At 63.1% G+C, this 114,016-nt stretch carries 104 protein-coding genes, 1 tRNA gene and 3 pseudogenes (1 of these 108 cut by a window edge); 59 read left to right on the top strand and 49 right to left on the bottom strand.

The features are described 5' to 3' along the window. Nucleotides 1-746, bottom strand: the 5' portion of a protein-coding gene (locus BDK61_RS05770; RefSeq protein ID WP_121302578.1) for an alpha/beta fold hydrolase. The gene continues 223 nt to the left of window position 1, outside the view; only the first 746 of its 969 coding nucleotides appear in the window; it begins with the start codon at nt 744-746; the stop codon falls past the left edge of the window. Between the two features lie 105 nt (nt 747-851). Here BDK61_RS05770 and BDK61_RS05765 point away from each other — a divergent pair, with 105 nt between their 5' ends. Next, nucleotides 852-1,877, top strand: coding sequence for an amidohydrolase family protein (locus BDK61_RS05765; RefSeq protein WP_121302576.1), 1,026 nt, complete (start codon nt 852-854; stop codon nt 1,875-1,877). Between the two features lie 61 nt (nt 1,878-1,938). On the opposite strand, the gene speB is transcribed toward BDK61_RS05765, so the two are convergent. After that, a complete protein-coding gene (gene speB / locus BDK61_RS05760; protein ID WP_007188748.1) occupies nt 1,939-2,742 on the bottom strand; it encodes an agmatinase in 804 nt (267 codons plus the stop codon). Nucleotides 2,743-2,744: 2 nt separating this feature from the next. Then, on the bottom strand, nt 2,745-3,125 hold the full coding sequence (locus BDK61_RS05755) for a translation initiation factor IF-5A (RefSeq protein ID WP_004515075.1): 381 nt from the start codon (nt 3,123-3,125) through the stop codon (nt 2,745-2,747). A 197-nt stretch (nt 3,126-3,322) separates the two neighbouring features. Between BDK61_RS05755 and BDK61_RS05750 the strand changes: the two genes are divergently transcribed. The 7 genes from BDK61_RS05750 to BDK61_RS05720 all read left to right on the top strand — a co-directional run bounded on the left by BDK61_RS05750 (nt 3,323) and on the right by BDK61_RS05720 (nt 8,764). Then, nucleotides 3,323-3,961 (top strand): HAD family hydrolase, encoded by a 639-nt coding sequence (locus BDK61_RS05750; protein ID WP_121302574.1) that lies wholly within the window; start codon nt 3,323-3,325, stop codon nt 3,959-3,961. Further along, entirely contained in the window at nt 3,955-4,878 is a 924-nt protein-coding gene (locus tag BDK61_RS05745) for a CobD/CbiB family cobalamin biosynthesis protein (RefSeq protein ID WP_004958113.1), read from the top strand. Before BDK61_RS05750 ends, BDK61_RS05745 begins: the two co-directional genes overlap by 7 nt. Then, on the top strand, nt 4,869-5,669 hold the full coding sequence (gene cobS / locus BDK61_RS05740) for an adenosylcobinamide-GDP ribazoletransferase (protein WP_121302572.1): 801 nt from the start codon (nt 4,869-4,871) through the stop codon (nt 5,667-5,669). Before BDK61_RS05745 ends, cobS begins: the two co-directional genes overlap by 10 nt. Before the next feature lie 2 nt (nt 5,670-5,671). Next, nucleotides 5,672-6,211, top strand: a complete 540-nt coding sequence (locus BDK61_RS05735; RefSeq protein ID WP_004958117.1) for an NTP transferase domain-containing protein — start codon at nt 5,672-5,674, stop codon at nt 6,209-6,211. Between the two features lie 65 nt (nt 6,212-6,276). Beyond that, on the top strand, nt 6,277-7,335 hold the full coding sequence (locus BDK61_RS05730; RefSeq protein ID WP_121302570.1) for a threonine-phosphate decarboxylase: 1,059 nt from the start codon (nt 6,277-6,279) through the stop codon (nt 7,333-7,335). Then, entirely contained in the window at nt 7,328-8,044 is a 717-nt protein-coding gene (locus BDK61_RS05725) for an adenosylcobinamide amidohydrolase (RefSeq protein WP_121303902.1), read from the top strand. The genes BDK61_RS05730 and BDK61_RS05725 overlap by 8 nt, the downstream gene beginning before the upstream one ends. 69 nt (nt 8,045-8,113) lie before the next feature. After that, nucleotides 8,114-8,764, top strand: coding sequence for a cob(I)yrinic acid a,c-diamide adenosyltransferase (locus tag BDK61_RS05720; protein ID WP_005537653.1), 651 nt, complete (start codon nt 8,114-8,116; stop codon nt 8,762-8,764). A 25-nt stretch (nt 8,765-8,789) separates the two neighbouring features. On the opposite strand, the gene BDK61_RS05715 is transcribed toward BDK61_RS05720, so the two are convergent. Next, nucleotides 8,790-9,059, bottom strand: a complete 270-nt coding sequence (locus tag BDK61_RS05715) for a hypothetical protein (RefSeq protein WP_121302568.1) — start codon at nt 9,057-9,059, stop codon at nt 8,790-8,792. Nucleotides 9,060-9,134: 75 nt separating this feature from the next. On the opposite strand from BDK61_RS05715, the gene BDK61_RS05710 reads away from it, so the two are divergent. From BDK61_RS05710 to BDK61_RS05700, 3 genes are read left to right on the top strand one after another with little or no spacing between them, the layout of a single operon-like run. Beyond that, a complete protein-coding gene (locus tag BDK61_RS05710; protein WP_121302566.1) occupies nt 9,135-10,613 on the top strand; it encodes a cobyric acid synthase in 1,479 nt (492 codons plus the stop codon). A gap of 60 nt (nt 10,614-10,673) precedes the next feature. Beyond that, on the top strand, nt 10,674-11,441 hold the full coding sequence (locus tag BDK61_RS05705; RefSeq protein WP_121302564.1) for a nucleotide-binding protein: 768 nt from the start codon (nt 10,674-10,676) through the stop codon (nt 11,439-11,441). Continuing rightward, nucleotides 11,438-11,992, top strand: coding sequence for a hypothetical protein (locus BDK61_RS05700; protein WP_004958130.1), 555 nt, complete (start codon nt 11,438-11,440; stop codon nt 11,990-11,992). Before BDK61_RS05705 ends, BDK61_RS05700 begins: the two co-directional genes overlap by 4 nt. Nucleotides 11,993-12,066: 74 nt before the next feature. Here BDK61_RS05700 and BDK61_RS05695 read toward each other — a convergent pair whose 3' ends face one another. The 3 genes from BDK61_RS05695 to BDK61_RS05685 form a co-directional block, all read right to left on the bottom strand. Continuing rightward, entirely contained in the window at nt 12,067-12,300 is a 234-nt protein-coding gene (locus tag BDK61_RS05695; RefSeq protein WP_004515058.1) for an HTH domain-containing protein, read from the bottom strand. Nucleotides 12,301-12,595: 295 nt separating this feature from the next. Next, nucleotides 12,596-13,408 carry a helix-turn-helix transcriptional regulator gene (locus tag BDK61_RS05690; protein ID WP_121302562.1) on the bottom strand — a complete coding sequence of 271 codons (813 nt, stop codon included), beginning with the start codon at nt 13,406-13,408 and terminating at the stop codon, nt 12,596-12,598. Between the two features lie 68 nt (nt 13,409-13,476). Further along, the gene (locus tag BDK61_RS05685; RefSeq protein WP_121302560.1) at nt 13,477-15,081 is read right to left on the bottom strand and encodes a cryptochrome/deoxyribodipyrimidine photo-lyase family protein; all 1,605 of its coding nucleotides are present in this window, start codon (nt 15,079-15,081) and stop codon (nt 13,477-13,479) included. A 151-nt stretch (nt 15,082-15,232) separates the two neighbouring features. Here BDK61_RS05685 and BDK61_RS05680 point away from each other — a divergent pair, with 151 nt between their 5' ends. Then, nucleotides 15,233-15,745 (top strand): hypothetical protein, encoded by a 513-nt coding sequence (locus BDK61_RS05680; RefSeq protein ID WP_121302558.1) that lies wholly within the window; start codon nt 15,233-15,235, stop codon nt 15,743-15,745. Nucleotides 15,746-15,803: 58 nt separating this feature from the next. Here the strand turns inward: BDK61_RS05680 and BDK61_RS05675 are convergent, their stop codons facing one another. The 7 genes from BDK61_RS05675 to BDK61_RS05645 are packed head-to-tail and all read right to left on the bottom strand — an operon-like array spanning nt 15,804 to nt 22,712. After that, entirely contained in the window at nt 15,804-16,337 is a 534-nt protein-coding gene (locus BDK61_RS05675; RefSeq protein ID WP_121302556.1) for a DUF7261 family protein, read from the bottom strand. Further along, nucleotides 16,334-16,738 carry a DUF7262 family protein gene (locus BDK61_RS05670; protein ID WP_007188737.1) on the bottom strand — a complete coding sequence of 135 codons (405 nt, stop codon included), beginning with the start codon at nt 16,736-16,738 and terminating at the stop codon, nt 16,334-16,336. The genes BDK61_RS05675 and BDK61_RS05670 overlap by 4 nt, the downstream gene beginning before the upstream one ends. Beyond that, nucleotides 16,731-17,435 (bottom strand): DUF7263 family protein, encoded by a 705-nt coding sequence (locus tag BDK61_RS05665; protein WP_004958143.1) that lies wholly within the window; start codon nt 17,433-17,435, stop codon nt 16,731-16,733. The genes BDK61_RS05670 and BDK61_RS05665 overlap by 8 nt, the downstream gene beginning before the upstream one ends. After that, nucleotides 17,432-17,878: a DUF7266 family protein gene (locus BDK61_RS05660; protein WP_007188735.1), complete on the bottom strand. Its 447-nt coding sequence runs from the start codon at nt 17,876-17,878 to the stop codon at nt 17,432-17,434. The genes BDK61_RS05665 and BDK61_RS05660 overlap by 4 nt, the downstream gene beginning before the upstream one ends. Further along, nucleotides 17,871-18,596, bottom strand: a complete 726-nt coding sequence (locus BDK61_RS05655) for a DUF7289 family protein (protein WP_121302554.1) — start codon at nt 18,594-18,596, stop codon at nt 17,871-17,873. Before BDK61_RS05655 ends, BDK61_RS05660 begins: the two co-directional genes overlap by 8 nt. Continuing rightward, the gene (locus BDK61_RS05650) at nt 18,593-20,485 is read right to left on the bottom strand and encodes a type II secretion system F family protein (protein ID WP_121302552.1); all 1,893 of its coding nucleotides are present in this window, start codon (nt 20,483-20,485) and stop codon (nt 18,593-18,595) included. Before BDK61_RS05650 ends, BDK61_RS05655 begins: the two co-directional genes overlap by 4 nt. Beyond that, a complete protein-coding gene (locus BDK61_RS05645) occupies nt 20,475-22,712 on the bottom strand; it encodes a type II/IV secretion system ATPase subunit (protein ID WP_049938946.1) in 2,238 nt (745 codons plus the stop codon). Before BDK61_RS05645 ends, BDK61_RS05650 begins: the two co-directional genes overlap by 11 nt. A 379-nt stretch (nt 22,713-23,091) precedes the next feature. Between BDK61_RS05645 and BDK61_RS05640 the strand changes: the two genes are divergently transcribed. The 5 genes from BDK61_RS05640 (at nt 23,092) to BDK61_RS05620 (ending at nt 27,686) form a co-directional block, all read left to right on the top strand. After that, the gene (locus tag BDK61_RS05640; protein WP_121302550.1) at nt 23,092-23,613 is read left to right on the top strand and encodes a hypothetical protein; all 522 of its coding nucleotides are present in this window, start codon (nt 23,092-23,094) and stop codon (nt 23,611-23,613) included. A gap of 85 nt (nt 23,614-23,698) precedes the next feature. Continuing rightward, complete coding sequence (locus BDK61_RS05635; protein WP_121302548.1) at nt 23,699-24,376, top strand: helix-turn-helix domain-containing protein; 678 nt, start codon at nt 23,699-23,701, stop codon at nt 24,374-24,376. Nucleotides 24,377-24,500: 124 nt separating this feature from the next. Continuing rightward, nucleotides 24,501-25,277, top strand: a complete 777-nt coding sequence (locus BDK61_RS05630; RefSeq protein ID WP_004958183.1) for an SDR family oxidoreductase — start codon at nt 24,501-24,503, stop codon at nt 25,275-25,277. Nucleotides 25,278-25,525: 248 nt separating this feature from the next. After that, nucleotides 25,526-26,746 (top strand): FAD-dependent oxidoreductase, encoded by a 1,221-nt coding sequence (locus BDK61_RS05625; RefSeq protein ID WP_121302546.1) that lies wholly within the window; start codon nt 25,526-25,528, stop codon nt 26,744-26,746. Between the two features lie 88 nt (nt 26,747-26,834). Further along, the gene (locus BDK61_RS05620; protein ID WP_004958188.1) at nt 26,835-27,686 is read left to right on the top strand and encodes a translation initiation factor eIF-2B; all 852 of its coding nucleotides are present in this window, start codon (nt 26,835-26,837) and stop codon (nt 27,684-27,686) included. A 6-nt stretch (nt 27,687-27,692) separates the two neighbouring features. Here BDK61_RS05620 and malQ read toward each other — a convergent pair whose 3' ends face one another. Beyond that, nucleotides 27,693-29,183, bottom strand: coding sequence for a 4-alpha-glucanotransferase (gene malQ, locus BDK61_RS05615; RefSeq protein WP_121302544.1), 1,491 nt, complete (start codon nt 29,181-29,183; stop codon nt 27,693-27,695). A gap of 212 nt (nt 29,184-29,395) precedes the next feature. On the opposite strand from malQ, the gene BDK61_RS05610 reads away from it, so the two are divergent. Further along, complete coding sequence (locus BDK61_RS05610; RefSeq protein WP_121303901.1) at nt 29,396-30,451, top strand: glycosyltransferase family 4 protein; 1,056 nt, start codon at nt 29,396-29,398, stop codon at nt 30,449-30,451. A gap of 15 nt (nt 30,452-30,466) precedes the next feature. Here BDK61_RS05610 and BDK61_RS05605 read toward each other — a convergent pair whose 3' ends face one another. The 4 genes from BDK61_RS05605 to malA form a co-directional block, all read right to left on the bottom strand. Further along, nucleotides 30,467-30,796, bottom strand: a complete 330-nt coding sequence (locus tag BDK61_RS05605; RefSeq protein ID WP_004958193.1) for a DUF7510 family protein — start codon at nt 30,794-30,796, stop codon at nt 30,467-30,469. Nucleotides 30,797-30,925: 129 nt separating this feature from the next. Further along, nucleotides 30,926-31,870 carry a sugar phosphate nucleotidyltransferase gene (locus BDK61_RS05600; protein WP_121302542.1) on the bottom strand — a complete coding sequence of 315 codons (945 nt, stop codon included), beginning with the start codon at nt 31,868-31,870 and terminating at the stop codon, nt 30,926-30,928. A gap of 50 nt (nt 31,871-31,920) precedes the next feature. Further along, nucleotides 31,921-36,456 (bottom strand): glycoside hydrolase family 15 protein, encoded by a 4,536-nt coding sequence (locus BDK61_RS05595; RefSeq protein ID WP_121302540.1) that lies wholly within the window; start codon nt 36,454-36,456, stop codon nt 31,921-31,923. A 127-nt stretch (nt 36,457-36,583) separates the two neighbouring features. Beyond that, the gene (gene malA / locus BDK61_RS05590; RefSeq protein ID WP_121302538.1) at nt 36,584-38,575 is read right to left on the bottom strand and encodes an alpha-amylase MalA; all 1,992 of its coding nucleotides are present in this window, start codon (nt 38,573-38,575) and stop codon (nt 36,584-36,586) included. Between the two features lie 97 nt (nt 38,576-38,672). Here malA and BDK61_RS05585 point away from each other — a divergent pair, with 97 nt between their 5' ends. Further along, the gene (locus BDK61_RS05585; RefSeq protein WP_121302536.1) at nt 38,673-39,008 is read left to right on the top strand and encodes a hypothetical protein; all 336 of its coding nucleotides are present in this window, start codon (nt 38,673-38,675) and stop codon (nt 39,006-39,008) included. Between the two features lie 486 nt (nt 39,009-39,494). On the opposite strand, the gene BDK61_RS05580 is transcribed toward BDK61_RS05585, so the two are convergent. Then, nucleotides 39,495-40,259 carry an IclR family transcriptional regulator gene (locus BDK61_RS05580; RefSeq protein WP_004958206.1) on the bottom strand — a complete coding sequence of 255 codons (765 nt, stop codon included), beginning with the start codon at nt 40,257-40,259 and terminating at the stop codon, nt 39,495-39,497. A 413-nt stretch (nt 40,260-40,672) separates the two neighbouring features. Between BDK61_RS05580 and aceB the strand changes: the two genes are divergently transcribed. Further along, nucleotides 40,673-41,980 (top strand): malate synthase AceB, encoded by a 1,308-nt coding sequence (gene aceB / locus BDK61_RS05575; protein WP_004958208.1) that lies wholly within the window; start codon nt 40,673-40,675, stop codon nt 41,978-41,980. 43 nt (nt 41,981-42,023) lie between these two features. On the opposite strand, the gene BDK61_RS05570 is transcribed toward aceB, so the two are convergent. After that, nucleotides 42,024-42,404: a VOC family protein gene (locus BDK61_RS05570; RefSeq protein ID WP_049944606.1), complete on the bottom strand. Its 381-nt coding sequence runs from the start codon at nt 42,402-42,404 to the stop codon at nt 42,024-42,026. Between the two features lie 102 nt (nt 42,405-42,506). Between BDK61_RS05570 and BDK61_RS05565 the strand changes: the two genes are divergently transcribed. Beyond that, nucleotides 42,507-45,545 (top strand): FAD-binding and (Fe-S)-binding domain-containing protein, encoded by a 3,039-nt coding sequence (locus tag BDK61_RS05565; protein ID WP_121302534.1) that lies wholly within the window; start codon nt 42,507-42,509, stop codon nt 45,543-45,545. Nucleotides 45,546-46,104: 559 nt separating this feature from the next. Here the strand turns inward: BDK61_RS05565 and BDK61_RS05560 are convergent. Next, complete coding sequence (locus BDK61_RS05560; RefSeq protein ID WP_121302532.1) at nt 46,105-47,403, bottom strand: DUF362 domain-containing protein; 1,299 nt, start codon at nt 47,401-47,403, stop codon at nt 46,105-46,107. A gap of 123 nt (nt 47,404-47,526) precedes the next feature. Beyond that, complete coding sequence (locus BDK61_RS05555) at nt 47,527-48,657, bottom strand: serine hydrolase domain-containing protein (protein ID WP_121302530.1); 1,131 nt, start codon at nt 48,655-48,657, stop codon at nt 47,527-47,529. A gap of 150 nt (nt 48,658-48,807) precedes the next feature. On the opposite strand from BDK61_RS05555, the gene BDK61_RS05550 reads away from it, so the two are divergent. Continuing rightward, nucleotides 48,808-49,578: an IclR family transcriptional regulator gene (locus BDK61_RS05550; protein WP_121303900.1), complete on the top strand. Its 771-nt coding sequence runs from the start codon at nt 48,808-48,810 to the stop codon at nt 49,576-49,578. 58 nt (nt 49,579-49,636) lie between these two features. On the opposite strand, the gene BDK61_RS05545 is transcribed toward BDK61_RS05550, so the two are convergent. Beyond that, nucleotides 49,637-50,800 carry an acyl-CoA dehydrogenase family protein gene (locus BDK61_RS05545; protein ID WP_004958220.1) on the bottom strand — a complete coding sequence of 388 codons (1,164 nt, stop codon included), beginning with the start codon at nt 50,798-50,800 and terminating at the stop codon, nt 49,637-49,639. An 82-nt stretch (nt 50,801-50,882) separates the two neighbouring features. Between BDK61_RS05545 and BDK61_RS05540 the strand changes: the two genes are divergently transcribed. Next, nucleotides 50,883-52,352, top strand: a complete 1,470-nt coding sequence (locus BDK61_RS05540; RefSeq protein WP_121302528.1) for an aldehyde dehydrogenase family protein — start codon at nt 50,883-50,885, stop codon at nt 52,350-52,352. 94 nt (nt 52,353-52,446) lie between these two features. Then, entirely contained in the window at nt 52,447-53,262 is an 816-nt protein-coding gene (locus BDK61_RS05535) for an aminoglycoside N(3)-acetyltransferase (RefSeq protein ID WP_121302526.1), read from the top strand. A gap of 33 nt (nt 53,263-53,295) precedes the next feature. On the opposite strand, the gene BDK61_RS05530 is transcribed toward BDK61_RS05535, so the two are convergent. Both BDK61_RS05530 and BDK61_RS05525 read right to left on the bottom strand, forming a co-directional pair. Further along, nucleotides 53,296-54,357, bottom strand: a complete 1,062-nt coding sequence (locus BDK61_RS05530; RefSeq protein WP_121302524.1) for a zinc-dependent alcohol dehydrogenase family protein — start codon at nt 54,355-54,357, stop codon at nt 53,296-53,298. Nucleotides 54,358-54,504: 147 nt separating this feature from the next. Continuing rightward, on the bottom strand, nt 54,505-56,160 hold the full coding sequence (locus tag BDK61_RS05525) for a long-chain-fatty-acid--CoA ligase (RefSeq protein WP_004958228.1): 1,656 nt from the start codon (nt 56,158-56,160) through the stop codon (nt 54,505-54,507). A 171-nt stretch (nt 56,161-56,331) separates the two neighbouring features. Here BDK61_RS05525 and BDK61_RS05520 point away from each other — a divergent pair, with 171 nt between their 5' ends. The 5 genes and pseudogenes from BDK61_RS05520 to BDK61_RS05500 all read left to right on the top strand — a co-directional run. Beyond that, nucleotides 56,332-57,126, top strand: coding sequence for an enoyl-CoA hydratase/isomerase family protein (locus BDK61_RS05520; protein WP_121302522.1), 795 nt, complete (start codon nt 56,332-56,334; stop codon nt 57,124-57,126). A 43-nt stretch (nt 57,127-57,169) separates the two neighbouring features. Further along, entirely contained in the window at nt 57,170-58,240 is a 1,071-nt protein-coding gene (locus BDK61_RS05515; RefSeq protein WP_121302520.1) for a phosphotransferase family protein, read from the top strand. Between the two features lie 168 nt (nt 58,241-58,408). After that, nucleotides 58,409-59,464, top strand: a pseudogene (locus BDK61_RS05510) (3-hydroxyacyl-CoA dehydrogenase NAD-binding domain-containing protein); the annotation flags it as partial. A gap of 40 nt (nt 59,465-59,504) precedes the next feature. After that, a complete protein-coding gene (locus BDK61_RS05505; RefSeq protein ID WP_121301968.1) occupies nt 59,505-60,356 on the top strand; it encodes an IS5-like element ISHma10 family transposase in 852 nt (283 codons plus the stop codon). Nucleotides 60,357-60,389: 33 nt separating this feature from the next. Beyond that, nucleotides 60,390-61,316 (top strand): annotated as a pseudogene (locus BDK61_RS05500) (enoyl-CoA hydratase-related protein); the annotation flags it as partial. Between the two features lie 26 nt (nt 61,317-61,342). On the opposite strand, the gene BDK61_RS05495 reads toward BDK61_RS05500, so the two are convergent. Next, complete coding sequence (locus tag BDK61_RS05495; protein WP_121302518.1) at nt 61,343-62,560, bottom strand: acyl-CoA dehydrogenase family protein; 1,218 nt, start codon at nt 62,558-62,560, stop codon at nt 61,343-61,345. 168 nt (nt 62,561-62,728) lie between these two features. On the opposite strand from BDK61_RS05495, the gene BDK61_RS05490 reads away from it, so the two are divergent. Continuing rightward, nucleotides 62,729-63,424 (top strand): HAD family hydrolase, encoded by a 696-nt coding sequence (locus tag BDK61_RS05490; protein WP_121302516.1) that lies wholly within the window; start codon nt 62,729-62,731, stop codon nt 63,422-63,424. A 39-nt stretch (nt 63,425-63,463) separates the two neighbouring features. Here the strand turns inward: BDK61_RS05490 and BDK61_RS05485 are convergent, their stop codons facing one another. Then, nucleotides 63,464-64,273, bottom strand: a complete 810-nt coding sequence (locus BDK61_RS05485; RefSeq protein WP_121302514.1) for an SDR family NAD(P)-dependent oxidoreductase — start codon at nt 64,271-64,273, stop codon at nt 63,464-63,466. 277 nt (nt 64,274-64,550) lie between these two features. On the opposite strand from BDK61_RS05485, the gene BDK61_RS05480 reads away from it, so the two are divergent. Next, on the top strand, nt 64,551-64,994 hold the full coding sequence (locus BDK61_RS05480; RefSeq protein WP_011223968.1) for a MaoC family dehydratase: 444 nt from the start codon (nt 64,551-64,553) through the stop codon (nt 64,992-64,994). Between the two features lie 48 nt (nt 64,995-65,042). On the opposite strand, the gene BDK61_RS05475 is transcribed toward BDK61_RS05480, so the two are convergent. Further along, nucleotides 65,043-66,182, bottom strand: coding sequence for an acyl-CoA dehydrogenase family protein (locus BDK61_RS05475; protein WP_121302513.1), 1,140 nt, complete (start codon nt 66,180-66,182; stop codon nt 65,043-65,045). Between the two features lie 101 nt (nt 66,183-66,283). Between BDK61_RS05475 and BDK61_RS05470 the strand changes: the two genes are divergently transcribed. From BDK61_RS05470 to BDK61_RS05445, 6 genes are all read left to right on the top strand, one after another. Beyond that, nucleotides 66,284-67,654 carry an ABC transporter substrate-binding protein gene (locus BDK61_RS05470; protein ID WP_121302512.1) on the top strand — a complete coding sequence of 457 codons (1,371 nt, stop codon included), beginning with the start codon at nt 66,284-66,286 and terminating at the stop codon, nt 67,652-67,654. 3 nt (nt 67,655-67,657) lie between these two features. Beyond that, the gene (locus BDK61_RS05465) at nt 67,658-68,545 is read left to right on the top strand and encodes a branched-chain amino acid ABC transporter permease (RefSeq protein WP_121302511.1); all 888 of its coding nucleotides are present in this window, start codon (nt 67,658-67,660) and stop codon (nt 68,543-68,545) included. Continuing rightward, entirely contained in the window at nt 68,538-69,659 is a 1,122-nt protein-coding gene (locus BDK61_RS05460; RefSeq protein WP_121302510.1) for a branched-chain amino acid ABC transporter permease, read from the top strand. The genes BDK61_RS05465 and BDK61_RS05460 overlap by 8 nt, the downstream gene beginning before the upstream one ends. Further along, nucleotides 69,656-70,393, top strand: coding sequence for an ABC transporter ATP-binding protein (locus BDK61_RS05455; RefSeq protein ID WP_121302509.1), 738 nt, complete (start codon nt 69,656-69,658; stop codon nt 70,391-70,393). Before BDK61_RS05460 ends, BDK61_RS05455 begins: the two co-directional genes overlap by 4 nt. Beyond that, nucleotides 70,390-71,106, top strand: coding sequence for an ABC transporter ATP-binding protein (locus BDK61_RS05450; RefSeq protein ID WP_014041183.1), 717 nt, complete (start codon nt 70,390-70,392; stop codon nt 71,104-71,106). The genes BDK61_RS05455 and BDK61_RS05450 overlap by 4 nt, the downstream gene beginning before the upstream one ends. An 881-nt stretch (nt 71,107-71,987) precedes the next feature. After that, nucleotides 71,988-72,323 carry a hypothetical protein gene (locus BDK61_RS05445; RefSeq protein ID WP_007188706.1) on the top strand — a complete coding sequence of 112 codons (336 nt, stop codon included), beginning with the start codon at nt 71,988-71,990 and terminating at the stop codon, nt 72,321-72,323. Between the two features lie 415 nt (nt 72,324-72,738). Here BDK61_RS05445 and BDK61_RS05440 read toward each other — a convergent pair whose 3' ends face one another. Beyond that, nucleotides 72,739-72,987: a PRC-barrel domain containing protein gene (locus BDK61_RS05440; RefSeq protein WP_244209704.1), complete on the bottom strand. Its 249-nt coding sequence runs from the start codon at nt 72,985-72,987 to the stop codon at nt 72,739-72,741. A gap of 146 nt (nt 72,988-73,133) precedes the next feature. On the opposite strand from BDK61_RS05440, the gene BDK61_RS05435 reads away from it, so the two are divergent. Further along, nucleotides 73,134-73,784, top strand: coding sequence for a helix-turn-helix domain-containing protein (locus BDK61_RS05435; protein ID WP_011223977.1), 651 nt, complete (start codon nt 73,134-73,136; stop codon nt 73,782-73,784). 28 nt (nt 73,785-73,812) lie between these two features. Here the strand turns inward: BDK61_RS05435 and BDK61_RS05430 are convergent, their stop codons facing one another. Beyond that, a complete protein-coding gene (locus tag BDK61_RS05430; protein WP_007188704.1) occupies nt 73,813-74,175 on the bottom strand; it encodes a hypothetical protein in 363 nt (120 codons plus the stop codon). Between the two features lie 232 nt (nt 74,176-74,407). Here BDK61_RS05430 and BDK61_RS05425 point away from each other — a divergent pair, with 232 nt between their 5' ends. Then, a complete protein-coding gene (locus BDK61_RS05425) occupies nt 74,408-75,742 on the top strand; it encodes an IS4 family transposase (protein ID WP_244209691.1) in 1,335 nt (444 codons plus the stop codon). A gap of 186 nt (nt 75,743-75,928) precedes the next feature. Here BDK61_RS05425 and BDK61_RS05420 read toward each other — a convergent pair whose 3' ends face one another. Then, nucleotides 75,929-76,369 (bottom strand): YhjD/YihY/BrkB family envelope integrity protein, encoded by a 441-nt coding sequence (locus BDK61_RS05420; protein ID WP_244209702.1) that lies wholly within the window; start codon nt 76,367-76,369, stop codon nt 75,929-75,931. A 274-nt stretch (nt 76,370-76,643) separates the two neighbouring features. On the opposite strand from BDK61_RS05420, the gene BDK61_RS05415 reads away from it, so the two are divergent. Beyond that, nucleotides 76,644-77,324 (top strand): IS6-like element ISH17 family transposase, encoded by a 681-nt coding sequence (locus BDK61_RS05415; RefSeq protein WP_121302507.1) that lies wholly within the window; start codon nt 76,644-76,646, stop codon nt 77,322-77,324. A gap of 186 nt (nt 77,325-77,510) precedes the next feature. Here BDK61_RS05415 and BDK61_RS05410 read toward each other — a convergent pair whose 3' ends face one another. Beyond that, nucleotides 77,511-78,500: an aldo/keto reductase gene (locus tag BDK61_RS05410; protein WP_121302506.1), complete on the bottom strand. Its 990-nt coding sequence runs from the start codon at nt 78,498-78,500 to the stop codon at nt 77,511-77,513. A gap of 524 nt (nt 78,501-79,024) precedes the next feature. Between BDK61_RS05410 and BDK61_RS05405 the strand changes: the two are divergent. The 3 genes and pseudogenes from BDK61_RS05405 (at nt 79,025) to BDK61_RS05395 (ending at nt 82,199) form a co-directional block, all read left to right on the top strand. Beyond that, nucleotides 79,025-80,204, top strand: a pseudogene (locus BDK61_RS05405) (pyridoxal-phosphate-dependent aminotransferase family protein). Nucleotides 80,205-80,400: 196 nt separating this feature from the next. After that, nucleotides 80,401-81,252: an IS5-like element ISHma10 family transposase gene (locus BDK61_RS05400; RefSeq protein ID WP_121302209.1), complete on the top strand. Its 852-nt coding sequence runs from the start codon at nt 80,401-80,403 to the stop codon at nt 81,250-81,252. Nucleotides 81,253-81,380: 128 nt separating this feature from the next. Further along, nucleotides 81,381-82,199: a universal stress protein gene (locus BDK61_RS05395; RefSeq protein WP_121302505.1), complete on the top strand. Its 819-nt coding sequence runs from the start codon at nt 81,381-81,383 to the stop codon at nt 82,197-82,199. A gap of 137 nt (nt 82,200-82,336) precedes the next feature. Here the strand turns inward: BDK61_RS05395 and BDK61_RS05390 are convergent. Next, nucleotides 82,337-82,410, bottom strand: a tRNA-Tyr gene (locus BDK61_RS05390). 263 nt (nt 82,411-82,673) lie between these two features. On the opposite strand from BDK61_RS05390, the gene BDK61_RS05385 reads away from it, so the two are divergent. The 3 genes from BDK61_RS05385 to ftsZ all read left to right on the top strand — a co-directional run bounded on the left by BDK61_RS05385 (nt 82,674) and on the right by ftsZ (nt 84,956). Further along, on the top strand, nt 82,674-83,300 hold the full coding sequence (locus BDK61_RS05385; RefSeq protein ID WP_004958261.1) for a double zinc ribbon domain-containing protein: 627 nt from the start codon (nt 82,674-82,676) through the stop codon (nt 83,298-83,300). Nucleotides 83,301-83,538: 238 nt separating this feature from the next. Continuing rightward, complete coding sequence (locus BDK61_RS05380; protein ID WP_004958264.1) at nt 83,539-83,715, top strand: ribbon-helix-helix domain-containing protein; 177 nt, start codon at nt 83,539-83,541, stop codon at nt 83,713-83,715. 2 nt (nt 83,716-83,717) lie between these two features. Beyond that, the gene (ftsZ, locus tag BDK61_RS05375) at nt 83,718-84,956 is read left to right on the top strand and encodes a cell division protein FtsZ (RefSeq protein ID WP_007188698.1); all 1,239 of its coding nucleotides are present in this window, start codon (nt 83,718-83,720) and stop codon (nt 84,954-84,956) included. Between the two features lie 38 nt (nt 84,957-84,994). On the opposite strand, the gene BDK61_RS05370 is transcribed toward ftsZ, so the two are convergent. The 4 genes from BDK61_RS05370 to BDK61_RS05355 form a co-directional block, all read right to left on the bottom strand. After that, nucleotides 84,995-86,272, bottom strand: a complete 1,278-nt coding sequence (locus BDK61_RS05370; RefSeq protein ID WP_121302504.1) for a type IV pilin — start codon at nt 86,270-86,272, stop codon at nt 84,995-84,997. A gap of 61 nt (nt 86,273-86,333) precedes the next feature. Further along, nucleotides 86,334-87,329, bottom strand: a complete 996-nt coding sequence (ncsA, locus tag BDK61_RS05365) for a tRNA 2-thiolation protein NcsA (RefSeq protein ID WP_121302503.1) — start codon at nt 87,327-87,329, stop codon at nt 86,334-86,336. A gap of 88 nt (nt 87,330-87,417) precedes the next feature. Beyond that, nucleotides 87,418-88,116: an alpha/beta fold hydrolase gene (locus BDK61_RS05360; RefSeq protein WP_007188696.1), complete on the bottom strand. Its 699-nt coding sequence runs from the start codon at nt 88,114-88,116 to the stop codon at nt 87,418-87,420. Nucleotides 88,117-88,204: 88 nt separating this feature from the next. Continuing rightward, nucleotides 88,205-89,230, bottom strand: a complete 1,026-nt coding sequence (locus BDK61_RS05355; RefSeq protein ID WP_121302502.1) for a DUF2332 domain-containing protein — start codon at nt 89,228-89,230, stop codon at nt 88,205-88,207. 82 nt (nt 89,231-89,312) lie between these two features. Here BDK61_RS05355 and BDK61_RS05350 point away from each other — a divergent pair, with 82 nt between their 5' ends. The 4 genes from BDK61_RS05350 to BDK61_RS05335 all read left to right on the top strand — a co-directional run bounded on the left by BDK61_RS05350 (nt 89,313) and on the right by BDK61_RS05335 (nt 92,157). Beyond that, on the top strand, nt 89,313-89,963 hold the full coding sequence (locus BDK61_RS05350; RefSeq protein ID WP_121302501.1) for a DUF7095 family protein: 651 nt from the start codon (nt 89,313-89,315) through the stop codon (nt 89,961-89,963). Between the two features lie 364 nt (nt 89,964-90,327). After that, nucleotides 90,328-91,110 (top strand): hypothetical protein, encoded by a 783-nt coding sequence (locus tag BDK61_RS05345; RefSeq protein WP_121302500.1) that lies wholly within the window; start codon nt 90,328-90,330, stop codon nt 91,108-91,110. Nucleotides 91,111-91,148: 38 nt separating this feature from the next. Next, the gene (locus tag BDK61_RS05340; RefSeq protein WP_004958275.1) at nt 91,149-91,580 is read left to right on the top strand and encodes a CopD family protein; all 432 of its coding nucleotides are present in this window, start codon (nt 91,149-91,151) and stop codon (nt 91,578-91,580) included. After that, nucleotides 91,573-92,157, top strand: coding sequence for a hypothetical protein (locus tag BDK61_RS05335; RefSeq protein WP_121302499.1), 585 nt, complete (start codon nt 91,573-91,575; stop codon nt 92,155-92,157). The genes BDK61_RS05340 and BDK61_RS05335 overlap by 8 nt, the downstream gene beginning before the upstream one ends. On the opposite strand, the gene BDK61_RS05330 is transcribed toward BDK61_RS05335, so the two are convergent. The 3 genes from BDK61_RS05330 to BDK61_RS05320 form a co-directional block, all read right to left on the bottom strand. Next, nucleotides 92,135-92,881 carry a class I SAM-dependent methyltransferase gene (locus BDK61_RS05330; protein WP_004958278.1) on the bottom strand — a complete coding sequence of 249 codons (747 nt, stop codon included), beginning with the start codon at nt 92,879-92,881 and terminating at the stop codon, nt 92,135-92,137. The genes BDK61_RS05335 and BDK61_RS05330 overlap by 23 nt on opposite strands. A 93-nt stretch (nt 92,882-92,974) precedes the next feature. After that, nucleotides 92,975-93,808 carry a deoxyribonuclease IV gene (locus BDK61_RS05325; RefSeq protein ID WP_007188693.1) on the bottom strand — a complete coding sequence of 278 codons (834 nt, stop codon included), beginning with the start codon at nt 93,806-93,808 and terminating at the stop codon, nt 92,975-92,977. A 40-nt stretch (nt 93,809-93,848) separates the two neighbouring features. Next, nucleotides 93,849-94,166, bottom strand: a complete 318-nt coding sequence (locus BDK61_RS05320; protein ID WP_004958282.1) for a hypothetical protein — start codon at nt 94,164-94,166, stop codon at nt 93,849-93,851. Between the two features lie 211 nt (nt 94,167-94,377). Here BDK61_RS05320 and BDK61_RS05315 point away from each other — a divergent pair, with 211 nt between their 5' ends. Then, nucleotides 94,378-95,127, top strand: coding sequence for a helix-turn-helix domain-containing protein (locus BDK61_RS05315; RefSeq protein WP_011223985.1), 750 nt, complete (start codon nt 94,378-94,380; stop codon nt 95,125-95,127). Between the two features lie 39 nt (nt 95,128-95,166). Here the strand turns inward: BDK61_RS05315 and katG are convergent, their stop codons facing one another. The 4 genes from katG to BDK61_RS05295 all read right to left on the bottom strand — a co-directional run bounded on the left by katG (nt 95,167) and on the right by BDK61_RS05295 (nt 100,234). Beyond that, nucleotides 95,167-97,314, bottom strand: coding sequence for a catalase/peroxidase HPI (gene katG, locus BDK61_RS05310; RefSeq protein WP_121302498.1), 2,148 nt, complete (start codon nt 97,312-97,314; stop codon nt 95,167-95,169). 380 nt (nt 97,315-97,694) lie between these two features. After that, the gene (locus BDK61_RS05305) at nt 97,695-98,489 is read right to left on the bottom strand and encodes a lipoate--protein ligase family protein (RefSeq protein WP_121302497.1); all 795 of its coding nucleotides are present in this window, start codon (nt 98,487-98,489) and stop codon (nt 97,695-97,697) included. A gap of 446 nt (nt 98,490-98,935) precedes the next feature. Then, the gene (locus tag BDK61_RS05300) at nt 98,936-99,412 is read right to left on the bottom strand and encodes a cupin domain-containing protein (protein ID WP_004958289.1); all 477 of its coding nucleotides are present in this window, start codon (nt 99,410-99,412) and stop codon (nt 98,936-98,938) included. Between the two features lie 144 nt (nt 99,413-99,556). Continuing rightward, nucleotides 99,557-100,234, bottom strand: a complete 678-nt coding sequence (locus tag BDK61_RS05295; protein ID WP_121302496.1) for a helix-turn-helix domain-containing protein — start codon at nt 100,232-100,234, stop codon at nt 99,557-99,559. Between the two features lie 88 nt (nt 100,235-100,322). Between BDK61_RS05295 and BDK61_RS05290 the strand changes: the two genes are divergently transcribed. The 4 genes from BDK61_RS05290 to BDK61_RS05270 all read left to right on the top strand — a co-directional run bounded on the left by BDK61_RS05290 (nt 100,323) and on the right by BDK61_RS05270 (nt 105,311). Next, on the top strand, nt 100,323-101,960 hold the full coding sequence (locus BDK61_RS05290; RefSeq protein ID WP_121302495.1) for an NADH-quinone oxidoreductase subunit D: 1,638 nt from the start codon (nt 100,323-100,325) through the stop codon (nt 101,958-101,960). A 64-nt stretch (nt 101,961-102,024) separates the two neighbouring features. Next, nucleotides 102,025-102,555, top strand: a complete 531-nt coding sequence (msrA, locus tag BDK61_RS05285; protein WP_049939169.1) for a peptide-methionine (S)-S-oxide reductase MsrA — start codon at nt 102,025-102,027, stop codon at nt 102,553-102,555. 471 nt (nt 102,556-103,026) lie between these two features. Next, nucleotides 103,027-103,224 carry a hypothetical protein gene (locus BDK61_RS05275; protein ID WP_004958303.1) on the top strand — a complete coding sequence of 66 codons (198 nt, stop codon included), beginning with the start codon at nt 103,027-103,029 and terminating at the stop codon, nt 103,222-103,224. Next, nucleotides 103,224-105,311 carry an AAA family ATPase gene (locus tag BDK61_RS05270; protein ID WP_121302494.1) on the top strand — a complete coding sequence of 696 codons (2,088 nt, stop codon included), beginning with the start codon at nt 103,224-103,226 and terminating at the stop codon, nt 105,309-105,311. Before BDK61_RS05275 ends, BDK61_RS05270 begins: the two co-directional genes overlap by 1 nt. On the opposite strand, the gene BDK61_RS05265 is transcribed toward BDK61_RS05270, so the two are convergent. Together BDK61_RS05265 and BDK61_RS05260 are read right to left on the bottom strand one after the other, a co-directional pair. Beyond that, entirely contained in the window at nt 105,308-105,535 is a 228-nt protein-coding gene (locus tag BDK61_RS05265; RefSeq protein WP_011223993.1) for a hypothetical protein, read from the bottom strand. The two genes, BDK61_RS05270 and BDK61_RS05265, sit on opposite strands and share 4 nt — an antisense overlap. 65 nt (nt 105,536-105,600) lie before the next feature. Next, nucleotides 105,601-106,353, bottom strand: a complete 753-nt coding sequence (locus BDK61_RS05260; RefSeq protein WP_004514987.1) for a bacteriorhodopsin — start codon at nt 106,351-106,353, stop codon at nt 105,601-105,603. Nucleotides 106,354-106,714: 361 nt separating this feature from the next. On the opposite strand from BDK61_RS05260, the gene BDK61_RS05255 reads away from it, so the two are divergent. From BDK61_RS05255 to BDK61_RS05245, 3 genes are all read left to right on the top strand, one after another. Further along, complete coding sequence (locus BDK61_RS05255; RefSeq protein ID WP_004958307.1) at nt 106,715-107,044, top strand: hypothetical protein; 330 nt, start codon at nt 106,715-106,717, stop codon at nt 107,042-107,044. Nucleotides 107,045-107,133: 89 nt separating this feature from the next. Then, nucleotides 107,134-107,553, top strand: a complete 420-nt coding sequence (locus BDK61_RS05250; protein WP_049938959.1) for an acyl-CoA thioesterase — start codon at nt 107,134-107,136, stop codon at nt 107,551-107,553. A gap of 103 nt (nt 107,554-107,656) precedes the next feature. Next, a complete protein-coding gene (locus BDK61_RS05245) occupies nt 107,657-108,841 on the top strand; it encodes an AI-2E family transporter (RefSeq protein ID WP_121302493.1) in 1,185 nt (394 codons plus the stop codon). A 3-nt stretch (nt 108,842-108,844) separates the two neighbouring features. Here the strand turns inward: BDK61_RS05245 and BDK61_RS05240 are convergent, their stop codons facing one another. Further along, nucleotides 108,845-110,077, bottom strand: a complete 1,233-nt coding sequence (locus BDK61_RS05240; RefSeq protein WP_121303899.1) for a DolP-mannose mannosyltransferase — start codon at nt 110,075-110,077, stop codon at nt 108,845-108,847. Between the two features lie 853 nt (nt 110,078-110,930). On the opposite strand from BDK61_RS05240, the gene BDK61_RS05235 reads away from it, so the two are divergent. Further along, nucleotides 110,931-111,839, top strand: a complete 909-nt coding sequence (locus BDK61_RS05235) for a serine/threonine-protein kinase RIO2 (RefSeq protein ID WP_121302492.1) — start codon at nt 110,931-110,933, stop codon at nt 111,837-111,839. Nucleotides 111,840-112,139: 300 nt separating this feature from the next. Here BDK61_RS05235 and BDK61_RS05230 read toward each other — a convergent pair whose 3' ends face one another. Next, nucleotides 112,140-113,912 carry a transposase gene (locus BDK61_RS05230; protein ID WP_244209698.1) on the bottom strand — a complete coding sequence of 591 codons (1,773 nt, stop codon included), beginning with the start codon at nt 113,910-113,912 and terminating at the stop codon, nt 112,140-112,142. Between the last annotated feature and the right edge of the window lie 104 nt (nt 113,913-114,016).

Genomic DNA, 114,016 nt, shown 5'->3' with positions numbered 1-114,016 from the left:
CGGCCGTACGACCCCTGTGCCGTCGCCAGCGACCGCTGGCTCTCCGGCCGGCCGGGCAAGGCCTGCCCGGCTGCGAGCAGTTCATACAGCGCTTCAGGGATGGCCGAGGCGTCGACGACATTGACCCGCTGCATCGACTGCCTCGCGTTCTCAACCGGGTCGCCGCGGTTGAGCAACCACAGCAACACGCGGTTGAGACCGCGAACCGTCAGCAGACGAAACAGGAGCGGGAGGTCCCGCGAGACGCCGCCCGGCGCACCGACCAGTTGCAGTCGGTCCACGCGGTCGTGATCGATTGCGAGCAGGAACGACTGGAGGCCGCCGTGAGAGTTGCCGACCATGTGGGGCCGGTCAATCCCAAGGTCATCGAGCAGTTCCAGCAGGTACGTCACCAGAAACGACCGGAGGTCCCGGTCCCGGTAGCTCGGAGCGGCCGAAAGGCCGAGACCGGGTCGGTCGGGAGCGTACACGCGATACTCGTTGGTGAGCGCCGGGAACAGGGGGAGCCACGTCGCTGCTGGCGTTCCGACGCCGTGCAAGAGAAGGACTGGGTCGCCGTCCGGGTTCCCACCGGTGAGATAGTGAACGCGACCCGCGGCGTCTGTCTCGGTTACTCTGGACTCGACGGCGAGGTCGTAGTGGTCGGCGAGGCGGGCCTGGGCGTCCGCGTACCGTCGCTCGGCTGGATGGGGCCAGTCGTCTGACGACAGCGCGCGGTCCTCGGGAACTGTGGTACCGCCACTCATACGTAGACTGTCCAGCGCCGGGCGTATCAGTGTACCGTGGCTCACGATGCACAGAACAGATTGTGTCTCCATGAGACACATATAGCTCCGCTCCCTCGCTATCGCATGGAGCGAATCGAGGGCACCATCCTTGCCGGGCGGTCGTTCGAACCGGTCGACGGCAACGTTGTCGTCGAAGACGGGTACATAACGGCCATCGAGGAGACGCCGGCCCGTGAGAGCGACCACGACCGCATTGTCCTGCCGGCGTTCGTGAACGCACACACCCACATTGGCGACTCTGTTGCGAAGGAGGCAGCCGTCGGGCTTGGGTTGGAGGAAGCAGTGGTCCCGCCAGACAGCCTGAAACACCAGCAAATCGAAGCGGCCGACGACGAGACGCTGATTGCGGCGATGCACCGCACACTCCGGTTCATGCAGCGAACCGGTACCGCAGCGTTTCTCGACTTCCGGGAGTTCGGCGTCGACGGCGCAACCGCGCTCCGCGAGGCCGCTTCGGGACTCGATATTGAGGACTTCATCTTCGGGAGCGACGACTCTGCGGTGCTGGATGTGGCTGACGGGTTCGGTGCCAGTGGCGCGAACGACGACGATTTCACCACCGAGCGGGCCGCTGCCGAGGAGCGCGCGGTTCCGTTCGCTATCCACGCCGGCGAACCGGACGCCACCGATATCCACCCGGCGCTGGATCTGGACCCGGACCTGCTGGTCCACATGGTCCATGCCGAGGCGGAGCACCTCGAACGGGTCGCCGACCAGAACGTCCCCATCGCGGTCTGTCCCCGTGCAAACCGCGTCCTCGGGGTCGGCCGGCCACCGATTGAGACGCTGCTTGAGTACACAGACGTAGCGCTCGGGACGGACAACGTGATGCTGAATGCCCCGTCTATGTTCCGTGAGATGGAGTACACCGCGAAAACGTTTGACCTCTCTTCGCGGACGGTACTTCGAATGGCGACGACCGCTGGAGCTGAAGCAGTCGGTCTCGATTGCGGTGTCATCGAACCCGGTCGCCGGGCCGCGCTACTGGTCCTCGATGGCGACTCGGATAACCTCTCGGCGGTCGCTGACCCAGTTGACGCAGTTGTCCGGCGGGCATCTCCGCTAGATATCGACCGGGTCATCTGCTAACGCGACGGCTGGAAGAGACTCGGATATCTTTTCGATTAGCGAGACTCGGATATCTTTTCGATTAGCGCTGGTCCGCGTGGGCGAACACGAACGCCCGAAGGAGTTTCGCGGCCAGCGTCGCCGCCTGCCCGTCGTCGCGGTCGTTGACCTCGACGACGTCGAAACCGACGGCCTGGGGTGCGACGGCCCGGACCACGTCGTGCATCTCGCGTGGGTCGAGGCCGAACGGCTCCGGCGTCCCGGTGCCCGGCGCGAACCCGGGGTCGGCGGCGTCGATGTCCACAGAGAGGTACACCCGCTCGTCGTCGAACGCGGGCGACCAGTCGGCAACGTCTTCGGGCGGAACCACGGTCACGTCGGCTTCGCTCGCGCGGTCCCATTCGGCTTCCGAGCCAGTGCGTGCGCCCAGTACGACCGCTTCGTCGGCCACCGAGAGCGCGTGGTTGGTCACCGTCGCATGAGAGTACTCGTCGCCGGCGTAGGATTCCCGCAAGTCGAGGTGTGCGTCCAGACAGACAAACACGTCCGGAGCGAGCGCGCGCACGCCAGCGACCGAAACAGTGTGTTCGCCGCCGACGACGAGCGGGACAGCCCTGTCGCTGCTGAAATCCGAGAGGGTACCCTGAAGATACGTGAGGTACTCGGCAACGTCGGCCGTGGGACCGATGTCGCCGTGGTCGTAGACGGAACAATCAGTGAAGTGCTGGTCGGTGCGGTGGTCGTAGTCGTCGAACTGCTGGCCGAATTTGCGGATGCGGTCGGGGCCAAAGCGTGCGCCGGGGCGAAACGATGTCGATGCGTCAAGCGGCGCGCCCACGATCGCGTAGTCGGCCGCCCCGCGGTCGGCCCCCGCACCGGGCAGCATCGTTACGAGCGTGTGATCTTGCGCTGCTCTTCGTACTGGAGGTACTCGATCTCGTCGTCAGGCTGGAGGTCGATGTCCTCGGGGACGCGCATCGTGAACGTGTCATACGTGTCGAGGTCCATTACCTGGGCGTCGTTGCCGTCAGTCGAGACGACCTGCCCCTGCTTCCGGTTGACAATCGGGACCCAGACCTTCGCGTCGACGGGCTGTGACAGCGAGCGCTTCTTTCCGTCGAAGACGCCCTTGGCGTCGATTCGGGCCTTGGCGCTGCCGTGTTTGCCCGGCTTGGCCGTGCTGTAGGAGTTGATCTTACACGGTGTGTCTTCGATCATGACGTAGCTTCCTTCGTCGAGCTCTCGAACTTCGGTCTGCTCTCTTGCCATACCGCCGGATTACCCCTGTTTGGGTATAAACGGTTTGGAATGCCGCAAGCCAGACCCGTCGTGACTCCCGCTCTGTAGCCGAGTTCGCCTGAAATGTAGGTCACACACGTCCAGAACGCCCGACAGCAGCACCGCGTACCCCGACCGTTCCCGCAGCTACCCCACAGTTCAAGTGAGCTTGCACTAACCACACAGGTGTGGCACTCTCGTTCGACCTGTTCGGGACGCTCGTTACGGCAGACCGGCCGTCGGAGCCGTGGGACGCCGTCGCGGAGTCGCTTGCGGCCCGGTCGGTTCGGGTCCCGGACGACTGGGAGGACGCTTACCGTTCGGCCCATCGTGAGTACGACCGCGGTCGGGAAGCGCCGCTTGACGAGCACGTTCGACTAGCGCTTGCCAGCCGCGGAACCGAGGTCACCGAGGAAACAGCGACCGAAGCCGTCCTCGACGCGTTCGACAGCCCGGTCACGGTCCGTGAGGGGGCCATCGACGCGCTGGACGCCGCCGCACAGCGAGGCCCGGTCGCTGTCTGCTCGAACTGCAGCGTCCTAGGGCTGGTCGAGCGAACGCTGGAACGAGCAACCATCGAAGCCCGGAGCGACCACTCGTTCGACGCCGTCGTCACCAGCGTCGACTGCGGCTGGCGAAAACCCCATCCAAATATCTTCGAGTCGACCGCCGACGCACTCGACGTGGCGCTTGCCGACCTCGTCCACGTCGGTGACGACGCCCGGACGGACGGCGGCGCGGGTCGCGTGGGCGCACAATCGATACTGCTTGAGGACGACTCGCTCCCGGCGATAGCCGAACAACTCCGGGAGGACGAATTGTGTTGAGCGCGCTGGCGGTGGCCGTCGCCGGCGGGCTGGAACTCGCAATCGGTGAGCCGCCAACCCGCTTGCATCCGGTTGCGTGGTTCGGACGGCTCGTCGGAGCGGTCGACCGTGAGTGGGACCACCCGCTTGCGGTCGGGGGACTTGCCGCGGCGCTGTTGCCCGTTGGAGTTGCTGTCGTCGTCGGTGGCGGCGTCGCACTCGCCGCCAGTGTCGCGCCCCTCGCTGCCGTCACGCTCGCCGGTCTCACGCTATTCCTGACCACGAGTCTCCGCAGTCTCCTTTCGACCGCACGGGGCGTCATCGCTGACACCGACACCGACCTCCCGGCCGCTCGGGACGGGCTACTCGCACTCGCCGGTCGCGACGCCAGCGCTCTCTCTGCGGGCGAGGTCCGGAGCGCCGCCGTCGAGAGCGCGTCGGAGAACCTCGCCGACGGCCTCGTCGCGTCGCTGGCCGCCTTCGTTGGAGGGGGACTCGTCGCTACGGGCGTCGGCCTGCCAGCGCTTCCCGTCGCTGCCGGTGCAGCGGCGTGGGTCAAGGCCGTCAACACGATGGATTCGATGCTGGGCTACCGCTCGAAACGCGTCGGGACACCTGCGGCGCGGCTCGACGACGCCGTGATGTGGCTCCCGGCCCGGCTGAGCGCGCTCCTGCTTGCCCTCGCCTGTGGGTCGCCGCGGTCCGTAACCCGCGCCCGAGCTTGGCTGGACGGCGTCCCCTCGCCGAACTCCGGGTGGCCGATGGGGACGGCCGCCGCGGCGCTCGACGTTCGGCTGGAGAAGCCGGGCGTGTACGTCCTGAACCCTGCGAGAGGACTCCCCGACGTGGCGACGGCCCAACGCAGCGTGACGCGGGTCGGCGTCGCCGGGGTGCTGGCGTACGTGCTGGCCGCTCTGGGGGTGGTCGCGTGGTTCTGACTGCGGTCCGGGGGGCGCTCGGGTTCCTCTCACGGCTCCCGGTTGGCCACAGCCAACAGGCGTGGGACGCCTTCGTCGGGACGCCGGCAGCGTTCCCGCTTGCCGGCTACGTCGTCGGCGGCCTCGTCGCACTCCCGTTTCTCGCTGCCGGCCTGCTCCCAGCCCCGGTCGTCGCCGCGGCGTACCTCGGGAGCGTCGTCCTCGTCACCGGTGTCAACCACGCCGACGGCCTCGCTGACCTCGGGGACGCCGCTGTCGTCCACGGCGACCCCGAAAAGCGCCGCGACGTGATGCGGGACACGACCATCGGCGTCGGGGCCGTCCTCGCGCTGGGGACCGCCCTCCTCGCGCTCGCACTGGCCGCGCTGGCTGTTGCCCGGCTCCCGCCGCTGGTCGCCGTTTCGCTGGTCCTCGCCGCCGAGGTAGGGGCGAAGCTGGCGATGGCGACGCTGGCCTGCATCGGCCGCCCGAGCCACGAGGGGTTCGGCGCGACGGTCATCGACGGGAACGGCCCGCGCCACCTCGTCGGCGCACTCGCCGTCTCACTCCCGGCCGCCATTATCGCTGTTCCGGCAGCCACAGTCGCAGTTCTTACCGGCCCGCTGCTGGCGATAGGTCTCTCAAACTGGGCTGACCAGCGACTGGGCGGCGTCAGCGGCGACGCCTTCGGCGCGGCCAACGAACTCACGCGCGCCGTCGCGCTCCACGTCGGCGTCGCCGTGTGGTCGCTGTTCGGTGGCGTCTGGTCGATACCGCTCGTCGACTGGGGGGTGCTCGCGTGGACGCTCTGATGATGTGTGGCGGTCGCGGGACGCGGCTCGACACCAAGGTCGAGAAGCCGCTCTTTCGAATCGGCGGCGTCCCGATGGTCGGCCGTGTCGTCGGTGCACTCGAAGATAGTGCCGTCGAGAGAATTATCGCCGCAACGTCGCCAAACGCACCGGAAACGCAGTCCTGTCTGGACGTTCCCTGCATCGAGACGCCGGGTGAGGGGTACGTCGCGGACCTCGACGCGGCGCTGAATGACGACCAGCTCTCCCAGCCGGTGCTGACGGTCGCCATCGACCTTCCGCTGCTTGACGGCGAGATAGTTGACCGCGTGCTCGACAGGCATAGCGGGGGCTCGCTGTCAGTTCTGGTCCCGGCCTCGCTGAAGCGCGAGCTTGGCGTCAGCGACGACACGACGTTCGAAAGCGGCAACCGAGAAGTCGCGCCGACGGGCATCAACGTCGTCGGCGATGGCCCCGACGACGCCTGGCTCACATGGGACCGACGTGTCGCAGTCAATGTCAACACGCTCGCTGATGCGCGCGTAGCGGAACAGTGGCTGTAACCATATGCAGTGGACACCGAGCCGCCACGAAACTTTCTCCACATCGCCCACCGTAGCCACTGTCAATGGACCCTGATTCGGTCGAGGGCTTGCGGGCAAGTGGCGGCGAGGGACCCGGAGACGCCATCGGTCCGGACGGACGCGTGCCACACGGCAGTAGCGACGACCCGGACCTCCTGGATTTCAGCGCGAACACGAACCCCCGCGTTCCGACGGAGACCGCGGAAGCGTACCGGGAGGCGTTCGACACAGCCCGCTCGTATCCGGCGGATGACTACCCCGAGTTCCGCGAGGCCGCGGCGTCCTTTGTCGGCTGCGACCCGGCGCAGGTGATACCTACTGCCGGCGGCCTCGAAGCCATACGGCTGGCGATTCAGACGACGGTTCGAGCGGGTGACAGCATCCTCGTTCCGTACCCTAGCTTCGGCGAGTATGCCCGCGAAGTCCGGCTTCAGGGCGGGACGCCGGAGTTTGTTCCACACGACGAACTGCTGACCGCCGACCCGGACAGTCACGCGCTCGCCATCGTCTGCAACCCGAACAATCCGACCGGCGAGACAGCGGACCCGGCGGCGCTCCGGGCCTTCGCCGATGACTGTCTGGAAGCCGGGACGACGCTACTGGTCGACGAGGCCTTTCTCGGGTTCACCGACGAGCAGTCGCTGGCGGGCCGTGAGGGCGTCATCGTCGCACGCTCGCTGACGAAGCTATTCGGTCTCCCCGGCATCCGGATGGGCTATGCCGTCGGGACCGGCGACGCCGGGGACCGACTCGCCACCGCGCGACGTGCCTGGTCGATGAGCGCTGCCGCGGCCGCGGTGGGCGCACACTGCTACGGACAACACGAGTTCGTCGCGGAGACGAAAGCCCGTGTCGCCGACGAGCGGGCACGGATGCGCGAGCGTCTCGGCGACCGGTTCGACGTGTCCCCCTCCGATGCGCCGTTCCTGTTGCTGTCAGTCAGCGAGGCCGACGAGTCCGTCGACGATATCCTCGCCTCGGCCCGCGAGGCTGGTATCGCACTCCGGGATGCCCGCACCTTCCGGGGGCTGGACTCGCACATCCGCGTCGCTGTCAGAGCCCCCGAAGAAAACGACCGGCTGCTGGATGCGCTGGATGTTTGAAACGACTGTCCGGGACGGTGTCTGCCAGAGTCGCCGCGAGGGAGCACGCTGGCTCTCGACAGCGTGGGACGGCGGCTACCGGACCGCGGACGCCGTCTACAACGTCACCGTCCCCGAGGGGTTCGAGCGGACCGACCTCGACGCCTACCGCGCCGAGCGGCTGTCTGGTGCCGGCTTCGCCGTCGGCCCGACGTTGCTCACTGGTGTTCACATGGAACACGCCCGCTGTGCCCGGAGCGGGTCGGTGTCGGTGCTGGCAACAGCGGGTCTCTCGAACCCCGCCGCGTTGCCGATGTCGGCAGCGGAGACAGCCGACGGCTCCGACGGGACTGCGTCGAATCCGGCGGACAGCCCCGACTGGTGGCCCGGGACGGTCAATCTCATCGTCGGTGTCGACCGGGCGCTGGACGAGGGCGCGCTGGCGACGCTGCTCGCCACCGCCGTCGAGGCGAAGGCTGCGACGCTGCTAGACGCGGCAAGCGTCCCCGGAACCACATCGGACGCGGCCATCGTCGGCTGTGTCCCGAGCGCCGAGCGCGCCTCTTTCGCTGGGAGTGCGACCGAAATTGGGGCCGCTACCCGCGTCTGTGTCCGCGATGCTATCAGAGCGAGTCTGGCCGCCCGCTACGGGGGCGACGCCCTGCCGACCGTCGACGGCGCGGAGTACGGCGTCGTCACCGACCGGGATACCGAGATTTTCGAGCCGTGAGAGGACAGTGTATCCCACGACGGTCCCGGAGTCCAAACGGCTAAACAGAATCCAACCGAACAAACGGATATGAGCGACAACACGGCCGGACCGACCGCCGAGCCCATCAGTCCGAGTGTGCCCGAGGAGTTCGGGCTGGTGCAGGTCTGGTGGGGCGACGGCAAGGGCAAGACGACGGCGGCGCTGGGGATGGCGACCCGTGCCGTCGGTCACGGCTACCGCGTCCACCTCCTGCAGTTCATGAAAGGCGGGACCAGCACCGTCGAAGACGTGCGCGGCGAGTACAACGCCATCGCCGCGCTCCCAGGGTTTTCCTACGAGAACGCCGGCCACTACGGCTGGCACGGCTTCCTCGACGGGAGCGAGGACGACGAACACGAGGCCCGCGCGAAGGGGGCACTCGACCGCGCCCAAGAGATTGTGCAGGCCAGCGCCGACGCCGACCTTTTGACGCCACAGGACGCCGACGGTCCGCCAGAGGAGGGGGTCAATATGCTCGTCCTCGACGAAGTTCTCTACGCCGCGAACCGCGGCCTCGTCGACCCCGAGGACGTACTTGAGCTTATTGCGGCCAAGCCCGATGACCTCGAACTCGTCCTCACAGGCGGACACGAGCGGCCGGAGTTCCTGACCGACCATGCGGACCTTATCACGGAAGTCAGCAAGGAGAAACACCCAATCGACGCCGGTCAGGGCGCGCGGAAGGGCACGGAGTTCTGAGCTTCCCGGCGTCCAAGAGAGGTACTTACCGCTCGGCCAGCAGGGCATCAACAATCTCGCGAGCCGCTTCGACGTGGTCGTCGGCAACGGCATCGTCGGTGCTGTCGACGTGTGATAGAATGTGGTCGACCGTCGCCAGCCGCTCGGTTAGCGCGTCCTCAGAGGGGTCTCCCCCAGCAATGTCGGCGGCGACGGCCTCCGCCTCCCCGAGCCAGCGGCTGGCCGTGCGTTCGACCGGCCGCTCCCCGGTTTTCGTGAGGTGTTCGTGGAGGGCTTGGAGTCGTTCGTCGGTCACGGACAAACTTCGGCAGGCCGAGACAAAGAACTCTCGCCGAACCACTGATGTTCCAGGCGGCCCCAGACCGTCGTAATGGCCCACACGCTGCTGGTCGCCGGGACGGCCAGCCACGTCGGCAAGTCGACCGTCGCGGCCGGGCTCTGTCGCTATCTGGCCGACCGTGGTGTCTCGGTCGCGCCGTTCAAAGCCCAGAATATGAGCAACAACGCCCGGGCGACACCGGGCGGCGAAGTCGGTGTTTCGCAGTACGTTCAGGCCCGCGCAGCCGGCGTTGCGCCGTCGACCGACCACAATCCAGTGCTGCTGAAACCGCGGGGTGACGGCGAATCACAGCTCATTCTGGACGGCGATGCGGTCGGCCACTTCGAGGCGCGAGGCTACTACGACGAGCACTGGGAGGACGCGCTGGAGACCGCTCGTGCGGCCCACGACCGACTCGCGCAATCCCACGACGTGATTGTCGCCGAGGGCGCGGGTTCCATCGCCGAAATCAATCTCCACGACCGCGACCTAGCAAACATCGAGACGGCGCGCTTTGCCGATGCCGACATCCTGCTCGTCGCGGACATCGAGCGCGGCGGCGTGTTCGCGTCGCTCGTTGGGACGCTGGAACTGGTCCCCGACGACATCCGCAAGCAGGTGGCCGGCGCGGTCATCACGAAGTTCCGTGGCGACCAGTCGCTGCTTGACCCGGGCATCGATGCGTTCGAGGACCGAACCGGCGTTCCCGTCCTCGGCGTGCTTCCACACGACGACCCCGGGCTTCCCGAGGAAGACAGCGTCGCGCTGCCGCCAGTCGGCGAGCGGTCTGTCGTCGGCGACAATGACGCCGTTCCCGACGCTGAGAGCGTCACCGTCGCGGTCCCGCGGCTCCCGCGCATCTCGAACTTTACCGACCTCCAGCCGCTCGCCCACGAGCCTGGCGTCAGGGTCGCGTACATCCCGCCTGATGCCGCCCTCGACGACGCCGACGCAGTGGTCTTGCCAGGGAGTAAGAACACTGTCGACGACCTACGGGCGCTTACCGACGCTGGATTCGGCGACCGCCTCCGGGCGTTCGACGGCCCCGTCGTCGGCCTCTGTGGCGGCTACCAGATGCTCGGCGAAGCGATCACGAACGCCTCAATAGAGGGGACCGGCGATGCGGACCGTGTCGAGGGACTGGGCTTGCTCCCGGTGACGACGGAATTCAGTGAATCGAAGACCGTGGAACACGTCCAGCGAGATATCGATGGCGTCGGCCCACTCTCCGGGGCAAGCGGAACCGTCGAGGGCTACGAGATTCACATGGGCGACTCGAAGCTGACGGGTGCGGCGGCCCGTCCCTTCGACGGTGACGGCGCGGCCACCGATACCGTTCTTGGAACCTACCTCCATGACCTCTTCATCAATGACACTGCCAGAGATGCCTTCGTGAGAAATACATTCGAGAGTGCTGGTACTGTCCTCCCGGCGACAACCGGGCGAGCCGACGGCGACCCGTACGAACGAGCGGCCGGTCTCATCACCGACCACGTCGACCTCGGGCCGCTCGGACTGTCCGACCAGTGAGTGTTTGATACTTTTTTAGATACCGGAAATTTATATGCAGCTAGCTCGCAATATTCTCCAATGGTCGAAGTGTTCGCGGTCGCCAGTGGGAAGGGCGGAACTGGCAAGACGACGAGCACCGTCGCTCTCGGGATGGCGCTTGCCGACCGCTACGACGTGACAGTCGTCGACGCCGACACGGGCATGGCGAACCTCCTCTTTCACGCCGGCCTCTCAGATGCGGAGACGACGCTGCACGATGTGCTGGCTGCTGACGCGCCCGTCGAGGCAGCCACGTACGACCGGTTCGGGATGACTGTCGTCCCCTGCGGAACGAGTCTGGACGGCTTCAGGGACGCCGACCCGGGCCGGCTTCGAGACGTGGTTGCGGCGCTTGCAGAAGACACGGATATCATTCTGCTGGACTCGCCACCGGCGTTAGACAGCCGGACCGCAGTCCTGCCAATCGTGCTGGCCGACCGCATCGTCGTTGTCCTCCAGCCAACGATTCCAGCCATCTCGGACGGGCTGAAGGTTCAGGAGTACGCGACGACTTACGATACGGACGTTGCTGGCCTCCTGTTCAACAAGGTCCGCGAGTCCGAGTCTATCGAACAAGTCTCCGAGAAGACCGAGCGGTACTTCGACGGGCCGACGCTCGCGTCAGTTCCCGAGAGCGAGCGCGCCCGCGAAGCACGCCGTGCTGGCCGGCCACTCCTTGCTCACGCCCCCGAATGTGAGGCGGCAACAGCCTACCGAGCGGCCGCAGAGACGCTCACAGTCCAGAACGGGACGGCCGCCGACGCCGCCGACCGGTTCCAGAGCGCTGTCATCCCCGAGTCACTATGAAGTTACCCCGCGGCCGACTCGACAAGTCACGCGTCGTCACGGACCCGCGGGACACACTCGCGGACGTGCTCGACCGAGAGCTGACCGGCTACGCCGTCTTCGAGTCCCAGAAGACGCTCCTGCTCGACGGCGAGGGCCGGGGCGTCATCACGTTTACCGACGGCGTCCCGGCGCTAGCCTACCACACTGGGACGGACCGCGGTGGCCCGCCGGCGCTTGCAGACCTCGCCATTCCCGGCCCGTATCACGTCTCACTGTACGCACTCGACGCCGCCGACCTCGAATCGGCACACGAAGCAGCCGACCTGCGAGTCCCGCCCGGGATGCCCGCCGAACGGCTTGGTGGCGACCCGGCGCTGGCCGACAGCACGCGGCGGGCGGCCCCCGACGAGCGGCTGTCGACAACGGACGACGAGGCGACAGCAACTGAGTCCAGACCCGGAGAACAGAGCGCTGTCGAAGCGTTCCTTGACGATGCGGAGAAAATCGAGGCGATCAAACAACAGGCGCGCTCGGAGGCCCGCGAACGCGCTCAGGAGTGGGATTTCTGAGGGGCTCGCCTAGCTGGAGTTCGATACACCCGCCGAGGTCGGCACTGTCCGGCCGTACTCTACACCAGTCGAGATCAGTCTGCTCGGACCGGGATCCACCACACTCGCGACCGTCCGCCGACTTTCTTGCTCGTGATATCTGTCTCTGATTCGAGGTCGTGGAGTTTGTTCAGTGCGGTTCGGCGCGAGCAGCCGAGTCTGTCCGCCACCTCCGACGCCGTGAGTGGCTCCGCGTAATCGTTTCGGTGTTTGAACACCTCGATAACGTCCGATTCAGTGTACTGGATCTCTCGTCCAGGCGGAGACATACTTCTGTTAACGATTGCCACATACTTATACTGTCGGCTATTATTTCATTCTGGGTGAAAGTATAGAAACACAGCCTATTGTTGTCGAAAAAGGTTCAGGAACGTCAGAGCACAGAGGCATGAAAATCAGGGCTGTTACAGGCCCTGTAACATATGTTGGCTCCCGAAACAGTTACAGCGAATAAGTATAGACACCCCCCAGCTATATTCTATTCCGGGGATACGCCATCCCGCCCTCCAGTAAGTGCTGGAGCGCGACCAGTGCTCCCTTCGGCCCTTCCATACCAGCGCGTTATCAGTTCTTTTCCTGTACAGACAGAACTGCCGCGAGCGGTTGTGAACGCTCCCGGTATCGGTCGAACACTGTCTCAGCCCAGTGATACACTGCTGTAGCGTCAGATTCCGCTATCGCTCGGAGGTTGTTCCGGTCGTCGTAGGCCGCCAGACAGACCCGCGAGCGGTCCAGTGCGAGACCGATATCGAGCGTGGTGTCGTGGACGTACGTGTCGATGTTCTCGTGTTCGAGGCCTCGATCCAGTGCATCTGAGAAGTCGGACGCGGACCGTTCGAGGACACTGTGGTCAATAATGAACTCGATATGTGTCCCCGTTTCGAGCAGTTCCACCGCGGCATCGTTGAACACCGACGTTACGATAGGCGAGATGGCTCGAACGTCGCCATTGACCTCGTGCAGCCAGTCCGTGAACCGATCAATCGCGGCTAGGGGGTTCTGTTCGGAACTCGTCGTGAGACACTCAGGGTCTAGCAGCTCCGGCGGGAGGTCTACTGCGATAGCGCCGAGATGGGCAGCCAGCGGGCCGACTGTCCGTGCCTGGTCGATTTCGCTGAGAAGCGTGCTATACTGGTCGAACACTCGTTGCCCAGTCACCGTGAGTTGATACTCGCCGTCCCGCTTGACGACCCACTGCCGCTCGGTGCAGCCCGCGAGTATCCGCTGAATTGTGGTTCGCGTCGCATCCACTGTATCACACAGGTCGGTGGGCCGTGCCGGTCGCTCCCGGAGCTGGGCCAACACCGCGAACCGCTGTGGTGACCCAGTAAGGAACTGGCAGTCCTCGAAACCGGTGTCGTCTGGACCCTCCGCCATTGGATACGTCTGTGTGGGCAATCATCTTAGCCTCTTTGGCGTTTGGCAACACTGCCCGAACAGTAGGCCTACTCGTCGCCGAAGGAGTCGAGACTGGCCTGTGTCCCCCCGCTTTCCGGGGCGTTGGAGGCATCCGTCCCGTGTTCCGCGGCGATGCGTGCAGCGGCTTCGCGACCACCGGAAAACGAGGCGCGACGTGCAATCGTTGGGTCATCCAGGGCATCAGCCGCATCGGGACGTACTGCCTCGTACCGCCTGTGGAACGCCTGTCGGGCCGCGTCATAGTCGACGACTGGGTGCGGATAATCATCGCCAATATCGACGCCACAGGACGCCTGTACGTGGACTGGCGTCTGCTCGGGCCGGTCGAGGTACTCGTCAGGGAGCGACTCGAGTTCGGGCACCCACTGGCGAATGAACTCGCCGTCCGGATCCTGGTCGCGGACCTGCTTGCGGGGGTTGTACAGCCGAAGGGCCGGTTTGCCGACCAGCCCACACTGGGACTGCCACTGCGTGTAGTTGATCGCCGCCGAGGCGTCGATGAGATGGTGGTAAAACCAGTCCGCGCCGATCCGCCACGGCTGCTGGAGGAGGTGGTAGTAGACTGAGGCGCACATCGATCGCATCCGAAAGTTGAGCCAGCCCGTCTGTCTGAGACACCGCATCGAGGCGTCGACCATCGGAAACCCGGTCTGTCCGTGTTTCCAGGCAGCCACCAGATCGGGGTCGTACTGCTCCGCGTTGAACCCCTCGAGAACCGGGTTTACCGCCGTCTCAAGCCAGCCGGGCCAGTCTTCGAGCTTCTGCTCGTAGTGTTTGTTCCAGAACAACCGCGAGACGAACATCTCTTTCCCGCGGCCGTCGGGCGCGTGCTCGTCGATGTACTGGACGACCTGCCGCACAGAGAGACAGCCAAAGGCGAGATACGGCGAGAGCCCGCTGGTCCCGTCTCGTGCGTCCGTCGGCGCAGAGATGTTCCCCGGGTAGTCGTCGATCTGTTCGGCGAACGCCGACAGTCGCTCGCGGGCGGGGCCGGTCCCGCCGCGAGGAACGTCGGATTTCGACGGCCTGATGTCGTAGTACTCCTCGATCGCGTCGACGCCGAGACCGCTGTCGAAGCTTCGAGAAGTAACGGTCCCCGGGTCCCACTCGTACTGGTCGGCGGAGAACCACGCTGACACGTCGTCCTGCCACCCCTCTCGGGCCTCTGTTCGGTCGCGAACCAGCCCGTCGCCGTCGACGAAAGTAACATCGCACTGTTCTCGCACGCGGCGGTCCCGGTCACGGCCGTAGCGGCCTGTGGGAACGGCCATCGTCACGATATCCCAGCCGGCCTCGCGGAACCGCCCCAGTACATCTACTGGGTCCCCGTGGGCGTAGGTGAGTCCGCGACCAGTGGCGGTATGATACCGGTCTGAGAGGTCGGCCAGGCAGTCGTGCAGAAACCGGATACGGCTGTCACAGGCGAGGCCGTCTGCGCCGTAAAACGCCGGGTCGAACACGAACAGCGGGAGCACGTACTCGGATGTTGTAGCCCTCGCTACTGCAGCTTGGTCGCGGATTCGCAGGTGTTCGCGATGCCAGACGACCGTCCCAGCTTCGTCGTCGGCAAGCGTCGGAATCGCGTCTTGCCGTGGTGTCTCCAGCGTCTTTTCCGATTCCAGTCCCGCCATACGCGCTATTAGTTCAGTATTGGACCACAGACACCACTGTCTTTCGTCTTTCAGGGCCGCACCGCTCGGGACAGGAGTCGTGATTGCCAGAACCGAACAGCCGTATCTGGCTACCAGAAGGATTACACCGCGAGACCCGCGCTAGTCAATAATGGAATTCGAGTCCACACGCCGCCGATTCATGGAACTCGCCGGAGTAAGCGCGACAGTGTCGCTCGCTGGCTGTAACGCCCTTCAGGGAGGCGACAGCGACGGAGCGAACACGGGCACAGGGTCACAAAGCCAGAGTGCGGGCACGGAGCCTGCGACGGTGACGGTCGGGGTGGAACCAGACCAGACACAGTTGCGGGAACGACAGCAGGAGATCCAGTCCGAAATTCAGGCGGGGAATCTCACACAAAGCGAGGCACAGGCGGAATACCGCACCGCACAGGAGAACCTTGCCGAAGACGCAATCAACTCGTTCGAAGAGCGTGCGACATCTGACCTCGGCCTCACTATCGACGATTCCATTTCCCAGGCGGGTGCGCTGTTGGTTACTGGTCCGCCGGCTAGTCTCATCGACACCCTCTCAGTTGACAGTGTCACTGGGCTCTTCCCGCAAGCAACGTTCGAACAGATCCGGTCGCAGGTTCGAACTGAAACGCCGGGCGCGACGGAGTAACGCACACTCCGGACCGTCTCGTTGTTTGTGCCGAGAGGTGCAGTTTTGTTCCGGACTGTCACCGTGAGGACCGGCCGCTAGTTTCCAGAACTACGGTGACAGTTGTTTCGCCACGTTCGGTTGTTGTCGTCACATCGAAGCCAACTGCGAGAACGTGTGTACGGCCCACGCGGTCCTGTGCGACGACGCCGCGGTCGGCGGTGCAGTCCCCGAACTGGCGGTCCGGCCCCGACGGACAATTCGCGTCTTTCCACTGCTGTGTCGCAGTACCGTTGTAGGTTATGTTATAGTGGATGCCGTCCTCGATGCGGGACGTCTGGAGTCGGTCAAGCCGAGGTCCTAGTCCAGTGCGAAGGGCCGTCACTGCCGAATCGTTCACGGCCCAGGCGTACTGACTCGGGATAGATGCGCTCTCGGTTGCGACGGCTCGCTCAAGGACCCGAAGCGCGTCAACAGACGGGTCATCATCGTAGTCTGCTGTCGCGCGAACGTCGTCATGATACCCCAGTTGCAGGGACGCAAAGAGAATCGGGACAAGTGCGACAGCCACGACTGTGGCCGCAACGAGGACTAGCTGTCCGCGCCGGGTCATGCGTACCACACGATAATTTGGACACTCCCGTGGCCCGTCGGCACAGTTGCGGTCCCGGTGCTGACACCCTGTGGCGTCGGCGTACCGACCGCGCCGTGCGGTGTTTCGACCCGAAAGAGGACATTGTCAGGCAGGATGCGGGCGACCCGGTTCGAAAGCGCGTCCCGTTCGCGGTCGAACGCCGTCGGACTCGACACGATCTCCTGCAGCCGCGTCGCTCCGCTGTGTCGCGGCGGGTCGTTAGCGAGGAGTGCTGCCGTATCCGAGGCGTACGCATCAAGTTGCGGCCCCTGCCGGTCCGGCGCTGGTGTCCCCAACGCAAACCCGAGCGCGACGCCGAGAATCAGCACTGTCCCGAGGGCAACTTCCACGAGCGACAGCGGCAGTTGTGCCCTAGGCATCGACGGTCACCACAAGCGTTTCTTTCGTCGACCGCGGGGCATCGTAGCCGATGGTTACGTTCCCGGGTTCGAGTCGGCCGGCGCGCTGGAAGCGCAGTTCCGTCGTCTCGTAGGGCACCAGCGGGACCTCGTAGCTGCCATGCAGCCCGCTTCTGTTATGGAGGACGACCCGGTCATTAGCGCGGACCGTCCAGACTGTCGTGCCGGCCGGCGGGTCGATAGTTACGGTGGCCTGTGCGCTCCGGCGAGGGAGCGTTACCGCGTCGGTCGTCGTCAGGTCGGGGGTGAGTGTTCGTCGTTCCCGAGCCTCGACTACGACGAGACGGCTGATCCGCGTGCCGCCCTGCACTGTGCCGCTGCGTGCAATCTCCTCGTCAGCCAGTTCGACGCTGACCGCATACTCACTGGCTGGCGGTGCGCCCCGCTCCAGCGCCGCCCGGTCGAAGTTGTCCACCTGGGATTGATTGAGCACGTTGCTCCGGGCGGCTAGCGGTCCGTCCGCCGCAACGAGTTGGTCGGCAGTCGCGGCGGCGACCCGTCGTTCGTCAGGAGTTCTGTCCGCACCAGCAATCGCCGTGTCGGCAATCGCAATCCCCAGACTAGTGACAACGGTCAACAGCACGAGCGCGATGCCGAGCGCCGCGAGCGATGTCTGGGCACGCGGACTGTTGGCAGGGACGCAACACCGTTCGGTCATCGCTCTGCCTCCAGCGTCACTGTCACGCTCCCCCGTGTTCCAGAGACAGCGACCACGGTCGGACTACCGCTCTGCCATTCACCTTCGAGGGTATCGACTCTGTCGGGCAACAGCGGCTGTGTTCGGCCGCCGATTTCGGGGTCAGGATGGTCGAGGACGAGAGCATCTCCGTCAGTCCGGACGCTGTATCCTGCACCGTCAATGGTGGCCGGCAGCGACACCCGAACAGTTGTAGAGACGGCCCGAGCATCCGGCGGGACAGCCTGCTCGACGCGAGCCGTCGCTTCGGCAAGTGTTCGGTCGCCGAGTTCTGTCCCGACGGCGGATTGGTACGCCGGGACAGTGCCACCGTACAGCGTGGTCGTCACTAATCCGAGGTACAGCAGCACTATCCCCATGCTCAGCAGTTTCTCGACGACCGTGCTGAGCGCGCGGTTATCCATGTCCCACCTCTGTCCGCATATCGTGGCGGACCAGATACAGCGTCCGCCGGCCGGGGAAGGTCGCCACGACGCTCTGGACGCCGTCGCCGTCAATATCCCTGACTCGCGTGGTTGCACCGACACGCTGGAAGTACTCAGTGAACGGCCGGGGTGTCTCCGTCTCGATAGCCACGCTGTAGTTGTCGGTCGGGAGCCGTTCGCGCTCGTGGCTGACGTTCTGTCGGATGCCTGCAGACACACCGCCGGTTCCGGACACTGTGCCGCCGCTGGCGTTGACCAGCGGTGCGCCGACGATGACCGCTGTGTCGTCCCGCGTCGCCGTCACCGGCGGGTCAGTTTCGAGCCACGCGTTCCCCGCTGTCCCGCGCACAACGCTGCCAGCGAGAAACCGAACGGGGGTATCCCCGGACTCGTACACCATCGCATCGACAGGGACCGTTCGCCGGACCCCGGAGTCGTTGAGAACGCGCAGTTCCCGCTCCGCTGTGGTCAGCCGCCCTTCAGTAAACCGAACGCGGGCCGTCTGGTGGTCCGTCTGCTCTACTGGCCGGAACGCCGTCTCGAACGTGTCGGCAACGCGGGCCTCGTCGGCAGTCGTCGTGTGTCCGTCGACGACACTCCCGACGACAGCCGTTAGCCCACCGAGCGCGACGACGGTCAGCCCCAGCAACAGCACCACGCCGACGACGTGTGACTGGGCGCTGGTGTCGGGATTCAAATCAGACCAGCCCCCGCGAAGACGACGTAAGCGACGAGTACCAGCCCCGAGGAGTGCAACAGCGCTTCGTACACACCGCGACTCGCCGTGCCGGCGAACCAGCCACAGGCCAGCATCGTCGCCTGCGTGACGACGTAGAACCGGTGTTGCTCCCGGGCCGGCTTGATCGCAGTCGGGTCGAAGGCGATGTTCGCGCCGCCCGAGACGGCGGATAGTTGCGCGAAGCTATCAAGGACGTATATGTTGACAGCGACGGTGATGCCGATGACGAGCAGCGCCGTCGTCCAACCGACGGCAACGTAGACGAGCAGGGCTGAGCGGATTGATTTGCGCAGATGGTAGAGTTGTCCTATCTCTGTCTGGAGCGTTTCGAACACGTCCTCCGCATCACTCCCCGTATCCAGCGCACCGACGACCAGCCCGATGGTCTGTTCAGCCATCGGCGTGCCGACGCGGTCGACGAACTGGTCCAGTGCCGCGGCACGGCGGTCGGCCGCGGCGTCACCGGGGCTATCACCGAGCGAGAGCGTGAACGCGAGTGACTGAACATCGCTAGCGAGCGCACCGAGTTCCACATCGTCTGCGACACGTCGGACCGCTTCGGGAAACGGGCGGCCCAGCGCAACGTGGCCGGCCACCGCGTGAACGAAGTCCTGAATCTCCCGGTCCTTCGCGTCGTCTGCTCTGGCCCGGCGGACCGTTACCACACCGACGGGGACGCCGACGGTGGCATACGAGAGGAGCGCGACGTTGACCGGCCGGTAGCCCAGTGACCAGAGGCCTGCCGCGACGACCGCACCCAGCGGCGCGCAGGCGAGAAGCGCGCTCGCAGGGTTCGATGGAATCGTCGCGAGTATCGCGACGGGGCTGTCCGGCAGGCTGTAGCTCGGGGCGGCCGTGTTCCGCGGGCGGAGCGTAGCAACGACGAAGGCTGCCAGCAGGCCGGCAGCCATCACGAACGCCGCACTCCCGTAGACGACGATGGCACGGACGGTCGTCTCGCCCAGCGGCGTCGCGACCGGGTCGGAGAGGCCGGGCGCAAGAATGCCCATCACGGTGACGATGAGTACCACGAGCGCGGGCAACACCAGCAACACGACGAACAGTTCCGCGAGCAATTCGAGATAGCCGGTCGCCCGTTCGTGCTGTCGGCTCTGCTCGTGTGACAGCAAGCGCCCCTCCATCTCCAGATATCTTTCCAGGGCCTCGGCGCTCTGGTTCGCGTGTTCCCGGAACTTCAGCAGAAACGGCGCAAGCAGGTCCCGCGAAGGCGTCTCGCTGGCGACCCGCTCGATACCGGTGTCGAGACTGCCAGTAAGAATACCTTGATTGAGCGCGCGCCGGAAGGCGACTGCCGTCTCGCCGTAGGCGTCCTGTTCGGCAACGGCGCGTAGCATCTCACGCCGGTCGTGCGTTCCGGAGGCGAGGACTCTGAGGTATCTGACTGCGCCGGGAAGCGTGGCTGCGATGTCCGCGCGCCGCGCGCTGGCGACCCACGAGAGATACCGATTTCCGGCGACGAACACGCCCCGTTTGAGCGTGAGTCCAGCGCCGGTTCCAAGCACAGTGGCCACGAGAAGGCGAGGGACCGCTGGGAGCGCCAGCCGATTGATAACCGGGAGGCTCTGCTGGAGCACCGCGATGAACGAGTCGAACGTCTCCGGCGGCACGAGCATCGCTGCCGTGGCGGTTCCGACAACGCCCACAACGAGTGCCAGCCACGAGAGCCCGTACACCCTGGCAACGTAGACGCCGAAGCCGGCACTTGGATAGGCGGCCCGGTAGCGGTCACGCGTGCTTGCATGGCTGTCATCCTCGGCGTGGTGGGCGAACAGGGCGTACAGACCCCGGTCGAGCAAGCCGAGCGTCCCGCCGCCCTCAGTCGTCACCCGTACCGACCTCCAGTTGTGGACTGTCGGGGGTGCCGGCCTGTCGCCGCAGCCGCTCGACGGTCGCTGCCTCGTTGGTCTCCAGGTCGGCCAGAACGCCGAACAGGTCGTCGAAGTCGGTCAGTCCTTCCTGAACGAGGTACTGTACGTAGCGGTGGCGACGGTGGAACGCGTCCTCGACAGCCGACACCGGCTCGTCACGGAGATCCGAGAGTCGGTCGAAAATACCGGTGTCGACCTGCCGCCGGTCGTCGCCGAACTGCGGGTGGTCGTAGGCGAGTTCGAAGTTCCCGTCGGGCCGTCGCCAGCAGACGGAGTTCCAGTGGATAGTCGTCCCGTCTTTGTGTATCGTCCCGCTTCGGTCGTTGCCGCTCTCGACGACGGACGGGTCGTTGACGAACTCGACCACTTCGCCGACATAGCGCTCCCCATCAACGTGCCGGGGGAACACGACGAGGTCGATCTCTTCGAGTAGGTAGGTCGGCAGGCCCTTTTCGATAACGCGGTTGACCAGCGACTCAATGTCGCCGGCGTGGGTCGTCCCGATAACGCCGTGGCCGGTGTTGAGCGTTTCAGCGAAGGTTTCGAACGACGCGGCGGTGTTGATCTCTGCGATGACCTCGATATCTGGGTTCAGATAATTGCACTGTGTCATCAGATCGGCCATCGTCACGCGGCGGTGATCCCGCTCGTGGTCCCGAGTAGTGAGCGAGACACCTGTCTCGTGCGGGATTCGGACCTCACGCGACCCTTCGTCGATACTGATGGGACGGTCCCGATATGGGATAAAGGGCATATGCGCGTTCATCAGGGTCGTTTTGCCGGCTCCGGTGGGTCCCGAAAAGAGGACGACGCCGTGAGATTCATACAGGAGCCACAGCAGCGCGACGAGTTCCGTCGGCAGCGAATCACGCTGGACTAGGTCGACCGGTGTCATCGCATCACCCGACTGTTTCCGGATAGAGATGTGGGGACCGCCTTCGCTGATAGTCGGGAGGGCAACGGCACAGCGGATGGTGTCGTCGGCGTCGTGGAGGCCATCGCCGTCGGGGTCGATGTTGACCTTCGCGCTCGGGTTCGAGGCGTTGAGTTCAACGCCATCGTCGGCGGCCAACTGCGTGACGACGTTGACGAACGCGGCCTCCGAATCGAAGGCGAGGTTGGTTGGGACGCGGCCGTCGTGGCCGAGGTCAGCGCGCGGGAGAACCTTCACGCGTTCGTCGACCCGGTTCGCCTCGATGTCCTCTAGCGTGTGGTCCCGGATTGGGACAGTGAGCTTCCCGTAGCCGACCAGGTCCCGAAGTACGTAGTACAACAGGTCATCGAGGCGGTCGTCGGCGAACCGATGGTCGACCGGTGGCACAGCCAGATCGAGTTCGGCCAGCGCCGACCGTAGCCGGTAGCGGGCGGCGTCGACCCACTCGGTCGTGTTGCGGACAGTTAGCTGCCGAGCCAGTAGCGAGCGGGCGCGCTCCCGGACGAAATCGACGCGGTCCTGAACGACGCCGTCGACGCCGGTCTCCCAGACGCGCTCTTTGCACACTTCGATAAGTTGTTCGTCGCCGGGGAGCAGGTCAGGCTCTCGAACCGCGTACTTCGTCGTGAACGGGTCAGCACCAAGGAGATGCTCGCGGTAGACGACGACGGGAATCTCGAACCCCTGGAACCGGACGGTGTGGCGCTCGACACGCTCGCTCGCGAACCGGTTAAGATACGCCGGGTCCGGTCCGAGGTCAGTCTCCGCCGGAGCATAATCGTCAGTGTGGACGACGACGCCATCGTCAGTCACGTCGGCGACGTCGATGCGGGAATCCAGCGCGTATGGGGTCAGGTCGTCGAAACACGCCAGCGACGAGAGCGCATGGTACTCGACTCGACGACGGCTCGCTGGCGACGCATCGACCAACCGATCGATGACCCGGCGGTGTTTCGCGTCGAACCCCCCGTTCATTCGCTCTACGGCCCCCTCACGCGTCCGTGGCCGCTCGATGTTCGCGCCTGCGAAGTGTGACTCGACGGTCGACAGTGCGTCGGTTTCTGACGCTGAAAGCACCGGATCACGGACGTCGTACCGGAACCCGCTCCGTCCACGTCGAACAGTCACGACGACGCCCGGATACACCTCGTCTTGCTCGCGAACGTCCGGCGCGTACCAAGCGTCGGCGGCATCCGGTGGCGTCGGTGTGGGGACCACCGGTGCAGTCTCCGTGTCAGCCTGTGCGGTCATACGCGCTTTTAAACTACCCATTATACTTAAAGTTGTAGACTTGATTTTGCGTAATTTAGTCAAAATATAAGAGCCAGAGGAATAGGATATGGATTGTCGGTGTAGATCAAGGAGAGTTCTTTGCTAACATATTACAGTAGCAATATAGTCGACCGCCAAATAGTGTCGAAAAGTCACAAAGATAGAGTGGTAAACGCGGATGCGTCCGCTTGTCGTCTACCTAAATTTGGACTTTCGAGATATGCACCAGAATCATCATAATTGTGCCCGCAAATCAGTCATCTGGATGAAAGAAATGCAGCCAGCGACAAGCACTGCTAGTCCAGAATCGACACCCACCACGCGCCGACAGCTCCTCAAAGGAGCACTTGGTGCAGGGGTGACCGCGGCGGCGGTTCCGAGCCTGAGCGGCGTCGCAGCAGCCCATTTCCCGATTGAGATCGCGATCGACATCCAGCCCGAGAACGCGGAGAACTTCATCGACCTGTCGGAACACGAAACCGTCACCGTCGCAGTCAAGCAGTCGGAGTTCGTCACCAACGACGGAAACAGCGAGACGTTCGACCCCACTGAGCGGGCCGTTCGCTATCGGTTCGGCTCGCGTCTCGCACTGGAAGACGGCGAGGGCGCTCGACCCGTCGACGACGGTGAGATCAGGGAGCCGGACGACGATGCTGCGGACGGCCAGTCGTCACTCGTGCTCACGTTCCCAGTCGATGAGATGGGGTTCGACGGTGGCGAGGAGACAGCATGGCTGTACTGGGAGCGAGACGAATCCGGGGACCACGGCTATGCCGGCTTCGATTCCGTGCGGGTGTATCGTGGACATCCAAGGGGTAACGGCCTGATCGAACAGCTACAGCGATTGCTGGGAGGTGAGACAGCGTCCAGCGCTGACTGAGCGTCTTCGAACTCGGAGCGGTGCTATCAGCGCGTGTCGTAATCGCTATGCTGGCGACTTTATACGTCGAGTCCGATGGGACGCTATGGCCATCGTTGCTGAAATCCTCCTCGCGGACGAGACCCTTCCGCTGGTTGGCGTGGCGGATTCGATTCCGAGCGGTGAGCTTTCGATTTCGAACGCTGTCGGCCTCGAAGACGGAAAACTGCTGCTTACAGTTAGTGTCAACGCTGACTCCCGCGGCGCGTTCGAGCGCGAACTGGGCGCACAGCCACAGATCACTGATGCGGCGGAGATCGGGCAGACAGCCGATGGCTGGTTCCACAAGATTGTTGTCGACAACGCACCGGATCTCATCGCGTCACACGACCCGGAAGAGTTCGAGGGCGTTGCGATGGACGCGACGGTCACCAGCGACGGAATACGGGAGCAGAAGGTGTTCTCCGACTACGAGGCGTTCAGTGCGCTACGGGACCGGTGTGCGGTCAACGACATCCCGCTCGAACTGCTGAACATCGCTTCAGACCCCGAAAATCCTGGCGAGCGCGATCAGTTTGGACTCACGGACAGGCAGTATCGGGCGATGTCCGTCGCCCTCTCTGCGGGGTACTACGACTCCCCGCGTCGGTGTTCGACGGCGGAACTCGCCGACAAGCTCGATGTGTCGGCCGCCGCGGCGTCCGATCTCCTGCGCCGAGCTGAAAAACAGCTCATCAGTTCGACGGTCGGCCCCGACCAGTTCCGGAACGCACTCGCACAATGACGTCCTTCTCGGCGTGAACGCCGGGGTAGCCATTCTCCTGTTCGACTTTGGCTCCCCGTCGGTATATAAATGGGCTTATCAGTAAGCAAAGCACGCTCGTGGCTGTCGCAGCTACTGAACGACGATGGCAGATAAATCTGAGACAGACGACGACCAGAGCACACAGCGACTAGCAGGCGACGTTGCGATTGTCACCGGCGCGTCATCGGGAATCGGTGAGGCAACTGCCGAGGCGCTCGCTGACGCGGGCGCAAGTGTCGCGCTCGCGGCCCGGCGCGCTGACGAACTGGAGGCCCTTGCGGACCGAATCGAGTCGGCCGGCGGGGATGCACTGGTTGTACCGACCGACGTTACCGACGAGGACGACATCGACTCGCTGGTCGATGCAACGACCGACGAGTACGGTCGCATCGACATTCTTGTCAACAACGCCGGCGTGATGCTTCTCGAACCGCTGGAACGGGCAGACCGCTCGAACCTCCGCCAGATGGTCGAGGTGAACCTGCTCGGGCTGATGAACCTCACCCACGCGGTACTCCCGGTCATGCAAGAGCAGGAGAGCGGCCACGTCGTCAACGTCTCTTCTGTCGCGGGACGCCGCGCATCGGCCGATTCGAGCGGTTACAACGCGACGAAATTCGGGGTGAACGCGTTCACTGAGGCCGTTCGGCAGGAAGTAACGTCAGAGGGCATCCGGACGACAGTTATCGAACCGGGCGCTGTCGATACGGAACTCGCAACACACGTGCCGGACGAGCAGGTGCTGGAGCGGTTCGCGGAGATGGACCTCCCGATGCTCCACCCCGACGACATCGCTCGCGGCATCGTGTACGCAACGAGCCAGCCCGCCCGTGTGGACGTGAACGAACTCCTGATCAGACCGACCGGCCAGGATATCTGAAACGGGCGCTGTTCTTGTCGGCCACGACGTAGCGATTGTCGGGTCGAAACGCCGTCCCTGCTGTTTTTACTGGGCGCACGGCCGACGTACTGACCGCTGAGACCGGCTGTTAGTTGCTCGAAACAGTAGCACTGTTAGCCGTGTGCGTCGCCATCGCTTGAGAGGGGGACTGTCACTGAAACGGGTCGCACAGTTGCCGAAACCCCCGGTATCGGAGGACCCTTACGTCAGCTACCCTAACCGTACACATGGCAATTGAGACGGATGTCCTCGTCGTCGGTGGTGGCGCGACCGGCGCTGGCGTCGCTCGTGACCTGGCACTCCGTGGTATCGACGTGACACTCGTCGAGCGTGACGGCCTGACAAGTGGCACCTCCGGGCGCTCGCACGGGCTGTTGCACAGCGGTGCCCGCTACGCCGAGGCAGACCGGGTCGGTGCCGAGGAGTGTATCACCGAAAACCGGATACTCAAGGACATCGCCGGGGCCTGCATCCGCGACACCGGGGGGTTGTTCGTCCAGCTCGCCGAGGACGACCCCGATTATTTCGAGACCAAGCGGGCGGCCTGTGAGGAGATCGGCATCCCGGTAGAGACACTTGACGCCGACGCGGCCCGCGAGCGAGTCCCTGACCTCGCATCGGATGTCAAGCGCGCGTTCGAGGTTCCCGACGCCGTCATCTATCCGTCGCGGCTCGTCGCCGCGAACGCCGCAGACGCCCGCGACCACGGCGCAACGATACACCCACACGCGCCCGTCGAGGACGTACTCGTTGAGGACGGGCACGTGGCCGGCGTGCAGGTCGGCGGGACGGTCGAGGACACCATCGAAGCCGACTACGTCGTCAACGCGACCGGTGCCTGGGCGGGCGAGTTCGCCGCGATGGCCGACCTCGACGTCGAGATGCAACCCACGCGGGGTGTGATGGTCTCGGTCGAGTACGACGACCTCGGGCCGGTGCTCAACCGCTGTCGGGACCCCGACGACGGCGATATCGTCGTGCCACACGAAAGCGAGGCCGTCCTCGGAACGACAAGCGTGCCCGTCCGTGACCCGGACGAGTACGAGACCGAACAGTGGGAAGTCGAAGAGAGCATCGAAGAATGTGCGGCGATGCTACCCTCAGTCGTGGACGCCCCCGAGGTCCGGACCTGGTGGGGCGTCCGGCCGCTGTACGCGCCCGACGAGGCCGAGCGCGGCCGCGGCATCTCGCGGGGCTTCTTCTTGCTCGACCACGCCGATGACGGCGTCGACAACATGGCGAGCATCGTCGGCGGCAAACTGACCACTTACCGGCAGATGGCCGAGGCGACGGCGGACCTCGTCTGTGACGACCTCGGCGTCGACGCCGCTTGCCGGACTGCAGACCAGACGCTCCCGAGCGTCGACGACCCGGCGCAGTTGGACGCGCTCGTGGCCGAGTTCGACGGGCAGGGCCCGACTGACGAAGACGTGGTCGGGTCAGCGTAACCACGCCCATCGTTGCCCTGATTCAAACCGGGAGAGAGGACTATCGGCTGACTGTACCGTTATAAGGGTGGCAGCCGCACATGCTCTCATGATAAACGAGACCGTTCGGCAGATCGAGGAAATGGAGACACAGAGTTCCTCGATTGCCGCCGTGAAAGCCGCCAAAGCGCTCCGCGAACTGACAGACCGCGAGTGCCACACGGTCGAGGATTTCTGCCGCGTTGTCGAGCGCAACAGCAGCGCACTCCAGCGGGCGAACCGCTCGCACGCGCCGCTCTACACTACACAGCAACGTATCGTCACAGACCTGAAAGACGCTGACCTCGACTCTGTCTCGGCGGCCAAGGAGCGACTGCTTGAGACGATCGACGAGGTCGTTACGGAAATCGAGACCAGTAAGGACCGCGCAGCGGAGCGAGCAGCGACGCTCATCGACGACGGCGATGTGCTGGTAACACACGAGAACTCCTCGACAGTGATGGCGACGCTCATGGCGGCACTGGACGACGGCAAGGAGTTCCACCTGTACGCGAGCGAGTCCCGGCCGCATTTCCTTGGCCGTCGAACCGCCCGCCAGTTGGCCGACCGGGACGGGGCCGACGTGACGCTCATCGTCGACGGCGCAGTTGGCCACTATCTCTCGGAGGCCGACCGCGTCTTCGTCGGTATGAACTGCCTCATCGACGACGTGGTGTACAACCGTATCGGAACGCTCCCGCTGGCCGCGACGGCTAACGAGATGGATGTTCCCGTGACCGTCGTCGGAACCTCCTCAAAGTTCATCGGAAGCGGCTTCACCTTCAGGAACACGTTCCGGCAAGGTTCTGACGTGATGCTCGAACCGCCAGAGGGGTTCGATATCGGGAACCCGGGCTACGACGCGACGCCGACCCGCCTGCTCGATACGGTCGTCACGGAGGACGGTATCCTGCAGTTCTGAGGGTACTCAGCGGATTGTTCTGTCGGTGACGCGCCGAAGTCGCTCGGCAATATCGGCATCAAGCGCCGTATCAGTCACCCGCCACTGCCAGTTCCCGGTCGCCGTGCCGGGAACGTTGAACCGGGTGTCACTACCGAGGCCGAGCAGGTCCTGCATAGTGGTCATGGCAACGATTGCGTTCGAGTTCCACACCGCCTCGATGAGGTCCCAGTTGATTTCATCTCCGTCAGTGCCGAGATTGTAGTGGAGACAGTCCTGTTGCCGGTCCGCGAGGTCGCGGTAGTAGCCGACGATGGTGTCCGTGTCGTGGGTCGACGTGTAGCCGACGGCGGACTCCGGGTAGTGCATCGGTTGATACATGTGCCCCTCTTCGCACCAGTCGGCGTACTGCGGCACGCGCATCCCGGGGAAGCCGAACTCGTCTCGGAGCGCGACGATACTCTCGTCGAGAAAGCCCAGGTCCTCGACGAAAAACGGGAGTTCGCCGAGCCTGTCTCTGACCGTCTCGAAGAAATGCGCGCCGGGGCCGTCCCGCCACTGTCCGGCGGCCGGGTCGTCCGCTTCGGCCGGAATCGACCAGAACTCGTCGAAGCCTTTGAAGTGGTCGATGCGGGCGATGTCGACGAGGTCAAACAGCCGCTCGAATCGGTCGACCCACCAGCCGTAGTCGTTCGCACGGAGAGCGTCCCAGTCGTAGACGGGATTCCCCCACCGCTGGCCGTCGTCGCCGGGGTTGGGCGGCACGCCGGCCACCTCTGCAGGGTGGTGGTCGTCGTCGAGTCGGAACACCTCGGGATACGCCCAGACATCCGCCGAGTCGAGACCGACGTAGATGGGGAGGTCGCCCACGAGGCCGATGTCCCGCTCGGCCGCGTAGTCGGCCAGCGCCTGCCACTGGCTGTCGAAACACCACTGGACGAACTTGTGATAGCGAATGTCGTCGGCCAGGTCATCCTGATATCGCTCCATGGCCGCTGGCTCGCGCGTTCTGATATCGTCCGGCCAGTCCATCCAGCCGGCATCGTCGAACTCGGCTTTCAGTGCCGTGAACAGTGCGTAGTCGTCGAGCCAGCCGGCCTCGCGCTCACAGAACTCGGTAAACGACTGCTGGTCCGCGTCGCTTGCGCTCTCCTCGAAGGCGGCGTACGCGTCCCGGAGCCGAGCTTCCTTGAACTCGGTTACGCGGTCGTAGTTGACCTGCTGTCCTGAGAAGTCGTCGGGCGGTTCAGTGTCGGCCTCCGTGAGATAGCCGCGGTCGGTGAGGTCCCGCAGGTCGATGAGCAAGGAGTTCCCCGCGAAGGCGGACGAGGACTGATACGGGGAGTTCCCGTGGATGCTCGCCGTCGGACCGAGCGGGCAAAACTGCCATAGCGACTGGTCTGCCCGGTCAAGGAAATCGACGAACGCCCGCGCGCCAGCACCGAGGTCACCGATGCCGTGTGGCCCCGGAAGCGACGTCAGGTGGAGAAACACGCCACTCTGCCGTTCGAATTGCATACGCACCTGTTGCCCTGACAGGCATTTCAATGGGCGGGGTTTTTCTGGGCGAGGGGCGCGGACGAAGTGAGCGGCCCTCGGCAAAGCGAGCGGGGAGGAACGACCCGTGAGCAGTGAGCGCCGTCGTATCCGTGTCAGGACGCGGCGGCGGGGGTACGCAAACATATATATTGTATCCATTTGATGCTATGACGAGAGAGTCAGTTACAGAGATGCCACCGAACGTTCTGATGCTTGGCTGGGGGTTCCCACCCAACATCACCGGCGGGCTTGATACCGCTATCGGGGAGCTGTTCGAACAGCTCGAACCGAGAGACGACATCGAGTTCGAACTGGTGTTGCCCGCGGAGTACGCGCCGCCGGACCGCGACGGCATCCACGGCGTCTCGACGGGCAGCGGTGACATCATCACCCGCATTGGCCGGCTAGCTGGGGAGTTCGCCGACAAAGCGGCCGACGCCGACATCATCCACACGAACGACTGGTTCGGCTACAACCCCGGCTCGCGGGCCAAATCGTCCCACGATGTGGAGTGGATTTCGACCTTCCACTCGCTGTCGGCGGACCGCAACGTGACGCCACCACAGCGTGAGGTCGAAACAGAGCAGCGGGTCGCCAACCGCTCAGACCACGTCGTCGCGGTGAGCAAGTTCACACAGCGGCGGATTCGCGAGCAGTACGACGCCGACTCGACGGTCATCTACAACGGGTTCTCGTCGGTGGAGCCGACGGGTCGGGATATCAAAGCGGAGCTCGGTATCGACGGGAAAATGCTGTTTTTCGTCGGTCGACACACCGACCAGAAGGGGCTGTCGTACCTGCTGTACGCGCTCTCGAAGCTCGGTCAAGACGACGTGAGCCTTGTACTCGGCGGCTCAGGCCACCTCACCGAACAGCTCGAACGGTTCGCGGAGCTATTGGGCGTCGAGGACCGGGTCTACTTCCCGGGGTATCTCCCTCAGTCGGAACTTGGGGACTACTACAACAGCGCCGACCTGTTCGTCTCGCCGTCGCTTGCGGAACCGTTCGGCATCACCATCGTCGAAGCACTGTCGGTCGGGACGCGCGTCGTCGCCTGCGAGAGCGGGGCGGCGGAACTCCTCAACGAGGACTGTGTCATTGAGGTCGAGCCCGATTCGGACTCCATCGCCGAGGGAATCGAGCACGCGCTATCGCTGTCGACGCCGATCGAGTACGACGTTCGAACCTGGGGCGAAGTCGCTGACGAGCACGTCGCGTTCTACCACGAGGTTCTGGACGAAGCCTGACCTGCGGCCGTGCGTTCACCGGAGAAAGCGAACGTCCGTGACCGGCTCCGGGTGGACGATCAGATAGCCGTCAGCGGTCGGCTCCAGCCCCGTCACAGATGTTGTGTCCGTTTGTGTTCGGTACGGGCTGTCGGCGGTTCCGTCAGCCGACTGGTAGGGGCTGTCGTACGGCGTCTGTCTGTCTTCCGGCGGGCGGTCGAAATCCTCCGGTGGCAGGTATATTTTCTCGCCCGATTTCGAGCGGACCACGACGGCCGTGTCGCGGTCGCCCGAAACATCGATTCTGGTCCGGCCGTCGTCGATTGTCATCTCGAACGTGACTGGCTCCGTTTTTGATTGTGACATGTTGTCAGATAACTTTCGTACGGCGAGTAGACGGCGCTGTGTCACTTAGTCCTTCGCCAGCAGTGCGGTGGCTGGTGGCGAGCCGTGGTGAGCCCTGCATTCGAGCGGTGGGTCCACGGTCACGAACCATCAGCGGTTGATGATGAGCGACCCCGACATATTGTACCCCTCGACGTGGACGTCCTCGCCGAGAATCGTTTCGTCGAGATCGCAGTCGTGGACCTCGGCGTCCGGGAAGATGATGGCCCGGTCGAGGCTGCTGTCGGTCACTTCCGCCCCGGCCATCACGTGGACGGTGTCACCGATAGCAGAGTTCTCGACAGTCGCGTCGGGGTGGATGAGCGACCCGCCGTCGAGTTTCCACTCGACGGTCTCGAAATACGAATCGGGCGTCCCGATGTCGAACCAGACATCGTCGAAGGTGAATGCAGACACCGGTTCCTGCTGTTGTAGCCAGTCGATGTACCAGCCCGGTTCGTCGGGGTTGTTGTCGCCCGAGAGGTACTCCTCGAAGCGGAGCGAGTCGGCCGGGAAGGCGTAGCAGGCAATCGAGACGAGCGTGCTCTTGGGGTTATTGGGCTTCTCCTGAAAGTCAACGACGCGCTCGCCGTCGAGTTCGACCAGCCCGTAGGACTTGGCTTTCTCCCGCGAGCCCACGTCGTAGGCGGCGAGTGCCGGCCCGTCGTGTTCCTCGAAGAAATCCAGAAACTCCGATGGGTCGAAGCCGATGAGGTTGTCGCCGCCGATAATAAACAGGTCGTCGTCGATACCTTCGCGGTCGATCAGTTGCGCGAGCGCGCCGACGACGCCGAACTTCTCGTCTTCGTCAGCCGTACTCTCGACGGAGAGTTGGACTTTTTCATAGCCCATCTCGTCGATGTGGGCCTCAAACTCGTCGGCGAAGGCCTCGTTCGTGCTGAGGTACGTCGTCCCGATCCGGTCGTCGTCTTCCAGTGACTGGAGAACGCCGTCGATGACGGTCGTTTCGCCGACCGGGAGGAGCATCTTTGGCCGACGCCGAGTGATAGGCCACAGCCGTGTCGCGTAGCCGCCAGCCAGAACTATCGCGTCCATATCCCACAGTCAGACCCGAATTATAAAGTGGTAACTAATTGTCGGCGGCTCTAGAGGTTGAGCTGCCAGACAGTTGTCCCGGCAGTGACGAGATCTTCGTCGTCCGCGGCGGCAACGATTACCTGATTCTCACCGGGGTCGACGTCGACGGCGACTTCGAATTCACGGTCATCGACGGGGATGTACGTGATGTCGGCAGGCGTCTTGACAACGACACAGACACCGGTCGTCTCGCCGGAGACGACCAGTTCGTTCCCGCGGAACTGCGTGTCGACGCGGAGCGCGGGGCTGCGGTCGGGCGTGTGCGCACGCCGCTCCCGGTAGCGGTCGTCGACGAACGCGGGCGTTTCGACTGGCTCGCCGGCGCTGATTCCGTGAGCCAGCCGCACGTACTGGGCCATCGACCACGCCAGCGGCGTCGCCGAGCCGGTCCCTTCGGCGAACTCCCAGTCGTACTCGGTCGCGTGGCCCCGGTCCCAGATCTGTTCGGCGATCATCCGTCCCGAGTTCGCCACGTCCTGCATCATCTGGAGGGCGTTCTCCGGCGGGATGTCCGGGTCGTCACGGTGGAGTTCGTACTCGGCGCGCTCGCCGGTGAGCAGCGGCCAGAGGCGGCCCTTCCCTTTGTGTTCGACCGTCCACGGCGCGCCCTGGTCGTCCCGGCCGCGTTCGCCGTAGCCGTCGCCGTTGTACCGGTAGAACCCGGGTGCGTACTCCGTGTCGACGCTGATCGTGTCGTCGACTTCGACGAGCGAGTTCCGGATAGTTTCGTCGTCGTCGGGCTTGATGCCCAGCCGGACAAGTTCGAGGAAGCCGCCGTCGATGATGTTGCGTTCGTCCAGCGTCGGGCCGTCGTTGGCGAGTGTCCGGAGGTGCCCCATCTCGGGGTTCCCATCGAGCGTGACCCGCGTGTAGTAGGGCGTGTTGGTGTGGCGCTCGGTCCCGGTCTCGGTCGCGGTCCAGGCCTCGACGTTGTTCGCCCACTGGTCGGCCAGCGACAGCCAGACAAGCGCGTCGGCCTCGTGGCCGGTGTCGAGTGCGAGCTTCGCCGCACACGCGAGCCCCGCGATTTCGGCCGCAATCGAGGACGGCGAGAAGCCGGCCTCCTCTTCCCAGCGCTCCTGTGCGGTCTCGGGACCGTGGCGGACGACGTACTCGGCCGACCGCCGGACGTTCTCGTAGCTGTACTCGACGTCCTCGAAGTCGACGCCGCTCTCGGCGAGGCGATAGGCCATCACCTGCGGGAACGAGATGTTGTCCATCTGCTCGCCGCCCCAGCGGGTCGTCCCGTTGACGTAGGTGTTCTGCGGGATGAAGCCGGCGTCGTCCTGCTGGTACTCGTAGATGTACTCCAGTTGGTCCGTTGCGATGTCCAGCGACCCGATGGCGTCGAACACGCTAAACACCTGATACAGGTCACGCGACCAGACGAAGTTGTAGCCGTAGCCCTTTGGCTCCTCGGCGTGGACGGCTTCGCCCCACGGCACGGACGGCGAGGCAATAGACGCCCCGTGGTAGGTCTTGTCCTCCACAGCTAGAAGTGTCATCAGCGCTGTTCTGTACTGGTTCGCCAGCGCTTCGTCGTCAGCAACCGAGTCCGGGAGCTGCTTGTCCGAAAGGAAGTCGCCCCAGCTGTCAGCGTACTCGGCACTGACCGTCTCGTAGCCGCGGTCAAGCGCACCGTCGGCTTCGCCCAGCGCGGCGGCGGTGTCAGCCTGTCGCGCGAAGCCGAGCGCGACCGTGTCCCTGACTCTGGTTCCCGAATCCAGCCGACCGATGAGGACGAGGTTCGTCCCGTCGATGGATTCGACCGGGTCCGGGAGGTCGCCGTCGGAGTACAGCCCATCGAGGCGGTCGCTACCGGCCGCGCCAACGGTGGCCCAGTCGAAGCGCCCGGCCGCGGCCATCGCCACGGCGATAGAGTAGGCGTCGCCGTTCTCGTCGACGAGCAGGTCGTTGTCGGTCTGGTCGGTGTAGGCGCGGGGGTTCCGACCGACGAGGTGGTAGCTCCCGGGCTGGCCGTATCTGATAGCGCGGTCCTCGGTAATCGTGCTGGTGAGCGCGATGTCGGCGACGGAGAACACGTCGTAGGATTTGTCGTCCGCTGAGCTGAACGACACATCGGCGACGATGGCGTCGTGTTCGGGGTCAGTCGCGTAGTCGACGGTGAGCGTCCACTCGTGACCCTGGCCGTCGCCGGTCTCGGTGAAAACGTGGCGGTAGAGCAGCGCCTCGTCGTCGACCGGCTCGACACGTCGCCTGACACTGTCGTCGGTCCGTCGGTTCTCGCGGTGGGTCCGGACGGCATAATCCGTCTCGTCCGTACACCGGACCAGGAAATCCAGCGTCCGCAGATTCATCATGTCGACTTGCGGATAGCGGGCCTCCGTCAGCGCACCCTCGGTGAGCGTGAACCAGACGCGCGAGGGGTCCTGCTCGTCGTGGTCGGCGACGGTGCCGATGCCGTACTTCTCTCCGGTCGTCCACGTCGGACGCTCGCTCGGCCCCTCGGTTCCGGCAGACGTCGTCGGGAGCGCGTTTAGCTCACCCAGCCGGGCCGTCGCGTGGAGCCGCAGCGCGTGGGACCAGCCAAGCGGCGTCGCGCTGTCGAGAGCGCCGTCGTCGAAGGCCTGTTCGGCGAGGTAGCCGGCGTCGGTCGTGAGCGGTCCGTCCTCCTCGAGCAGCTCGTACAGGTCGCTCGCACGGTCGAGGTAGGCGTCGCCGCGCTCGTCGCGGTCGTTCAGCATATCGCCGACGCGAGCGGCGGCGAGTGCTCCCATCGCCGTCGTGACGGTCCAGACCTTCTCGCTGTCCTGATGGCCGGTCCGCCAGCGGTCACCCTCGTAGCGGGCCAGTCCCGCGACCCGGCTCTCGGTGGGGTTCCGGAAGAGCGTGTCGAGCGTCGTGCTCACATGGTCGGCCAGACGTGTGAGGTGCTGGTCAGAGAGCGCCGTCCGCTCGACGCTGTCGTACTCCTGGAGCGCGTCCGCGAGGTGGAGCCCTGCAGCGTCGATGCGGTGGTCCGGCGTTCCGTTTGTCAGCCCCATCACATACACGCCCAGATCACTGTCCCAGAGCGTATCCAGCCCGTCTAGCAACCGGTCGGCTGCCGCCAGACTCTGCTCACAGACCGATTCGGGCATCGGGGCACGGCCCACCGCAGCGAAGGCCTCGGTGAACGTCGCAGTAGTGTGCGTGAACTGTCCAATTGAGTCCTCCCAGACGTTCTGACACGGCTCGGGCAGGTCGTTGGCCGCGATGTCTTCGATGAGCGTATCGACGGCTGTCTGGATAGTTTCCCGAACCATCGCCGTCAGTTCGGCGTCCATCTTGCTGCGGTGTGTTCGCAACAGTGTCGCGAGGAAGGCGGTGACGGTCGCAGTCTGGTCGGCCTGATACTCCGGCGATTCGGCGTTGTGCTCGACTCTGGCGTTGGCCCAGCCCGGCGCGATAGCCCCGGTGTCGGCCCAGACGCGGTGGGGCCACCGCCCGTCGGAAAGCTGGCTGTCACAGAGGAACGCGGCGCTCTCGGTCAACATCTCTACGGTATCGATATCAAGTCGGTCGCCGGCTTCGAGCAGATGCCGGGAGACCGAGGCGTCATCGCGGAACCAGACGTACCCGTAGCCGCCGGAGTTCGAGTAGAACGGGTCGAACTCCGGGGCAGCGATGCGGCCGCCGGTCGGCGAGGACAGCAAGTCGAGCACCCGCAGGTCCATCCGTATCAAGTCCGAGCGTGGCATGGATTCGGCCACGTCGATGCGCGTTCGCTCCCGTCCAGCCTGCCGAAGGTCGTCAGACGTCGTATGCTCCGTCACGCAGTCAGCGAGATCGAGCAGTGCCGTCTCCCGGTCGACCTCGTCGTGGTTCGAGAGCTGACTGACGAGCGTCGTGTCCTTGCTGCGCCCGGACCGGTCAAGCGGCGCAGTCACGAGGAAGTCGCCGGTGAGTCGGGTCTGGTCGCGTCGCTCGACCGGCTCCGACCGCGGGAACTCGATCGGGCTGTCCTCGAGTATCTCGGCGAGGCGTTCCGGTCGCTGTCCGGCGACGGCGTCCAGCCCGGTCGACGAGGCGAGGTAATCGTGTTCTCGCCGGTGGTACACTTCAAGCACCCGCGAGTTGTCGGGTCCGGCGTCCTCGTGAATCAGCGAGCCGACGCCGCTGTCGCTACTGTCGGGGGCCAGTGTGACGAACGCTACGAGTTTGGCGTTCTGAGGCACAGCCCCGCGCATCGCGACGTGTGTGACGTGTGCCCGCCCCAGCGTCAGGTCGTACTGGTGGACCGTGAACGACCCTGCGTCGTATTCGGTCTCGACGAGCCGCGTCTCGCGGTAGTAGTGCTGTCTGATCGTCTCCAGGTCACTGAACCACCGTGTTTCGTCCCCAAGCATAACCCCGAGTCGGGAGCGGTCGATACCGGAAAGCCCGGAGAGCGAATCGGAGTAGTCCTTCAGCGTGCCGTCTTCGCCGACGTGTACGAGTCGGTCACCGTGCCCGGAGAAAGAGCCTGAAACAGTCCTGCGCTCCTCTGGAAAGCGCTCATGACGAGTCCGTTTGTATTCGTTGAGCGCTGTCGAAAGCCGCATACACATCAAAGCAGACCAATCTCTATAAACTCCTGTGGTTCGGACAAATTAGTGATACTTCGAAGGGCGTGGCTGCATATCGCCGAAGAGCGAAGCTGTTACTGCTGAACGGACCCACCAGCGCGGACTACTGGCTCAGGTCACTCTCGTCAGCCGGAAACACGCTCACACTATCGACGGTCACGGTCGCGCCTCCGTCACCAGCAGCCCCACGGTGCTCCCCGGAGACGAGGTCGGTATCGTCAGTCCCGGCCGGGAGCCTGACCGTCGTCGGCTCGCTGCCGAAGTTGAGCACTACGACGGCCGCGTCCTCGTCAGTCGCCCGTGCGTACGCGACGACACGGTCGGACGGGCCGTCCCGGACCTCGTACGGGATTCGGACGAGGTCCGCATCCGCCGACAACGCCGGCTGGTCGTGTCTGGTTGCCGAAAGGTCGCTGACGAACGACTGGAGCGCCTTGTCAGCGTGGTCCCACGCGAGGTCGTCGCGCCGGCCGCGCTGGCCGAACTCCTGCCCGGCGTACAGCAACGGCGCGCCCGGGAGCGTGAACAGCGCCCCCGCGGCGGCCTCGGCGGCGTCCCGCCCGTAGTCGACGATGTACCGCGTCTCGTCGTGGTTCTCCGCGTACAGCATGAACGACGCGTGCTCCGGGAAGCCGATCTCCGCCCGCCCCTCGATGGCACTGAGGACGGCTTCAGCATCGCCGCCGTCCCCGACCTGCCGGAGCGCGGCGTAGGTCGTCGAGTCGAAGTGCATGTCAAACAGCCCGGCCTGAAAGTCGGGGATGTACGGGATGGTCTCGTCCAGTAGCAAGAACTCGCTGTCGCGGTCCTTGCAGTAATCGTGGATCTCACGCCAGAAGCCGTTCGGGACGGCCCAGGCCATATCACAGCGGAACCCGTCGACCAGTTCGGCCCACTGGGCGACCGCATCGAGCAGGTGTCGGCGGACCGGCAGGTGGTCGAAATTGAAGTTCGCGATGTGTTCCCACTCGAAGTACGTCTCCGGTTCGGTGTCACTTCGCCACTCGTACCACTCCCGGTAGTCGGCGTCCGGTCCTTCCACGGCGGACTCGAAGTAGGGGTGGGTCCGCGCCGAGTGGTTACACACGAGGTCGAACAGGACCTTGAACCCGCGGTCGTGGGCCGCCTCAATGAACCGCTCGTAATCCGCGCGGGTGCCCAGATCCGACGCGATTTCGAAGAAGTCAGTGATGTTGTAACCGTGGGGCGCGTGATCGTTCTGTAACACCGGCGTGAGCCAGATGGCGTCGACGCCGAGCGAGTCGAGGTAGTCCAGTCGGTCGATGATCGCGTCGAAGGGCGAGGTGTCGCTCTCGCCGGCGAACGTGCGGACGTAGATCTCGTAGATGACAGCGTCCTCAGCCCAGGCCGGCGCGTCGTACGGTCGACTGGCAGCGACCCCGTCGCCGCTCGTCACTGTCTCGATGCCGCCCCCGTCGCGGCTAAACTCGACGGCGTCGGGCACGCTGTAGCCGTGGTCTCCGATGGCAACGGCGTGGATGCGAGCGCGGTCCGGGAGCGCGTCCAGCGGAATCCGGAGGGCCGTTCCATCGCGGGTCACCGCGTCGGCGTCGATGTCGTCACGGTCATCCAGCAGGAACTCGACGGTGAGGTCGCCGGCCGTCTCGGTCCCCTCCGGGTGGGGGCTGCAGTCCGCTCGAACGACGGCTTCGTCGCCCTCGATCTCCGGTCGCAACGTCAGGCGGGGCTGCCCGCCGCCACCGTCTTCGTCGCCGCTGTCCCTTTCCGAGGTGTACTCGCCGTTCCCGCTGTGACCTGAGCCACTTCGACCGCTGGAGACGCCGCTGTGACCGCCAGAGCGGCCGGACATGTGTGTGCCACTCGGCTGGAGTCTCCCCGGAAACGCGCGCACGGTGAGGTCGTGTTCGCCGTCGGGTGCAGTGAGTCGGATGACGTATCTGCCCGGCGCGTCGGGGACGAGGTGCTCGACCGGGTCGTCGCCGAGCGATACCGTTGATTCCTTCGGTGCCTGCGTCAGTCGCCACGTGTAGGTCGCCGACGGGTCCGGGTCGCGGGGCGCGAGTTCGACCTCGTCACCCGTCGCCACGAACCGCGGCGGTCCAGGATGGTGCATAGGTTCACTGCGATTGACAGTGTCTTTGTACTTGGGGTAGCCGCGAGCGTCCCGCCGCCGGCAGCACCGCTTTCTGACTACGGCGTGTACCACCTTTGTGCCCGACTACCGACGCGATGCCGGGTTTGCGCTGCTCTGTGGACTGGTGCTCGTCGCGTATCTGCGCCGGGCCGGCGCACTCGACACGCTCTGGGCCGAATCCGCCGTCGCTGTCGGGGTAATCGGCGCACTAGGTGTCGAAGCGCTGTTTGTGCTCGACACACCTGTGGCGTCGCTGTGGGAGCGCCGCGGCGTGCGGACGGCTTCGGCTGTCGCGCTTCTGGGTGTTGCTGGCGGGTTCGCAGTCCTTCTGGGACCAATCGTCGTCGCTGCGGCGTGCTGGGGGCTCACAACGTACTTCGGTATCCTCGCCGTGAGTCTGTGGTACCCATAATCGTTCGCTCCTCACAAGAACAGTCCAGTCACAACACCAGCCGGTGGTCTTCCAGCAACTCTGTTTAGGACTCTGGGTAGCGACAAATGACACCGATGCGTGTTGATAGATAGATATATCTGGCAGATATGCATCTCATTTCAGCGCTCAAAATCTTCACTCGAGTTTTATAGCCAATTTACAGTCTGACCCTATTTCTGTACCCATATTATACCTATAAAAGTCTATTTTTTAGCTATCTGGGCTCATCTAGTAAATTTCTCTCCACGAAATAGGCTGTAAGACACTATTCGGGGCTACAATAGTCAGAGTCTGAGGTTGTATGGATATATCTGGAGCGGAGTGTCCTTCTCTGATGCAGGCCGACCTGTCCACCACGGGACGGGGACTCGGCTGTCGAATAACAGCTGTACGAGTATTAGATTCGACCGGTATCGGTCAGGTGTCGGCAACGGAACTCGGTTGACCTGACGATAGACAGAGTGGTTACTCGTGGGCCAGATTGACCTCAATGACGTTAGCAGCCTGTTGTACCGTGTCGATGAGTTGTGCCTTGCGGCCCGGCGATTGCAACCGGTTGATGGGCGCGGTGATGCTGATGGCGGCCTCGCGGCGGTCGCCGGTATCGATAGGAACCCCGACACACCCGGTGCCGTCAACCCGCTCCTCGGTGTCGTCGGCGACGCCGCGTTCTCGGATCGTCTCCAGTTCCGCGAACAGCGTCTCGCGGTCTGTGATAGTGTTGTCCGTCTCGGCCGGCAGCCCGCGAGTTTCGATGATTTCTGCGACCCGCTCGTCATCGAAACTCGACAGGAGCGCTTTGCCGATGGCGGTCTTGTGGAGGTGGATGCGCTTCCCGAGGCGCGTATCGAGCGCGACTGCCTGGTCGCCGCTGGTCGTGTGGATGTAGATGCCGTAGCCCTGCTCTTCGATCATCAGGTTCGCCAGTTCGCCGGTCTCGACGGCCATCCGTCTGACCTCGGGCTTTGCGACTTCGTAGATACCGTCATAGCGCTGTGCCATGCCGCCGAACTCCAGCCACCGGAGCCCGATTCGGTACTCGCCGTCCCGTTCGACGACCAGTCCCTCGTCTTCCAGCGTCACCAGGTGTTTGTATATCGTGCTCTTGGCCGGCTCCAGCGAGTCAGCGAGTTCGACCAGCGTCGCACTCCCACCGAGGTCTTTGATACCCGAGAGTACCGCCAGCGAAGTCTGCGTCGCCCGGACCGAGTCCGTTTTTGCCCGTGTCATTAGTCATCAGTTCTGCCGCCGCTCGAATAAAATTGCCGTATCGACTGTGACAACCGCTCTGCGGTAGCTTCCGGGGCGACACATACGGCAAAGTGTGCGTCATCGAGCTTTTCGACCGGCACAGGTATTCGAAAAGACGAAACGGAAAATCGGGTCATTGGCGCGAAACCACCAGTTGAAGTCGCCGGGGGCTCCCTAATGTGGCGACCGAACGGCCACGAGATACCGACAGACCAGTGTACGCCGTTGACCGTTGTGTCGTCCGAGCGGAGAAGTAATGAAAGGTAACATAGCATAGGTATTTCGTATTTTCGAATCTACTGAGAGACGGTGGAGCGACCGCTCTCGTTGATGATTCGGTCGATGGTGGACGGTAGATTTAAGCGGCTCCGTTGGGTTTTTTGAGATGAGTTATGAGTGTGACGCGACACTACGACCGCGAGTTCGTCAGAACGTTCTTTACCTCGCCGACAGCGGTGGACGGTGAGGAGGATTCCGCGAAGATGCTGCGAAGCGCCGGCCAGCTCCGCGGCCTGCAGGCCCCGGATGTCTGGGTCCCGGATAACGAGGACGCGACGGCACCGAATATGCGCGCCGAGGGTGTCGAGAACATCATCGACGTCGTCGCCAACCAGGGCGCTGAGTTCCCCGGTGAGATCCACCCGCGCGTCGTCTGGCACCGCGAGTCCCCGGCGACCCGCTACCAAGGCTTCCAGCAGATGCTGGAGATCACGGACCCTGAGAACGGCGCAGTCGAACACATCGACGGCTTCGTCATCCCGGAAGTCGGCGACATCGACGACTGGAAGAAGGCCGACGAGTTCTTCACCATCATCGAGCACGAGCACGGGCTCGAAGAGGGTAGCCTCTCCATGTCGGTCATCGTCGAGAGCGGCGAGGCCGAACTGGCGATGGGCGACCTGCGCGAGGAGATGGGCAAGCCCTCGAACAACCTCGAACGCATGTTCCTGCTGGTCGACGGCGAGGTCGACTACACGAAGGATATGCGCGCGATGACGCCTACCGGCGAACTCCCGCCGTGGCCGGAACTGCGCCACAACACCTCCCGCGGTGCCAGCGCCGCCGGCCTCATCGCCGTCGACGGCCCCTACGACGATATCCGCGACGTCGAGGGGTACCGCGAGCGGATGAAGGACAACCGCGCGAAGGGGATGACTGGCATCTGGTCGCTGACGCCGGGGCAAGTCGTGGAGGCGAACACTGCTCCGCTCCCGCCGAAGACTGGGAGCTGGCTCCTCGAAGCCGGCGGTCAGGAGGTCGAACTCGAGGCACAGGACGGCAAGCAGGTGTACGACGGCGACGACCTCTCGCTTGAGGAGGTCAGCGACGGCGGCTATGTTCTGCAGGCGGGCGGTGACCGGCTGGAACTGGACGAGGACGAACTCACCGAGGAACTGCTCGACCGCACCGCGTACATCCCCAGCATGACCGACATCGTCGACTCGATGGAGGAGTTCGAGGCCGCGAAGGAGGCCGGCAAGGGAGCCATCGCGATGACTCAGGCCGCCACGCTGGTCATCAACGGCGTCGAAGTCGACATCAGCAAGGACCGGATGTGGGACGAAGCGACCTATCAGGCCGCCCAGACGCCAATTACGCTGTTCCAGGACGTGTACGAGCACCGGCCGGACCAGCACGAGGAACTGGCGGAGATGTACGGCGCTGACATCGTCGAACGCGCCACGGCCGTCGGGAACTGACGGATACGTACCGTTTCGTCACTCGAAACGCCGTGGGCGCGATTCAGTCTTCCAGCGGTTCGATGAGTTCGACGTGATGGCCGTCAGGGTCCGCGACGAAGGCCGTGTACGCGCCGGCCTCCGGCTGTGGGCCGGGCTCTTTGACGACGCCGTGGTGGTCGATGCGGTCGACCGTTGCGTCGACGTCGTCCACGCCGAGAGCGAGATGGTCCCAGCCGGACCCCATCTCGAAGCTCGTCTCCCCGTCCGTTTCTGACAGTTGCAGTTCGACGCCGCTGTCGTCGGCCACGTAGTAGTTCGTCGTCTCGCCGTCCGGCGTGGTGAACTGCCAGGACTCCTCGAAGCCGAACTGCTCGTAGAACGCGATCGATGCTGTGGCGTCGGCCACGTTCAGGCACATATGAAGGATGCTTGCATTGCCCATACATCGCTTCCAGTGCCCTGCGTCAAATAGCTGGCGGGCTACGTAAAGCGAATTGTGACCGCATGCCACAGACTTTAATGATTATTACTCCTGAATGCTCGTATGGCGATCGAAAATGTCGAGGACACCTGGTCAGCACAGGAACTGGACCTGAATCGACCGGATGTCGACGCGTATCGGGATCTAGCGGAAGCGCTCCGTGCACGCGTCACAGGTGGGGTTGAGTTCGACGAATACGCCCGGATTCTGTACGCAACGGACGGGAGCATCTACCGTGCCGAACCGACAGGGGTCGTGTATCCGACGGATATCGACGACGTGCGGGCGGCTGTCGAGGTTGCGACGAGCCACGGCGTTCCGATACTGCCCCGCGGGACCGGGTCGTCGCTCGCCGGGCAGACCGTCGGCCCGGGCTGTGTCGTTCTGGACATGTCCCGGCACATGGACGATATCCTCGATATTCGGCCGGACGAGCAGACGGCGCACATCCAGCCCGGTGTGGTGCAGGACGACTTAGACGACACGCTGGCCAACTACGGTCTCAAGTTCGCGCCGGACCCGGCGTCGTCGAACCGCGCCTCGGTGGGCGGCGGCATCGGAAACAACTCTACCGGCGCACACTCCGTCAGGTACGGCATCACCGATGCCTACACCGATGCAGTGAAAGCTGTCCTCTCTGACGGCTCGCTCATCCACGCCCGGGAGGTCGTTATCGACTCACCGGAGTGGGACGATATCGTGAGCAAGGACGACCGCGAGGCCGACATCTATCAGACGGTCCGCGAAGTCGTCGAGGAGAACGCCAACGAAATCGAGGACCGCTACCCTGACCTCAAGCGCCGGGTGTCTGGCTACAACCTCGACCGCGTTATCTACGAAAACGACGACGGCGAGCGCGTGCTGAACCTCGCGAAGCTGTTTGTCGGGAGCGAGGGGACCCTCGGGGTCATTGTCGAAGCCGAACTTTCGCTGGTGACCGTCCCCGAGGAGACCGCGCTGGCGCTGTACTGCTTTGACACGCTTCCCGATGCGATGCGGGCTGTCCCGGTCGCGCTTGACTACGATGTCAGCGCGGTCGAGTTGATGGACGACGAGATGTTCAGGCTCGCAGCCGGCTCCGACGGCTACGCCGAGTACGTCGACCCGATTCCGGACCGAGCGGCCGCGGCGTTGATGCTCGAATACGACTCGGAATTGCACGATGACTTCGAGGCGGCCATCGCGCGGACCAACGAACGGTTCCTCGATAACGGAGCGGCCTTTGACGTGGTGGAAGCCTACACCGACGCCGACCAGGCTGACCTCTGGAAGCTCCGCAAAGCCGCGATTCCGCTCCTGATGTCCATGGACGGCGACCCCAAACCGTACCCGTTCATCGAGGACGCGACGGTCCCGCCCGCCGAACTGGCCGAGTACGTCGAGAAGTTCGAGGAGGTGCTGGCCGACCACGACACCTCGGCCGCGTACTTCGCCCACGCCGGCTCCGGAACACTCCACATCCGCCCGATTCTCAACCTGAAGGAGGAATCCGGTATCGAAGACATGCACTCCATCACCGACGACGTGACCGACCTCGTGCTCGAACACAATGGGTCGTTCTCCGGTGAGCACGGCGACGGGATGGCCCGAACGGAGTTCACGCCCAAGATGTACGGCGAGACGCTCTGGGATGCGTTCAAACAGGTCAAGACGGCCTTCGATCCGCAGTGGTGGATGCACCCGGGCAACGTCGTCTACCGCGACGGGCCGGCGGATATCGGCCCTGATGCCGACCGAGGGGTCGGTGCGGACATGCGCGAGAACCTCCGGTACGGGCCCGACTACCAGTCTCTGGAGCCACAGACGACGCTGGACTTCGAGGACGAAGGCGGCTTCTCGGAGCTCGTCGAACTGTGTAACGGCTGTGGGACCTGCCGCCAGACCGACGGAGACGTGATGTGTCCGACATACCGCGCCTCGGAGGAGGAGGTCCAGACGACGCGGGGCCGCGCGAACCTCCTCCGGTCGGCTATTAGTGGCGACCTAGACGAAGACGAGATTCACTCCGACCGCTTCCAGGAGGAAGTGCTCGACCTCTGTGTCGGCTGCAAGGGCTGCAAGAGCGACTGCCCGACCGGCGTCGATATGGCGAAACTCAAGACCGAACTGAAACACCAGCACCACGAAGCGGAGGGGGCCAGCCTCCGGGAACGCCTGTTTGCTAACATCGACACTGCCTCGAAGATCGGGTCGGCGCTGGCACCGATTTCGAACTGGGCGACAGACATTCCGGGCGCGCGGGCCGTTATGCAGAAACTGTTCGGCATCGCGCCGGAGCGCGAACTCCCCAGCTTCAGCCGGGAGACACTCCAAGACTGGTTCGATGCACGCGGTGGCTCGACTGTCTCGCGGGCCGAAGCCGACCGCAAAGTCCTGCTGTTCCCCGATACGTACACGAACTACTCGTACCCGACGGCCGGCAAGGCCGCCGTCGAAACGCTGGAAGCCGCAGGCGTCCACGTCACCATTCCGGACAACACCGCGCCGTCCGGGCGAGCGGCGTACTCCACCGGAATGCTGGACGTGGCCCGCGACCGAGCCGAGACGAACACGGACCGGCTGGCGGACCGCGTCACAGAGGGGTGGGACATCGTCTTCGTCGAGCCCTCCGACGCCGTGATGTTCCAGGACGAATATCTGGACTTACTCGACGGGTCGGCAGTGTCGCAGGTGGCCGACAGCGCCTACGGCGTGCTGGAATACCTCGACACGTTCCGACTCGACGACGCGCTGCCGGTCGAGGACCGCTCACTGGGAGCTGCCGGCGCGGTCAGCTACCACGGCCACTGTAACCAGAAGGGGACCAACAAGGACCACCACGCCGTCGGCGTCATGCGCCGCGTCGGCTACGAGGTTGACCCGCTGGACTCGACGTGTTGTGGCATGGCCGGAAGCTTCGGCTACCACGACGAGCACTACGACCTCTCGAAAACGATCGGGCGGCTGCTGTTCGACAAGGTCGAAGAAAGCGATGGCGACCGTGTCGTTGCTCCGGGCGGCTCCTGCCGCTCGCAGCTGGGTGACCGCGACGGCGTCGACGAGATTCCGCCCCATCCTATCGAAGTCGTCGCCGAGCGCGTGCCGGAGACGACGACATCATAATCTCGCGGCAACGCGAGAACTCGCTGAGCGCTCTCGGCAACAGGGGTGGACATCGCGATGGCTGGACGCGGAATCTGGACGTTCGTTCCCTGCCGGAAGCCGCTGGAGCACAACGGCAGCGATAAGCTAAACACCGGATGCACTGCTTGCGCTGTCGCGGGCGGACTCCGATGATATCGCCGGCTGCCGGCCGGAGACGACCGTGTTTTCAGACTGGGTATCTACTGCCAGGCTTACACCAATAGGATATACATCTCTTTTCTCGGCATTTGAAATTTTATTTTGAGTTTTAGCACCTTAACGCTCGATAATGTATTCAGAAGACAGCTTTTACTGAGATATAGGTTCTATGTGCACACACATAGTATATACGAGTTTGTTATGACACAGTATCGGCGTGGAAATTCAGTATCCATCCCTGCTTTAGCTCTCACACTGGTACGGATTGCAGTCCGGTCTGAGCCACAGCGGAGCACAGCGACACAGCCGGTCAGAGAAACGGATGTACAGTTGTTAGAAATTGTTTCAGCGGCATGACGGGGCCGCCGATACCGATGGGTCACTCCCGGTTAAACGACGCTGTCCCGTCGCTAAACGCAAGCGACTCGAGATCGGTGACTTCGGCGGCGGCTGGCAACTCATCGACAAGCGGCTCGGAGACGTGGAGCATCGAGAGGTCCTGTGTGGTCTGTATCCAGACGATGCGGACAGTGTCAGGATCGTAGCCGCCGAGCGCGGACAGCGCCGTCCGGATAGCAAACTCGTCGTCCGGCGCAACGAGGGGGAGCTTCGCCTTCGCCGTCGACCCGCTGGTGAGTGCATTCGCGTACGTCTTCTGCAGGTCCAGCTGGTCGAGGGCAGCCTGTCGGGTGATGTCGGCCAGCCCGATGCCGTTGCCGTTGCCCTTCGTCGCCTCGGTGAGCCCGCGGGCGTACAGCAGCTTGATCGACGGCTCGTCGGGGTCCGGCGCGTTGAGGACGCGGTAGCGGCCGATGACGTTCGTGTCCATTCCCGCGCCGGAGACGTCCTTGCCGAGCTCGTCGACGACGAGCAGGTCGATGTCGTCGACCGGGAGCGTCGCCATCTCGTCGTAGGCCTGTTCCAGCAGCGCTGGCTCACGGTCGGTGAACGAGCCCGCTGGAATCGCCTCGACGTGGGCCGTCTCCTCGTGGAAGTTCTCGACCAGCGCCACGCCGCCGACCAGCGGCAGCGCCGACTCAACAACCGGGAGTGCAGCTTCCAGCGTCTCCACGTACCCCTCCTTGATGGCTGTCGAGTGGAACGCCTTCGCGCCGTGTTGCTTGCCCAGCCCGACGACGGTCATCTTCATCAGACCACTCTCGATGCGGCCGCTGTAGTTGGTATGGGGTTTCACCCGGTTCACGACGACCACGGCATCCGCTTCCTGTGCCGCCGTCGAGACGTGGACCGGAAACTCGGTGTCACCGACAGTAACGGTGTCGACCTGTGCAGTGTCCATCCGGGCGTCGATGGGGGCATCCAGGCGTGGTTCGGTGATACCCAGACTCTCCAGCACCTCGCACTGGCCCTCGGGCGTTGCCCCGCCGTGGCTCCCCATCGCCGGGACGACGACCGGCTCGAAGCCCCGATCACGGATATCCGCAACGACAGTCTCGACGATGTCGTCGATACGGTGGATGCCGCGGCTGCCGACGGCGACGGCGACAGTCGCACCGGGTTCCAGCCCGTCGAAGTCGAGCCGGTCGAGTTCGGTCCGCGCCGCGGCAGACGGGTCGTCAACGGCGGCTGTCTCTGGCTCGTACTGGACACGAGCGAAGTCCGGCAGCGGTTGTGGGTCAATGAGGGCGTCCACGTCGCCTCGGTCGGGGAAGTTCATATCGGAGGATCAGTGCCGAGCCATACAAAAACCGGGGTCGCCCAGCTCTATGGTGACCGGGGATACGGACATCGACCCGAACGATCAGGAATGCCTACGACGGCAACCCCCAGACCGGCGCAGTCAGTCCTGCAACAACAGCCGGACGGCGTCGGAAAGCTGGCCGACGCGAGCGGCGTGTTCGAAGGACTCGTCGCGGATACCGTTCGTGACGAGCGCGAACCCGACGTTCAGTTCAGGGTCGCCCCATCCGAAGGAACTCCCGAGGCCGGCGTGGCCGAACATCCGCTCTTTGCTGGCGGCCCCGAACATGTCGGCGGCGAGCCCGCCGGTCCAGACGCCAAGGCCGTAGCGGGCCGGGCGCGACAGCGTGCCGTCGGACTCGGTTTCGGCGTGAGTCGTGGTCGCTTCGTCGACGGTCGCTTCGGTCAGCAGTTGCGTCCCGTCCAGTGACCCGCCGTTGGCGAGACAGGCGTAGAACCGGGCCATGTCCCGTGCCGTACCGATGCCGTTAGCCGCGGGGATCACTGCCCGGCGCATCGCTTCCTGATTGAACGCTCCGGCGTATGCGGCAGGGTCCTCGAGCCCTTCTTCGACGTCGTGACACCGCTCGAACGCTTCGTAGCCGGCCAGAGTCGCCACGTCGTCGGACTCGTCATCCCGCAGACCGATACCGGTGTGGTCCATCCCCAGCGGCTCGAACACGTGCTCCGCGACGTACTCCTCGACCGGCTGGCCGCTACAGCGGCGGATGAGTTCGCCGACCAGCCAGCCGTAGTTGATGACGTGATACGCTGGCGTCGTTCCGGGCTCGAACACAGGTTCGATGTCCTCCATCGCCGCGACGACAGCGTCCCAGTCGCCCCAGCTTTCGTACTGTTCGTCGAACTCACCGAAGGGGAGGCCGGCGGTGTGGCTGAGTACCTGCCGGACTGTAATGGATGCTTTCTGCGTGCCGTCGTCGGCAAACTCCGGCCAGTGCTCGACGACCCGGTCGTCGTAGTCGAGTTCGCCCTGCTCGACGAGCTGGTGCAGGCCGACGCCGGCGAACGGCTTCGTACAGGAGAACAGTACGTGACGCGTCTCGGGCGTCGTTTCGTCGCCGTCGGGGCCCGTAGAACCGCCGGCGAAGTCGACGACGAGGTCGCCGTCGATGTACACCGCCAGCTGTGCGCCGTGGTGCAGTCCGACCTCGAGTTGTCGGTCGAACTGAGCCCGGAGCTGTTCGATGGCGTCTTCGCTGAGTTGTGGCATACCTTGTCTTGGCTCCGGCGAGATAATAGAAGTTAGGTTCTGTTCGGTCGCGGAATCGAGCAGCGGACGGCTACTGATTGCGTTCGAGCTGTCAGACCATCATGGTCGATTATGCGAAACGTTGATGTCACTAAGCGGTCACAACTCCGTATGCTCGAAAACAAGAACGGAACGTCCGAGGTATCGACGACCCGGACGTCGTTCGAGATTCTAGCGCTGATTCGGGACGCGGGAGGCGCGACAATCGCGGACATCCGGGCGGAGACGGGTCTAGCAAAGAGCACGGTGTATCGGCACCTCAAGACGCTGCACGACATGGACTATCTCGTCGAGGAGGACAGGGAGTACCGGCTCTCACTGCGGTTTCTGCAACTCAGCGAACCGCCGCGCATACGGCGGCCGGGCTATCTCGTCGCCAAACAGAAAGTCATCGAGTTGGCGATAGAGACCGACGAGCGAGCCCTGTTTCTGGTCGAGGAGGGGTTCGAGGGCGTGTACCTGCACCGGGCCGGCGGCCGGAATCCGCTCCAGAGCGACACGATGATCGGCAAACGCCGGCCACTGCACGCGCTCGCCGCAGGGAAAGCCATTCTCGCGGAGTGGGCTGACGAACGCATCGAGGAGTTCGTCGAAACCACGCCCCTTGACGGACTGACGGCGAACACGATCACCGACCGGGACGCGCTGTTCGAGGAACTCGAACAGGTCCGCGAGCGGGGTTATGCGACCAATATGTCCGAACACATGGATGGCCTGCGGGCGGCAGGTGTCCCGGTGTACAACCACGAGGACGACCTCATCGGCGCGTTGAGCGTCTTCGGGCCGAATGGCCGGGTGAGCCAGGACGACATCGAATCGACGTACCCCGATCTGCTGGAACGGAAAGCCAGCGAGCTGAAGATCGACCTCACGTACGATTGAGAAGTGCTGTTTCGCGTCGGCCCGGTCGTTCCACATACCGGAATATGTCGGACAGTCCCTACTCGAAGGCCGGGATGCCGGTCAGATCGTGCCCGATAATGAGCGAGTGAATGTCGTGCGTCCCCTCGTAGGTGTAGACTGTTTCGAGGTTCGTCAGGTGCCGCATCGGGGAGTAATCAGCCGTGATGCCGTTGCCGCCAAGCATCTCGCGGGCCACCCGTGACTGCTCGCGGGCCATCCGCGCGTTGTTGCGTTTTGCCATCGACACCTGTTCCGGGCGGAGGTCACCGCGTTCCTTCAGGTCAGCGAGCCGGTGGGCGAGCAACTGGCCCAGCGATATCTGGGTCGCCATCTCCGCGAGCTTCTCCTGCTGGAGCTGATAGCCGGCGATCGGTTTGCCGAACTGCTCGCGGTCGGTGGCGTACTCGTGGGCGGTCTCGAAACAGTCCATCGCGGCCCCCACCGTCCCCCAAGCGATGCCGTAGCGGGCCTGCGTGAGGCAGGACAGCGGCCCCTTCATTCCCTCGACGCCCGGCAGAACGTTCTCCTCGGGGACGCGGGCGTTCTGCAGACTGATCTCACCGGTAATCGATGCCCGCAACGAGAGCTTCTCGTCGATCTTGTTCGTCGTCACGCCGTCACGGTCCGTTTCGACGAGGAAACCCCGCACGGGGTTGCCGTCGGCGGACGTGACTTTTGCCCATACCACTGCGAGGTCGCTGATAGGCGCGTTCGTGATCCATGTCTTCGAGCCGTTCAGGACGTAGCCGTCAGCGTCGCGCTCGGCCGTCGTCTCCATCGCCGACGGGTTCGATCCGTGTTCGGGCTCGGTCAGACCGAAACAGCCCACCCGCTCGCCGCTGCCGAGCGCCGGCAGCCATTCCTCCTTCTGGGCGTCGCTACCGTAGGCGTGAATCGGGTACATGACGAGCGCACCCTGTACGCTGGCCATCGAGCGCAGGCCGCTGTCGCCAGCCTCCAGTTCCTGCAGCAGAAGGCCGTACGCCGTCTCACTGAGCCCCGGAAGGCCGTACCCATCGAGGTTCGGGGCGTAGAACCCGAGTTCGCCCATCTCGGTGATGAGGTCCGTCGGGAACGTGCCGTCGATCCAGTGCTGCCCGACATCCGGCTTGACTTCGTTCTCGACGAAGTCCCGGGCTGTGTCACGGACCATCCGCTCTTCCTCGCCGAGGTCGCCTTCGAGACCGAGGTAATCGATCATATAGGACCTGTGGCCGGGGTTCAATTAAGCGTTTGCCTGGTGCCAAAGTGCTAAAAGTCCGTGGCGCTGTCGATACTATGGAATGTCACAACCAGATAGCCAGACGGCGTGGGACCGACTGTACATCGACGGTGAATGGAGAGACGCTGGCACATCTGAGACGATTCCGGTGACTAACCCCGCGACAGGCGATGAAATCGCGGCGGTACCCGCCGGAACGGAAGGCGATGTCAACGATGCCTATCAGGCCGCCGAGGCGGCCCAGTCCGACTGGGCGGCGCTGTCGCGCGAGGAACGCAACGAGTACGTTCAGGCGATGATCGGGGTAATGCAGGAACGACTCGACGAGATCGTCGAACTGCTCGCGACGGAGTCGGGCAGTGTTCAGGCCAAAGCGACTGCCGAGGCCAACTTCGCCATGGCGGACTTCCAGAGCGCACTGGAAATGGTCCCGCCGGAGGAAGAGGTGCGCGATTCGATGTATCACGAAGACAAGGACCATCACATCGTCCGCGAGCCCGCTGGGGTCGTCGGGATTATTTCGCCGTGGAACTTCCCACTGCACCTCACGACGCGAGCGCTCGGTCCCGCGCTCGCACTGGGGAACACTGTCGTCATCAAGCCCGCAACGGACACGCCGATTACCGGCGGCCTCCTGCTGGCCGACATTGCCGAGGAAGCCGGTCTCCCGGACGGCGTCGTCAACGTCGTCACGGGCCACGGCTCCGACATCGGCGACCGGATGGCCGGCCATCCGACCGCCCGCGTGATGTCGTTCACCGGGTCGACGGCGGTCGGCAGGTCCGTGGCCAGTCAGGCCGGGGACGCGCTCGCGCTCCCGGCGCTTGAACTCGGTGGGAACGGACCGTTCGTCGTCACCGAGGACGCCGATATCGAGGCAGCCGCCAAGGCCGGCTCTGTCGGCGCGTTCGGCCATCAGGGACAGGTGTGTATCTCGATTAACCGCCACCTCGTCCACGAGGATGTCTACGATGAGTACGTCGAGAAGCTCGTCGAACACGCGGAGTCACTGACTATCGGGAACCCGCTGGACGAGGACGTGGAGTTCGGTCCGATCATCAACGAGAGTCAGGTCAAGCAGCTTACCTCGTTCATCGAACAGACTGTCGATGCCGGCGCGACGCTGGAAACAGGCGGCGAGGTCGAGGACCTGTTCCTCGAACCGACCGTCCTCTCGGGGTGTACCAACGATATGTCCGCGGCCTGTAACGAACACTTCGGCCCCGTCGCTCCAGTCATCCCCTTCGAGTCCGACGAGGAAGCCGTCGAACTCGCAAACGACACCGAGTACGGCCTCGCTGCAGGCGTGTACAGCGACGATATCGAACACGGGCGGTCCATCGCCGACCAGATCGACGCCGGGATGGTCCACGTCAACGACCATCCGATTCAGGACGAACCCAACGCCCCGTTCGGCGGGATGAAAAACTCCGGCCTCGGCCGGTACAACGGTGAGTGGATCATGGACGAACTGACCGAGACCAAGTGGATCTCCGTCCAGCACGAAGAGCGCGACTACCAGCTGCTCTAAGCCAGTCGATTCGGGGCCACGGCAGTAACCCACAACAGCGGCTCGGTGTCTCCGGGAACACGAAACTTATGCCCGCTTTCGGCTAGCATCGCCTATGGATACGCCGCGACCAAGCGACCGTTCAGCGGAACCGGTCACCGTGGATTCGATAGCACATGACCTCCGGACGCTGGGTCTCGAACGCGGGGAAACAGTACTGGTCCACGGGTCGCTGTCCGAGCTGGGATGGGTCTGTGGTGGCGCACCAGCGGTGGTAGACGCCCTGCAGCGTGTCGTCACCGAAAGCGGGACGGTAGTGATGCCAACGCACTCACCCGGCAACAGGGACCCCGATAATATGGGGAACCCACCAGTCCCAGACTCGTGGGCCGACACAATTCGCGAGCAGTTCCCACCGTACCGACCAGCAGTGACGCCAACGCAGGGAATGGGTGCAATCGCCGAGTGTTTTCGCACGTATCCAGCTGTCCACCGGAGCGACCACCCACAGCATTCATTCGCCGCATGGGGGACCGACGCCGAGGCCATCGCTGGCGGGCACGCCTACGACTACTCGCTCGGGGAAGCCTCACCGCTGTCAGCGGTCTACGACCGTGCCGGGGGAGTCCTGTTTCTTGGAACCTCACATGCGACAAACACCTCGCTGCACCTCGCTGAGTACCGCGCCGATATCGACGCCGACACGACAAAACACGCCAGTGCCGTACTTGCTGAGGGCGAGCGCGAATGGCGCCAGTGGACGGACATCGAACTCACCGATACGGATTTTCAGGCCTGCGGCGATGCATTCGAGCGTGCACACCCCAGCGCCGTCGAGACGGGGACTGTCGGCGTCGGCGAGTCGAAACTCCTCGCACAACAGCCGATGGTGGACTTCGCTGTCGAGTGGCTGACAGCAAATCGTTCGTAGGTATCAGCGACCACGGAGCAGTGCCGGCGTGTCTCAGAACTCGTCGATAACGGGGATGCCGACCGTCTCGTACTCACCCATCGACGAGAGAGTGGCCGGCACGTCTTCGAGTGCGAGCGTCTCCCCGACGATCTGAGAGGGGTCGAGCGTCCCGGCGTCGATGAGCCGGAACAGTTCGTCGTAGCGAACCGGCGGCATCCCGTAGGAGCCGTGGAAATCGATTTCTTGCAGGGTCATCGTATCCACCGGAAGCGAGATTTCCCCGGCCTCCTCGTCAGTCGTGAGCCCGACCTGCACGTGGGTGCCCTGCTTGCCCAGCGAGCCAACAGCGTTGCGACAAGTCTCCGGGATACCCAGCGCGTCGATTGCCACATCGGCCCCGCCGTCCGTGACTGCGTGAACCTCACCGGGGACGTTGTCCGCCTCGGCAGCGTTGATTGTCGCCGCCGCGCCGAGGTCCCGCGCCCGGTCGAGTTTGCGGTCCTGGACGTCGACCGCAATCGGTTCGGCCCCGAGCGCATCGGCGATATGGACTGCCGAGAGCCCAACGCCGCCACAGCCGTGGATCGCAACGGCGTCGCCCGGCCTGAGGTCCGCCCGGTCGGTCAGCGCGTGGTATGCCGTCATGAACCGACAGCCAAGCCCAGCCATCTCGGTGAAGTCGACTGCGTCCGGCAGCGTGACGCAGTTGAAGTCGGCTTCGCGGACAGGGAACGCCTCGGCGAACGCTCCCGGTGCGGCGTCGAGGAATCCGAGCGGCATCGATGTCTCGCAGATATTAACGTGCCCGCGCTGGCAGTACTGGCACGACCCGTCGCCGAGGTGGAACGGGGCCGTAACGCGGTCCCCCTCGGAGAACTGTTCGACGTCCGCGCCCACGTCGGCGACGATCCCGGCCGGCTCGTGGCCCAGAATCTGCCCGGGACCGGTCTGGATGCCGAACCACTCCCAGTCCCCCTGCCAAGCGTGCCAGTCGCTCCGGCAGACTCCACAGGCTTCTGTCTCGATGACGACCTGGTCCGGCTGGGGCTCCGGATAGGGCACATCCTGAATCGTGAGCGGTTCGCCGTGCTCCTCAATGACAGCTGCTCGCATACCACAAGAGTCACAGGACTATCATAAATACCTATTCACGGGCGGACCTGTTGTGGCTGGCTCAGTGGCGGTGGCTGCACGGTATCGAGAACGCCGCCGTCGAAACGATACCTGACAGCCAGAACGCTCTGCCACGGTATGGCCGAGTTACGTCGCCGGAGCGTTCTCGGCGACGGTTTCGATGACCGACTCGTCGACGTACTCGTCACGGAGCGTCTGCTTGGAGAACTTCCCGGTCGCACCCTTGGGGATCCCGTCGACCAGACGGATGGCGTCGGGGACCCACCACGACGGATACGACTCGGCGACGAGGTCTTTGATTTCCTGCCGGAGCGCGGCTTCGTCGGACACAGCATCGCGTGTAACGACGAACGCGGCGGGGCGTTCGTCCCACCGTTCGTGGGGGACAGGGACAACGGCGGCTTCGACGACCTCGTCGTGACCCATAACCGCGTTTTCGACCTCGACGCTGGCGATCCACTCGCCGCCGCTCTTGACGAGGTCGTCCATCCGGTCGACTACGTCGACGTACCCCTCCGGACTCACCCGGACAATGTCACCGGTCTTGAACCAGCCGTCGTCGGTGACGGCCTGTTCGGTCGCGTCGGGGGCGTTGTAGTACTCCTGTGTGACCCACGGGCCACGCATCCAGAGTTCGCCCAGCGACTCGCCGTCCCAGGGTACTTCCTCGCCGTCGGTGTTGACGACTTTGAACTCCAGTCCGGCAATCGGAAGCCCCGCGGAGTGGCTCCGCAGGTCGAACAGCTCCTCCTCCGGCAGATCGGTCATTCCGGGCTTGGGTTCGTAGGCGTGCGTGACCGGTGACGTTTCGGTCATGCCGTAGCCGGAGATGAGGTCTACATCGAACTCCTGCTTGTAGTCTTCCATCAGCGACCGCGGCGTCGCGGACCCGCCGCTGGTGAAGTACCGAACCGACGAGAAGTCCACGTCGCTCTCGCGGGCGTACTCGAGCAGGTCCATGAAGACGGTCGGGACCGCGGCGGAGACGGTCACGTCCTCTTCCTCGATGAGCTTCGCCAGGTCCTCGGCCGACGGGTTCGGCCCCGGGAGGACCGTCTTGGCTCCGGCAGCGATAGTCGTGAACGGGCGACACCAGCCGCTGACGTGGAACATTGGGACGTACGTCAGTTCCACGTCGTCGGTCTTGATACCGGCCTCGCTGGTCATCAGCGACATGACCTGCGTCCAGTACATCTTCTGGGTGTACTCGACGCCTTTGGGCTTGCCTGTTGTCCCGGACGTGTAGCACATCCCCGCCGGCTGGTCCTCGGGCAGTTGCGGGAAGGAGTAATCGGGGTCGCCGTCGGCGATGAACGATTCGTAGTCGACGACCGGCTCCAGCGACGTTTCGGGGACGGTGTCACCCATCACGATGTACTGCTCGACGGAATCAAAGGCCTCCTCGTCGTAGGCCCCTTCCAGCTTTTCCAGCATGACGGGGTCGACGATGAGGATTTCGTCCTCGGCGTCGGCTACAATGTGTTGAATATGCTCGTCGGGCAGGAGGAGGTTAATCATGTGGACCTGTGCGCCCATGCAGGCGACGCCGTAGTAGGCCTCCTGATGCCAGTGGTTGTTCCAGGCGAACGTCCCGACCCTGTCGCCACGTTCGATACCTGCCTGTTCGAGGGCCGAAGCCAGCTTCCGCACGCGCTCGGCGTACTCCGCTATTGTGTATCGGTGAATCCCCTGATGTGTCCGCGAGACGATCTCGCTGTCGGGGAACACGTTTTCGCCACGCCACAGGAATGACCGGAGGTTGAGTGGTGCACCACCTGGCATACTCCGTGTCAACACACACCGATATGTTAAAACTAGCCCTGCTCGCTGTGGTAACCCTCGGCGTGCCACCCACAGTTCGTGGCCAGCGCTGTCTGAAACTGTGAACCAGCGGTAAATTTATACCGGAACCATGTGAAGCGACCCCATGCAGCGACAACGGAGTGATATCCAGTGAGCGAGTCCGTACTGCTCTCCATCACCGACGGCATCGCCACGCTGACGCTGAACGAACCGGAAACGCGGAACGCACTCACACAGCCCGTATACGACGCCTTGGAGCGCCACCTCGATACCATCGAGACTGCGTCCGATGTTCGGTGTGTCGTCATCGAGGGCACCGGCGAGTCGTTCTCGGCCGGCGGCGACATCGAGGGAATGAGCGAGCGGCTCACGAACGACGACCCGACCGACGACGCCGTCAGCGAACTGGCTCGTCGGACCCGCGACACCATCGCCAGAGTCGTCGCACTGCCGGTCCCGACCGTCGCAAAGGTCGACGGGTCGGCCGTCGGGGCCGGCGCGAACCTCGCTATCGCCTGTGACATCCAGCTGGCGAGCGAGTCGGCCAGCATCGGTTTCGTGTTCCGGCAGGTCGGCCTCAGCGTCGATGCCGGCACATCGTATCTGCTTCCCCGCATTGTCGGGACGAACGTCGCAAAGGAACTCGTATTCACTGGCGAGATACTGGATGCCGAGCGAGCCGCAGAACTGGGCCTGTTCAACCACGTCTACGACTCCGAGTCGTTCGAGTCCGAAGTCGCGGCGACCGTCAGCCGTATCGCCAATGGGCCGACCGTTGCCCTCCGACACTCGAAGCGACTGATTCAGGACGGGCTGGAGAAGTCCTTCGACCGCGCCCAGCGCGACGAGGCGACGGCACAGGGCATCGTCTTCGAGACGGCCGACCACGAGGAGGGTGTCGAGGCGTTCCTGACCGACCGCCGACCGGAGTTCGTCGGACGGTGACACGACCCGCAGTTTTTCATAACAGGGCGGTGAAGCAGGTGCCATGACGGAACGCAGCAGCGACTACTACCAACGGCTGGTCGACGAGGACGCCCTCGAATCGTTTTTCACGAGGGAAATAGGCCCGGTCGAGACGTTCGACGTTGCGCGCCACGAGCAAGGCCACTCCAACGAGACACTGTTTGTCACCTGGGGCGACCGGGAACTGGTCGTCAGGCGGCCTCCACCCGGTCAAACCGCCGAGACGGCCCACGACGTGTTGCGGGAGTATCGCGTCATCGACGCGCTACAGGACACAGCTGTGCCGGTCCCGCCGACGGTGACAGCCTGTGATGACCACGAGGTCATCGGGAGCGATTTCTACGTCATGGCCCGCGTCGAGGGGACCGTCATCCGAGACGAAGAACCGGAGCGCTTCGCGAACGACGACGCCCGAGAGGCCGTCGGCACCGAACTGGTGGACACCCTCGCGGCCATCCACGAAGTGGACCCCGAATCCGTCGGCCTGTCCGGCCTCGGCCGTGCGAAAGGGTATGCAAAGCGGCAGGTCACGCGCTGGGGGAAACAACTGGCGTGGGCGTTCGAACGGACGGCCGAGTCCCGCACTGTCCCGAAACTGGAGCGGGTCGGCTCGTGGCTGCAGGACGAGTGCCCTGACGACCACCCCAAGACACTGGTGCATGGCGATTACAAGCTCGACAACGTGATGTTCGGCCCCGGTGCTGACCCCGAACTCGCCGCTGTCTTCGACTGGGAGATGGCGACACTGGGCGACCCACGGGCCGACCTCGGCTGGCTGCTCTCGTACTGGCGCGACGCCAAGGACCCCGAGCCGGAGATTCCCGACCTCGCAATGGAGTTTATCGAAGCGCCGGGGTATCCGACCCGGCAAGACCTGGTCGACCGCTGGGAAGCCCAGACCGGCCTGACTTTCGAACACGAGCGGTTCTACCGCACGCTCGCCGTGTACAAGCTCGCCGCCCTTGGTGAGATGTTCTACCGCCGCTATCTGGAGGGCAACGCCGACGACCCGTTCTACCCGCTGATGGAGGACCGCGTCCCCGCGCTGGCCAACCGTGCGGTTCGGATTATTGAGGGCGACGAACCGCTCTAACAGAGACAAAATAAGCGCCGATTTTCGTGTCGAAGTCCCCGTAGATGGCATCGGAGTCCTCATACACAGCCCACCGGGCTTTCTGGCTGGGAATAATCCTCGTCGTCCCACGAGACACAGTCGATACTATGGGGATGATTGATATGTGTTGCAACAGACACTACACGTATGCGAGCTGACCAGCCAGAGATAGCGACAGTTGCAGTGCTCGGTGCGGGAACGATGGGCCACGGCATCGCCGAGGTCGCGGCAATCGCCGGCTACGATGTCGTGCTGCGTGACATCGATGCAGTCATCGTCGAAGACGGCTACGACGAAATCGAGTGGTCGCTCGAAAAGCTCGCCGAGAAGGGACGACTCGACGAGGACCCCGACGACGTGGCGGCGCGGGTCGCGACGACGACCGATCTTGAGGCGGCAGTGAGCGACGCGGATCTGGTCATCGAGGCCGGCCCGGAACAGCTCTCGGTGAAACAGGACATCTTCGAGTCCGTCGACGCCGCAGCGCCCGCGGATGCACTGTTGGCGACGAACAGCTCCTCGCTGTCCATTACAGAGATTGCCGCAGCGACGGAGCGGCCGGAATCGGTGCTGGGTCTGCACTTCTTCAATCCGCCGGTGAAGATGGACCTCGTCGAAGTCATCTACGGCAAGGCAACGACCGACGAGACAGCCCAGCGCGGCTACGAGTTCATCGAATCGCTCGGCAAGACGCCGATATACGTCCGCAAGGACGTGCGTGGGTTTGTCGTCAACTCCGTCCTCGGGCCGTTCATGAGCGAGCCGGCCTGGATGGTCTCGGCGGGCGAGGCGACCATCCGGCAGGCCGATGCCGCGATGGTCCACGAGCGGGGCTACCCGATGGGCCCGTTCGAACTCGGCGACCTGACCGGCATCGACATCGGCTACCACGTCCGGACGGAGGCCGGGAGGCCGGTCCCGCCCATCATGGCGGAGAAAGTCGAGAACGGGAACCTTGGCCGCAAGACCGGCGAGGGCTACTACGACTACGACGACGGGGACGGCTCGGACTACGTCCCTGAAGACAGCGAGGGGTTCGATCACCGCCGCGTCGAGGCAGTGATGGCGAACGAGGCCGCAAAGCTCGTCGGCGACGACGTGGCGACGGCGGAGGCCATCGACACGGGGATGCAACTCGGCGCGGGCTTCCCCGAGGGAACCTGCCGGCGGGCCGACGACATCGGTCTCGACGGCTCAATTGAATCCACAGACGGCGCCGGGATAGGTCGTTAGAATCACGGGTATGAAGCGGGAGAGTAATGTTATGCACAACACCCTCTTCCGCTTCGTGAAGCAAGTGGCTTCGCTCGCTCAAAAGCTTACTGACGCTGCGCTGATGGAACTGAGTGATCCAGCCGGCAACGGGTTTGCCGGCTGGAAGCACGCAGTCTTGCTCTATCTGCGCGAACACATGAGCGCGGAGTACGAGGAAATCATCGACTGGGCCGAAGAGATGGAACGTGTTCGAGCGGTATTGAATCTTCAACGCGGGGAGTTTCCCGCGCCTTCGACGCTGTGTAAGGCGTTCAAACGGGCATCGATGACTGTCTGGCGACAGCTGCTCCGCCGGTCGGCGGAGCTGCTGGACCAGAATGGTCACGCCGCAATTGATGCCACCTACTTCGACCGTCAGCAGGCATCGTCTCACTACTTGCGACGGATTGATCGTTCCGTCAAAACGATCCAGACGACGTTTCTCGTAGATACAGCTGAGGGAGCAATTCTTGACTTACACTGCAGCACGAAGTGGCCTGACGAAACCAAGATCGGCCCGAAGGTCGCCCTGCGGAACGCGGGCGACCTTCGAAGCTTGGCCGCTGACAAAGGCTATGATGACATGAGCTTCCGTGAGGAGCTTCGAAACGCCGGGATTCGTCCGCTGATAAAGCACCGTGTTTTCGCTCCTTACGATCACGCACACAACGCCCGAATAGACGACGAGCTCTATGGTCAGCGATCACAGACCGAGTCCGTCAACTCCTCAATCAAGCGCTCGCACGGCTCCGCCGTCCGAGCGCGTGACTGGTTCCGCCAGTTCCGGGAGATAACGCTCATAGCCGGCGTTTACAACGTGGAGCAGGCAATTGAACGCTGAAACGCCGAAATTCGCCGGATTCAATTGAGCCGTCTCGACACCATCCTCGAAAAACTCCGAGCGCTCTCCGACGAACACAGTGACGACCGCTACGAGCCGGCCGACTACCTCGTCGAACTCGTCGAGGCCGGCCACACCGGCACGGAAGCGGGCCGGGGCTTCCACGAATACAGCACTGGCGACCGGCCGGGCGACTACCACACCATCAACTGGGAACTCGACGACGATGGCCTGCTGGAAGTGGAACTCGACCGCCCGTCGCGGATGAACGCTATCAGCGAAACCCTCGCGGACGAGGTCGTTGACCTGCTCTCGTCGGTCGACGAGGATGACGTCCGGGCCGTCGTGTTCGAAGGGGCCGGCAACCGTGCCTTCTCCGCCGGGGCCGACATCTCCGGCTTTGCGGACCGCGACCCCGCACAGACTTCGGAACCGACGGAAGTGTTCACGACCGTCGCGGAGTATCCCCGACCGACGCTGGCGCGCATCGACGGTTACTGTCTCGGGGCGGGCCTGGAGCTTGCCCTCGCCTGTGACCTCCGGCTGGCGACGACCGACTCGGAGTTCGGCTTCCCCGAAATCACGCTCGGCCTGCTTCCCGGCGGCGGTGGGACACAGCGCGCGATCCGAATGTTGACCGACGCCCGGGCGAAGGAACTCGTGTTCCGCGGCGAGCACATCTCCGCCGAGCGGGCGGCCGACTGGGGACTCATCAACCGGACCGTCGACGCCGACGAGTTCGATGACGTGGTCGGGGAGTTCGTCGATGACCTCGTTTCAGGGCCGCCGATTGCCCTGCGGAAGGCCAAGCGCGTGATGAACGAGGGGGCCGACGAGAATCTCGACGCCGGCCTCGAAATGGAGAGCCAGGCCTTTGCGCTCCTGTTGACCACTGACGACGTAGCGGAAGGGACGGCGGCCTTTGCAGCCGACCGCGAACCGGAGTTCGAGGGAGAGTAGCGGCCGTTGCCGCTGACGGCTCTGCCCTACTCGCGGTAGCGACGGACTGGCTCCAGCTCGTCGCTGTCCACGTCCTCGAACGCCTCGCGGGCGATGGTCCGAAGATGGACCTCGTCGGCCCCGTCGACGATGCGGAACGTCCTGACCAGTTCATAGAAGTCCGCAAGCGGGAGGTCCCGGCCGATGCCGTTGCCGCCACAGAACTGGACCGCGGTGTCGATGGCGTCCTGTGTCGCCCGGGCGGCGAACACCTTGCTCATCGACACCTCGACGCGGGCTTCCTTTCCGGCGGCGATGGCGTCCGCGGCGGCCCGGACCAGCGCCCGCGCGGCCTGAATCTGTGTCTCCTGTTCAGCGATTTCAAAGCGGACGTGCTGTTTGTCGGCCACGGAGTCGCCGAAGGCCTGCCGTTCGGTGGTGTAGGCCTTGGCGATGGACAGCGCCCGTTCGGCCATCCCCGAGAAACGCATGCAGTGGGTGAGCCGCGCCGGGCCGAGCCGTTGCTGGACGTGCTGGAAGCCGTTGCCTTCCTCGCCCAGGAGGTGTTCTTCGGGGACGCGAACGCCGTTGAACTCGATTTCGGCGTGGCCCTTCGGGTCACCCTGGCTGCCCATATGCGGGACGTTCCGAACGATGTCCACGCCGTCGGCGTCGGCCGGGACGATGAACACTGAACACCCTTCATACGGGTGCACGTCCTCGTCCGTCCGGGCAAAGACGAGCAGGATGTCGGCGTCGACGCCACCGGTCGTCCACCACTTGTGGCCGTCGATGACCCACTCGTCACCCTCCTTCTGTGCCGTGGTGCGTATCATCTTCGGGTCAGAGCCCGCGCCCTGCATCGGCTCGGTCATCGCAAAGCCCGACTGAATCTCACCCTCGACGAGCGGGTCGAGGTACTCCGATTTCTGGAGGTCAGTCCCTTGCATCTCCAGCAGGTGCATATTCCCCTCGTCGGGCGCGTCGACGCGCATCGCAAGTGGACCGAGCAGACTCCGACCGGCTTCTTCGAACGTCGGCAACACGTCCCGGAAGTCATAGCCCATCCCGCCGTGCTCTTCAGGAATCTGTGGGGCGTACACGTCGTACTCCCGTGCGGCAGCGCGGAGGTCACGGACTGTTGCATCGGAGATGGCCGTCCCGCCCGCGAGTTCTCGCTCCCGCGGAATGACGACCTCGTCCATCAACGCTCGGGAACGCTCGGCGAGTGCAGTCGCGGCCTCGGAATCGGTGAACGATATCATGGCACATTCTCGTTCTCGCACGTCGACATCATAAGTGTTGGAGCACAGCGAACGCGTGGTCGGTTGTTTATTTCCCGGCGCTGTGCTCCGACACGCCCACCGCGACGCATCCGGGAGACGCCGGGCGTCGGCGGTAGTTTCATACCCGGGCCAGTCCAAGCCGCTGCCGTGAGCGAGAGTCCAGACGTTGAGGCCGTCTTCTGGGACATCGGGGGCGTCATCCTTCGGATGGCGTCCGTCCGGGCGGCCCACCGCGAGTTTGTCGACCGCCTGTGTGCCGAGTACCCGGCGACTGGGGATTCCGACGCGGCCCTCGAACAATGGCGGGATGTCCTCGGAACGTACTTCGGTGAACGCGAAGGGACAGCGTTCCGGCCAGCCCGCGAGGGCTACCGGCGGGCAATCGATGAGATTCTGACAGTCAGTCCCGAGAAAACCGAGTGGGAAGCACTGTTTCAGGAAATCCGTACCGAACAGGTCGAGCCCAACTCCGACGCCGTCGCGGCCATCGAGGACTTGGCAGACGCGCCGCTCCATCAGGGCGTCATCAGCGATGTAGACGACGACGAGGGCAAGGAACTGTTGCGGACCTTCGGCGTCTGGGACGCGATGGATTCGTACACCGCTTCGGAAGCCGTCGGTCGAACCAAGCCTGACCCGGCGATGTTCGAAACGGCGCTCGGGAAGGCCGGGGTCGAACCGGCACAGGCCGTGATGGTCGGTGACCGCTACGAGCACGATATGGGCGGCGGGACACGGGCCGGGTTGTGGACGGTCGCCTACGGGGCCGAGGACGGACCCGCCGTGGATATCGCCTTCGACGACCTCCGAGAGCTGCCGGACTGGCTTGGCGTCTTGGAGTGAAACTGCGGCTTCGACCGTCGGTACTGGAACTCCCCGCGCTCAGATGTCAGGCGTCTCTTCGAGCCGTGGGACGCCGGCGGCGGTGATGGTCTGACCGACGATGTACGACGACGCCGGGCTGGCAAGGAACAGCGCGATGTCGGCGATTTCCTCCGAGAGGCCGATACGCCGCTCGACGGCCTCACGGTCGATGTTGTCGGCGCTGACGCCCATCTGTGACTCCACGCCCGGCGTGGCGACGAACCCCGGCGCGATGCAGTTGATTCGGATGTCTCGGTCAGCCCACTCCGCCGACAGCGTGGACGTGAGATTGCTGACGCCGGCCTTGGCAGCCCCGTAGTGGCTCATATACGGCGCGCCCTGTTCCCCGGCGACGCTGGAGAGATTGATGACCGTCCCACCGCCGTCCGCGGCCAGCGCGTCCCCGGCCGCCTGTGTGCAGTGGTAGGTCCCGTGAAGGTTGATGTCGACGATGGTTTTCCAGCCGTTCTCGCTGATGTCGTCGAACCCAGACATGAAGCTCGCGCCGGCGTTGTTCACGAGCACGTCCAGTCCGCCGAACTCGTCGACGGTCGCTTCCACCAGCGCCTCGACGGCCTCGCGGTCTGTCACGTCGCATTCGATAGCGACCGCCTCACCGGGCCGGTCGCTATCGTTGATTTCGTCGGCCACCGGTCCGACGTTGTCCTGCTCGCGCGAGCAGACAACCACGCCGGCCCCGTCGGCCGCGAACTCCTCTGCGATTGCCCGGCCGATGCCGCTCGATGCACCCGTGATAATCGCCCGCTGATTCTCCAGGCGAAACCGCTCCGTGTGTGGCTTTGACATCGCATCAGACATCTCGGGCATCCGCAATAAAGCTACGTCCTGAGTGCTCTCTGCCGGGTTCCGTTGAATATAGTTGAACAGTCAGAGCAGCCTGTAACCGCTACGTCTCCCTGTGGCAGTGCCGAGAGTAACCGGCGAGCCCCGGTAGCATTAACACCGGTGCGGGACACGGTGACGATGTGTATGTCCAGCAACAGTAGCAGACTGCAGTCCCGGGGCCAGCGGGTGCGAACGCGGCAGTGGCGACTCGACCAGCAACCGAAGCGCTGTCCCACGAGCACCTGCAGGAGCCGGTAAGATGGCCGGCGAGTTCGACACGGTCGATGTTGGCGATAGCTTCACCACCTCGGGACGGACCATCACCGAGGCCGACGTGGTCAACTTCGCGGGTGTCAGCGGGGATTTCAATCACCTCCACACGAACGCCGAGCGGATGGCCGACTCGGGGTACGGCGAGCGTATCGCCCACGGCGCGCTGGTGTTTTCAGTCGTCACTGGCCTCCTGTGGCAGGCCCGTGACGAGGCCGAAAAGCGGCACATGGTCGCGTTCTACGGTATCGACCGGCTTCGGTTCATCAAGCCGGTGTTCCTGGGAGAGACCATTCACGTCGAGGCCGAGATTGTCGACACCGAACGGCGGGACCACCCGGTTGCGACGGGCGTCGTCCGAACCGAAGTCACCGCCGTGAATCAGGCCGACGACGCTGTCTTTTCGGCCGAGTTCCTGACGCTCCGGCGGTAGGCCGACTGTCGAATCAGTGGCAGCGTCGGCAGTCCGTCTATCGTGGCCTCACAGCACGCGGTCGGCAATGATGTTCTTCTGTATCTCGCTGGTCCCCTCGTATATCTTGGTGATTCGGGCATCCCGATAGTACCGCTCGACGTTGTGGTCGGTGACGTAGCCGGCCCCACCGTGGACCTGAATCGCCTCGTCGGCCACGTCGACGGCGTGTTCGCTGGCGAACAGCTTTGCCATGCTGGCCAGCTTTGTCGCCACATCGAGGTTGCCCGAATCGATGGCGCTGGCGGCACGATAGGTAAGCGACCGCGCAGCCTCGACGTTGGTGGCCATCTCCGCAACCTTGTGTTCGATGGCCTGGAACTCGCTGATTGGCTGGCCGAACTGCTCGCGCTCGTTCGCGTACCGAATCGAATCGTCGAGAGCGGCCTGAGCGGTGCCGACGGCTTGCGCGGCGACATTCGCTCGCCCGCTCGCGAAGAAGTCCATCAGTTGGTAGAAGCCAGCGCCCGCTTCTCCGATGAGGTTCTCCTCGGGCACGCGAACGTCGTCGATGATGATTTCGGCCAGATCCGACGCGCGGATGCCGAGCTTGTTGTCGATTTTCTCGGCCTGCAGGCCGTCGGTGTCCGTCGGCACGAGGAACGCGCTGATGCCCTCGTGGCCGGCGTCGGGGTCAGTCTTGGCCATCACGACCATCACGTCGGCGACAGTTCCGTTCGTAATCCACATCTTATTGCCGTTAAGGACCCAGCCGTCGCTGTCGCGTTCGGCGTAGGTCTCGATACCAGCCACGTTCGAGCCGTGGGCGGGTTCGCTGATAGCGCTGGCACACGCCGACTCGCCGCTGGTGATGCGCGGCAGCCACGTCTCTTTCATCCACTCGTCGCCGTACTTCTGAATCATGCTCGACCCGAAGCCACGGGAGCCGATGGCGCTCCCGATACCCGGGTCGGCACGCCAGAGTTCCTCGGTGACGACGACGCCGGTGAGGCTGTCCATCCCCGCGCCGCCGTACTTCTCGGGGACTTCCGGCGCGATGAGGTCGTACTGTGCCGCCTGCTCCATCAGTTCCGCCGGGTAGCGTTTCTCCCTATCGCATTCCTTTCCGAGCGGCTCGATTTCGTTCTCGCCGAATTCGCGCACCGCTTCTCGGACTGCCGTCTGCTCGGCCGTCAAGCTAAACGCCATATTCGATGTGTGACGGCCACCCAAATATAGATTTGGTCGAATTCTCCCGCATCTTTAATGTGTATGGTTTGGAACGTGGTACCACCCACCGAGGGTAGACCATGGCAGACCCAACGAGCACACCCAGCGACAGGAGCACAGCATATACCAACAGCATCGGTCGGCGGTCATTCATCAGAGCGGCCGGGGCGAGCGCGGCACTCGGACTGTTCGCCGGCTGCAGCGGTGACGGCGGCGGTGGTGGGGAGAACCCCGATGGAGGTGGTGGCATCTCCGAGACGGTCACCATCGGCCACCTCGCACCGCTGAACAACCCGCTCGGCGTTGGCTCGAAGCGGTCGGCGGAGATGGCGGTCGCCGAAATCAACGACGACGGTGGTATCGCCGACCAGACCGTCGAACTCGTTACGAAGGACACGCGGGCGTCGCCGTCCGAGGCGCGCACCGTCGCAGGCGAGTTGGTCCGACAGGAGGAAGTCGACGCCATCGTCGGCACGTTCTCCAGCGAGGTGACTCAGTCTATTATGGACCTCGTGTCGGAGTTCAACACGCCGTTTCTGGTCACCGGCTCCGCCGCACCAAGCACCATCACGGAGTTCGTCGCGTCCGACTACGAGCGCTACAAGAACACGTTCCGGGTCGGGCCGGTGAACTCCCACTTCCAGGCGGAGGTCATCAGCCAGTACGCCAGCCACCTCTCGGACCGCCATGGCTGGAACACGTTCGCCGTCGTCGCCGACGACGCGGAGTGGACGACGGTGTTCCGGAACCGGCTGGTCGACCTGCTGAAGGAGGCGGACTTGGACGTGCCGATGGTGAACGGGCTGGCAACGGATACTACCTCTTTCGGGTCGGTGCTTGACGATGTGGACGCGGCGGGCGCGGACGCGATGTTCCGCTTCTTCGCACACATCAACGGCGGGCCGATGGCGGCCCGCTGGGCACAGGGCGAGTACAAGTTCGGCATCGAGGGAGTGCACGTCGCGTCGATGCTGCCGGCGTACTACCAACTCACCGAAGGCGCGGCGGCCTACGAGACGACGACACAGTCCGGCGCGGCGGGTGTCACCGACATCACGTCGAAGACGGTCCCGTTCACGGAGGCGTACATGGAGGCGTACGGCGACGCCGATGACCCGCCGAGCAAGCCGATGTACATGGGCTTTGTGACCTACGACGCGATACACGTCTTCAAGAACGCCGCCGAGCGCGCCGGTACCGTCGACCAGGAGAACAACCTCGATACAATTGTCGACGCGCTGCTCCAGACTGACTTCACCGGTGTGGCCGGGCAAATCCAGTTCTACGGGGCCGACGAGACGTACGCCCACGACCTCCGAGAAGAGCGGGACAGTGACGGCATCATCACGAACTACCCGCTTACCCAGTGGCGCGAGGGTGGGTCTCTGGAGTGCGTCTACCCGGAGGGCTTACAGACAGCCGAACACGCCGCGCCGCCGTGGATGGGGTGAACGATGCTGGGAGACATTGCCAGCGTCATCGTCGACGGCGCGCTCATCAGCGCCGTCTACGCCCTGATTGCTATCGGCTTCACCATGGTGTTTGGCGTCGGCGGCGTGTTGAACCTCGCCCACGGTGCGCTGATAATGGCCGGCGCGTACACCTACCTGAGTCTCGTCTCGGACAGCATCCTCGCGAGCGTGACGCTGCATCCGATAGTCGCGTTCCCGCTCACTATCGTCATCGTCGGCCTCATCTCCTACGGCCTCTACGTCGTGCTGGTCCGGACTATCGAGGAGAACGTTGTCATCACGTTTCTCGCGACCATCGTGGTCGCCATCGCCTTCACCGAACTCGTCACGCTCGTGTTCCACGCGCAACCCTACCAGTACAGCGTGGTGCCGGGCGTGCTCCAGGTCCAGGCGCTCGGGACCCGAATCCTGTACGTCGAACTCGCGGCCTTTGTCGTCTCGTGGGTCGCGATGGGGCTGCTCTGGTACTACGTCACCAAGACCGACAGCGGGCGGTCGATACGCGCCACCTCGATGAGCGAGCGCGGGGCCATGCTTACCGGCGTTGATGTGTCCGGCGTGCGTGCCCGCACGTGGCTCGTCGCGGGCGGTTTGGCCGGCATCGCCGGCGTGTTCTTAGGTGGCATCGGGGCGGCCGAACCGACGATGTGGCTGGAACCGCTCGCGCTCGCGTTCATCATCGTCGTCGTGGGCGGCATCGGCTCCATCAAGGGGTCGGTCGCCGCGGCCTACATCGTCGGCTACCTGCAGACGGCGACCGGACAGTTCCTCGGACAGAGCGTCCGCGGCATCATGTCGCTGGTGGTCCTCGTGGTCGTCCTGCTGGTGCTGCCACAGGGCCTGTACGGCACGGAGTTCGTCCATGAGTGACCGAGAGCAGACCGGCCGAGGTATCGGCCGGCTCGTTGGCCGCGCCGAATCGGTCCTGAGAGACAGCGTCCTCCCGCAGGGAGCCGGCGTCATCGGAGCGGTCGGCCAGCCAGCGGAGCGGATGCTCTGGCCGGTCGCCGAGCGGTACAACCGGACACTCGGCAAACGCTTCGGCGAAATTACCGGCCTGCAGTTGTTGCTGTTGCTGGTAGCTTTTGGCGGTCTCGTCACCGCGCCGCTGTGGGGCCAGGACTACCTCAGGCCGCTCACGCTCGGCGCGGTGTGGGCCGTCTTCGCGATGGGGTGGGACATCCAGAGCGGCTACACCGGCTACATCAGTTTCGGCCACTCGGCGCTGTCGGGGGCGGCCGGCTACACGACCGGCTTGCTGGTGCTCCATCTGAATCCGGAGCTATCGCTGTTTGTCACAGTCCCGCTGTCGATACTCGCGACGACGGTGCTGGGGCTGGCCATCGCCGTCCCCTCGCTCCGGCTCCGTGGCCCGTATTTCTCGCTCGTCACCTTCGTCACCGTCCTGCTGTTCTACCGGCTGACGAAGGCGCTAAGTCACTGGACGAACGGCCTGCGGGGCATCCGCGTCGACGTGTTCACCTACGACCTGACGCTGCAGTACTACATGGTCGTGGTGCCGATGCTCGCGGTTGCGGCCACGCTGACCTACGTCGGGCGCTCCGACGTGGGCACTGTGCTGGTCGCGATTCGCGAGAACGAGGACGCCGTCTCCGCGGCCGGCGTAGACCCGACGAAGTTCAAGCTCTGGTCGTTCGTGCTGAGCGCCGTCCCGATGGGTATCGGCGGCGTCTTGCTCGCCCACGTCAACGCGGGCGTGGACCCACAGACGTTCCTCATCGTGGACAACAGCATCCAGATGATAGCGATGGCAGTCATCGGCGGCATGAGCTCGATTCTGGGACCGCTCGGCGGCGCGTTCCTGTTCGTCGGACTCCGGGACGTGTTACTCGTCGGCCTTGGCGAGGAACTGCGCTGGCTCGCCCTCTGGCTGCTCGTTCTCCTCGTGCTGGTGTTCGCCCGGGACGGACTGTTCCGTCTCCTCTGGCGTGCACTCGGCGCGCTGGGAGGTGACCGACGGTGACGCTGCTGTCGGTCGACAGGTTGACCAAGCAGTTCGGCGGCCTCGTCGCCGTCGATGACCTCTCCTTTGGCGTCGAGAGCGGCGAGATACTCGGCCTCATCGGCCCCAACGGCTCCGGCAAGACGACCGTGTTCAACTGCATCATGAGTATCTACGCGGTGACCAGCGGAACGGTGCGCTTCGGCGGCACAGATATTACGGACGACAAGACACACCAGATTGTCAACCGTGGACTGTCGCGCGTCTCTCAGGAGTCCAATCCAATCGGGTCGATGACCGTCCGAGAGAACATCGAGCTGTTCACCTTCCCCAACAGCGTCCGCTCGTTCGACGGCGGCGCGAGCGACGAGGCAATCGCGAGCTACGCCGCACGGGTCGATATCGAGGACGCTCTCGACGACGACCCCGGCTCCCTGCCCCACGCCGACGTTCGCCGCCTCGAAATCGCGAAGGCACTGGCGACGGAGCCGGACCTCCTCTTGCTCGACGAGCCCTTCGCCGGCTTGAACCAGACGGAGGTCCGGCAGCTTTCAGAGCAGTTCGAGTCGTTCCGCGAGCAGGGCATCACCATGGTCGTCGTCGACCACAACATGCGCGGCCTGATGGACCTCGTCGACCGGGTCGTCGTGTTGCACAACGGCCAGAAGCTGGCAGCCGGTGACCCGGCCGACATCGTCGGTGACGAACGGGTCCAGGACGCCTACCTCGCCGGGGAGGTGAGTGCGGTCCAATGAGCGACCCACTGCTCGAAATCGCGGACCTCGACGTGTACTACAGCAAGTCTCAGGCGCTTGACGGCGTCTCACTGACCGTCGAGCGAGGGGAAATCGGTGGCATCATCGGCCCCAACGGCGCAGGAAAGACGACGCTGTTGGATGCCGTCGCCGGCTTCCTCGACTACGACGGGACGATTCGGTTCAACGGGCGAGACGTGGCCGACCTCGACCCACAGCAGTTGGTCACCGACGGCCTCGTCTACTGTACCGAGGACCGCGACCTGTTCCCGTTTTTCTCGGTCCACGAGAACCTGCGCATGGGCGCGCAGTTCCGCGAGGACCGCGATGCCGTCCGGGCCGACCTGGACATGGTGTATGACCTGTTCCCGCGGCTCGACGACCGCCGGGACCAGGAGGCCCAGACCATGAGCGGCGGCGAACAGCAGATGCTGGCCGTCGGACGGGCGCTGATGGGCGACCCAGAGTTACTCGTTCTCGATGAACCGACGCTCGGGCTGGCTCCCGTCATCATCGACGACATCAGCGACGCTATCGAGACGCTGAACGAGCAGGGCCAGACGCTCCTGCTCGTCGAGCAGAACGCCACGTTCGCGCTACGCCACGCCCACCGGCTCTCGCTGCTGGAATCCGGTCGGGTCGAGCTCAGTGGCTCCGCCACAGCGTTCCGGGACAACGACTACATCACGGAGGCGTACGTCGGTATCCATTGAACGGGCGTGGCGAACTGAATTTGGTAGCCTGTGCTGCCACCACGTGTCCGTCGCCGGCTGGCACTCGCGCAGTCGCGGTTCACTGCCGATGGTTCACATTCTCGAACACGTGCTGGATACTGTGGAAGCGACAGATGGCCACCCACCGGACTACAGCACCCAGCGAAATGTACGGATGTGTGGCTATACACGCTTGCCACCGTCTCCCACAAGGTCGGTCCACTGTCGGGAAACGCAAAGCGCACCGGAGGCAAACCCAATCGAGACGCTGTTTGTTCCGTATGCTGGAACTGGCGGTGTTCCACGCCACCGTGGCTCGCCCCCAGTCCGGTCCAGCAGTAGACACAGTAAACGGTCCAGTGCGAAAATATAATAACCGTACTTTTGTTATTCCGTGGAAGGGGCAAAGCCAGTCTGCCCGGTCAGTCGTATGTCGCCGGCCGAGACGGATACACCACCCCAGCGCCACTTTTAATCGTTGACAGAGTCGAATCAGCCACCGATGAACGGGGCTTACGTTACGACAGCAACTGCTTATCGTTCGGCTTATCCGAACGGTTACGACAGGGGCAATGTTCCTGCGTCGAGGCGTGAGATTTTTGCGACCACAGTAATACGCTCGGCCAGAGATTCGACGTTAAACATCTATATTATGTTTAGCTAACCCGGCGCTAAGATATTATATTCATATATAAAATACCAAATCGGCCTTTTCATACTCATCTCTGACCAAATAGGTCTATAAAACCCTAATATGTAGTCATATCTCTAAACCTTAGTAATATCCAGACAGAGCGTTTTTGCAGTGAAACAGCCGCAAGATGCGTCTGTTGTAACAGATATGGAAACGTATTTCTGCAAGTGTGTATATATTTGCTCCTATGGGAGACGAAGAAGACATCGAAGACGAGGCCGTGTCCGTATCGATGGAGATATCGGGGAATTACGACGAAGTCATGTCGAAACTGGCGACAGAAGACGAAGGCTCGACGTCGCTCGTCTCGCTGCTCGACGACCTCGAACAGTTGCTCGACACAGTGGTCCGGATGGACGGTGGGACACGCAGCGCAATCGCCCAGCAACTGCCCCAGGATATGACTGTCTCCTTCGACGCCCAGGCGGTCGTCGACACGCTTCAGGTGCTCGAACGCTACGACCTTGTTGTCCTCGAAGGCAACACCTGGAAACCAGGCCCGAAACTTACCACCGAGGAATAAGAGCTATCACGGCGGGTCCGACATGGGCCGGCTTGTCTCACACCGGGACGGCGTGTGACGTACCACAGTCCGGCCGGTAGCGGTTGGCTAGTCCGTCGCAAACGGACAGTAACGGCCGAAGTCGACAGCTATAACGCCCACCGAAGTACCGGTTGCGGTGTTCAACGGCGAGTAGGTCCGGTCGCCGTGGAGGAAGTTCAGTAGCGGCTTCCTGCTGCCCAGTTCACCGATGGTCGCCAGATAAAGAGCCGTATAACAAACATCGGATAGCGCAGACCACTGTATGCGAGCACATTGGGTGCTCGTACTCTCCCGACGCCCACCGTCTCATGCTCCCCTGTACGGGACGGTTTCACGCCGGGTTTGCCCACCCGGCGTTGGTCCGTGATACGTCTGTCCGACAGCTACAGACCCCTTACAGGTCCGTGCTGAGACGGATCTGGTCTTCGGTGATAGTGTCGACGGCGTCGGTCTGCAGCGGGTAGCCGTCATCGGCGTCGGTGTCCTCCCAGCCGAGCTTCGTCAGGAGCGTCGTTTTTAGCCCGGGGTCCGGGTCAACGTAGGCGGTGCCGTATCTGTACCCGCTAACGATGCCGATTTCGTTGCCGGTACCCGTGACAATTGTCTTGCCGACGTCGTCGTCGGTCAGTTGGATCGTAGACATTGCAGTCGTCGCTACCGGCGGGACGCGCATCACCGACGTGCTTGCACACGCAGCCGCTGGCCGGGCGATGAGACGATCATGTGGCTACCGACCCGTAATAGTCAACAAAAAGACATACCAGCGTGCCACTCCCAGTTCGGGTATCTATGCCCACCATCGTCTCCGGGACGGTTCCGGCCAGCGACCTGGCGCTCAATCACTCGCTGGAACAGTTACCGGAGCTGCAGTTCGAAATTGAGCGGATCGTCACGAGCGGTGACGATGCACTCATGCCGATGCTGTGGGTCCGCGGGAGTCAGCGCGAGGACATCGAGCAGACACTCGAAGCGGACCCCTCCGTTGACAACGTCGAACTGCTGGGCGACTTTGAGGACGAGTGGCTGTTCAGGATGGAATGGGTCGACCACGTCGACCTCATCGTCCAGATGCTCACGAACTCGGAGGCGACGATTCTCGATGCCGTGGGCCATGGGACCGCCTGGAAGCTGCGCGTGCTGTATCCGCGTCGGTCGCTGTTCTCCAAGACTCACGACTTCTGTGCAGAGCACAACCTCGCATTCGAGGTCTCCTCGATCCGGGAACTCGACGAAGACCCGGCCGGCCGCTACGGACTTACCTCAGCCCAGTACGAGATCCTCGCCGAGGCGTCCGACCGCGGCTACTTCGAGGTGCCCCGCGAGGTGGATTTAGCGGAACTCGCCGACGCGCTGGGTATAACACACCAGGCAGCCTCCGAGCGGCTCAGACGCGCGACCGACGCCCTCGTCGAGGACGTACTGTTTGTCGACTTTGACTGATGGCCCGGACTGTGCGTCGTTACCGGTGCTACGTTTCCCCGCTTGCAGACCGACGGCGGCGGGAGAGGTAGGCACCGAGTGCAACGAGCCCGAAGGCCAGCGTCCGGCGAGACCGGAGTCGACTGCTGGAGCCTGAACGCGAGCCGACTGGTTTGTTGTCCCCGGCGGACGACATCGACTGGTCAGCGTCCGTGCTGTCCGACAGGTCCGTTTTGGCGCGTCTCGACGCAGTCGTGGCCGCTTTTCCAGGTTCGGCGTTTCCGCCCCCGGTCTGAGCCGCGTTTGCGAGCGCCTCCTGGACGGCTTCTCTGACTGGGCGTTTGATGGCTTGTTCCGCGCTGGACTGCAGACGCCCGGCGATCCGAGGCCGCAGTGACGATGATTCGCTCATGTGGCGACTGAATAGACCGGGGGAAACAGGAGGAAGCTACTGCCTGCCAGTGCAAGACCCGACGTGGCTGTCCACAGGTGCTACCAGTCCAGCGTCGCGTTAACGACGACACCGAGCAGCAACACGATAGCGGCCAGATACAGCGCCGTGACGAACCATCCGTTCTAGGCTAAGGCTGAGTTAGCAGGAAAACCACCAGATGTTACCGGGATGAGAAACCGGTGGAAAGTGAATGAAACTACCACCGGATGAGGTAATCGAAGAGCGGTTGGTGAATACTTTTCCAAACAGCCGGCTGCGCGAGCTGGCTCGCGCAACCGGACTGGTGCAGCGCGACGGCGGGAAGTTGGAAGCTGACGCTCTGTTCTGGGCGCTTGCGCTCGGATTTCTCTCAGCCGGGCACAGAACAATCGAAGCGTTCCGCCAAACCTACATCGATACCTTTGGTGGCACGATCAGGTACTCATCCTTCTACGAGTGGTTCACGCCTGAACTGTGTACATTCCTTCGAGAGGTCCTCAAGGAGGCCCTTGAGGACCTCGATCACGAGAGCGACCGTCTCCAAGGACGGTTTGAGGAGTTCCGTGAAGTCTTCATCGTGGATATGACAGTCATTACGCTGTTCCAGGAGCTGTTTGATGAGTTCCCTGGCTTTGGTGACGACCACGCTGGAGCGAAGCTCCACGTGGTCGAATCAACCAGTACAGGCCTCCCTACCGAGTTTTCTATCACAGACGCTCGCACGCACGAGTCAACGCAGTTGTCGACTGGACCATGGCTGGAGAACGCACTGCTGCTGTACGATCAGGCGTACTTCGAGTACCGGACGATGGACTTGATCGACACTAACGGCGGCTGGTTCCTGACGCGGTTGAAGCCAAACGCACAACCGAAGATCGTCGACGAACTCAGGGAATGGCGTGGCAACGCCATTTCTCTGGAGGGAGAAAAAGTTCAGGATATTCTGGACGATCTGCATCGTGACGTGATTGATGCCAAGAGCGAGGTCGAGTTCAAGCGACGCGTCTACAACGGCACGCGCAGCCGTGCCGTTGAGACGTTTCGCGTCGTTGGTGTCTGGAACGAGGACCAACAGCAGTACCACCTCTACATCACGAATCTTCCAGCTGACGACTACGCTGCCTCAGATATCGCAAAGCTCTACCAAGCTAGATGGGAAGTAGAGCTTCTCTTCCGTGAACTCAAGACTACATACGCCCTTGACAAGATGGATACAACCAAACCAGAGGTCGTTGAAGCGCTCATTCTGATCAGCCTCATTTCACTCATTGTGAGCCGGACACTTCGAGAACTGTTCATCGAGATTCTCGAAGACAACTGCAGTGACGACGACATTGAGCCGTCGTCACTGCTGCCACGAGAGCGCTGGGCAAAGGCTGTGAGCCGCCGGAATGATCGGATACTCCGCCGAGTCGCTCGGCGACTCGGCTATGAGACGCCAAGTCTCGTCAAATCGCTGATGAACGACGGATTGAACCCGAACGCTCACCGTACCTTATTGCTTGAGGAGGTACAGTACAACTCGTTTGACGCCAAGCTCGCGTAATCCAGCGAGAACGCTGGATTCGCGTCGCTGGTTAGCTGCGCTACTCGGTCCAGATGGGCAATTCAGTGCTTCTTCCTCCTGAGAGAAGTTCAGGCTGTCACACACGAGCAGATCGAATCTTCAGCGCCAGTTATTCACCGTAGATGTATCACCAGCTCTGGCACAATCTCTGTCAGCCGAATCAAGTTAGACTAGAACGGATGCCGTGACGAACAGGAGCAGCGCACCGAGGAGCACGCCCATCACGACTGCGCTACGGACAAGCTGGGCCGGCAGCGATATGTCCGAGACCTCGCCGTACACCTCGGTAAAGGCAACGGAGAGGCCGCGGAACACCTTGCTGCCGCTCCAGACGACCAACACCAGACTCAGGGTTCCGGTCGCCCCATGGCCGCGCGTGTTCTCAAGCAGTTCCGTCAGAATCACTTGGCCGTTCTCGGAGAGGACCGTTCGAAGCAGTTCCAGCAGCGTAACAGTGCCTCCAAACGTAGAGAGCGCAGCGAGCAAGAGCGCAAGCAGTGGAACGATCGATGCAATCGCATAGTAGGCAATGCTGGCCCCCATGAATGGGACGTTCTCATCACGGGCCGCCTGAACGATCTCGCGTCCGGTCACGAGACCACTCATCGGTGTCTGGGGCGCGTTCCGGTGATGGTGACTGTGATCGATAGCTGAGCGGTACTCACAGTACACGGGTCGCGAGCCACGGGAATAGAACGTCCGCCTGCGATGGCAGGCATTGTGTGACCCGGTGTCCGCCGACGACTGATGGGCAGTTCGGGGTGTGGACTACAGGGGGAGATAATTGTCTGACGAACTCTCAGATTCTGACACGACGATAGCCGGGCACTGTCTAGTTGAGCGAGTTTGAGAAGCGAGGAGGTCGTAGCGAGAAGTGCCTATGCAACTCGCAGACCTCCTCAGAGAAACGTTAGATGAGGACAGCCAAGACGTTTGGGAGAATGAGCGCACTCCGACACCCGTCCGGCGATTTGGGGTGCGTCTCCATACTGCGGGGCTGTCGATCAGGGAGACGGTTGCGATCTTAGACTTGCTGGGTGTCGATCGTTCTCACGGCGCGGTCTGGAATTGGGTGCATACGCTGTCTGAAGCACAGAGCGACCCGCCGACGGCGTCGCCGTCGCGGGTCGCGGTCGATGAGAAACAAATCGAGATTGACGGCGAAAAGAAGTGGTTGTACGCCGCTGTCGATACCGAATCAAAGCTGCTGCTTGAAGTTGACGTGTTCAGCCGCCGCGGGACTGACCCCGCGGCGGCGTTCCTGCATCGGCTCACTCAGAAACACGATGTCGCCGATTCAGTGTTTCTCGTTGATGCTGGCGGCTATCTGACTGCCCTCTCACGTCACGATTTGAGCGGTCGGCTCGACTACCGAATCCGGAACCACATTGAAAAGTGGTTCCAGACTGTGACCATGCGCATCGACCGCTTTCACTCCTTCTGGAGGGGCAGTCAATCAAGCGCGAAACAGTGGTTACGACGATTCAGACACCACTACAACCACGAACGGCCGAACCAAGCTCTTGACGGAAAAACGCCAGCTGAAGAGATTCAGAACTAGACAGTGCCATAGCCGTGAAATGTCTGTATTCATATATTTTCTGTGGCCAGAATGGTCATATTTGGTATATGATTTCGGGGACGCAAGCGCTACTCCAGATAGAAGTCTAAGACAGATTTCGTTGCGTCAGTCGTTGTTTACCGCCGTGAAAAGTGTGCGCAATCGTAAACGTTTACGGAGCGGCGACTACCAGCGATGGTGAACGTCCTCAAAAACGTACTCCTCGTAGATATCACGCACCGTGCCGTGGACCTGATTCGAGAGTGAGGCCATCTCACTGACCGCCGCGTTCGCCCGGACGTGGTCCGGTGAGGTGGAGCCGGGGATGACAGTCGACACTGCGTCGTGGTCCAGAATCCAGCGTAGCGCCATCTGGGCCATCGTCATTCGCTCGGGGACGTGCTCGCGGAGTTCGTCGACAGCGTCGAAGCCCGCGTCGACCGGGAGCCCGGCAAAGGTCTCACCGCGGTCGAACGCCTCGCCCTCAATGTTGAAGTTCCGATGGTCGTTCTCGGGGAACTCCATGTCCCGGGAGAGTTTGCCAGTCAGGAGCCCGGAAGCCAGTGGGACGCGGACGATGACGCCGATATCGCGGCGCTTGGCTTCCTCGAAGAACCGCTCCGCAGGCCGCTGGCGGAACATATTGAAGATGATCTGGACCGTTTCGATTTCCGGGTACTCGATGGCTTTCAGCGCTTCCTCGACGCGTTCGACGCTGACACCGCAGTGGGCGACCTTCCCCTCGGCTTGCAGCCGCGATAGGGCGTCGAACGTCTCGGGCTGGTAGTAGGCGTCGGTCGGCGGACAGTGCAGTTGCAACAGTTCCAGCGTATCGGTTCCGAGATACTCCCGCGAGCGGTCGACGTGTGCAGAGAGAGTCTCGTAGTTATAACGGTCGGCCGTATGTGGGTCGAGCCGGCGGCCGGCCTTCGTCGCGACGGTCACCTCGTCGCGGACCCCGCGTTCGTCCAGCACGTCGGCGATACGCTGCTCGCTGAAGCCGTCACCGTACACGTCGGCGGTGTCGATGAAGTCGACGCCGGCGTCAAGCGCCGAACGAATCGTTTCCCGGCCCTCCTCCGCTGAGACATCACCCCAGTCACCACCGATGTTCCAGGTACCAAGTCCGACATCCGTCACGTCGTACCCCGTCGTTCCTAACTGTCGTCGGTTCACGTACGACCGTACCGTCGACAGTCACTTGGTGGCTGTGGTACACGGAGACACGCTGAGCAAAAAAGGGCAGTGTAGCCCGATAGCAGGCAGTCCGGTGGACGTGCCAACGTGGACGCCGGGGGCTACGTGAGCCACTTCGTCCGGCGGATATCGTACCCACCGCAGTCCGGACACGAGTGGTACTGAACGTCGAACGACGCCCGGCACACCAAACAGGTGTACCGGCGTCTCGGTTCTTCCCCAGGGGACGCAGCGTTATCGAACAATCCCATCGACGACCACACGCCACCTTAGCAGTACGAGAGTAAAAACAGGGTAGATTGTTCACACCTTTCACACCAGTGGCATCTGGCGATTGTGATTATGGGGTAGGGTAGTGGCAGCCGGTGACTGGCAGCGTATAAGTGATAATTAGTCTATACTTTTGCAGGAGAGAGACGATCCCAGCAGAAATGTGAGGCCGCCCCCTGACTAAGGGGTCGTGACCACTGATTTTAATGCACAGTCACCGGGTACCCCAGGGTATGGATGCGGCACCCACTGTCGGGGAGTTGACACCGCCGGATCGAACGCTAATGGGTCCCGGCCCGAGCGACGTCCACCCGCGCGTGCTCAAGGCGATGAGTACGCCGCTGGTCGGCCATCTTGACCCCTCGTTCATCGAGATCATGGACGAGGTCCAGAACCTCCTCCGGTATACGTTCCGGACGGACAACAAGTGGACGATTCCGGTCTCCGGGACCGGTTCCGCGGCGATGGAGGCGGCCATCGGCAACGTCGTCGAGCCGGGCGATACGATGCTCGTCCCGACGAACGGCTACTTCGGCGACCGGATGGCAAGCATGGCCGAGCGCGCGGGCGGCGAGGTCGTCACCGTCGACGCACCCTGGGGCCAGCCGCTCGACCCGGCAGCGGTCGAAGCGGCATTCGACGAACACAGCCCGGACGTGTTCGGGTTCGTCCACGCCGAGACCAGCACTGGCGTTCTCCAGCCGTCGGTGCCTGAACTCACTGACATTGCCCACGCAAACGACGCGCTGGTCATCGCTGACAGCGTGACCTCGCTGGGCGGCGTCGAACTCCGCGTCGACGAGTGGGGCATCGATGTGGCGTACTCCGGCCCGCAGAAATGCCTCTCCTGTCCACCGGGCGCGAGCCCGCTCACGCTCAACGACGACGCGATGGACAAGGTCCTCTCCCGCGAGTCCGAGGCCCGCTCGTGGTATCTGGACATCTCCCTGCTGGAAGGGTACTGGGGCGATGAGCGCGCCTACCACCACACGGCCCCGATCACGAACGTGTATGCACTCCGTGAGGCGCTCCGACTCGTCGCCGAAAGGCATCGAAGAACGCTGGGACCGCCACCTGCGCGTCGCTGGCGCGCTGAAGGCCGGCGTCGAGGGCATGGGGCTGGAGATGAACGCCCCCGACGATTTCTGGCTCCCGAGTCTGAACACCGTCCGCGTGCCCGACGGCGTTGACGACGGCGCGGTCATCCAGTACCTGCTAGACGAGTACGACCTCGAAATCGCCAGCGGACTGGGTGCACTGGAAGGCGACATCTGGCGTATCGGCTGCATGGGCCATTCGGCCCGACGGCAGAACGTCAGCTATCTGCTTGCAGCGCTGGGTAACGCGCTCGGTGAGCAGGGCGCGGCCATAGACGTGGACGCTGGACTGGCGGCGATGAGCGAGCGCTTCTAACGCCACGCCAAGCCGACACCCGCAGTTCGATTCGAGATTCTGCAGCTCTATATTCAGCACCTTGTGGCCCCTCGGTTTTTGCTTTGTTTCGAGACCTGCGTCTACTGCTTCGAGCGCATCACAGCAGTACGGTTCATATCACTCGGCTCAATTGAATCCACAGACGGCGCCGGGATAGGTCGTTAGAATCACGGGTATGAAGCGGGAGAGTAATGTTATGCACAACACCCTCTTCCGCTTCGTGAAGCAAGTGGCTTCACTCGCTCAAAAGCTTACTGACGCTGCGCTGATGGAACTGAGTGATCCAGCCGGCAACGGGTTTGCCGGCTGGAAGCACGCAGTCTTGCTCTATCTGCGCGAACACATGAGCGCGGAGTACGAGGAAATCATCGACTGGGCCGAAGAGATGGAACGTGTTCGAGCGGTATTGAATCTTCAACGCGGGGAGTTTCCCGCGCCTTCGACGCTGTGTAAGGCGTTCAAACGGGCATCGATGACTGTCTGGCGACAGCTGCTCCGCCGGTCGGCGGAGCTGCTGGACCAGAATGGTCACGCCGCAATTGATGCCACCTACTTCGACCGTCAGCAGGCATCGTCTCACTACTTGCGACGGATTGATCGTTCCGTCAAAACGATCCAGACGACGTTTCTCGTAGATACAGCTGAGGGAGCAATTCTTGACTTACACTGCAGCACGAAGTGGCCTGACGAAACCAAGATCGGCCCGAAGGTCGCCCTGCGGAACGCGGGCGACCTTCGAAGCTTGGCCGCTGACAAAGGCTATGATGTCATGAGCTTCCGTGAGGAGCTTCGAAACGCCGGGATTCGTCCGCTGATAAAGCACCGTGTTTTCGCTCCTTACGATCACGCACACAACGCCCGAATAGACGACGAGCTCTATGGTCAGCGATCACAGACCGAGTCCGTCAACTCCTCAATCAAGCGCTCGCACGGCTCCGCCGTCCGAGCGCGTGACTGGTTCCGCCAGTTCCGGGAGATAACGCTCATAGCCGGCGTTTACAACGTGGAGCAGGCAATTGAACGCTGAAACGCCGAAATTCGCCGGATTCAATTGAGCCATATCACTCGGTCGAGCTGGTCACGCAGACTGGCTTTCTTACCCTGCGGGAACATATATCATGATTTAATTCAGTTGCACTAACATATCTACGTGTGATGTACAGTGTACTCATACCCGTCGACAGAGACGAAGCGCGCGCGTCGAATCAAGCGAGCTATGTTTCACAGCTCCCGGATGCCACTGACACCGTCGAGGCGACAGTGCTCTACGTGGTGCCCCCCGACGAATTCGCCGACGCTGCTGAGGTGGCGTTCGACGACATAGACGCTGCTGTCCAGGCGGCCAACCAACTGGAAGCGGCTGGCGTCTCGGTAACTCGAATGGTTGATGACGGCGGCGTTGCCCAACAGATCGTCCGTACCGCGACCGAACTGGACAGCGATGAGATCGTCGTCGGCGGACGCAAGCGATCGGGCGTCTCGAAAGTCTTGCTCGGTAGTACTGCACAGGACGTCCTGCTCTCAGCTGAGCGGCCGGTCACAATCACGGGCGAGAGCGTTGTCCTCGGCGACGGAATACGGCGAGTCCTCGTCCCAGTCGATACGAGCGAAGAGCGAGCACGGAACCAGGCTAAGTACCTGACTTCCCTTCCCAACATTCCCGATTCAGTCGAAGCAACGGTCCTCTTCGTATTCCCACATCAGGATTACAAGGGCGCTCCATCCCACGACTTTGAGGAGGTCGACGCCGCTGTCACTGCTGCGGAGCATCTGGAAGCGAAGGGCATCTCCGTCGAACGAGTCGCCGTCGGCGGCGAGGTCGGACGGAAGATACTCGACGCCGCAACGGACCGGGACGCCGACAGCATCGTCATAGGCGGACGCAAACGGTCGGGGATCGCGAACGTCCTCCTCGGGAGCACCACGCAGGACATCATGCTCACTGCCGAACGCCCGGTTACGCTCACCGGCTGACCGCCTTCAGTGGCCGGGTGGTGCAAGGTTGAAACGCAAGCCCGTTCTTATTTGAACGCCTGACTCGTGCTCAAATCGCCCCGGTAGGCGTACTTGCCGCTCACAGTCTCACGTTCGATGATTCGCGGAAAACCAAGTCCGCCCTCCCCGATTTGAACGGGGGACAAGTCGATCTACAGTCGACTGCTCTACCAGTCTGAGCTAAGGGCGGTCGACACCCGAAAATACCCCGCCGTCTGGACTTAAGGGTTGTTATTCGCGGAGGGTTCGCCGGACGGTCACACGACGCGGAGTGACACACTGGCCAATGTCAGACACGTCTGACCCGCTTGCCGATGTTCTGACAGACGGGTCAAAGCAGTCTCCAAGGGAATCTGAGCAAGGCGGTGTATCGCGTCATGCCGGTAGCTGACGGGCGTCAGACAGCGCGGGAAGATTAAAATACCATCATGTATAATACTCTCACCGAGTCCGATGAGTAAAATAACGTTCCGTGCTGACGATGACCTCATCGACCAACTCGAGGCGTTCGATGCCTCGAAGAGCGAGGTCATGCGCGAGGCGCTCCGGGAGTACCTCGGAGACGCGTCTCCGTCAGCGTCGGACCCACCGTCGTCGGCGTCGGAGTCCGTGACCGACGCCGAGACGATCGACGAACTCATCGAAGAACGTGTTGACAGTATCATCGCCGACCGACTGCAAACGCGACACCACCACCCGCAGCCACAGGATGTCAACGTAAACATCTCGTTAGACGGCGTCAGCGCAGGGGCAGCGAACGCCGAAACCGAACAACGGCGCACCGCTGACCGGGGTGCAAGCGCCGAGGACGGGCGGTCTCACAGTGAAAGTCAGGCGTCCGACACGAGCGGGCGTAAGACAGAACCGGAAACACGGGAGAGGTCCGACACAGAGGAACGTAAGACATGCGCGCAATGCGGTGAAAATCTGGGCTCTGACCACGTTTACTGCCCGAACTGCGGTGAGAAGGCATCCCGTCGGGTGTTCTGTGATTGCGGCGATGAGCTCCGGTCGGACTGGGGTTTCTGTCCGGGGTGCGGAAGACGCACGCCTGCGGCGGATGTGCTTGACCAGACCTAAACCAGCGTTTGCACGCATTACACGCCCTCTAAACGCCGTAAGCGGGAAAGTGTATGACACTGCCCGTAAGTTTTAATACATCAGGGTCAGTGGTTTATTCTGCGTAAGACGGTCGTCTTACACAGCGGCGAACGCGAGGGGATGCCGCCCTCGTACTGCGGTTTCGCTGTGTAAACACTCGTGCGGGTCGTAAACAGATCCCGTCCGGGCCGTCTTACCCAAGGGGAAACTACCAAACATGGAGCGTGTGACACTACGGATTCCGAAGCAGCAGATTGAAGAGGTCGAACAAATGGTCGAGACGGGCGAGTACCCCAATCGGAGCGAAGCGATTCGCTCGGCGGTTCGGGAGATGCTCGCCGAGGAAGGCTCCGAGAAAGCCTCCGAAAAGAAGCGGTCCTGGGCCAAGGTGTAACGATGCAGGATATCGTTAATGAGGCCCTCGAACGCGACGAGCAGGAGCAGAAACAGCTGTCCGACAGTGATGTCGACGGCTTCGGCGACCCGCGCATCGTCATCGTCGGCTGTGGTGGCGCCGGCAACAACACGGTCAACCGCCTGTACAACATCGGCGTCGAGGGCGCTGACACCGTGGCCATCAACACGGACAAACAGCACCTCAAGATGATCGAAGCCGACACGAAGATTCTGGTCGGCAAGTCTCTCACCAACGGCCTCGGTGCCGGTGGCGACCCGTCGATGGGCGAGCGCGCGACGGAGATGGCACAGGGGACTATCAAGGAAGTGCTGGGCGACGCTGACCTCGTGTTCGTTACCGCCGGCATGGGTGGCGGAACCGGGACCGGGGCCGCCCCCGTCGTCTCGAAGATCGCCAAGGAACAGGGCGCAATCGTCGTCGGCATGGTGTCGACGCCGTTCAACGTCGAGCGAGCACGGACGGTCAAGGCCGAGGAAGGCCTGGAGAAGCTCCGCAACGAAGCGGACTCCATCATCGTGCTGGACAACAACCGTCTGCTCGATTACGTCCCGAACCTGCCGATCGGCAAGGCGTTCTCCGTGATGGACCAGATCATCGCCGAGACTGTCAAGGGTATCTCGGAGACCATCACACAGCCAAGCCTCATCAACCTCGACTACGCCGACATGACATCCATCATGAATCAGGGCGGCGTCGCGGTGATGCTTGTCGGCGAGACTCAGGACAAGAATAAGACCGAAGAGGTCGTCAAGGACGCGATGAACCATCCGCTGCTTGACGTGGATTACCGCGGCGCGAGCGGTGGCCTGGTCCACATCACCGGCGGCCCGGACCTCACGCTGAAGGAGGCCGAGGGCATCGCACAGAACATCACCGAGCGGCTCGAGGCCGACGCCAACGTCATCTGGGGCGCACGGATTCAGGAAGAGTACAAGGGTAAGGTGCGGGTCATGGCCATCATGACCGGCGTCCAGTCCGCCCAGGTACTCGGCCCGACGACCCAGAAGCAGGCCAACAAGTCCCGCGAGGCGATTCAGGAAGTCGGCGACGACACGTCCTTCGACGCGTCAGACAACGTCGAAAGCTTCGACAGCCCCGCCCCGAACAGCGGGAGTCAGAGCAGCGGCGGTCGCACCACCGGCTACAGCGAGACCGACGGCGGGCAGGACCAGCGGGAGAAGAACAACGGACTCGACGTCATCCGGACGAACAAGTAGCGGCGTTTCGTTTTCCGTTTTTGCGGTCAGACACACCGTCAGACAGCACCAGTTTCGACATCGCCGTCGATCTGTGAGCCGCCATCATCAGTCAGGAACTTCCGCTCCCAGTTCCCGGACGGCTGGTCGATATTATCGATGTATTTCAGGTTCCCACTACTGTCACCGATGTAGACGAGTTCGCCGACGCCATCGTCGTCGATGTCCGCCGCGGCAGCCGATGACTGTTTCGCGCTCGGTGCGGTGCCGCTGACGGTATCACCGCTTTCGATTTTTTTGTCGCTACCGGCGTCGACCATGTGGATGTCGTTGCCGCCGTCAACGACCGCAACGCGGGACTGGCCGTCACCGTCGAAGTCGCCCAGCGTGCCAGCTCCCATACCGGTGCTCGCGCCGAGCGTAGGACCGATTGCGGTCGGCGATCCACCCGGTGAGTCGTAGTACTGGAGCTGTGCGCTCGCGTCGGCGAAGACGAACTCGTCGTCCCCGTCAGCGTCGATATCGCCGACACCCAGTATCGCCGTGCCGCCGTCGCCGGGGTCAGCAATGTGCGTGGTCGATCCGCCGACGGTCGAACAGTATATGTCATCGTCGTCGCCCGCGAAGAAGACGCCCGTACAGCCGCCCCATGTCCCGCTGGCGAGGCGGGTCTTGTCTGTGTCGATGCCGCTACCGGAGGGGATACTGGTGGTGACAGTTTCGACGGTGCCGTCAGTATCGACGATCTTGACAGCGCCGCCGCTCGTGGTGTACGGGACCTCGATGGTACCGTCGTTGTCGATGTCCGTCGCTGGGCCGAGCGCCGTTGGCTCGCTTGACGTCGAAAGAACCATCGTGTCCCCCGTAGCCCCGATTATCTGTCGGACACCGCCGCTGGAACCGGTGAACACCGTTCCGGTGGGAAGGGCACCCGCGACGAAGTCTGGATTGAACGTCGTCAGCACGTATGACGAGGGTGCGCCCTCGCGTTCGGTCCAGACGACGCGAACGGTGTCAGCCTGTGGTTCGATAGTGACTGCCTTGCCAGCAGCGAGTTCCGTACCGGCGAGGATATCGGGATTAGCCACGCCACGAAGCGTGAGCCGGTCGCCGTCAATGGTGTCACCGGATTCGTGAACGAGGTGGTACTCGCCCGCCGCTTCCGTTTGCTCCAGCGCGAGCTTGGCCTGTGGCACGGGGTCCTGTTCTCCGGTGAGCCCGAGGACGAACGCTGCTGAGACGGCAGACAGGACGACGAGAATTGCCACCAGTAGGACCGTCCCGATGACGGGCGAGACACCCCGTCCAGTGCGAGGGCCGGGCACGAGCCGACGCATTCGGCGTGGTTTAGAAGGTTCGATTGAAAAGTTCTTTGTCGCGTCAGTCGCGGTCTCTCGCTCAGACCGCTTCCAGCGCGTCCAGCAGATTGCACTTCCGGCAGAGGTCCCGCGCCGTCGGTGCGCCGCAGTTGTCACACTCGCCGTAGTCGGTGTCGCTGTTCTCGCCGCCGTAGGTGTCGGCAGCCAGTGCAGCGAGCTTCTCGTAGCCGGCCATGATCGAGTGGCGGGTTCCGGGGTGGTTCTCTTCGAGGCCAAGCATGAGCTCCTGTATCTTGCCGCGGTAAGCCTCCTCGGCGTGGGGACATTCGGTGATGTGCGCCGGGAGATCTTCGAACCGGGCGTACAGCGCGACTTCCTTCTCCGGGATGTCACGGAGCGGCTTGGCCCGTGGGATATGGTGGTCTTGCGCCTCACGCGTCTGCTCCGTCGGCGCGTCGGCGGACGAGTCGAACGGTCCCAGCGACGCTTCGAAATGCTTGGCGATCTGTGAGATATCGCCTTCGAGGAAGTTCATCAGTGCCGTCTCGGCCTCGTCGTCGAGGTTGTGGCCGGTCAGGAGTTTATCGGCGTCGAGTTCCTCGGCGTACTTCGAGAGGAGGTCACGGCGGAACACACCACAGTAGGCACAGGCGGCCATCCCTTCGGGGTCGTCCTCGACGACATCGTCCATCTGGACGCCGAACTCCTCGGCGTAGGAGACGGTGACGTGTTCGATGCCCAGATCGTCGGTCAGTTCTTCACAGGCCTCTAAGCTCGCGTCGCGATAGCCCTCAATGCCCTCGTGGATAGAAAGCGCAACCAGTTCGATGCGGGGGTCTTCGGCGAACGTGTCGTGCAGAATCTGCGTGAGAACGACGCTGTCTTTGCCGCCCGAGAGGCCGATGACCCACGTCTCGGGGTCCTCAACCGTGGCGTCGTCGGACACGAGGCCGTCCTCGCGGATGCGACGGCGGACCCGTTTCGTGACCGCTCGGCAGAGATGAGACTCACAGAGGTGAAGCCCGGAATAGGCCGCGTGTAACACCGCATTCTCGCCGCATTTGTCGCACTCCATCGTAGCGAGTAATCGTGGCCGCAATGGTGAGAGGGTTTCGTCTCGGCCTCGACGGACAGGGTCGCACCGAACCGGTCACAGCCACACCTCACAGCGCGTCGGGGCCGTGCTGTAACGTGTCGATGACTGTCTCGGCGGTGTCCTCGCGGCCGCTCGAGGAGAACAGTTCGTGGCCGCCGTCATACAGCCGGATGCGGTCGGCCGGCAGGCGCTCCCCGACGGCACGCGGGTCGACAACTGTGTCCGTAAGTGAGCAAAACGCCGCGGCAGTGTCCCGGGCCGGCGGCAGCGACCGCTGGGCACGAAACACCGTCCGAAGGAAGGCGGGCGAAACCGACGACGGAGCCTCCGCGAGTTGCTGGGCCGTCGCCAGGTCGCCGATAGCATCGGCGTCCAAGGTATCGATAGGGATGAACGGTTTCGTAATCGGGAGCGATGCGATAGCGTCGAGTACCGGCCCCGGAACCGGAAAGTCACTGTCCCACCAGGGGCTCAGGTACACTCGATTCCCAATACCGTCGGCGTCGAGATGGGCTGCTGTCAGTCCGCCCGCGCTGTGTCCGAGCAGGTCGAACCTGCCGAGGTCGGCGGCGTACTCCTGAACCGGACCGACCCACTCCCGCCGGTAGTCGGTGATGTGTGTCGGCAGTTCGACGGCGTGAACGCGGTACGCCGTGGTAAGCTGGTCGATGAGCCACTGGACAGTCCGGTGTCGACACCGGTTCCCCCAGCCGAGGACGAACAGGCAATCCTGTACAGCCCCCTCGTCGTACACGCGAATCTGCATACCCGACGTTCCCGCGGCGAGGACATAAGCCCGGGTGAACGCCTGACAGCCGTCCGTCGCGTTGTCGATATGGATCGCCCGTACGCGCTCACGGCCGCCACGACAGCCACGCCCCGTGTGGCTCGTAGTCGACGAGGTGGGTCGTCTTGACGCCGTCACCACTCCAGCGCTTCCAGTCCAGTTCCACCGACTCGCCGCCTGACAGGTCCCGCCGACCGGTGAGCCAGTGCAGCTGGCGCTCGGCCATTTGCGCTTCGAGCAACGCCGTCAGCGCCTCGCTCAGTTCCGCCGGGACCTGATACAGCACGAGCGTGTTGACGACACAGACCGGGACGTCGGACGGAATCTCGTCGAGGACCGGCGGCAGGTCATCGAGCATGTCGCCCTCGATAAGCTCGGGTGGGTCGTCGCGTGCAACCGTCAGCGCACCGTCTAAGACGGCGCGCCGTTCCTCGTGTTCGGGCCAGACAAGTGCGCGGAGCCAGTCCCTGTCGGCCTCGTCGGTCACGTCGAGCGGATTGCGGTCGAGACCGACCCGGGAGCGGATAGCGGGCGGCGTTTCCGGGAGCGGCGGGTCGCCACGTCGGACGCGACTCCCGATGGTGACTGGCGAGTCGCTGTTGCCGACCACACGACCGTCGTAGTCGTAGCGGTAGCGGTCAAACAGCAGGTTCAGGCCGGCGCTCGGACCGAGTTCCACCAGCGCGAGCGGCCCGTCGGCGGCGCTTGCCACCTGTGCGATGGCCGGGTAGAGGACCGCACTGCGCCGTACCGCGTTCGTCTGCGTGCGCCGGGTCCGCAGGAGCGGCCGGATGGCGTCGGCATGGTCGAGACAGAACTCGCGGAAGGCTGGAAAGCACCCGTCATCAGGGGCCCGAGATTCCGGAGAGATGCTCGGGTAGTACTCGGCGAGCCGATGGTCAGGATGCCGGTCGAGCAGGTAATGCACTGCGGCCAGCAGGAGGTGCGGGGCCTGGCGACCCTCGGGAACGGTCGCTGCGATGTTGAGGATATCGCTGTCTTCCGCCGCCTCGCGGCAGAGGTGAGCGTACAGCGGGGAGGAGTCGGTGGCCCACTCAGCCAGGTCCCGAAACTGTGCCTGAAGCGCTGACATATCCTCGTGGAGACAGCACAGTGGTATCAGTGTTCGCCTCCGGAGAGTCAGCGTTTAGGCCGCGCAACTGGTAGAGCAGGCAATGAGTCTGGACCGTCTGGAGGCCGTCGAGCGGGTCGAAGAAATCGTCGCCACAGTCGAGGACGAGACGATGCCGGTCCCGGTCCGGGAGGTGTGGGTGTACGGCGACGTAGCGCTCGGGCTGGACCCGGTCGAGCGGTTGGACGTGTACGTCACCAAAGACATTCTGTTCAAAGACGCGCCCGAGCGCGCCGAGGAGTTCCAGCGCAGTCACGGCGTCGACGGCGTCGGCAAGACCGTCCGGGCCGCGTGGGCCGACGAGCACCCCGAGTACATTCGCGCGAACGCCAACGGCCACGCCGCCCCCGAGAAGTGCCTCGCCGCCCACCTCCTGAACGACGACGAACCGGTCCATCTGGAAGTGTGTAACGCCTCCTTCGAGGACAACGTCACCCAGCGGCTCAAAGGGGCCAAGATGCGAAACGACTACGAGCAGATTCTGGACCCGCGCGGAGCCTGCCTGTGGCTCGACGGCGAACGGTCTCCCGACGCGTTCCAGAAGCTCCGGGACAACGAGTTCGTCTTCCCCACACTAACGCAGTCGCTGTCGATGCTCGGGATGGACGAGACGGAAGCCGGCGACGCTGCCGACGCGGTCAAAGAGTACCGGGCACAGCAGGAGGGAGCGACGGTTCGGGGCGACGTGGTGTAGGCAGTAGGCAGTCACGGCCGGCTTTGGCAGACCGATTACTGCAACCACGGGGTGTCGACTGTTGAAAACTGATGTCCGCAGGCGGGGCATTCGACGAGCCGCGAGCCGCTCCCGCCGTCGGCGACCGCAGTGAACCGGCGGCTCCAGGTCACGTGACGGCACTCCGGACAGCGGCGGACGAGCGGTGGTATCATGGGAAGGCGCGAATCGACACGTGTCGTTCGTAGCCGTTCGCCTTGCAAGGGTCTGTCGGCGGTCGACATCGCTCTGGGCGAGGTCACGGGCATGGACACAGTCCATGACAACTACAACGCGAGTTTGAGCGTACAGAAAGGATACATCCGCGCCGATCGGAGCGTCTCGTATGAACCGAACGAGACGCGAGACACTGGGGCTGGTCGGGGGCCTCGCGGCGACCGTCCTCGGCGGCTGTCTCGCTCCCGGGGCTGGCGGCGACGGCGGCGCGACGACGCCAACGCCGCGAAACGGCACCGACCAGGGCACACCGACCGACACCGAGAACGAAACCCCGACCCGGACGCCAAACAGACTCCCCGCTGGCGTCAAGCGGGTCGACGCGCCGCCGTACGACACTGAGGAGCCCAGGTGCTCGGGAGACGGGCAGAACGAGGACTACGACCCGCTGTACCTCTGTGCCAACATGCCGGCCGAGCCGTCGCTGGCGTTCGACCAGCGGCCGGCGCGGGGAACGGTGTTTCGCGAGGAAGGGCTACAGTTCTCTCCCGGCGACGACAGCGGCGGAAACGGCAAACAGCTCTATGCGACACTGTTGACCGGGCCCGACGATGTCGATCGACTCGACGACGAGAGGGACGAAATTCACGCGTTCGTTTCGGAGACGGACTTCGAGCGCCGGGCCGTCCTTGTCGTCCAGACCGGCTGGGGATCGGGGTCGATACTGCCCCATCTGAAACGCATCGAGGCGACCGACACCGGAATCCACGCCTTCGGCTGTTACACCCGACCCTGCGTCTACACCGCCGATTACACCGCCCGCACAACGGTGGCACGGTTCGAGCGCCCAGACGCACTTGACAGCGGCGTCGTCAGCCTGACCGTCGACCCGTCGACGCGGTACAACGTGGCGACGGGCGAGGACGTGGTAACAATCGACCAGTCGAACTGACCCCGTGTTCTTTGCGACCTGCCGGTGAAGCGACAGCTATGGCAGCCCTCCTGATTCGAACCCTCCACGTGCTCGCGATGGCGGCCCTCGTCGGCGGCACGACCGTTCTCTGGTACAGCTATCGGAGCGGCGCTATTGCCTCGCTCGCGCCCGCGCAACAGTTTGAGTGGCTGTTCTGGGGCGGTGTCGGCGTACTCGTGTTCACCGGCATCGGGAACCTCGGCGCGCTCGGGCCGCCGGGTCCCGGAACCGACTGGGGACGAACATTGCTGGCGAAACTCGCCATCGTCGTTGTCCTCATCGGCGGGTCGGTCGTCCGTACGCTTTTGCTCGTCCGAGCCAGTGACCGCGAGGGCACGTTCGACGACCTACCCCCGGCCATTCAGCAAACGCTCTCGCGGGCCTACGGCGCGACAGCGGCCGTCCTCTTGAGCATCGTCGTCCTCGCGGAGGTCCTCGCGCATGGGTGAGAACCAGCGTGAGCGGGAAGCTATGGCGGAACGAGCGAGTGAGACCAAGCCAGCGCGCGACGCCAGACAGCGTTCTACGCGACCGGTGTCACTCGTGACGTGGACGCTCGCCACGTTCGACACCGCCCTGTTCGTCCTGCTCGGCGTCCTCGCCGCCCACGCGAGCGGTGGCCTCGCCGACCTGCTCGCCGGGCTGAACACCCTCGTCGGCGTCGCCGTCTTCTGCTATCTCTGGGCGCTGTTCGTCCTGGCCGTTCGGTGGGTCCACAGCCGGGTGGCACTTGTGGATGTCCCGCTGCAAACCCTCGTCCTCCACGGAGTTGCGGCCGGGAGTGTCGCAGGCGTCGCGTTCTTGCTGGGACTGCTCGCGGTGGCACTCGTCCCAACAATACAGGGCGGCGGGGTCAGCCTCCAGACCGTGGTACTGGTCCTGCTCATCGGAGCCGGTGTCGCCGCTATCGTCGGCGGCGTCGTCGGCCTGCTCGCCAGCCTGCTGGATATCGCAGTCTACGGACTGGCAGGCTCTCTGCTGCCCGAAGCCGGGGGCGAGCGGGTCACGGAATCTCGCCGACGGTGACGAAGAACGGCACGGTCTCGTGGCGCTCGTAGGCCTCGTCCTGCATCTGCTCGACCACGTCGCGGCCCATCGACCGCCAGCGCTCCCGGAGCGCATCGTACTCGGCGGGCGTCGCCTCGCCGTTGAGAATCGTTTCGCGGTCGTGAGCCAGCCCGGTCCCGGTCGCCTTCCGCCGGGCGGCCTGCATCGCCGCGTCGTCGTAGGGTGGTTCGATTTGCTGCTCCTGGTCGTACTGTGTTGTCGAAACGACGGTCAGCTCCGCATCGCTGAACACGTCGGCGGCGTCACTACCGAGGGTCACGTCTGTCCGCACTCCATCGAGAAAAAGCCGGCGAGCGCGGCGGGCCAGCATGGGCTCCGCGTCGACGGTCGACTCAACGGTGACCGCAGCGTTGTTCGGCTCGATGGCAGCCACCCGGTCGGTGGCGACGCGGGCGAACTCCCGGACTGCGACCTCGGGGTCGGGGAGGTTGATGAGCAGCGCCTGGCACACAACCAGATCGAAGCTGTCGTCGTCGAAAGGGAGTTGCGTCGCGTCCCCACAGACGGTCGGGTCGCCGGCGGCGGCCAGCAGGTCCGTATCGGCGTCGAGGCCGACGACCGTGCCGTCGGTCTCCTCGCGGAGGACACGGGTCAGTTCGCCGGTCCCACAGCCCACGTCGAGGACGCGCTCGCACTCGCCCAACTGCAGGTCTGAGAGCGCCTCGCGGGAGTCGGTCCACATCCCCCGGCGGGTGGTTTCGAGGTAGTCGGCGGAGAACCTGCGCACAGTTCCTCAGAGTCGAGTCGCCCTCAAAAGTACCGCGGTCGAAGGGCCTTATTCGCCGCGTAGTTCCTTGACGCGCTCGATGTTCCAGGCGAAGCTCTTGCCGTTCTCGGTCGGCGTCTCAAGCACCAGCGGTACGTCGCGGATGGCGTCGTGGTTGACGAACGCGCGCATGCCGTCCTCGCCGATGTGGCCCTCACCGATGTGGGCGTGTTCGTCCTTGTTCGTCCCGCACTCGTGTTTCGAGTCGTTGAGGTGGACACAGGCGAGGTCCTCAACACCGACGACCTCGTCGAACTCCGCGAGCGTCTCGTCGACGGCCTCGGGTGTCGAGAGGTCGTAGCCCGCGGCGAACATATGGGCCGTGTCGAGACAGAACTCGATATCCTGGTCCGTGCGTTCACGGACCGTCGCCAGATGCTCGAACTGGCCGCCGAGTTTCGTCCCGCTACCCGCATCAGACTCGACCAGCACCGTGACGCCCTCGGGGATGTCGAGGTCGTCCAGCACGCTCGCGGCGTTGTCGAGGCCACCGTCGACACCCGCGCCGGTGTGGGCGCCGAGGTGGACGTTGACGTACTCGATGCCCAATTTCGCGGCGGCGTCGACCTCCTTCTGCATGGAGTCCAGTGACTTCTCCCGGAGGTCGTCTTTGGGCGTACAGAGATTGACCAGATACGACGAGTGGATGACCCACGGGCCGACGCCGTGGTCGGCTGCGAGGTCGCGGAACTGCTCGGCCTCGTCGTCGTCGATGTTCGGGTCCTGCCAGACCTGCGGCGAATGGGAGAATATCTGCCCGCAGTTACCGCTGTACTCGACCTGCTCCTCGACGGCGTTGTAGACGCCGCCGGCGATAGAGGTGTGTGCCCCGACTCGTACCATGCACACCGGTCAGTGATGCCCGACAAAAGAGGTTCCGGAGTCAGAGCCACTCGCGGGCGGGCGGAATCACGCCGAGACTCGACGTAACGAGGTAGACGCCAAAGCCGATGAAAACGGCGGAGACGAGCAACGAAATCGGTGTTACATCTGCAAGCAGTGCGGACACGCCGGTAGCAATCAGGACGATTCCGATGCCGACCAGCATGAGCGTCCCGAGCGCGCCGAGCACCGCGTCCTCGGCTGCGACACGGACAATCGCGTACAGTTCTTCCTCAGAAAGCGCTGCGACGGTGCCGTCAGTTGCTGGAGGGTCGGTGGAGGTGTCGACAGGGTCGTCATCAGCGGGGGACGAGACCATACCACCGCTTGGCCGGGATGTCACAAAACGGTGACGTAGGGCTGTTGTCACGACCGGTGGCCAGTCCATCCCTGTAGCCCCGTCATTGCAGACGTACGGTCCGCAGTGGCGTGACTGTATAGTCTTATCAATAGCCAACTAAACAGAGTGAAAGGAGTTCGATGGACCAGTAACCGACTTATAGCAACACACCTAATTTAGTAATAGCCAGATGACCGAATCACAGGCCGCAGTCGCGGACACACGCGAGTTCGAGTTCGTCTTGCAGTTCGACGCAGGAGCTGATAAGCTGATGGACGTGTTTCGGCAACACGAGAGCCTCTCTGTGTGGTCCTCGGCCATCTTCGTCGGTGACGACCATATGTGGCGACTCGACCACGCGAAAGGGACGCCGGAGGCCCTGAACGCGTTCGACGAGGTCTTTCTGGACGAAGACCGCTGTAACGAGTGTTTCGACGTCGTGAGCTGTGAGACGACGCGAACCTACCACATGCTGGACCGCGGGGAGTCGTCACGGACAGTGTACACGTTGCGTCGTGAACTCAGCGGCTGTCAGTCGCTGCCGAGTTTCCTGCACCGGCACGTCAGCGAAGGCACTATCTTCGAATCCCGACGGACGGGCAACGAGTACCGCTGGCGCGTTCTCTATCCGGGGTCCAACCCCATCGGCGAGGTGTACGACAAAATCGAATCGAGCCTCCGCGATGGCGTCACACTCTCAGTGTCCCATATCACCAGTGCCGGAAACTGGAAGGCCACCGAGCGAGTCGCAACGAACTTCTCGCCCCAGCAGTGGCGGGTGCTCAAGGCCGCCGTGACCCACGGCTACTACGAGCGACCGCGGGAAGTCTCTGTCAAGGACCTCGCATCGATACTTGACGAGCCCCGGTCGACCGTGCAGTACCAGCTCCGGACTGCCGAGGACCGCATCGTCTCGCAGTTCGTCGAGGAAACCCTCTGAGAGCGGATTGCGCGAGCAGAAACGCTACTCGCTGGGACCCTATTCGAGGTCGAAGCGGTCGAGGCGCATCACCTTGTGCCACGCGTCGACGAAGTCATCGACGAGTTCGGCCTCGGCGCCGTCAGCGCCGTAGACTTCCGCAATGGCGCGCAGGCGAGAGTGTGACCCGAAGATCAGGTCGACGCGGGACGCCGCCCACGTCTGTTCGCCCGTTTCTCGGTCGTACCCCTCGAAGACATCTTTCGACTCCGAGACGGGCTCCCACTCTGTATCCATACCGAGAACGACCTCGAAGAAGTCGTTTGTCAACGTTCCCGGTTCGTCGGTGAACACGCCAAGGTCGGAGTCCTGATACGTCGCACCCAGCGAGCGGAGCCCGCCAACCAGCACGGTCATCTCCTCTGGAGTCAGGTCCAGCAGGTCCGCTCTGTCCACGAGTAGCTCTTCGGCCGGCACGTCAACGTCGTCACGGGCGTAGTTCCGGAACCCATCGGCCCTCGGCTTGAGCGCCTCGAAGGAATCGACATCGGTCTGTTCCGGCGTCGCGTCTGTCCGGCCCGGTTCAAACGGCACCGTCACATCGTAGCCGGCGTCGGCCGCCGCCTGCTCGACGGCCGCGTTGCCGCCCAGCACAATCAGGTCTGCGAGCGAGACACGCGTGCCATCGGTCCGGGCGCTATTGAATTCCGCCTGAATCTCTTCGAGCGTGGCGAGGACCGTTTCGAGTTGGGCCGGTTCGTTGACCTCCCAGTTTTTCTGGGGTTCGAGTCGGATGCGTGCCCCGTTCGCGCCGCCGCGCTTGTCGCTGTCGCGGTAGGTCGATGCCGACGCCCAGGCAGTCTTCACGAGCTGGGAAACAGTGAGGTCCGTTTCGAGGATGTCCGTCTTGAGCTCGGCGACTTCCTCGTCCCCGATCAGGTCGTGGTCGACATCGGGTACGGGGTCCTGCCAGATCATCTCTTCGTCGGGGGCGTCCGGACCGAGGAACCGCTCGGGCGGGCCCATGTCCCGATGGATCAGTTTGTACCACGCCCGCGCGAAGTTGATGCCGAACTCCATCGGGTTCTCCTGGAATCGCTCCATCACCTCGCGGTAGTCCGGGTCCCGCTTGAGCGCGATATCGGTCGTGAGCATCATCGGCGTCTGCTTTTCCGATGGGTCATGGGCATCTGGGACTGTATTCGCAAGTGCCTCGTCCGTCGGCGTCCACTGCCACGCCCCGCCGGGTCCTTTCTCGGGTTCCCACTCGTAGTCGAGGAGATTGTCGATGTAGCCGTTGTCCCACTCTATCGGTGCCTGCGTCCAGGGGCCTTCGATACCACTGGTGATTGTATCGCCGGCCTTCCCGGAGCCGTAGCCGTTCTCCCAGCCCAGCCCCATCTGTTCGATTGGCGCGTCCTCGGGAACGTCGCCGAGGTTCTCCTCGGGGTCGTCGGCACCGTGGACCTTCCCGAACGTGTGGCCGCCAGCGATGAGTGCCGCCGTTTCCTCGTCGTTCATCGCCATCCGACCGAACGACTCGCGGATATTTTCCGCGGACGCGAGCGGGTCCGGGTTGCCGTTTGGCCCCTCTGGGTCCACGTAAATCAGCCCCATCACCGCAGCACCCAGAGGCTCTTTGAGTTCGCCGTCGTCAGTACGCCGCTCGGACTGATGGGCTTCCATCTCGTCTTCGGGCCCCCAGTCGACTGCTTCGTCGGGTTCGAACGCATCTTCGCGCCCGCCGGCCCAGCCGAACGTCTTGAGCCCCATCGATTCGATGGCGTGGTTGCCAGCCAGCACGATCAGGTCGGCCCACGAGAGCTTGCGGCCGTACTTCTTTTTGATTGGCCAGAGCAACCGACGCGCCTTATCCAGGTTCGCGTTGTCCGGCCAGCTATTGAGCGGTGCAAAGCGCTGGCGGCCACCGGACGCACCACCGCGGCCGTCGGTGGTGCGGTATGTCCCGGCGCTGTGCCAGGCCATCCGAATGAACAGCGGCCCGTAGTGGCCGTAGTCAGCCGGCCACCAGTCCTGTGACGATGTCATCAGCTCTTCGAGGTCAGCTTTCACCGCGTCGAGGTCGAGTTCCTGAAATTCTTCAGCGTAGTCGAACCCTGTCCCCCGCGGGTCAGCGTCACGCGCGTTCTGGTCGAGAATATCTAGACGCAGCTGGTTTGGCGACCAATCTTGGTCTCGTTTAGCCATCAACGAACACTTGCTGGGTGAAGGCATTAGCACTGTTTTTAGCATTAGACAAGATCTTGCCAGCGTACGATTCGATTGGGGTTCTTGCACTGAGAGAGTTAGTCCAGTATACCGCTCCCAAAGCGCTCAAAACGTAATTAAGCGAAACCTGCGAGCCGCCGTTCACTGCTGAGATCTCCAAATAGCTCTCCGTGGGCCGCCCAAAGTGTTAGCGTATGCTAGCTTCTGCTGCACGGTTCGACCGTCCAGTGAGAGTTATAAAGCGACTTTGATACGATGGCCAATTCGTTTCACGACGTGGCCTCACCTCGTGACTACGGCAACGGAGTCAGCGGACTCGTCGCTGTGGAACCACAACCCCCGACCGTTCCGGAGTGGTATCATGGGGACCGTCGAATCCACTCGTCTGCGTCAAACTTCTCTTTCGCGTGCTCGCGTGCGCGTGCCAGTTCGTCGTCCGTCCACGAGCCCTCGGTCGCGTCGACCCACTCGGCCAGCGTCGAGCGGAGCGTCTCGACAGCCTCGGCACGGTCGATGTCGGCGTATTCGTCTATCGCTCCGACGCGCTCGGTGAACCGCTCCGAGTCGGGGTCGGCAGTGAAACAGCCGCAGTGGCGGTCGGGGCGCAGCGAGACGGACAGGGAGCCGTGCTGGATGACGGCGTCTTTCTGGCGGTACTGGGCATTCCCGCTGAGTTTGCGGCCATCGGGGCCGACGATATCGTGGGCCGGATGGAGTTGCCGCAGGTAACAGGCCGGCTGGTGGACCGCCGACCGCTCGTCTTCGGCAAACGACGCGTCGACGCCCATGCGCTCGAACGCGTCCAAAACGGGCTCACAGAACTGCTCGTAACACGCCATCAGATCGCCCGGCACGGCGTCGGCCGGCGCGATGATGCCATAGGAGATGTCCGCCACGCTGTCGTGGTAGATCGCGCCGCCACCGGTGGGCCGTCGCGTTACACCAACGTCCTCGCGCTTGCAGAACTCCCAGTCGATGGTGTCGGGGTCCTGCCCGTAGCCCAGCGACAGCGTATCGGGCCAGGTGTACACTCGCACCGTTGCCGGACCGCCCGCGGCGACGGTTTCGGCAGCGGCCGCTTCCAGCGCCATCGTCATCGGTCCGGGTCGTGTTTCCTCGCCGATGACGCGCCACTCCAGGTCGGCCAGTGACATACCCGGGCTTCGTGACGCGATGCGATATGAATTGCGGGCTAGCAGCGGGTGGAATGACTGACGGGGTCGTTGTTTATGCAAAGAGCCAGAAAGCCCCGGCCGGCTGAACTCGGGGGACTCGCTGCGCTCCTTGTCACTCCCTCCGGTCGTTCCTGTGGTGCTTACATCGCCCGCCTTCGTCCAACCGCCCACCGGGAGACCTGCGGTCTCCCGAGCAGTCGGCGCACAGCGCCGACAACGCCCCTTTCAGTCCCGCCCAGCATTCTTTGTCCAACCGGCTACGGGTGGGACTGAAAGGGGCCGCTCGCTCGACGTTCGAGGCGATGCAAGCACTGACGAGCAACGTTGAGGAGCGAGGAAGCGCGCAGCGAGTCGCAGGAGTCGAGCGGGGGCTTTCTGGCTGTACAAACACCCGTTACCAATCACGAGAGCGACAGAAGTGGGTCCTAGCCCTGAACGTTCCCGCACTCGGTACAGGTCAGTTCGAACCGACCGTCGGCGAGGGCGACGCTCTGGGTGGTTTCCGTGTCGCACTCTGGACAGTGCGCTCTCGATTCGATGGCGTCCCAGTCGTGGGTCGCGCCGGGCGCGCCAAAGGCCCAGCCGATGACGCGCTCGTCGCCGGAGTTGTACCCTTCCTGAAACTCGCCGGGCTCGAAGCGAATCAGTTCGCCGCCCGAAACATCGACTTCCTCGCGGTCGAGGCCGACCTCGAAGGTGGTCTGTCCCTGTTCGATGTAGAACACCTCTTCCTGGTCGTGGTGGCGATGGAGGCTCCCCGAGAAGGAGTCGCCGGGTTCGAGTTCGAAGTAGTTTGCCGCGAAATGCTCGGTCCCGAGTGTCCGGGAGACAGGCTTGCGGATGTCGTGTACCTGCATCGGATTCCGTTCAACCGGTACGTCGTCGATAGTTACTGTGTTCATGGTCGGTGTTGTCCTGAGTCGGGCTACCGCTGGCCCCTGTGATGCGTTCGCAATCCAGCATTAGAAGGCACTGTTCCGGAGTTTATAGTTTTTCGGGACAGCATACGGTGGGCAACCGCTCCGACAGTTCCCGGGCAGAACGGACTACGCCGTCGATGCGGGACGCTGTTCGAGTATGTCAGCCATCACGCGGGCCTCAGCTTTCCGGAGGTGTTCAGCGGCAGTTCCGGGTGCACAGCCGAGTTCATCGGCGACATCGTCGACGCCGCCTTCGCGAGTGTCGCCGTAGTACCCACAGTCGACGGCGGCGGCGACGGCCTCGAACTGCCGGTCGGTGAGCGCCGCGCCGGTGTCGAGCCGCCGGCTGTCGTACTCCCCCACCTCCCGAACGTCGACGGAGACGCCGTCTGGCACCGTCTCGACTGCCTGCTGGACCGTCCCGCCCGGACCGACCAGCGTGAGTCCGACAGTGCCATCGGTGCGGTATGCGACCGGCGAGACGATGACTAGACCGGCCCGCGTGAGGGCGTCGACGAGGTCGTGACCGGTCGCCGACGGCGAATCCTGTACGTAGAGGAAGAACGTCTCGTCGGGACACGTCGAGATAGCATATTCCCGGACGGTTTCGGCCTGTTCCAGCGCCGCTCGGTAGGGCTCCGGCGGGAAGCCGTCGACGTGAAACAGCAGCGTCTGGAGGTCGGAACCGATGTCGTTGCCCCGGAGGAGATAGCTCGCCTCGTAGCCGTCGTGCTCAACGACGAACTGGTGCATCGAGTGGCGGACCTCAGGGGCCATCCACAGCGAGAGCGTGACGTATTTCATACCTGGCTGTTCCAAGCAGTATTTAAAATAACCTCGGGCATGAGGGGACAGGTCGAGGGACACAAACGCCGAACGCACGGTCACGGAGATGGCCCAGACAGTCCACCGAACCGACGATGTCCATCCGCTTATCGAGCCGATCGCCGACCACATCCTTTCCACCGAACGCCACGAGAACGCCCCGGCTGCTGTCATCCGTGCTGACGAGGTCCAGACCGTCCTCTCGACGCTTCGAACCGAGGCCGGTCTGGACCACTGCGCCTGCGTCACAGCCCAGGAGTACGCCGACCGGTTCGAGACGATCTATCACCTGCGACGCTACGCCGACCCGACACAGGAACTCTCGGTCGTCGTCCCGACGGCCAGAGAGTCGCCGACCAGCGAGTCAGCCGTGCCCGTGTATCCGACGGCAGCGTGGCACGAGCGGGAGGCGTACGATTTGGTCGGTATCGAGTACGAAGACCATCCCGACCTCCGGCGGATTCTCCTGCCCGAGACCTGGCAGGGCCACCCACTGAGCCGGGACTACAATCAAGACCAGCCACAAATCGTCTCCTTCCGCGAACACGAGCGCCTGCTCGAAGACCACCGTGCGGGACCGGAGACGATGCACATCAACATGGGACCACACCATCCCTCGACACACGGCGTCTTGCACTTGAACGTCCAGCTCGATGGCGAGCAGGTAGCGGCCGTCGACCCTGACATCGGCTACATCCATCGCTGTGAAGAACAGATGTGCCAGCAGGGGGCCTACCGCCACCAGATCATGCCCTACCCGGACCGTTGGGACTGGGGCGGGGCCGGGCTGCTGAACGAGTGGGCGTACGCCCGTGCGGCCGAGGCCCTCGCCGACATCGAGGTGCCGGCGTATGCCCAGGTCATCCGGACGATGGGCGGCGAACTCTCGCGAATTCTCTCGCACATGCTTGCGGTCGCGACCTACGCGCTCGACGTGGTCGGGGAGTTCACCGCCACCTTCCAGTGGGGGGTCCGGGACCGCGAACTCGTTCAGGATATCCTCGAAGACCTCACCGGCCAGCGGCTGATGTTCAACTACTTGCGGCTGGGTGGTGTCGCCTGGGACTTGCCCGAACCTCGCGAGGCGTTCTTCGAGAAGATACGTGCGTTCCTCGACGATCTGCCCCATAAGCTCACTGAGTACCACGACATGCTCACCAGCAACGAGGTCCTCCAGCTACGGACGATTGACACGGGCCACCTCTCGGCCGAGACCGCGAAGGCCTACGGCTGTACCGGCCCGGTCGCCCGAGCGTCCGGCGTCGACTACGACCTTCGTCGGGACGACCCATACGGCTACTACGACGAACTTGACTGGTCGGTCGTCACCGAACAGGGCGGCGACAACTTCTCGCGCCTGCTCGTGCGCCTGCGCGAAGTAGAGGAATCGGCGAAGATTATCGGCCAGTGCGTCGACCTGCTGGAGGACTGGCCCGAGGACGACCGCGAGATACAGGCAAACGTCCCCCGCACGCTCCGGCCAGACCCTGACACCGAAATCTACCGCGCCGTCGAGGCCGCGAAAGGCGAACTTGGCATCTACATCCGTTCTGATGGGACGGAGACGCCGGCGCGGTTCAAGATTCGCGGCCCCTCCTTCTCACACGTGCAGGCACTGTCCGAGATGGCTCGCGGTGAATACGTGCCAGACCTCGTCGCGACAATCGGCAGTCTGGACACAATCATGGGCGAGGTCGACCGATAGGCCGGCACCCATCTGCGACGACCACAGCCAGTGAGTTTTGTACGCCGGGCACGTACGACCGATGATGACTGAACAAGCGACATTCGCGGGCGGTTGCTTCTGGTGTACGGAATCGGTGTTCAAGCAGATCAACGGGGTGACCGATGTGGTTTCGGGCTATGCCGGCGGCCACGTCGCTGACCCCAGCTACGAGGCGGTCTGCCGCGAGGAAACGGGCCATGCCGAGTGCGTACAGCTCACCTACGACCCCGAGGAGGTGAGCTACGAAGACCTGCTCGCGGTCCACTTCACAACGCATACCCCGACGACGAAAGACCGGGAAGGCAACGACGTTGGCACGCAGTACCGCTCGGCCGTGTTCTACCACGACGAGGCTCAGCGCGAAACCGTCGAAGCCCTCATCGAGGAGATAGAGCCGGGCTACGACAGCGATATCGTCACCGAAGTCGAGCCGCTGGAGACGTTCTATCCTGCCGAGGAGTATCATCAGGACTACTTCGAGAAGAACCCGGACCAGAGCTACTGTCAGTTGACCATCCCGCCGAAAATCGAGAAGCTCGAAGAGACGCACGAGGAGCTCCTGCGGGCTGACTAGCGCGAGTAAATCAGTTGGAATAAAACATATGTTTATCCAATCCATATCCTACATTGCTGTCGCGTACCTACGACAGCCCATCCACAGACATCTGGTGCTGGATGGTGGTCGCCGGCACACACACCGGCGACTGTTCCCAACCACTGACGATATTGTTGAGCCGAAAGCGCTGTCTGTCTCTGACAGAACAGGTCAGTCGCCGGGGTGTCCCGCGTGAATATCCAAGCGATAATACTCGGTGCTCACGGGTTCGTCGCTGTCGTACTTGTCGGGTTTGGTGTTCTCGCCGCCGCGAGCGGCGACCTCATTCAGTTCGCGTTGCTGACTGCTATCGGAGTCATGGTGGGTCTGCTCGGGCGGTCAGTCAGTCGGTTGGCTAACCAACTGTGACGGCATCAATGCTAAACGGGCGCGGCCACTATACACGAACCAACTGAAACATATGTCGGGCACAGACAGGGGTATCTACTGATGGGGTTCAACAGACAGGACCGGCTGCCGATGGCCGCCGCAGTCGTCGTCATTGCAGTGTCGAACATCGTCGGTTTCGCTCTTACACTTCCCGTGTATGTGACGATTTTAGCCACCCCGCTTGCGCTACTGGTGTTCGGGGTCGTTCGGTACGTGCTGTACGGCAGTGCAGTGCCAGACGTGCTGGCATCGGGCTAATGGTCCAGAACCTCGAACTCACGATCAGCGTCGACGAAGCGAACGAGGGCATCGCAGTGCCGACAACGGTCGGGACACGTCTCGGGCTGGGTGGCAACGGCGCAGTACTCATCCGAAAGCAGCGCGGGCAGGTGCAGGCCGCGACCGTACGGCAAGCGGATTCAGTTCCGGCGGAGACGGCCCGTGTCGGTCCACAGACCGCCGAGACGCTCGGGCTTCGCGACGGGGATCGGGTCACCGTGGAGGCGGCTGACCCGGCGGTCGCGACACATATCAGCGTCGCGCCGGTCCCGCAACTGTCAATCCGGGGCGGTGAAGGGCTTGTCAGGGACGCGGTCGGTGATCGCCCTCTGCTGGACGGCGACACCATCACCGTCTCGTTGTTCGACGGGTCGCTAACGGTACCAGTGCGTGTGGTATCGACACAGCCGGCAGGGCCTGTCACCCTCGTGGATGACACCGTGATCGAGATTACTGATGGGCCAGCTCCGAGGCGGTCAAACAGTGGCCTCGACCCGCTTGCCGAGACGGCTGTCGGCGGGTATGCCGACACAGTTGCAACGCTAGAAACTGCCGTTTCAACGGCGTTGCTGGCGTCCGACGACGTTCCCGGAAGCGTTCGAAACCGCGCCGGCGTATTGCTCGTCGGTGCCCACGGGGTCGGGAAGACACACCTTCTGCAACACGTGGCTTGGCTCGTGAACGCGACGATACACTCTGTTGATGCTGGGCGCCTGCTCTCACTGGACCAAGACGGAGCAAGAGCGTATCTCGACGATGTCGCACGGGCTGCACAGGGAAGTGAACGCGGGATCGTCCACATCGATGGGCTCGATACGGTGTCGGCTGACGGCGGTGATAAAACGCGGCTGCTGTTGCGCCAGTGGCTCGACGGTATCTCAACGCTCGACGGCGTCGCCGCTGTCGGCGAAGCGACCAGCGAGGACGACGTCCCCGTTGATATCGTGCAGGCGACACGGTTGTCTCGGACGGTTACCGTGACGGAGCCGAGTCGCCGGGACCGGGCCGAGATTCTGAAGACAGTCGCCACTGGAGCGATGGTGAGCGCAGAGGCGGATCTCAAAGCGACCGGAGAACAGGCGTTTGGCTACGTTGCGGCGGACATCGTCGCGCTCTGGCTACACGCGGTGGAAGCGGCAGTTGCTCGAGACGGCGCTGGCGGCGATCCGGTGGTCGTCTCAGCAGCGGACCTCGAAGCGGCCCGCGACGCAGTCGAACCGAGTGGTATCCGTGGCACAGTACCGGAGATTCCGTCGACATCTTTCAGCGACATCGGCGGTCTCGACGGGCCAAAGCGCGAGCTCATCCGGGCCGTCAACTGGCCGCTGACGAAGCCAGACCTGTTTGACTCGCTGGACATCGACCCCCCAGCCGGGGTGTTGCTGTATGGGCCGCCGGGGACAGGGAAAACGATGCTCGCGCGAGCAGTCGCGTCGACAAGCGACGCGAACTTTATCCCGGTCAACGGGCCGGAACTGATGAACAAGTACGTCGGCGAGAGCGAGCGGGCAGTCAGGCGAGTGTTCGACCAGGCGCGGTCGAACGCCCCCTCGATCGTGTTTTTCGATGAGATCGACGCGCTGGGTACGACACGAAGCGACGACAACGACTCCGGCGCGAGCGCCCGAACGGTGTCACAGTTGCTCACAGAACTGGACGGGATCGAAGGTCGGGAAGGAGTGACGGTTATCGCGACGACGAACAGACGCGACCGGTTGGACGACGCGCTGCTCCGGACGGGGCGTTTCGACCGTATCGTCGAGGTCTCGCTTCCCGACGCGGCCGACCGAGCCGAGATATTCGACACGCATATCGGTGACAGGATAACCGGGCAGGTAGACCTCGAAGCGTTCGCCGCACGCACGGCCGGATACAGCGGCAGCGACATCGCTGCAGTCGTCAGAGAGGCGGGACTGCTTGCCATCGAAGAACACCTCAGGGCCCAGGGCGACAGCGACCGGTCGCGCAAGCCGGTCAGCCTTCGGGAGTCACACCTCGAAAAAGCCCTGCAATCCGTCGAATCGTCCGGGGCGGATCAGGCAGGCGAAACCGGCCACCGGAGCTAATCAAGCGTCCGCTGTCGGTGAAGCGTCAGAACGGAGATAACGACGCCAGCAAGTGCAACTGCCTCTATTGCGAGCACCAGCCAGAACGCCGGCCGGAACGCCAGTCCAAACGACCGGAACACTGGGAGGATGAACAATCCCACGACTGCGAGTCCGGCCGAGAGAATGAGTCCCGTTAGTGATCGAACACTTAGTTCCTTCGGCGTCGTTGGCTCCTCACTCATGTGCGTATCAAACGTACGTATCGTTGGTGCGGCGTATAAAAAAGTCGATGAGTGCTGGATGTCCGCTAGTCAGCGGCTTCAGCGGACGGCGTCGGGGCGGAGTCGCCACCGACGATTGCGCGACTGCGCAGCAGGATGAATCCGAACCCGATCTTCGCGGTCAGGTCCAGAATCATGAACAGCAGGGTTTCGCCGAACAGGCCGACGAGTCCGAGTCCCTCGGTCCCAACAAGCCACGCGACGGGGTAGATGGCCCACGCGACGAGGATGATGTTTCGAAGGACGTTGAACGTCGACTGTGCTTCTTCGCTGGCATCGCTCGCGGCCTCGCCGACAACGACGACGAGGTAGTACAGGACGAACAGCATCGCGATGGTGCTGATAGTCCAGAAGGCGTACCGGGCCACAGGCACCTTCATCAGCGTCGCGGCGAGGCCGGTAACGATCATGAAGGCGTCGATGGTGATGAGCGACGCCATGTCGCGGTTGCTTGCGCCGGCCAGGAGGCCGATATCAAGCAACAACAGCGGCGTCGTGAACAGCCAGTCAGCGTATCGCGCCCAGTATACGTCGATGACCCGTCCGTTGACGAGTTCGACCTCCGTCAGGCCGAACCCGAAGAACATCGACAGGTACGACGACGCGGCGATACCTGCGATAAGGATGGTGATGACGTAGAACTCCTCCTGCTCGGGGTCCTGAACGTCCCATCCTTTGGCCATGAAGTACACCATACCCAGTAACATCCCGACCGTGCCGAGTGCGAGCCAGATTCCTTCGCCCTCTACACCGAGACTTGACACCTGGAGTGGCAACATCACATCAACAATAAAGGCTGGACATAAAAAACAGCACCCCCAAATTGATACGTGTATGAACGATAATTATCACTTTTGCTGGGACAGTTGAGTACTGTGCTCAGGGTAAGCAGGGATAGTAATGTATATTCGGCGTCTGCGGGGAAGTGCTGACACACCATAGCAATAGTTTACATAGTGACTAGTCATCTCAGAGTGAGCGATAGCTGACGGAAAATACGTCGTGATTAGATAGGTTTTTAAACGCGCGCACGCGAGCGCGACAGATAACAAATGTACTGGGTTATGAGCGAGCGGAAATCCGCCGATATCCCGCTGAATTGGCAGTAACTTAAAACATATGTCCGGCCTATATTACCATATGTCGGATGAGGCCGAGGCTACAGAAAGCGAGGCAGAGTCAGAGGAGTCAGCTACTTCGCAAGCCGAAACCGAGACAGAGGCGGTCCTTGATGCAGATGCAGCGGCTGCGACACAGTCTACAGCGGAATTGCGGGAGGTTATCGATGAGCAGCAAGAGCAGATAGAAGAACTCGAAGACTTGCTCCTGGACCTCTCAACGCGGGTTGCAGACGGGAACTCTATGGGAGTCTGTCCTGACTGTCACGGGCCAGTCATCAAGGTCAGTCCATGGTTCCGCTCAGCGAAGATCAAGTGCACCGACTGCGGGCGCGTGTTCCACGAGTACTGAACTGGTGCAGGCCGGGGCGACGGACCGGACCTCGTCCGCACCCTGCGTCAAGAGGGGACACTGAAATGCCGGTGGGTCGTAACAGTGCTGTGAGCTTCGAGTATACGACTACAGTCGAGGTCCGGTACACGGACATCGACACGTACGGCCACGTCAACAACGCGACGTATGCGACCTACTTCGAGGAGGCTCGCATCGACTACCTGCACGACGTGGTCAACTGTGGCGAAGCGCTACTCTCGGGCAGCGAGTCGGGCACCGGAATGGTCATCGCGAACCTCGAAGTCGATTACATCCAGCCGGTCCAGATCAGTGACTCAGTCGCCGTTGCCGTCCGGGTTCCACGTCTGGGTGAGAAGAGCTTCCCCTTCGAGTATGAGGTCCGGACCGAAGATGGGGTTGCTGCGACCGGGGAAACAACCGTCGTCACATACGATCGCGACACGGAATCCTCGCGCCCGATTCCCGAAGACTGGCGGGACGCGATCACGAAATTCGAGGGGCTGTAGCCACAGCCGATAGCGAGAACCATCCATTTTGCTCCGTCCAACGTAGAAACCGTCGGGCCGACCGGTGGTTTTACTTTTTATCCAGATGTTGTACTGAAAACATATGGAATACAGTACCGACCTCGGACGGCGCGTCCTCCTCACCCTCGCGGGCGTCGCACTCCTCCTCGTGGTCGGGCTCGTCCTGTCCCAGTTCCTTCCGACGCTCGTGTTTACCGTCTTTCTGTACTATGCCAGCCGACCGATTTATCGACGGCTCGGACGGCTTCCGCTGCCCAAGTCGTTCCTGAAGCGGGCCGTCCCCTACCAGAAGCAGGTCCATGCGGCCGCCACGATTTTCTTCTTTCTGTTGCCGTTTGTGGTTCTGGTCGGCTACACGCTCGTCCTCGTTATCCCTGAGCTACAGTCGTTCTTCGGCGAGGGTGGCATAGGTGCGGCGTACCTCTCACAGTTTCAGGAGCTGCAGGGTGGCTCGCCGCCGGGACCGCTCGCTGACCTCGGCTTCTCAGAGGTGCTGGCAATGGGGCCGGCTGAGGTGATCGACCTGTTGCGAAACGCGACAGTCCAGTCGTGGCTGGGACGAGTCTCCGATACGCTCATTGGATCGTTGAGTCTGCTCACGTCGCTACTGCTTCGCGTGTTCATCATGTTCGCTGGAACGTACTACCTGCTTACCGACGGACCGCGGCTTGTCGGCTGGTTTCACGACACCTTCGACGGGTCGGGAGTCCTTCGCGAGTACGCGGCGGCAGTCGACGAGGAACTGTCTTCAATTCTCTTCGGAAACATCCTGAACGCACTGGTGACCGGCGTCATCGGGATTTTCGTGTTCTCGCTGTACAATCTGGTCGCTCCCGGCTCAGTACAGATTCCGTTTGCGCCACTTGTCGGCGCACTCACCGGCATCGGCAGCCTCATTCCCGTGGTCGGGATGAAAATCGTCTACCTGCCCGTCGCTGTGCTGCTTGCGGTCTCCGCGGTCGTCACGGGGCAGACGGCGGCCCTGGCCTGGGTTGCCCTCTTCCTCGTGGTCACACTGGTCGTCGTCGACACTATCCCGGATTTCCTGATTCGGCCGTACGTCAGTGGCGACCTGACCCACGTCGGCCTGTTGATGTTCGCGTACATCCTCGGTCCCATCGCCTTTGGCTTCTACGGCATCTTTCTGGGTCCGATGCTGCTGGTCCTTGCTGCCCAGTTCTTCCGGATTATTGTCCCCTACATCATTACGGGCACAGTCGAAACGACACAGACGTCGCTCTCCGAATACGACTCCGGGGAGTCGTAACTGCTACCCGTTCCTGAGTCGGGCGCTGGCAGTCCCGAAGTCGAGACAGCGACTGTCTACCGACGAGTCGATTCGGTCGAGCCACCGTAGCTCCATCACCGAGAGGCGGTAGTGACACGTCGATGGCTCGGCCTGTTGCCAGTAGAGGTACCGGACGTCAGGTACTGGTTCGGCCTCGTCGTATGCCGCTGGGAGGTCGTGGGTTTCGAGATCTGACATCGGTTCCGGGCCCGGTGTCTCGACGGGTGTGAAGATAACGCCGACGCTACCGAGGAAGACGACATTCACAACGAGGACCAGCGCAAGGATGGCGCTGAGATACTGTGTCTGTTGCCGGTCCCGAAACACTGTCGCAACCATCCCGAGACCGATTGCGACGAACGCAAGCCCCGGAATGAGGTCTGTGTAGCCACCGGTCTCGAAATCAACGAACAGTATCAGAAACACAAACCACGCTGCGCCGACCGGAATCCACCATTCGGTGCGTCCGACAACACCGTCAGTACCAGTGAAACAGTGTCGAGCGGTGTGAGCGAGGCCAAGTCCACCAAGCACGACGAACAGTGACGTCCATTTGAAGTGGACAACACCGGCCACAAACCGAGCGAGCAACGACGCGTGTTCCTCCGTCTGTAACGGGACGAGGAAAACCTGAACGACCATCTCCGAGGCCGAATGCCACAGGAGAAACACCGGCAGCAACATGACGATGGTAAAACCGAGGCCACCGGCGACGACACGCTCAAGCGCCCGCATGTCGCGCCGCTGGACCGCTAAACCGACCACAATCAGCGGGAAGATGGCTCCTGCCTGCCAGTATCCCACGCTGGCTGCCGCAGCCACACCGCTCAGTGCCGGGTAGCCACGCGTGTACAGATATATCGCCAGTAGCCCACAGAGAACGAGAAGATATTTGGTTTTGAACCCATACGCCGGACGGACAGCAAACCCCGGCAACAGGAACATCGACAGACCAGCCAGCGGCGCAACGATATCGTCGCCAGTGATGTCGTAGACGAGCATCACAACGAGTGCAACGATTGCACACACCGCGCCGCTCATCAGCACCACGCTGAGGAGGTGGAGGCGATACATATCGCCGCCAGATAGCAACGCCAGTACCCCAGTCGTCTCGTAGGACAGCGGCAACTTCGGTTCCCAGGCATCGACGTACAACCGGCCACCATGTGTCAGATACCAGCCGAGATGCTCGAAGATTCCAGCATCGGGTGCCATGGGTGGTCGAGTAGAATCGAGTGTGATTGTCACGAAAAAGTACAACTGTGTGCCAACGGCGAACAGCACTGGAAACGCGAGCCGTCTATCGTGGGGTCGAAGAGCAAGCGAACGAAGCAGATCCCTGAGCTGGTCTTTGTTTCGTCTGCTCACACGGTTTGTTTGTGTTCAGGTGAGCAAAAGTATAGACTAATTTAGAACATGTGCAGTAGCTGAAAGCAGTCACTGTTCGCATTACATATACAGTCACCGTGGTTAGGATTGTATTTGTAGATTGCTGTGTAGCTCGCAACCCATTTCAGACACAGTTCGTATGAATAGCTACAACCGTTCAGAGACCGCTTTCGGGCGTACTCAGTTCTAGTTTGAGTACGGAACGATGGTACAGCAGTGATGCCCGGTCAATAGTACTGTTATATCGAACGTGTACTCATGTGGGTTAAACTTCCCCTACTCGGCGTGATGGCGTCGCAGGCACTGTTTCGGTCCCGAAGCAGCGAAAGCAAGTGTCGTATCAGAGTAGTTAGATACCGAATATTGGAACTGGTATATTTTGCCCAAGCGAACTCCAGTCTATCACGAGCGCGCTGCCTTTTTGGATTTAATTAAACACGGCGACGGCGACTGTGTTTGAAACGCCAATCGGTACAGAACTACCGTACGGAGCCGTACCAGTACTTCACGGAACTGGACCCGCTTGCACAACAGACGGTACTGATCGGCACATCGACAGTCAGGTAGCAAACCAAGAGCGGTGAGGACAAAGCCCAATTTAGTATAGCAATTACCAGTTTATCGGCGCCATTCACCGAACGCGTCGGCCTTTTACGAGTACGCCGAGTAGGGGGACCTAATGGTCCAGAACGTGGCTTCAGTGATGGCGGAGCTGGAACCCGAGGACTTCCATCTGCTCTCTGGCGTCGAACAGGGGATGCGGTTCTCGGAGTACGTCGCCCGCGAGAAGTTGACCGAGTTCTCCCGGCTGACGACAGAAGATGTCGACTACCGGCTTGACCGGTGTGCGGACCGGGGACTGGTCGAGCGAAAAACCATCCAGTACGAAGGGTTCAAACTCACTTTTGAAGGGTACGATACGCTTGCGCTGCATACCTTTGTTGAGCGAGACACAATTGAAGGAGTGGGATCGCCGCTGGGCGTCGGTAAGGAGAGCGACGTGTACGAGGCCCAGTCATACAAGCCGGTGGCGCTGAAATACCACCGCGAGGGGTACACCAATTTCCGCGAAGTGATGAAAGAACGAGAGTACACCGCCGACCGGGACCATGTCTCCTGGCTCTACACCGCCCGGAAGGCCGCCGAGCGGGAGTACGATGCCCTCGAGACGCTGTATCCGAACGTGTCGGTCCCACAGCCAATCGACACGAACCGCCATGCGATTGTCATGGAGAAAATAGATGGCGTCGAACTCTCCCGAACGAAACTCGAAACAGCACAGGTACTACCGATTCTGGATCTCGTGCTTGAGGAGATGCAGACGGCCTACCGCGAAGGGTACGTCCACGCGGACATAAGCGAGTACAACGTCTTCGTCACGAACGAGGGCGTCGTCGTCTTCGACTGGCCACAGGCAGTCCCGACCGACCACGAAAACGCCCGGGAACTGCTAACTCGCGATGTCGAGAACATCGTGAGCTACTTCGAACGAAAATATCCGCAGGAAATCAGCAACGTCGACAGGGACGCAGTCGCCGAGCGGCTGGCGACCGACGCGTTCGATTCGATTACCGAATTTACTGAGTAGCGGCGTTTTGGCCGCTAATTGCTCTCTTCTGGCGGTTCACAGACGACTCGGAGCTGGGCCGATCATCGCTTTGATAAATCTTATAATGCGATATCAAATTAGACAAGTGGCGCTGCGAATGCCGCCGAATCCGTGCACGAGAACCACCTCTCTCGGTGGAAGTCGGGCCAGTGTACCAGCTGACCAAGAAGTTACGACCGCTACTCAGCGGTGGTGAGTAGCGGTCGGACAGGAGAGACCGGGCAAATCAGTCGACTTTGACAGTGATGCCTCTCACGAAGGGCTACCACGGACCGGGATTTACAGCAATGCGCTCACCTCCCGGCGAAGGAATGCACGAAACCGCGGGGCCGTCACCCGCGGTTTCGTGCGAAACTCCACGACATCGATCAATGTCTGGACCAGAAAGTCCACCAGCAACCACAGATCGTACAGCAGGACCGCGAAGCCGAAGTGAAACAGTCGAACCGAGAAGTCCGTCGACGTCGTCCACGGCGCGAATTCCTTGATTTTACTGTAAGCCGTTTCGATCCCACCTCGGCGTCTGTACCGAGTGATCTGTTTCTTAGTCCAGCGCCGATCGAGACGAATCTCGTCGTTGAGGACGAGATTCGTCGCAAACGTCTGGACTTCGTCGTGATCCTCGTCGGGAGGAAGGCCGACGAGCGTCGTCTCAGCCCGTGTATTACTGACGTCGTGTTTGACTGGACCGTGAACAGCATGGTCGTCTTTGACCGTCACTTGCTTGTTCCCATCTACGTCCTCGTCCATGCGCGCGATGAACCGCTTGACGCGGTCATCGCGCGGGGCCGGGATCACGTACCGGATGTCTCGCCATTCGAGAGAAGTGAAGACGTCGGTGGCGTAGAATTCTGCATCGCCGTAGAGTCGGCGAACATTGATCCGGCACTCCTCGGTGACGTGATCGACGAGTCGGCGAACGACGTCGCCGACTCGATAGGATTTGTCCTCTCCAGAGTAGGCGTCGGGATCGTGGTAGTCGGCGTTCCCAACCGGAAGCATCGCGGCCGCGAAGTGAACGTTGTCCCCGACAACGTTCGCGGTCGCGAACTTATGACACCAGTCGTAGGATTTGTCGTCAGGGGCTCCTTGCACCCGGATCAGTTCCTCGCGATCCCCGTAGAAAGCGACGTAGGTCACGTCGATCGACAGCATAACTGGTGTCTCGAATTCCATCCGGGGCTTGGCCCGCGTCAAGACGCGGGCCGCGCCCTGGTTGACCATCTCGGTGATGTCCGTCGGAGAGAGGTCCTTGATCGCTTCCAGCAGCGTTTCACCGCTCGGGCCGTCCTCGTAGAATGGATCGTCCAAGTCGGGATCGGGATTGACGTAATCGCCATAGGTCTCGGCACCGCCGTTGGCGGCGGTGCCTGTGACCCCGAGACAGGCTTCGAGGGTGAGGAGTTCTTCGTCATCGTAGATGGGATCCTCGGGTCGATCGAACTCGAAGGCCGGCAACACGACCGTCTGAAGTTCGTCGAGGAGATCCCTGGTTTTCCGCCGAAGGAGGCGGTTGACAGTGCGCTTCGAGGAGCCTGTCGGCTCCCCGGAAGCGCGCTCTTCGTAGGGAGTGCCGATCGGACTGCCGCGTTCGGCAGCCAACTGCTGGATCTGGCGAGCAGTCGTCTCGATCGTCGACGTGAGTTCGGCGAATCGTCCAGTATCTGCTCTGGAGATCGTGCTTCTCGACGGGGGATCGCCGGACTCGAAACCGAGTTCGGTCGCGAGGTCGGGATCAGCGTCGAGCGTCCGATGGAGCCAGCCATCGGACGTGTCTTCGAGTTCCTGTAAGAGCAGAGCGGCGAACATCGCCTCGAACGGCTTCGAATCGTGCCAGTCAGGAACTGGATCGCGGCGTTCGTAGCGACTGAAATCGAGTTGCGTGACCAGGTCGGCCGCGACGGTCGTCTCGTCGACGACCGCCGCGGCCTGTTCTGTCAGCGGCAATGTCTCGATGGAGATCGGATCGATAGCTTGTAGACGCTCGTCAATCGATCGCCGGTCGCGACTGTCACCAGCAGCCGCAACCGGATCTGACCGGTTCTTTGTCACATCGGGGGACATCTCGTCCCCCTTCAGTCAGTCGATCGATGTCGAGATCCCGTGCACGGATTCTGTCATTCGTAGCTTCAGAGACAAACCGTGCTGGCCGGGTC

This window comes from Haloarcula quadrata, from assembly GCF_003634715.1.
GTDB classification, from domain to species: Archaea; Halobacteriota; Halobacteria; order Halobacteriales; family Haloarculaceae; genus Haloarcula; species Haloarcula marismortui.
The sequence above is the reverse complement of the archived record's forward strand: the minus strand, read 5'-3'. Positions and strand labels throughout refer to the sequence as shown.

Excerpts from the sequence above, each read along its gene's own strand:
- BDK61_RS05475 (WP_121302513.1), bottom strand. The coding sequence starts at position 66,182 with ATGGCGTTTAGCTTGACGGCCGAGCAGACGGCAGTCCGAGAAGCGGTG.
- BDK61_RS05600 (WP_121302542.1), bottom strand. The coding sequence starts at position 31,870 with ATGGACGCGATAGTTCTGGCTGGCGGCTACGCGACACGGCTGTGGCCT.
- malQ (WP_121302544.1), bottom strand. The coding sequence starts at position 29,183 with ATGCAATTCGAACGGCAGAGTGGCGTGTTTCTCCACCTGACGTCGCTT.
- BDK61_RS05580 (WP_004958206.1), bottom strand. The coding sequence starts at position 40,259 with ATGACACGGGCAAAAACGGACTCGGTCCGGGCGACGCAGACTTCGCTG.
- BDK61_RS05400 (WP_121302209.1), top strand. The coding sequence starts at position 80,401 with ATGAAGCGGGAGAGTAATGTTATGCACAACACCCTCTTCCGCTTCGTG.
- BDK61_RS05495 (WP_121302518.1), bottom strand. The coding sequence starts at position 62,560 with ATGATATCGTTCACCGATTCCGAGGCCGCGACTGCACTCGCCGAGCGT.
- BDK61_RS05265 (WP_011223993.1), bottom strand. The coding sequence starts at position 105,535 with ATGAGTGAGGAGCCAACGACGCCGAAGGAACTAAGTGTTCGATCACTA.
- BDK61_RS05245 (WP_121302493.1), top strand. The coding sequence starts at position 107,657 with ATGGAATACAGTACCGACCTCGGACGGCGCGTCCTCCTCACCCTCGCG.
- BDK61_RS05680 (WP_121302558.1), top strand. The coding sequence starts at position 15,233 with ATGGAATTCGAGTCCACACGCCGCCGATTCATGGAACTCGCCGGAGTA.
- BDK61_RS05570 (WP_049944606.1), bottom strand. The coding sequence starts at position 42,404 with ATGGGCAATGCAAGCATCCTTCATATGTGCCTGAACGTGGCCGACGCC.
- katG (WP_121302498.1), bottom strand. The coding sequence starts at position 97,314 with ATGGCTAAACGAGACCAAGATTGGTCGCCAAACCAGCTGCGTCTAGAT.
- BDK61_RS05725 (WP_121303902.1), top strand. The coding sequence starts at position 7,328 with ATGTTTGAAACGACTGTCCGGGACGGTGTCTGCCAGAGTCGCCGCGAG.
- BDK61_RS05605 (WP_004958193.1), bottom strand. The coding sequence starts at position 30,796 with ATGTCACAATCAAAAACGGAGCCAGTCACGTTCGAGATGACAATCGAC.
- BDK61_RS05660 (WP_007188735.1), bottom strand. The coding sequence starts at position 17,878 with ATGGATAACCGCGCGCTCAGCACGGTCGTCGAGAAACTGCTGAGCATG.
- BDK61_RS05420 (WP_244209702.1), bottom strand. The coding sequence starts at position 76,369 with ATGAGTGGTCTCGTGACCGGACGCGAGATCGTTCAGGCGGCCCGTGAT.
- BDK61_RS05430 (WP_007188704.1), bottom strand. The coding sequence starts at position 74,175 with ATGAGCGAATCATCGTCACTGCGGCCTCGGATCGCCGGGCGTCTGCAG.
- BDK61_RS05710 (WP_121302566.1), top strand. The coding sequence starts at position 9,135 with ATGGCCCACACGCTGCTGGTCGCCGGGACGGCCAGCCACGTCGGCAAG.
- BDK61_RS05540 (WP_121302528.1), top strand. The coding sequence starts at position 50,883 with ATGTCACAACCAGATAGCCAGACGGCGTGGGACCGACTGTACATCGAC.
- BDK61_RS05720 (WP_005537653.1), top strand. The coding sequence starts at position 8,114 with ATGAGCGACAACACGGCCGGACCGACCGCCGAGCCCATCAGTCCGAGT.
- BDK61_RS05425 (WP_244209691.1), top strand. The coding sequence starts at position 74,408 with ATGAAACTACCACCGGATGAGGTAATCGAAGAGCGGTTGGTGAATACT.
- BDK61_RS05535 (WP_121302526.1), top strand. The coding sequence starts at position 52,447 with ATGGATACGCCGCGACCAAGCGACCGTTCAGCGGAACCGGTCACCGTG.
- BDK61_RS05345 (WP_121302500.1), top strand. The coding sequence starts at position 90,328 with ATGAACCGAACGAGACGCGAGACACTGGGGCTGGTCGGGGGCCTCGCG.
- BDK61_RS05315 (WP_011223985.1), top strand. The coding sequence starts at position 94,378 with ATGACCGAATCACAGGCCGCAGTCGCGGACACACGCGAGTTCGAGTTC.
- BDK61_RS05290 (WP_121302495.1), top strand. The coding sequence starts at position 100,323 with ATGGCCCAGACAGTCCACCGAACCGACGATGTCCATCCGCTTATCGAG.
- BDK61_RS05460 (WP_121302510.1), top strand. The coding sequence starts at position 68,538 with ATGAGTGACCGAGAGCAGACCGGCCGAGGTATCGGCCGGCTCGTTGGC.
- BDK61_RS05465 (WP_121302511.1), top strand. The coding sequence starts at position 67,658 with ATGCTGGGAGACATTGCCAGCGTCATCGTCGACGGCGCGCTCATCAGC.
- BDK61_RS05440 (WP_244209704.1), bottom strand. The coding sequence starts at position 72,987 with ATGTCTACGATCCAACTGACCGACGACGACGTCGGCAAGACAATTGTC.
- BDK61_RS05530 (WP_121302524.1), bottom strand. The coding sequence starts at position 54,357 with ATGCGAGCAGCTGTCATTGAGGAGCACGGCGAACCGCTCACGATTCAG.
- BDK61_RS05415 (WP_121302507.1), top strand. The coding sequence starts at position 76,644 with ATGCAACTCGCAGACCTCCTCAGAGAAACGTTAGATGAGGACAGCCAA.
- BDK61_RS05670 (WP_007188737.1), bottom strand. The coding sequence starts at position 16,738 with ATGCCTAGGGCACAACTGCCGCTGTCGCTCGTGGAAGTTGCCCTCGGG.
- BDK61_RS05235 (WP_121302492.1), top strand. The coding sequence starts at position 110,931 with ATGGTCCAGAACGTGGCTTCAGTGATGGCGGAGCTGGAACCCGAGGAC.
- BDK61_RS05480 (WP_011223968.1), top strand. The coding sequence starts at position 64,551 with ATGGCCGGCGAGTTCGACACGGTCGATGTTGGCGATAGCTTCACCACC.
- ftsZ (WP_007188698.1), top strand. The coding sequence starts at position 83,718 with ATGCAGGATATCGTTAATGAGGCCCTCGAACGCGACGAGCAGGAGCAG.
- BDK61_RS05625 (WP_121302546.1), top strand. The coding sequence starts at position 25,526 with ATGGCAATTGAGACGGATGTCCTCGTCGTCGGTGGTGGCGCGACCGGC.
- BDK61_RS05385 (WP_004958261.1), top strand. The coding sequence starts at position 82,674 with ATGAGTAAAATAACGTTCCGTGCTGACGATGACCTCATCGACCAACTC.
- BDK61_RS05545 (WP_004958220.1), bottom strand. The coding sequence starts at position 50,800 with ATGATCGATTACCTCGGTCTCGAAGGCGACCTCGGCGAGGAAGAGCGG.
- BDK61_RS05275 (WP_004958303.1), top strand. The coding sequence starts at position 103,027 with ATGGGGTTCAACAGACAGGACCGGCTGCCGATGGCCGCCGCAGTCGTC.
- BDK61_RS05360 (WP_007188696.1), bottom strand. The coding sequence starts at position 88,116 with ATGCAGATTCGCGTGTACGACGAGGGGGCTGTACAGGATTGCCTGTTC.
- msrA (WP_049939169.1), top strand. The coding sequence starts at position 102,025 with ATGACTGAACAAGCGACATTCGCGGGCGGTTGCTTCTGGTGTACGGAA.
- BDK61_RS05525 (WP_004958228.1), bottom strand. The coding sequence starts at position 56,160 with ATGCCAGGTGGTGCACCACTCAACCTCCGGTCATTCCTGTGGCGTGGC.
- BDK61_RS05515 (WP_121302520.1), top strand. The coding sequence starts at position 57,170 with ATGACGGAACGCAGCAGCGACTACTACCAACGGCTGGTCGACGAGGAC.
- BDK61_RS05675 (WP_121302556.1), bottom strand. The coding sequence starts at position 16,337 with ATGACCCGGCGCGGACAGCTAGTCCTCGTTGCGGCCACAGTCGTGGCT.
- BDK61_RS05255 (WP_004958307.1), top strand. The coding sequence starts at position 106,715 with ATGTCGGATGAGGCCGAGGCTACAGAAAGCGAGGCAGAGTCAGAGGAG.
- BDK61_RS05700 (WP_004958130.1), top strand. The coding sequence starts at position 11,438 with ATGAAGTTACCCCGCGGCCGACTCGACAAGTCACGCGTCGTCACGGAC.
- BDK61_RS05395 (WP_121302505.1), top strand. The coding sequence starts at position 81,381 with ATGTACAGTGTACTCATACCCGTCGACAGAGACGAAGCGCGCGCGTCG.
- BDK61_RS05565 (WP_121302534.1), top strand. The coding sequence starts at position 42,507 with ATGGCGATCGAAAATGTCGAGGACACCTGGTCAGCACAGGAACTGGAC.
- BDK61_RS05735 (WP_004958117.1), top strand. The coding sequence starts at position 5,672 with ATGTGTGGCGGTCGCGGGACGCGGCTCGACACCAAGGTCGAGAAGCCG.
- BDK61_RS05665 (WP_004958143.1), bottom strand. The coding sequence starts at position 17,435 with ATGACCGAACGGTGTTGCGTCCCTGCCAACAGTCCGCGTGCCCAGACA.
- BDK61_RS05595 (WP_121302540.1), bottom strand. The coding sequence starts at position 36,456 with ATGCGGCTTTCGACAGCGCTCAACGAATACAAACGGACTCGTCATGAG.
- BDK61_RS05435 (WP_011223977.1), top strand. The coding sequence starts at position 73,134 with ATGCCCACCATCGTCTCCGGGACGGTTCCGGCCAGCGACCTGGCGCTC.
- BDK61_RS05260 (WP_004514987.1), bottom strand. The coding sequence starts at position 106,353 with ATGTTGCCACTCCAGGTGTCAAGTCTCGGTGTAGAGGGCGAAGGAATC.
- BDK61_RS05350 (WP_121302501.1), top strand. The coding sequence starts at position 89,313 with ATGAGTCTGGACCGTCTGGAGGCCGTCGAGCGGGTCGAAGAAATCGTC.
- BDK61_RS05695 (WP_004515058.1), bottom strand. The coding sequence starts at position 12,300 with ATGTCTCCGCCTGGACGAGAGATCCAGTACACTGAATCGGACGTTATC.
- BDK61_RS05630 (WP_004958183.1), top strand. The coding sequence starts at position 24,501 with ATGGCAGATAAATCTGAGACAGACGACGACCAGAGCACACAGCGACTA.
- BDK61_RS05330 (WP_004958278.1), bottom strand. The coding sequence starts at position 92,881 with ATGTGGACCGACTCCCGCGAGGCGCTCTCAGACCTGCAGTTGGGCGAG.
- BDK61_RS05240 (WP_121303899.1), bottom strand. The coding sequence starts at position 110,077 with ATGGCACCCGATGCTGGAATCTTCGAGCATCTCGGCTGGTATCTGACA.
- BDK61_RS05300 (WP_004958289.1), bottom strand. The coding sequence starts at position 99,412 with ATGAACACAGTAACTATCGACGACGTACCGGTTGAACGGAATCCGATG.
- BDK61_RS05325 (WP_007188693.1), bottom strand. The coding sequence starts at position 93,808 with ATGGTACGAGTCGGGGCACACACCTCTATCGCCGGCGGCGTCTACAAC.
- BDK61_RS05470 (WP_121302512.1), top strand. The coding sequence starts at position 66,284 with ATGGCAGACCCAACGAGCACACCCAGCGACAGGAGCACAGCATATACC.
- BDK61_RS05270 (WP_121302494.1), top strand. The coding sequence starts at position 103,224 with ATGGTCCAGAACCTCGAACTCACGATCAGCGTCGACGAAGCGAACGAG.
- BDK61_RS05450 (WP_014041183.1), top strand. The coding sequence starts at position 70,390 with ATGAGCGACCCACTGCTCGAAATCGCGGACCTCGACGTGTACTACAGC.
- BDK61_RS05445 (WP_007188706.1), top strand. The coding sequence starts at position 71,988 with ATGGGAGACGAAGAAGACATCGAAGACGAGGCCGTGTCCGTATCGATG.
- malA (WP_121302538.1), bottom strand. The coding sequence starts at position 38,575 with ATGCACCATCCTGGACCGCCGCGGTTCGTGGCGACGGGTGACGAGGTC.
- BDK61_RS05335 (WP_121302499.1), top strand. The coding sequence starts at position 91,573 with ATGGGTGAGAACCAGCGTGAGCGGGAAGCTATGGCGGAACGAGCGAGT.
- BDK61_RS05550 (WP_121303900.1), top strand. The coding sequence starts at position 48,808 with ATGCTCGAAAACAAGAACGGAACGTCCGAGGTATCGACGACCCGGACG.
- BDK61_RS05340 (WP_004958275.1), top strand. The coding sequence starts at position 91,149 with ATGGCAGCCCTCCTGATTCGAACCCTCCACGTGCTCGCGATGGCGGCC.
- BDK61_RS05505 (WP_121301968.1), top strand. The coding sequence starts at position 59,505 with ATGAAGCGGGAGAGTAATGTTATGCACAACACCCTCTTCCGCTTCGTG.
- BDK61_RS05610 (WP_121303901.1), top strand. The coding sequence starts at position 29,396 with ATGCCACCGAACGTTCTGATGCTTGGCTGGGGGTTCCCACCCAACATC.
- BDK61_RS05685 (WP_121302560.1), bottom strand. The coding sequence starts at position 15,081 with ATGGCGGGACTGGAATCGGAAAAGACGCTGGAGACACCACGGCAAGAC.
- BDK61_RS05355 (WP_121302502.1), bottom strand. The coding sequence starts at position 89,230 with ATGTCAGCGCTTCAGGCACAGTTTCGGGACCTGGCTGAGTGGGCCACC.
- BDK61_RS05320 (WP_004958282.1), bottom strand. The coding sequence starts at position 94,166 with ATGGTCTCGTCCCCCGCTGATGACGACCCTGTCGACACCTCCACCGAC.
- BDK61_RS05620 (WP_004958188.1), top strand. The coding sequence starts at position 26,835 with ATGATAAACGAGACCGTTCGGCAGATCGAGGAAATGGAGACACAGAGT.
- BDK61_RS05755 (WP_004515075.1), bottom strand. The coding sequence starts at position 3,125 with ATGGCAAGAGAGCAGACCGAAGTTCGAGAGCTCGACGAAGGAAGCTAC.
- BDK61_RS05765 (WP_121302576.1), top strand. The coding sequence starts at position 852 with ATGGAGCGAATCGAGGGCACCATCCTTGCCGGGCGGTCGTTCGAACCG.
- BDK61_RS05295 (WP_121302496.1), bottom strand. The coding sequence starts at position 100,234 with ATGAAATACGTCACGCTCTCGCTGTGGATGGCCCCTGAGGTCCGCCAC.
- BDK61_RS05690 (WP_121302562.1), bottom strand. The coding sequence starts at position 13,408 with ATGGCGGAGGGTCCAGACGACACCGGTTTCGAGGACTGCCAGTTCCTT.
- BDK61_RS05485 (WP_121302514.1), bottom strand. The coding sequence starts at position 64,273 with ATGCCCGAGATGTCTGATGCGATGTCAAAGCCACACACGGAGCGGTTT.
- BDK61_RS05635 (WP_121302548.1), top strand. The coding sequence starts at position 23,699 with ATGGCCATCGTTGCTGAAATCCTCCTCGCGGACGAGACCCTTCCGCTG.
- BDK61_RS05305 (WP_121302497.1), bottom strand. The coding sequence starts at position 98,489 with ATGTCACTGGCCGACCTGGAGTGGCGCGTCATCGGCGAGGAAACACGA.
- speB (WP_007188748.1), bottom strand. The coding sequence starts at position 2,742 with ATGCTGCCCGGTGCGGGGGCCGACCGCGGGGCGGCCGACTACGCGATC.
- BDK61_RS05645 (WP_049938946.1), bottom strand. The coding sequence starts at position 22,712 with ATGACCGCACAGGCTGACACGGAGACTGCACCGGTGGTCCCCACACCG.
- BDK61_RS05705 (WP_121302564.1), top strand. The coding sequence starts at position 10,674 with ATGGTCGAAGTGTTCGCGGTCGCCAGTGGGAAGGGCGGAACTGGCAAG.
- BDK61_RS05560 (WP_121302532.1), bottom strand. The coding sequence starts at position 47,403 with ATGAACTTCCCCGACCGAGGCGACGTGGACGCCCTCATTGACCCACAA.
- BDK61_RS05730 (WP_121302570.1), top strand. The coding sequence starts at position 6,277 with ATGGACCCTGATTCGGTCGAGGGCTTGCGGGCAAGTGGCGGCGAGGGA.
- BDK61_RS05380 (WP_004958264.1), top strand. The coding sequence starts at position 83,539 with ATGGAGCGTGTGACACTACGGATTCCGAAGCAGCAGATTGAAGAGGTC.
- aceB (WP_004958208.1), top strand. The coding sequence starts at position 40,673 with ATGAGTGTGACGCGACACTACGACCGCGAGTTCGTCAGAACGTTCTTT.
- BDK61_RS05555 (WP_121302530.1), bottom strand. The coding sequence starts at position 48,657 with ATGCCACAACTCAGCGAAGACGCCATCGAACAGCTCCGGGCTCAGTTC.
- BDK61_RS05370 (WP_121302504.1), bottom strand. The coding sequence starts at position 86,272 with ATGCGTCGGCTCGTGCCCGGCCCTCGCACTGGACGGGGTGTCTCGCCC.
- ncsA (WP_121302503.1), bottom strand. The coding sequence starts at position 87,329 with ATGGAGTGCGACAAATGCGGCGAGAATGCGGTGTTACACGCGGCCTAT.